Annotated in this window: 94 protein-coding genes, 9 tRNA genes and 1 pseudogene (1 of these 104 only partly in view); 49 read left to right on the forward strand and 55 right to left on the reverse strand. The window is 55.7% G+C overall.

Annotation, left to right across the window (positions count from 1 at the left end; translation table 11 throughout):
* From ychF to lolB, 5 genes are all read right to left on the reverse strand, one after another.
* Positions 1-591: the 5' portion of a redox-regulated ATPase YchF gene (gene ychF / locus NH461_RS03755; protein WP_261601940.1), read on the reverse strand. It extends 501 nt beyond the left edge of the window; the window shows 591 of its 1,092 coding nt (coding positions 1-591); it begins with the start codon at positions 589-591; its stop codon lies beyond the left edge, outside the window.
* Between the two features lie 97 nt (positions 592-688).
* Positions 689-1,279: an aminoacyl-tRNA hydrolase gene (pth, locus tag NH461_RS03760; protein ID WP_261601941.1), complete on the reverse strand. Its 591-nt coding sequence runs from the start codon at positions 1,277-1,279 to the stop codon at positions 689-691.
* 129 nt (positions 1,280-1,408) lie between these two features.
* The gene (locus tag NH461_RS03765) at positions 1,409-2,356 is read right to left on the reverse strand and encodes a ribose-phosphate pyrophosphokinase (RefSeq protein ID WP_261601942.1); all 948 of its coding nucleotides are present in this window, start codon (positions 2,354-2,356) and stop codon (positions 1,409-1,411) included.
* Positions 2,357-2,388: 32 nt separating this feature from the next.
* Positions 2,389-3,270 (reverse strand): 4-(cytidine 5'-diphospho)-2-C-methyl-D-erythritol kinase, encoded by an 882-nt coding sequence (gene ispE, locus NH461_RS03770; RefSeq protein WP_261601943.1) that lies wholly within the window; start codon positions 3,268-3,270, stop codon positions 2,389-2,391.
* A gap of 5 nt (positions 3,271-3,275) precedes the next feature.
* A complete protein-coding gene (lolB, locus tag NH461_RS03775; protein ID WP_261601944.1) occupies positions 3,276-3,857 on the reverse strand; it encodes a lipoprotein insertase outer membrane protein LolB in 582 nt (193 codons plus the stop codon).
* 289 nt (positions 3,858-4,146) lie between these two features.
* Here lolB and hemA point away from each other — a divergent pair, with 289 nt between their 5' ends.
* The 7 genes from hemA (at position 4,147) to NH461_RS03810 (ending at position 11,196) form a co-directional block, all read left to right on the forward strand.
* Positions 4,147-5,409, forward strand: a complete 1,263-nt coding sequence (gene hemA, locus NH461_RS03780) for a glutamyl-tRNA reductase (RefSeq protein ID WP_261601945.1) — start codon at positions 4,147-4,149, stop codon at positions 5,407-5,409.
* Positions 5,410-5,463: 54 nt separating this feature from the next.
* Positions 5,464-6,552, forward strand: coding sequence for a peptide chain release factor 1 (prfA, locus tag NH461_RS03785; RefSeq protein ID WP_261601946.1), 1,089 nt, complete (start codon positions 5,464-5,466; stop codon positions 6,550-6,552).
* Positions 6,552-7,400 (forward strand): peptide chain release factor N(5)-glutamine methyltransferase, encoded by an 849-nt coding sequence (prmC, locus tag NH461_RS03790; RefSeq protein WP_261601947.1) that lies wholly within the window; start codon positions 6,552-6,554, stop codon positions 7,398-7,400. Before prfA ends, prmC begins: the two co-directional genes overlap by 1 nt.
* 13 nt (positions 7,401-7,413) lie before the next feature.
* Entirely contained in the window at positions 7,414-7,794 is a 381-nt protein-coding gene (locus tag NH461_RS03795) for a SirB2 family protein (RefSeq protein WP_261601948.1), read from the forward strand.
* Between the two features lie 2 nt (positions 7,795-7,796).
* Complete coding sequence (locus NH461_RS03800; protein ID WP_261601949.1) at positions 7,797-8,606, forward strand: SirB1 family protein; 810 nt, start codon at positions 7,797-7,799, stop codon at positions 8,604-8,606.
* Between the two features lie 72 nt (positions 8,607-8,678).
* Positions 8,679-9,530 (forward strand): 3-deoxy-8-phosphooctulonate synthase, encoded by an 852-nt coding sequence (gene kdsA, locus NH461_RS03805; RefSeq protein ID WP_261601950.1) that lies wholly within the window; start codon positions 8,679-8,681, stop codon positions 9,528-9,530.
* 409 nt (positions 9,531-9,939) lie between these two features.
* Positions 9,940-11,196 carry an aromatic amino acid transport family protein gene (locus tag NH461_RS03810; protein WP_261601951.1) on the forward strand — a complete coding sequence of 419 codons (1,257 nt, stop codon included), beginning with the start codon at positions 9,940-9,942 and terminating at the stop codon, positions 11,194-11,196.
* Positions 11,197-11,298: 102 nt separating this feature from the next.
* Here the strand turns inward: NH461_RS03810 and NH461_RS03815 are convergent, their stop codons facing one another.
* On the reverse strand, positions 11,299-13,182 hold the full coding sequence (locus NH461_RS03815; protein ID WP_261601952.1) for a methyl-accepting chemotaxis protein: 1,884 nt from the start codon (positions 13,180-13,182) through the stop codon (positions 11,299-11,301).
* 446 nt (positions 13,183-13,628) lie between these two features.
* Between NH461_RS03815 and NH461_RS03820 the strand changes: the two genes are divergently transcribed.
* Both NH461_RS03820 and ushA read left to right on the forward strand, forming a co-directional pair.
* Entirely contained in the window at positions 13,629-14,990 is a 1,362-nt protein-coding gene (locus NH461_RS03820; RefSeq protein WP_261601953.1) for a Na+/H+ antiporter NhaC family protein, read from the forward strand.
* A 323-nt stretch (positions 14,991-15,313) separates the two neighbouring features.
* The gene (gene ushA / locus NH461_RS03825; RefSeq protein ID WP_261601954.1) at positions 15,314-16,987 is read left to right on the forward strand and encodes a bifunctional UDP-sugar hydrolase/5'-nucleotidase UshA; all 1,674 of its coding nucleotides are present in this window, start codon (positions 15,314-15,316) and stop codon (positions 16,985-16,987) included.
* 51 nt (positions 16,988-17,038) lie between these two features.
* On the opposite strand, the gene NH461_RS03830 is transcribed toward ushA, so the two are convergent.
* Positions 17,039-18,376 (reverse strand): IS4 family transposase, encoded by a 1,338-nt coding sequence (locus tag NH461_RS03830; protein ID WP_261600266.1) that lies wholly within the window; start codon positions 18,374-18,376, stop codon positions 17,039-17,041.
* 162 nt (positions 18,377-18,538) lie between these two features.
* Between NH461_RS03830 and ybaK the strand changes: the two genes are divergently transcribed.
* The 3 genes from ybaK (at position 18,539) to NH461_RS03845 (ending at position 20,656) form a co-directional block, all read left to right on the forward strand.
* Entirely contained in the window at positions 18,539-19,018 is a 480-nt protein-coding gene (gene ybaK, locus NH461_RS03835) for a Cys-tRNA(Pro) deacylase (protein ID WP_261601955.1), read from the forward strand.
* Between the two features lie 26 nt (positions 19,019-19,044).
* Positions 19,045-19,962 carry a LysR family transcriptional regulator gene (locus NH461_RS03840; protein WP_261601956.1) on the forward strand — a complete coding sequence of 306 codons (918 nt, stop codon included), beginning with the start codon at positions 19,045-19,047 and terminating at the stop codon, positions 19,960-19,962.
* 79 nt (positions 19,963-20,041) lie between these two features.
* Positions 20,042-20,656, forward strand: coding sequence for a LysE family translocator (locus tag NH461_RS03845; RefSeq protein ID WP_261601957.1), 615 nt, complete (start codon positions 20,042-20,044; stop codon positions 20,654-20,656).
* Between the two features lie 93 nt (positions 20,657-20,749).
* Here the strand turns inward: NH461_RS03845 and smrA are convergent, their stop codons facing one another.
* Both smrA and NH461_RS03855 read right to left on the reverse strand, forming a co-directional pair.
* Positions 20,750-21,331 carry a DNA endonuclease SmrA gene (gene smrA / locus NH461_RS03850; protein WP_261601958.1) on the reverse strand — a complete coding sequence of 194 codons (582 nt, stop codon included), beginning with the start codon at positions 21,329-21,331 and terminating at the stop codon, positions 20,750-20,752.
* A gap of 125 nt (positions 21,332-21,456) precedes the next feature.
* Entirely contained in the window at positions 21,457-21,597 is a 141-nt protein-coding gene (locus NH461_RS03855) for a DUF3149 domain-containing protein (protein ID WP_261601959.1), read from the reverse strand.
* Between the two features lie 387 nt (positions 21,598-21,984).
* Between NH461_RS03855 and NH461_RS03860 the strand changes: the two genes are divergently transcribed.
* The 3 genes from NH461_RS03860 (at position 21,985) to NH461_RS03870 (ending at position 22,694) form a co-directional block, all read left to right on the forward strand.
* Positions 21,985-22,061: transfer RNA gene (locus tag NH461_RS03860), tRNA-Pro, on the forward strand.
* Between the two features lie 239 nt (positions 22,062-22,300).
* A tRNA-Pro gene (locus NH461_RS03865) sits at positions 22,301-22,377 on the forward strand.
* A 240-nt stretch (positions 22,378-22,617) separates the two neighbouring features.
* Positions 22,618-22,694 (forward strand) — tRNA-Pro (locus NH461_RS03870).
* A 690-nt stretch (positions 22,695-23,384) separates the two neighbouring features.
* Here the strand turns inward: NH461_RS03870 and NH461_RS03875 are convergent.
* The 3 genes from NH461_RS03875 to NH461_RS03885 form a co-directional block, all read right to left on the reverse strand.
* Entirely contained in the window at positions 23,385-24,416 is a 1,032-nt protein-coding gene (locus NH461_RS03875) for a hypothetical protein (RefSeq protein ID WP_261601960.1), read from the reverse strand.
* A 59-nt stretch (positions 24,417-24,475) separates the two neighbouring features.
* Positions 24,476-25,351 carry a TraB/GumN family protein gene (locus tag NH461_RS03880; RefSeq protein ID WP_261601961.1) on the reverse strand — a complete coding sequence of 292 codons (876 nt, stop codon included), beginning with the start codon at positions 25,349-25,351 and terminating at the stop codon, positions 24,476-24,478.
* Between the two features lie 188 nt (positions 25,352-25,539).
* Entirely contained in the window at positions 25,540-28,470 is a 2,931-nt protein-coding gene (locus NH461_RS03885) for a cation transporter (RefSeq protein WP_261601962.1), read from the reverse strand.
* Between the two features lie 215 nt (positions 28,471-28,685).
* On the opposite strand from NH461_RS03885, the gene cueR reads away from it, so the two are divergent.
* Complete coding sequence (gene cueR, locus NH461_RS03890) at positions 28,686-29,090, forward strand: Cu(I)-responsive transcriptional regulator (protein WP_261602821.1); 405 nt, start codon at positions 28,686-28,688, stop codon at positions 29,088-29,090.
* Positions 29,091-29,157: 67 nt separating this feature from the next.
* Here the strand turns inward: cueR and NH461_RS03895 are convergent, their stop codons facing one another.
* The 4 genes from NH461_RS03895 to tesA form a co-directional block, all read right to left on the reverse strand.
* Positions 29,158-30,012, reverse strand: a complete 855-nt coding sequence (locus tag NH461_RS03895) for a co-chaperone YbbN (protein ID WP_261601963.1) — start codon at positions 30,010-30,012, stop codon at positions 29,158-29,160.
* Between the two features lie 480 nt (positions 30,013-30,492).
* Positions 30,493-31,320, reverse strand: coding sequence for an SDR family oxidoreductase (locus NH461_RS03900; RefSeq protein WP_261601964.1), 828 nt, complete (start codon positions 31,318-31,320; stop codon positions 30,493-30,495).
* Between the two features lie 97 nt (positions 31,321-31,417).
* Positions 31,418-31,699, reverse strand: coding sequence for a hypothetical protein (locus NH461_RS03905; RefSeq protein WP_261601965.1), 282 nt, complete (start codon positions 31,697-31,699; stop codon positions 31,418-31,420).
* Between the two features lie 101 nt (positions 31,700-31,800).
* Positions 31,801-32,400 (reverse strand): multifunctional acyl-CoA thioesterase I/protease I/lysophospholipase L1, encoded by a 600-nt coding sequence (gene tesA / locus NH461_RS03910; RefSeq protein ID WP_261602822.1) that lies wholly within the window; start codon positions 32,398-32,400, stop codon positions 31,801-31,803.
* On the opposite strand from tesA, the gene NH461_RS03915 reads away from it, so the two are divergent.
* Together NH461_RS03915 and NH461_RS03920 are read left to right on the forward strand one after the other, a co-directional pair.
* Complete coding sequence (locus NH461_RS03915) at positions 32,399-33,073, forward strand: ABC transporter ATP-binding protein (protein WP_261601966.1); 675 nt, start codon at positions 32,399-32,401, stop codon at positions 33,071-33,073. The genes tesA and NH461_RS03915 overlap by 2 nt on opposite strands.
* On the forward strand, positions 33,070-35,514 hold the full coding sequence (locus NH461_RS03920) for an ABC transporter permease (protein ID WP_261601967.1): 2,445 nt from the start codon (positions 33,070-33,072) through the stop codon (positions 35,512-35,514). Before NH461_RS03915 ends, NH461_RS03920 begins: the two co-directional genes overlap by 4 nt.
* Before the next feature lie 57 nt (positions 35,515-35,571).
* Here the strand turns inward: NH461_RS03920 and NH461_RS03925 are convergent, their stop codons facing one another.
* Positions 35,572-36,495: a TIGR01777 family oxidoreductase gene (locus tag NH461_RS03925; protein WP_261602823.1), complete on the reverse strand. Its 924-nt coding sequence runs from the start codon at positions 36,493-36,495 to the stop codon at positions 35,572-35,574.
* Between the two features lie 387 nt (positions 36,496-36,882).
* Here NH461_RS03925 and NH461_RS03930 point away from each other — a divergent pair, with 387 nt between their 5' ends.
* The 5 genes and pseudogenes from NH461_RS03930 to yfcE form a co-directional block, all read left to right on the forward strand.
* The gene (locus NH461_RS03930) at positions 36,883-37,617 is read left to right on the forward strand and encodes a DUF1538 domain-containing protein (protein ID WP_261601968.1); all 735 of its coding nucleotides are present in this window, start codon (positions 36,883-36,885) and stop codon (positions 37,615-37,617) included.
* A 10-nt stretch (positions 37,618-37,627) separates the two neighbouring features.
* On the forward strand, positions 37,628-38,413 hold the full coding sequence (locus NH461_RS03935) for a DUF1538 domain-containing protein (protein ID WP_261601969.1): 786 nt from the start codon (positions 37,628-37,630) through the stop codon (positions 38,411-38,413).
* The gene (locus NH461_RS03940; RefSeq protein ID WP_261601970.1) at positions 38,413-38,763 is read left to right on the forward strand and encodes a P-II family nitrogen regulator; all 351 of its coding nucleotides are present in this window, start codon (positions 38,413-38,415) and stop codon (positions 38,761-38,763) included. Before NH461_RS03935 ends, NH461_RS03940 begins: the two co-directional genes overlap by 1 nt.
* On the forward strand, positions 38,760-39,164 hold the full coding sequence (locus tag NH461_RS03945) for a CBS domain-containing protein (protein WP_261601971.1): 405 nt from the start codon (positions 38,760-38,762) through the stop codon (positions 39,162-39,164). Before NH461_RS03940 ends, NH461_RS03945 begins: the two co-directional genes overlap by 4 nt.
* 70 nt (positions 39,165-39,234) lie before the next feature.
* Positions 39,235-39,732 (forward strand): annotated as a pseudogene (yfcE, locus tag NH461_RS03950) (phosphodiesterase); the annotation flags it as partial.
* Between the two features lie 237 nt (positions 39,733-39,969).
* On the opposite strand, the gene NH461_RS03955 reads toward yfcE, so the two are convergent.
* Positions 39,970-40,251 carry a SelT/SelW/SelH family protein gene (locus NH461_RS03955; RefSeq protein ID WP_261601972.1) on the reverse strand — a complete coding sequence of 94 codons (282 nt, stop codon included), beginning with the start codon at positions 40,249-40,251 and terminating at the stop codon, positions 39,970-39,972.
* Between the two features lie 21 nt (positions 40,252-40,272).
* Entirely contained in the window at positions 40,273-41,034 is a 762-nt protein-coding gene (locus tag NH461_RS03960; RefSeq protein ID WP_261601973.1) for a sulfite exporter TauE/SafE family protein, read from the reverse strand.
* A 228-nt stretch (positions 41,035-41,262) separates the two neighbouring features.
* On the opposite strand from NH461_RS03960, the gene focA (NH461_RS03965) reads away from it, so the two are divergent.
* Positions 41,263-42,114, forward strand: a complete 852-nt coding sequence (gene focA / locus NH461_RS03965; RefSeq protein WP_261601974.1) for a formate transporter FocA — start codon at positions 41,263-41,265, stop codon at positions 42,112-42,114.
* A gap of 57 nt (positions 42,115-42,171) precedes the next feature.
* Here focA (NH461_RS03965) and pta read toward each other — a convergent pair whose 3' ends face one another.
* Positions 42,172-44,310 carry a phosphate acetyltransferase gene (gene pta / locus NH461_RS03970; protein WP_261602824.1) on the reverse strand — a complete coding sequence of 713 codons (2,139 nt, stop codon included), beginning with the start codon at positions 44,308-44,310 and terminating at the stop codon, positions 42,172-42,174.
* A gap of 186 nt (positions 44,311-44,496) precedes the next feature.
* Positions 44,497-45,693, reverse strand: a complete 1,197-nt coding sequence (locus NH461_RS03975) for an acetate kinase (protein WP_261601975.1) — start codon at positions 45,691-45,693, stop codon at positions 44,497-44,499.
* A 336-nt stretch (positions 45,694-46,029) separates the two neighbouring features.
* On the opposite strand from NH461_RS03975, the gene yfbV reads away from it, so the two are divergent.
* A complete protein-coding gene (gene yfbV, locus NH461_RS03980; RefSeq protein ID WP_261601976.1) occupies positions 46,030-46,482 on the forward strand; it encodes a terminus macrodomain insulation protein YfbV in 453 nt (150 codons plus the stop codon).
* A 155-nt stretch (positions 46,483-46,637) separates the two neighbouring features.
* On the opposite strand, the gene NH461_RS03985 is transcribed toward yfbV, so the two are convergent.
* The 9 genes from NH461_RS03985 to NH461_RS04025 form a co-directional block, all read right to left on the reverse strand.
* Positions 46,638-46,940 (reverse strand): DUF6172 family protein, encoded by a 303-nt coding sequence (locus NH461_RS03985; RefSeq protein WP_261601977.1) that lies wholly within the window; start codon positions 46,938-46,940, stop codon positions 46,638-46,640.
* A 93-nt stretch (positions 46,941-47,033) separates the two neighbouring features.
* Positions 47,034-47,828 carry an ABC transporter ATP-binding protein gene (locus NH461_RS03990; protein ID WP_261601978.1) on the reverse strand — a complete coding sequence of 265 codons (795 nt, stop codon included), beginning with the start codon at positions 47,826-47,828 and terminating at the stop codon, positions 47,034-47,036.
* A 9-nt stretch (positions 47,829-47,837) separates the two neighbouring features.
* On the reverse strand, positions 47,838-48,773 hold the full coding sequence (locus NH461_RS03995; protein WP_261601979.1) for an ABC transporter permease: 936 nt from the start codon (positions 48,771-48,773) through the stop codon (positions 47,838-47,840).
* A gap of 86 nt (positions 48,774-48,859) precedes the next feature.
* Positions 48,860-49,765 carry an ABC transporter substrate-binding protein gene (locus tag NH461_RS04000; protein ID WP_261602825.1) on the reverse strand — a complete coding sequence of 302 codons (906 nt, stop codon included), beginning with the start codon at positions 49,763-49,765 and terminating at the stop codon, positions 48,860-48,862.
* A gap of 516 nt (positions 49,766-50,281) precedes the next feature.
* Entirely contained in the window at positions 50,282-51,247 is a 966-nt protein-coding gene (locus tag NH461_RS04005) for a ChaN family lipoprotein (protein ID WP_261601980.1), read from the reverse strand.
* Positions 51,248-51,406: 159 nt separating this feature from the next.
* On the reverse strand, positions 51,407-52,222 hold the full coding sequence (gene rlmA, locus NH461_RS04010) for a 23S rRNA (guanine(745)-N(1))-methyltransferase (RefSeq protein ID WP_261601981.1): 816 nt from the start codon (positions 52,220-52,222) through the stop codon (positions 51,407-51,409).
* A 103-nt stretch (positions 52,223-52,325) separates the two neighbouring features.
* Positions 52,326-53,600, reverse strand: coding sequence for a sigma-54-dependent transcriptional regulator (locus NH461_RS04015; protein WP_261601982.1), 1,275 nt, complete (start codon positions 53,598-53,600; stop codon positions 52,326-52,328).
* Positions 53,587-55,950, reverse strand: a complete 2,364-nt coding sequence (locus NH461_RS04020; protein ID WP_261601983.1) for an ATP-binding protein — start codon at positions 55,948-55,950, stop codon at positions 53,587-53,589. The genes NH461_RS04015 and NH461_RS04020 overlap by 14 nt, the downstream gene beginning before the upstream one ends.
* A gap of 441 nt (positions 55,951-56,391) precedes the next feature.
* Positions 56,392-56,892, reverse strand: a complete 501-nt coding sequence (locus NH461_RS04025) for a YfbU family protein (RefSeq protein ID WP_261601984.1) — start codon at positions 56,890-56,892, stop codon at positions 56,392-56,394.
* 273 nt (positions 56,893-57,165) lie between these two features.
* Here NH461_RS04025 and NH461_RS04030 point away from each other — a divergent pair, with 273 nt between their 5' ends.
* The gene (locus NH461_RS04030) at positions 57,166-57,822 is read left to right on the forward strand and encodes an energy-coupling factor ABC transporter permease (protein ID WP_261601985.1); all 657 of its coding nucleotides are present in this window, start codon (positions 57,166-57,168) and stop codon (positions 57,820-57,822) included.
* Between the two features lie 93 nt (positions 57,823-57,915).
* On the opposite strand, the gene NH461_RS04035 is transcribed toward NH461_RS04030, so the two are convergent.
* On the reverse strand, positions 57,916-59,670 hold the full coding sequence (locus NH461_RS04035) for a formate--tetrahydrofolate ligase (RefSeq protein ID WP_261601986.1): 1,755 nt from the start codon (positions 59,668-59,670) through the stop codon (positions 57,916-57,918).
* A 211-nt stretch (positions 59,671-59,881) separates the two neighbouring features.
* Positions 59,882-61,357 (reverse strand): formate transporter FocA, encoded by a 1,476-nt coding sequence (gene focA / locus NH461_RS04040; protein ID WP_261602826.1) that lies wholly within the window; start codon positions 61,355-61,357, stop codon positions 59,882-59,884.
* Positions 61,358-61,578: 221 nt separating this feature from the next.
* On the opposite strand from focA (NH461_RS04040), the gene NH461_RS04045 reads away from it, so the two are divergent.
* Entirely contained in the window at positions 61,579-62,484 is a 906-nt protein-coding gene (locus tag NH461_RS04045; protein ID WP_261602827.1) for a LysR substrate-binding domain-containing protein, read from the forward strand.
* Between the two features lie 522 nt (positions 62,485-63,006).
* Positions 63,007-64,005: a hypothetical protein gene (locus tag NH461_RS04050; RefSeq protein ID WP_261601987.1), complete on the forward strand. Its 999-nt coding sequence runs from the start codon at positions 63,007-63,009 to the stop codon at positions 64,003-64,005.
* 113 nt (positions 64,006-64,118) lie between these two features.
* Here the strand turns inward: NH461_RS04050 and pflA are convergent, their stop codons facing one another.
* Positions 64,119-64,859 (reverse strand): pyruvate formate lyase 1-activating protein, encoded by a 741-nt coding sequence (gene pflA, locus NH461_RS04055; protein WP_261601988.1) that lies wholly within the window; start codon positions 64,857-64,859, stop codon positions 64,119-64,121.
* A 400-nt stretch (positions 64,860-65,259) separates the two neighbouring features.
* Here pflA and NH461_RS04060 point away from each other — a divergent pair, with 400 nt between their 5' ends.
* Positions 65,260-66,879 carry a methyl-accepting chemotaxis protein gene (locus NH461_RS04060; protein WP_261601989.1) on the forward strand — a complete coding sequence of 540 codons (1,620 nt, stop codon included), beginning with the start codon at positions 65,260-65,262 and terminating at the stop codon, positions 66,877-66,879.
* A gap of 131 nt (positions 66,880-67,010) precedes the next feature.
* On the opposite strand, the gene pflB is transcribed toward NH461_RS04060, so the two are convergent.
* The 5 genes from pflB to NH461_RS04085 all read right to left on the reverse strand — a co-directional run bounded on the left by pflB (position 67,011) and on the right by NH461_RS04085 (position 77,352).
* Entirely contained in the window at positions 67,011-69,287 is a 2,277-nt protein-coding gene (pflB, locus tag NH461_RS04065) for a formate C-acetyltransferase (protein ID WP_261601990.1), read from the reverse strand.
* 212 nt (positions 69,288-69,499) lie between these two features.
* The gene (locus NH461_RS04070) at positions 69,500-71,014 is read right to left on the reverse strand and encodes a DUF3360 domain-containing protein (RefSeq protein ID WP_261601991.1); all 1,515 of its coding nucleotides are present in this window, start codon (positions 71,012-71,014) and stop codon (positions 69,500-69,502) included.
* A gap of 469 nt (positions 71,015-71,483) precedes the next feature.
* Positions 71,484-73,241, reverse strand: coding sequence for a 30S ribosomal protein S12 methylthiotransferase accessory factor YcaO (gene ycaO, locus NH461_RS04075; RefSeq protein ID WP_261601992.1), 1,758 nt, complete (start codon positions 73,239-73,241; stop codon positions 71,484-71,486).
* Positions 73,242-73,345: 104 nt separating this feature from the next.
* Complete coding sequence (locus tag NH461_RS04080) at positions 73,346-75,301, reverse strand: methyl-accepting chemotaxis protein (protein WP_261601993.1); 1,956 nt, start codon at positions 75,299-75,301, stop codon at positions 73,346-73,348.
* A 302-nt stretch (positions 75,302-75,603) separates the two neighbouring features.
* Complete coding sequence (locus NH461_RS04085; RefSeq protein ID WP_261601994.1) at positions 75,604-77,352, reverse strand: ABC transporter substrate-binding protein; 1,749 nt, start codon at positions 77,350-77,352, stop codon at positions 75,604-75,606.
* Positions 77,353-77,665: 313 nt separating this feature from the next.
* Here NH461_RS04085 and NH461_RS04090 point away from each other — a divergent pair, with 313 nt between their 5' ends.
* From NH461_RS04090 to NH461_RS04105, 4 genes are all read left to right on the forward strand, one after another.
* Entirely contained in the window at positions 77,666-78,436 is a 771-nt protein-coding gene (locus NH461_RS04090; RefSeq protein WP_261601995.1) for an ABC transporter ATP-binding protein, read from the forward strand.
* A gap of 80 nt (positions 78,437-78,516) precedes the next feature.
* Positions 78,517-79,293, forward strand: coding sequence for an ABC transporter substrate-binding protein (locus NH461_RS04095; RefSeq protein ID WP_261601996.1), 777 nt, complete (start codon positions 78,517-78,519; stop codon positions 79,291-79,293).
* Between the two features lie 92 nt (positions 79,294-79,385).
* On the forward strand, positions 79,386-80,126 hold the full coding sequence (locus tag NH461_RS04100) for an ABC transporter permease (RefSeq protein WP_261601997.1): 741 nt from the start codon (positions 79,386-79,388) through the stop codon (positions 80,124-80,126).
* Between the two features lie 4 nt (positions 80,127-80,130).
* Positions 80,131-80,808, forward strand: a complete 678-nt coding sequence (locus NH461_RS04105; protein WP_261601998.1) for an ABC transporter permease — start codon at positions 80,131-80,133, stop codon at positions 80,806-80,808.
* A gap of 151 nt (positions 80,809-80,959) precedes the next feature.
* Here the strand turns inward: NH461_RS04105 and xthA are convergent, their stop codons facing one another.
* Entirely contained in the window at positions 80,960-81,769 is an 810-nt protein-coding gene (gene xthA / locus NH461_RS04110) for an exodeoxyribonuclease III (RefSeq protein WP_261601999.1), read from the reverse strand.
* Positions 81,770-81,930: 161 nt separating this feature from the next.
* On the opposite strand from xthA, the gene NH461_RS04115 reads away from it, so the two are divergent.
* Positions 81,931-82,179 (forward strand): GlsB/YeaQ/YmgE family stress response membrane protein, encoded by a 249-nt coding sequence (locus NH461_RS04115; RefSeq protein WP_261602000.1) that lies wholly within the window; start codon positions 81,931-81,933, stop codon positions 82,177-82,179.
* 144 nt (positions 82,180-82,323) lie between these two features.
* On the forward strand, positions 82,324-83,286 hold the full coding sequence (locus NH461_RS04120) for a glutathione S-transferase family protein (protein ID WP_261602001.1): 963 nt from the start codon (positions 82,324-82,326) through the stop codon (positions 83,284-83,286).
* 64 nt (positions 83,287-83,350) lie between these two features.
* Here the strand turns inward: NH461_RS04120 and NH461_RS04125 are convergent, their stop codons facing one another.
* The 7 genes from NH461_RS04125 to NH461_RS04155 form a co-directional block, all read right to left on the reverse strand.
* Positions 83,351-85,087, reverse strand: coding sequence for a response regulator (locus tag NH461_RS04125; RefSeq protein WP_261602002.1), 1,737 nt, complete (start codon positions 85,085-85,087; stop codon positions 83,351-83,353).
* Positions 85,088-85,270: 183 nt separating this feature from the next.
* Positions 85,271-85,355, reverse strand: a tRNA-Tyr gene (locus NH461_RS04130).
* Positions 85,356-85,432: 77 nt separating this feature from the next.
* Positions 85,433-85,517 (reverse strand) — tRNA-Tyr (locus tag NH461_RS04135).
* Positions 85,518-85,594: 77 nt separating this feature from the next.
* A tRNA-Tyr gene (locus NH461_RS04140) sits at positions 85,595-85,679 on the reverse strand.
* Between the two features lie 77 nt (positions 85,680-85,756).
* Positions 85,757-85,841: transfer RNA gene (locus tag NH461_RS04145), tRNA-Tyr, on the reverse strand.
* Between the two features lie 77 nt (positions 85,842-85,918).
* A tRNA-Tyr gene (locus tag NH461_RS04150) sits at positions 85,919-86,003 on the reverse strand.
* An 83-nt stretch (positions 86,004-86,086) separates the two neighbouring features.
* Positions 86,087-86,171: transfer RNA gene (locus NH461_RS04155), tRNA-Tyr, on the reverse strand.
* A gap of 235 nt (positions 86,172-86,406) precedes the next feature.
* On the opposite strand from NH461_RS04155, the gene NH461_RS04160 reads away from it, so the two are divergent.
* The 9 genes from NH461_RS04160 to aroC all read left to right on the forward strand — a co-directional run bounded on the left by NH461_RS04160 (position 86,407) and on the right by aroC (position 98,554).
* A complete protein-coding gene (locus tag NH461_RS04160) occupies positions 86,407-87,504 on the forward strand; it encodes an efflux RND transporter periplasmic adaptor subunit (protein ID WP_261602003.1) in 1,098 nt (365 codons plus the stop codon).
* The gene (locus tag NH461_RS04165; protein WP_261602004.1) at positions 87,504-90,632 is read left to right on the forward strand and encodes a multidrug efflux RND transporter permease subunit; all 3,129 of its coding nucleotides are present in this window, start codon (positions 87,504-87,506) and stop codon (positions 90,630-90,632) included. The genes NH461_RS04160 and NH461_RS04165 overlap by 1 nt, the downstream gene beginning before the upstream one ends.
* 483 nt (positions 90,633-91,115) lie before the next feature.
* Positions 91,116-91,865 (forward strand): ETEC_3214 domain-containing protein, encoded by a 750-nt coding sequence (locus tag NH461_RS04170; protein WP_261602005.1) that lies wholly within the window; start codon positions 91,116-91,118, stop codon positions 91,863-91,865.
* 16 nt (positions 91,866-91,881) lie between these two features.
* On the forward strand, positions 91,882-92,856 hold the full coding sequence (locus tag NH461_RS04175) for an LPP20 family lipoprotein (RefSeq protein ID WP_261602006.1): 975 nt from the start codon (positions 91,882-91,884) through the stop codon (positions 92,854-92,856).
* Positions 92,857-92,879: 23 nt separating this feature from the next.
* Positions 92,880-93,938: a hypothetical protein gene (locus tag NH461_RS04180; RefSeq protein WP_261602007.1), complete on the forward strand. Its 1,059-nt coding sequence runs from the start codon at positions 92,880-92,882 to the stop codon at positions 93,936-93,938.
* Positions 93,939-93,974: 36 nt separating this feature from the next.
* Entirely contained in the window at positions 93,975-94,562 is a 588-nt protein-coding gene (locus NH461_RS04185; RefSeq protein ID WP_261602828.1) for an LPP20 family lipoprotein, read from the forward strand.
* A 62-nt stretch (positions 94,563-94,624) separates the two neighbouring features.
* Positions 94,625-95,950 (forward strand): transglycosylase SLT domain-containing protein, encoded by a 1,326-nt coding sequence (locus NH461_RS04190; protein WP_261602008.1) that lies wholly within the window; start codon positions 94,625-94,627, stop codon positions 95,948-95,950.
* Between the two features lie 184 nt (positions 95,951-96,134).
* Complete coding sequence (gene rluF, locus NH461_RS04195; protein ID WP_261602009.1) at positions 96,135-97,235, forward strand: 23S rRNA pseudouridine(2604) synthase RluF; 1,101 nt, start codon at positions 96,135-96,137, stop codon at positions 97,233-97,235.
* Between the two features lie 233 nt (positions 97,236-97,468).
* A complete protein-coding gene (gene aroC, locus NH461_RS04200) occupies positions 97,469-98,554 on the forward strand; it encodes a chorismate synthase (RefSeq protein WP_261602010.1) in 1,086 nt (361 codons plus the stop codon).
* An 86-nt stretch (positions 98,555-98,640) separates the two neighbouring features.
* On the opposite strand, the gene NH461_RS04205 is transcribed toward aroC, so the two are convergent.
* The 5 genes from NH461_RS04205 to NH461_RS04225 all read right to left on the reverse strand — a co-directional run bounded on the left by NH461_RS04205 (position 98,641) and on the right by NH461_RS04225 (position 103,999).
* Complete coding sequence (locus NH461_RS04205; protein ID WP_261602011.1) at positions 98,641-99,288, reverse strand: trimeric intracellular cation channel family protein; 648 nt, start codon at positions 99,286-99,288, stop codon at positions 98,641-98,643.
* Between the two features lie 252 nt (positions 99,289-99,540).
* Positions 99,541-100,863, reverse strand: a complete 1,323-nt coding sequence (locus tag NH461_RS04210; protein ID WP_261602012.1) for an outer membrane protein transport protein — start codon at positions 100,861-100,863, stop codon at positions 99,541-99,543.
* A 344-nt stretch (positions 100,864-101,207) separates the two neighbouring features.
* A complete protein-coding gene (locus NH461_RS04215) occupies positions 101,208-102,443 on the reverse strand; it encodes an OmpP1/FadL family transporter (protein WP_261602013.1) in 1,236 nt (411 codons plus the stop codon).
* Between the two features lie 277 nt (positions 102,444-102,720).
* On the reverse strand, positions 102,721-103,440 hold the full coding sequence (locus NH461_RS04220; protein WP_261602014.1) for a DUF3379 domain-containing protein: 720 nt from the start codon (positions 103,438-103,440) through the stop codon (positions 102,721-102,723).
* The gene (locus NH461_RS04225; RefSeq protein ID WP_261602015.1) at positions 103,427-103,999 is read right to left on the reverse strand and encodes a sigma-70 family RNA polymerase sigma factor; all 573 of its coding nucleotides are present in this window, start codon (positions 103,997-103,999) and stop codon (positions 103,427-103,429) included. Before NH461_RS04225 ends, NH461_RS04220 begins: the two co-directional genes overlap by 14 nt.
* Before the next feature lie 501 nt (positions 104,000-104,500).
* Here NH461_RS04225 and fadI point away from each other — a divergent pair.
* Positions 104,501-105,811 carry an acetyl-CoA C-acyltransferase FadI gene (gene fadI, locus NH461_RS04230; RefSeq protein WP_261602016.1) on the forward strand — a complete coding sequence of 437 codons (1,311 nt, stop codon included), beginning with the start codon at positions 104,501-104,503 and terminating at the stop codon, positions 105,809-105,811.
* Positions 105,811-107,922 (forward strand): fatty acid oxidation complex subunit alpha FadJ, encoded by a 2,112-nt coding sequence (fadJ, locus tag NH461_RS04235; protein WP_261602017.1) that lies wholly within the window; start codon positions 105,811-105,813, stop codon positions 107,920-107,922. The genes fadI and fadJ overlap by 1 nt, the downstream gene beginning before the upstream one ends.
* A 122-nt stretch (positions 107,923-108,044) precedes the next feature.
* Here fadJ and NH461_RS04240 read toward each other — a convergent pair whose 3' ends face one another.
* Both NH461_RS04240 and NH461_RS04245 read right to left on the reverse strand, forming a co-directional pair.
* A complete protein-coding gene (locus tag NH461_RS04240; protein ID WP_261602018.1) occupies positions 108,045-108,386 on the reverse strand; it encodes a Fis family transcriptional regulator in 342 nt (113 codons plus the stop codon).
* 112 nt (positions 108,387-108,498) lie between these two features.
* Entirely contained in the window at positions 108,499-111,264 is a 2,766-nt protein-coding gene (locus NH461_RS04245; RefSeq protein WP_261602019.1) for an insulinase family protein, read from the reverse strand.
* Positions 111,265-111,719: 455 nt separating this feature from the next.
* Here NH461_RS04245 and sixA point away from each other — a divergent pair, with 455 nt between their 5' ends.
* A complete protein-coding gene (sixA, locus tag NH461_RS04250) occupies positions 111,720-112,193 on the forward strand; it encodes a phosphohistidine phosphatase SixA (RefSeq protein ID WP_261602020.1) in 474 nt (157 codons plus the stop codon).
* Between the two features lie 168 nt (positions 112,194-112,361).
* On the forward strand, positions 112,362-112,721 hold the full coding sequence (locus NH461_RS04255; RefSeq protein WP_261602021.1) for a hypothetical protein: 360 nt from the start codon (positions 112,362-112,364) through the stop codon (positions 112,719-112,721).
* A 123-nt stretch (positions 112,722-112,844) separates the two neighbouring features.
* Here the strand turns inward: NH461_RS04255 and smrB are convergent, their stop codons facing one another.
* Positions 112,845-113,375 (reverse strand): endonuclease SmrB, encoded by a 531-nt coding sequence (gene smrB / locus NH461_RS04260; protein WP_261602022.1) that lies wholly within the window; start codon positions 113,373-113,375, stop codon positions 112,845-112,847.
* 53 nt (positions 113,376-113,428) lie between these two features.
* Here smrB and prmB point away from each other — a divergent pair, with 53 nt between their 5' ends.
* Positions 113,429-114,361, forward strand: coding sequence for a 50S ribosomal protein L3 N(5)-glutamine methyltransferase (gene prmB / locus NH461_RS04265; protein ID WP_261602023.1), 933 nt, complete (start codon positions 113,429-113,431; stop codon positions 114,359-114,361).
* Positions 114,362-114,457: 96 nt separating this feature from the next.
* Here the strand turns inward: prmB and queC are convergent, their stop codons facing one another.
* Positions 114,458-115,156: a 7-cyano-7-deazaguanine synthase QueC gene (queC, locus tag NH461_RS04270; protein ID WP_261602024.1), complete on the reverse strand. Its 699-nt coding sequence runs from the start codon at positions 115,154-115,156 to the stop codon at positions 114,458-114,460.
* Positions 115,157-115,343 lie beyond the last annotated feature (187 nt).

Below are 115,343 nucleotides of genomic sequence, written 5' to 3' on the forward strand. Positions count from 1 at the left end.
CAGGAAGTTCAGGTAGCTGATCGCTGCCGCTTCTTCTTTGCTCAGCTCTACCGAGCGCGCCATCCCGCCTTCCGTCAGGGTCGGCAGCATTTTTTCCAGCACGGTGATTTCGAATTTCGCGTCTTTGTCACCGCCTTTGGCACGCTTGGCCTGACGTTGGATCGCACGCTCACAGGTATCCAGATCGGCCAGCGCCAGTTCCAGGTTAATGACTTCGATATCGTCCAGTGGGTTGATCTTGCCGGCAACGTGGACAATGTTGTCGTTTTCGAAACAACGCACAACGTGACCGATCGCATCGGTTTCACGGATATTTGCCAGGAATTTGTTCCCCAGACCTTCACCTTTGGATGCCCCGGCAACCAAGCCGGCGATATCGACGAATTCCATGGTGGTCGGCAGGACGCGTTCCGGGTTGACGATCTTCGCCAGTGCATCCAGACGCAGATCCGGCACCGGAACGACACCGGTGTTTGGCTCGATTGTACAGAACGGGAAGTTTGCTGCTTCGATGCCTGCTTTCGTCAAGGCGTTGAATAGGGTGGACTTACCGACGTTTGGCAGGCCCACGATTCCGCATTTAAAACCCATGGTTGGAAACCCTTTTGGTGATGATTCGGTGAAACAACTCAGCGCCTGGGCAGGTATGCCGACCAGGCCGAGTCAGAACAAATGAGTAAGACTACGCTTATTCGGCTTTGAATGAATGTAGTCGATTCTGCGCCTTATTCAGGCCGTCTTTGAGCAGAATATCCATACAGCGCACCGCTTCGTCGACGGCTGCATCAATATTGTCCTGCTCTTTGGCCGGCGCTTTGCCCAGGACAAAGCCGGACACTTTGTTTTTGTCCCCCGGATGGCCGATGCCGATCCGCAGGCGATAGAAATCTTTGTTGTTGCCCATCTTGCTGATGATGTCCCGCAAGCCGTTGTGGCCGCCGTGGCCGCCACCTTTCTTGAACTTGGCCACACCCGGGGGCAGATCCAGTTCATCATGGGCGACCAGGATCTCTTCCGGTTTGATCTGGAAGAAATTGGCCAGGGACGAGACTGATTTACCGGACAGGTTCATGTAGGTCGACGGGATCAGTAAGCGAAGATCGTGACCATTGGCCTGGATCCGGCCGGTCTGGCCGAAATATTTCGGCTCTTCCCGCAAGGTGATCTGATGGGCACGGGCCAGTTCTTCAACCACCCATGCGCCCGCGTTGTGGCGGGTTTTCGCATACTCGGCACCAGGATTCGCCAGGCCGACCAATAGACGGATATTGTTACTCACGCTAGTCTCTCAAGTCTCAGGGGCTCAAACGCGCGCTATGTTATACCAAACGGCGCGGGATTGATACTGATAGCAAAACGCCCCGCGGGTGCGGGGCGTTTTATGGGCGGTGCGGTCGCAGCTGGACGCTTATTGCGCGAACATCGCCGAGATTGATTCTTCGTTGCTGATGCGACGAATGGCTTCAGCCAGCATGCCTGACAGGGTCAGCACAGAAACTTTACCGGTATCCAGCATTTCCTGAGACAGCGGGATAGAGTCGGTCACGATCACTTCATCGATCACGGACTCGCGGATGTTCTGTGGGGCGTTGCCTGAGAATACTGGGTGGGTTGCGTAAGCAAATACGCGGTTGGCGCCACGCTCTTTCAGGGCTTCAGCGGCTTTACACAGGGTACCGCCGGTATCGATCATGTCGTCAACGATGATACAGTCGCGGCCTTCAACATCACCGATCAGGTGCATGACCTGGGAAACGTTGGCGCGTGGACGACGCTTGTCGATGATCGCGATATCGGTGTCATCCAGCAGTTTTGCCGTTGCACGGGCACGAACCACGCCACCGATGTCCGGAGAAACCACGACTGGATCGTCTAGGTTTTTCGCCAGCATGTCTTCCAGCAGAACCGGGCTGCCGAAGATGTTGTCTACAGGTACATCGAAGAAGCCCTGGATTTGCTCAGCGTGCAGATCAACGGTCAGGACGCGGTCAACACCCACGTTTGACAGGAAGTCAGCAACGACTTTCGCTGTAATTGGCACACGGGCAGAGCGGACGCGACGGTCTTGGCGAGCATAGCCGAAGTAAGGGATAACAGCAGTAATACGGCCTGCAGAAGCACGGCGAAGTGCATCGATCATCACAACCAGTTCCATCAGGTTGTCATTGGTTGGTGCACAGGTTGATTGAATGATGAATACGTCGCTACCACGAACGTTCTCATTAATCTGAACACATACTTCACCATCGGAAAAGCGGTTGACTGTGGCATCTCCCAGGGAGATGTAAAGACGGTCAGCAATGCGTTGGGCTAGTTCTGGTGTAGCGTTACCAGCAAACAGCTTCATATCAGGCACGGTGGAAACCTCAGGTTGCGTCCAAGTTGTAGTTACTGACTATCCGTAGAGTATGCGTTCAAGGTGTTCAAGAGCGGAGATGTGTTAACACCTTTTGCGACGAATCCTTGGAGCCAGTCAGGTAGTTTTTTCAGCGTAGCATCGGCGGCCTGTTGGGTGCTAAATTCCGCAAACATGCAAGCGCCGGTGCCGGTCAATCTTGACGGCGCGTATTCTAACAGCCACAAAAGAGCCTTATCAACCTCAGGGTACACTCTTCGGACGATTTTTTCGCAATCGTTTTCGTAAACACCCGCCAAACGTGCTTCCAAGCTCATTTTTGCGCTGTTTCGCGGCAAATCCGGGTGGGTGAAAATATCGACAGTCGCGATACTGACCTCCGGTTTGACCACCAGATACCACTTCTCATGCGGTGTGGCCGGTTGCAAGACTTCGCCCACGCCTTCGGCAAAGGCGCTGAAGCCGCGGACGAACACCGGCACATCGGCGCCCAGTCGGAGGCCAATCTCGGCCAGTTCGTCATCACTCAGCCCGGTTTGCCACAGGTAATTGAGCGCCACCAGGGTGGTGGCGGCGTTTGACGAGCCGCCGCCGAGTCCGCCGCCCATCGGCAGCACCTTGTCGATTTCGATATCAGCCCCGGCGCGGATCCCGGCCGTGCGGCGCAGGGCATCAGCGGCGCGGTAGATCAGATTATCTTCAGTCGCAACACCGTCGATGTCCGGCAGCAGACGAATTTGATCTGAAGTATTGGCCGTAATGGTCAACGTATCCCCGAAGTCCAGGAACTGAAACAGGGTTTGCAGTTCATGGTAACCGTTCGGGCGACGGCCGGTGATATAGAGGAACAGGTTGAGCTTGGCCGGTGCCGGCCAGCGGGTGGTACGGGTAATCATCGTCGGATTCGTGCTCATGTCGGTTACTTGGAGTTCAGTTGCCATTCATTGATGACCAGCGTAATACGGAGGGTGTCCTGGGTCAGCTGCATGCGGCGCGGCAGCGCAGGCGTCACGGCGTCGTCGTATTCCAGATAATCCAGTTGCCAGAGCTGATCGCCAATCTGCTTGGCCAGGTACCCCACCCGGTTGTCGCTGTTGAGCTGATAGGTGTCAGCGCCGGTCGGCAGGCCGATCAGCCAGTGACGCATGTGTTCTATCGGCAAGTTGATATCGGTTAACTGATAGATCAGTTGCGAGGCATCGCGGCCCCGGTAGGTCTTGCCGTCATGGCCGAGCAGGGTGACCTGGCTTGGCGTGGCATCCAGCTTGAGCAGCGTCTTGCCGAGGAAATTGGTCAGCAGCAGGTGATCGGCGCCCGGGGTGGTTTGCCACATCAGGTTGGCGCCAAAACGCTTGGTGCCGCGATAGCCCAGCTTGCCTTTGGCCTGATAATGACTCAGCTGGGTCAGGCTGGTCTGGTGCGACGGCCAGTCGACGGCCGGGCGTTCCGGCTGGGTAGCGCAGCCGGCCAGCAGAGTCAGCAGCAGCGAAGAACCGGCCATGCGCCGGAGCCATTTACTGGCCGGTACTCGGGACAAGCGTGGCGAAAAACTTGAGAACATAACTTGTGATATACGAAATGAGTTTAGGCAAACAATAGCGATTCTTGAGCCATAATACCAACTGCGACAATGAATTGTTGAACTGATTAATTCCCCAAAAGGGTATTTGAATCACAACATTTGGCCAGGAATGCCATATTGATTACATGAGTATTCTTTTATTACGTTGGGGCATCAAGTAAAATCCCGGCCTGGATCTTTTTCACCGGCGAAGTGGTACACCGTCTCCATGACCTTGCTTGCATTAGGAATCAATCATAAAACAGCTTCTGTGGACTTGCGCGAACGGGTTGCATTCTCTCCGGAAAAGCTGACTCAGGCACTGCAGCAACTCGAAGCGCATCCGGATGTAACCAGCGGTGTGATCCTTTCGACCTGTAACCGTACTGAAATCTATTGTGACGTGGCCCACAGCGGTCCTGGCATCCTGATCGACTGGCTGACCAAGTTTCATCAGCTTAATGCCGAAGATCTGATGCCGAGCCTGTATTTCCATGAAGAGCAAGCCGCGGTCCGCCATTTGATGCGGGTCTCGTGCGGGCTCGACTCCCTGGTGCTGGGCGAGCCGCAAATTCTCGGCCAGGTCAAGCAGTCCTATTCGAATGCCCGGGAAAGTGAGGCCGTGAACGGCATGCTGGAAAAGCTGTTCCATAAATCGTTCACCGTGGCCAAGCGGGTGCGCACCGAAACCGACATTGGCGGCAATGCGGTTTCCGTGGCATTTGCAGCCTGTACCCTGGCGAAACAGATTTTTGAGTCCCTGTCGGAGGCGACCGTGTTGCTGGTCGGCGCCGGGGAGACCATCGAGCTGGTGGCCCGCCACTTGGCCGAGCAGGGGTGTAACCGCCTGATCGTGGCCAACCGGACCAGAGAGCGTGCCGATAACCTGGCGCAGGAGTTCGGCGCTGAGGTGATTGGCCTGCCGGAGATCCCTGAACACCTGCACCGGGCTGATATTGTGATCAGCTCAACCGCCAGCCCGCTGCCGATCATCGGCAAGGGGATGGTCGAAAAGGCGATCAAAGTTCGCCGTCATCAGCCGATGCTGCTGGTGGATATCGCGGTGCCGCGGGATATCGAAACCGAGGTCGGCGATCTCAATGACGCCTATCTGTATACCGTCGATGATTTGCAAAGCATCGTCGAGAAGAACCGCGAGCAGCGCAAGCTGGCGGCGATCCAGGCGGAAGCCATCGTCAGTGAAGAAAGTGCCGCCTTTATGAGCTGGCTGCGCTCGCTGGAAGCCGTCGACAGCATTCGTCAATATCGCTGTCATGCCGAAGAGATCAAAAGCGAACTGCTGACACGAAGCCTGCAGGCGATTGCCAATGGCAGCGAGCCGGAAAAAGTGCTGGCGGAGCTCAGCAACAAACTGACCAACAAACTCATTCACGCCCCGACCCGGGCGATGCAGCAGGCGGCCCATAATGGCGAGCCGGAGAAGCTGGCGGTGATCCGGGAAACGCTGGGGCTCGATCCCTTCAAGAATTAATATGAGGCAGGGCGAGTGCGTCCTGCCGTGATTCGGACATAAATTAAGTCAACTATGAAACCTTCAATTTTAGTGAAATTAGAAACGCTGGTTGAGCGTTACGAAGAAGTCCAGCACCTGCTGGGCGATCCTGATGTGATCGGTGATCAGGAGCGATTTCGTGCGTTGTCCCGCGAATATTCTCAGCTGGAGGAAGTGACCCAGTGCTTCCAGGCCTACCAACAGGCGAAAGAAAACCTGGAAACCGCTGAGGAAATGGCGAAGGAAGACGATCCGGATATGCGTGAGATGGCTTTGGAAGAAGTCAAAGAAGCCAAGGCGGACATTGAGCGCCTGGAAGATGAGCTGCAGGTGCTGCTGATCCCGAAAGATCCGAATGACGAGCGGAACTGTTTCATTGAAATTCGTGCCGGTGCCGGTGGGGATGAAGCGGGGATTTTTGCCGGCGACCTGTTCCGGATGTACAGCAAATACGCGGAAAGCCGCGGCTGGCGGATTGAAGTGATGAGCGCCAACGAGGCTGAGCATGGCGGTTATAAAGAAATGATTGCCAAGATCAGCGGCGAAGGCGCGTACGGGATCCTGAAATTTGAGTCCGGCGGTCACCGGGTTCAGCGTGTACCGGCGACCGAATCTCAGGGCCGGGTGCATACATCGGCCTGTACCGTCGCGATTTTGCCGGAGATCCCGGAAGCGGAGATCCCGGAAATCAATGCCGGCGATCTGAAAATCGATACCTTCCGCGCCTCGGGTGCCGGTGGTCAGCACGTCAATACCACCGACTCCGCGATCCGGATCACCCACTTGCCGACCGGGATTGTGGTTGAATGTCAGGATGAACGTTCGCAGCACAAGAATAAGGCCAAGGCCATGTCCGTGCTGGCAGCCCGGATCATCCAGGCCGAAGAAGAAAAGCGTCATGCCGAAGAAGCAAGCACGCGCCGCAATCTGCTGGGCTCGGGCGATCGCTCGGACCGTATCCGGACCTATAACTATCCGCAGGGCCGGGTGTCGGATCACCGCATTAACCTCACCATTTACCGCCTGAATGAGGTGATGGAAGGGGAGATTGATACCCTGATCCAGCCGGTGCTGCAGGAGTACCAGGCCGATCAGCTGGCTGCGATGGCCGAGCAGAGCTGATGGCGTTGAGCATTGAGGCGCTGCTGAAGCAGGCAGCGCAGCAACTGAGCGATGCCGGCTCCGACAGCCCGCAGATCGATGCTGCGGTGCTGTTGTGTCATGTGCTGGACAAGCCGCGCAGTTTCCTGCTGACCTGGCCGGAGAAAGTGCCGGAGCCGGCGCAGCAGGCTGCGTTTGATGCTTTACTGCAGCGCCGTCTTGCCGGTGAGCCGGTGGCGTATCTGGTCGGGGAGCGGGAATTCTGGTCGCTGCCGCTGAAGGTGGCGCCGCATACCCTGATCCCGCGTCCGGATACTGAACGTCTGGTAGAGCTGGCGCTGGAGAAAACCCCGGCGGGTCCGGGGGCGGTGCTGGATCTCGGTACCGGAACCGGTGCGATAGCGCTGGCAATTGCGTCCGAACGGCCGGATCTGACCGTTACCGGGATTGATTTGCGCCCGGAAGCGGCGGCGCTGGCGGGCGAGAATGGCGAACGCTTGCAGATCCGCAATACCCGCTTTTTGTCGGGAAGCTGGTATAGTCCCCTGGCGGCCGACGAACAATTTGCGGTGATTGTCAGTAACCCGCCTTATATTGATGCGGCCGATCCGCATCTGGCGCAGGGCGATGTTCGCTTTGAACCGAAAAGCGCGCTGGTGGCCGACGATCAGGGTCTGGCCGACATCCGCCACATCAGCGAGCAGGGCCGGCAGTTTCTGCTGCCGGGCGGCTGGCTGCTGATGGAACACGGCTTTGAGCAGGGAGTGGCCGTGCGGCATATTTTACAGAACCTGGGGTATTCGCAGATCACGACGGCGCAAGATTATGCCGGCCTGGATCGAGTCACCCTGGGTTGCTGGCAAGGATAGAGAGAGAAAAAGAATGTACGTTGCACTGAAACATATTCACATGGTTGCCATCGCACTGAGCGTGCTGCTGTTCATAGCGCGCTACGGCCTGATGATGGCAAACTCGTCACTGCTGGAGCGCAAAGCCCTGAAGATCACCCCGCATGTGGTGGATACCTTCATGTTGCTCAGCGGTGTGGCCCTGATTGCGGTGACCGGCTTTATCCCGTTTACCGAAGCCGGTGGCTGGCTGACCGAAAAACTGAGCTGCGTGCTGGCCTATATCGCGCTGGCATTCTTTACCCTGAAGTTTGGTAAGAACAAGGTCTTTAAGACCTTTGCCTTCTTGGGCGCACTGGGCTGGGTGGTCGCTGCAGGCAAGATTGCCGTTACCAAGACACCGTTTCTGGGGTGATCATGTTCGATATTGATTTCGACGAGCTGGAGCAGACGGCCCTGGTCGAAGGCGTGCTGGCAATGACGGCGGAGCTGGACCCGGGCTTTCCAATGGGCTGGGTCCAGTTACAACTGGAACGGTTGGCGCAGGAAGCGGAGCATGCCTTGATGGAGGAAGTGAATCCGCAGCTGCGTCTGGACGGCCTGATCCGCCTGTTTTACCGGGAATGGGGATTTCGGGGCGATCAGGACCAGTATTATGCGTCCCAGAACCTGTATCTGGATCAGGTGCTGGATCGCAAAATGGGGATCCCGGTGACCCTCGGTGCCGTGTTCTTGTATCTGGCCCGTCACCTGGAATTGCCGGTCAGCAGCGTTGGGTTCCCGACCCAGTATCTGATTAAGATCGACTGGCGGGATCGCGAGCCGCAGTATCTCAACCCGTTTGACGGGGAATACCTTAGCCGGCGGACGATGGCGGCCTGGCTGAAAGGGCACCGTGGCCCGTTTGCCGAGCTGCGTCGTGAGCACCTGGAAGAAGCCGACAACGGCGATATCCTGGCGCGCTGGCTGACGGTCATGAAAAGTGCCCTGCTGCGGGAAGAGCGTTATGCTGATGCGTTGCGTTGCAGCGATTTGGCGCTGGCGTTCCGTCCCGGCGACCCGCATGAGATCCGCGATCGCGGCTATATTTACCAGCAGCTTGACTGCAATCATGCGGCGGCGATGGATTATGAATATTTCATCGAGCAGTGCCCGGAAGATCCGGCAGCGAAGCTGTTGAAGCTGCAGGTGAAAGCCTTGCATGAAGAGCCGCAGGTCCTGCATTAGAGCTGAGTAGAATTTTGGGTAGCAGCTGAGACGGGCAGCTACCCGTACAACAGAATGAGAAGAGAGTTGATCATGGAACAAAAAGTTGTTCGAGTCGGCGATATTGAGGTTGCCAACGACAAGCCGTTTGTCCTGTTTGGTGGCATGAATGTCCTGGAGTCTCGCGATCTGGCGATGGCGATCTGTGAAAAGTATGTCGAAGTGACGGACAAACTGGGGATCCCGTACGTCTTTAAAGCCTCTTTCGACAAGGCGAACCGCTCTTCCGTGCATTCTTACCGTGGTCCGGGAATGGAAGAAGGTCTGAAAATCTTTCAGGAGCTGAAAGATACGTTCGGCGTGAAAATCATCACCGATATCCACGAGCAGTACCAGGCGCAGCCTGTGGCCGATGTGGTCGATGTGATCCAGCTCCCGGCTTTCCTGGCACGTCAGACTGATCTGGTTGAGACGATGGCTAAAACCGGCGCGGTGATTAACGTGAAAAAACCTCAGTTCATGAGCCCGGGCCAGGTCGGCAACATCGTCGAGAAATTTGCCGAGTGCGGCAATGAGCAAATTATCCTGTGTGAGCGCGGCGCGCTGCATGGGTACGATAACCTGGTTGTGGATATGCTGGGCTTCGATGTGATGAAAAAAGCCTCCAAGGGCAGCCCGATCATCTTTGATGTGACCCATGCGCTACAGTGCCGTGATCCACTGGGTGCCGCGTCCGGCGGCCGTCGGGAGCAAACGGTCGATCTGGCGCGTGCCGGTATTGCGACCGGGATTGCCGGCCTGTTTATGGAAGCGCATCCGAATCCGGATCAGGCTCGCTGTGACGGCCCGTCAGCCTTCCCGCTGGACAAACTGGAGCCGTTCCTGGCGCAGATTAAACAACTGGATGATCTGATCAAGAACTTTGCCCCGATTGACATTCAGTAATGGATGTCAGGCCCTGATGTTGCGCCCGGCGGCATAGGCGAGGCAAGGTTCTCGTGTTTTCGGGCTAATCTTTCATGATTGATATCAAGGGCTTGCGGGTAAGCGATCTCAGACCCGGCAGCGTAGGCTGCCGGGTCTTTTTTTGTGCGCTTCAACACCTGTATCGGTTTTATTTGGGAATGCGCCGCTTTTATTCCGAAAATATTTTTCAAAATGTAAAAATTCAGAGAATAACACTGCAAATATCGTCTATTTATAGTGCCATCGTACAGTGTGTATCTGATTGATGGACTATCCCCCTGGTGATGCCGGGAAACGGGAGTGTGATGTTTGCCAGGCTTGCGATGAGAATTTAATTCTGCACGGTTATACTCCTGCCGCTTAAAATTTTGAATGTGTAGGATGTTGCGTGGCATTATCTCAAAACAAAGCCCTGAGTCAGACAGGGGAAGCGGCTCCGCGCTGGAGTCAGCACGATACCAGCTGGATGCTGAGTTTATTTGGAACGGCCGTGGGGGCCGGGATTTTATTTCTGCCGATTAATATCGGGGTCGGCGGATTCTGGCCCCTGGTGATCATGGCCCTGCTTGCCGGGCCGATGACCTTTCTGGCACATCGCGGGTTAGCGCGGTTTGTCCTGTCTTCATCGCGCCCGGATGCAGATTTCACCGGTGTGGTCGAAGAGCATTTCGGGGCCGGTGCCGGTCGGCTGATTGCACTGCTTTACTTCTTGTCGATTTTTCCGATTTTGTTGATCTACGGGGTTGGCCTGACCAATACCGTCGAAAGCTTCCTGATCCATCAGCTGGGGATCATCCCGCCGTCGCGGGTGCTGCTCTCGGGCGGGCTGATCTTTGCCATGATTGCGATCATGATGGCCGGTGAGAAAGCCATGCTCAAAGCCTTCGCCGTGATTGTCTATCCGCTGGCCGCGATCCTGGCCGGGCTGTCTCTGTACCTGGTTCCGAGCTGGCAGCTTCCGGTGATGACGGCATGGCCGCAGTGGCAGGAGCTGTCGCTGACCTTATGGCTGGCGGTGCCGGTGACGGTATTCGCGTTCAGTCATGCCGCTGCCATTTCCAGTTTTGTCCATGCCCAGCGTCGCCATTACGGGGCGCAGGCAGACGTCAAGAGTGAACACATCTTGCGGCGCACCTCGGTGATGCTGATCGTCTTCGTACTGTTTTTTGTCTTTTCCTGTGTCCTGAGCCTGACTCCGGCGCAGCTGATGGAAGCCAAGGCACAGAACGTGTCGGTGCTGTCCTACCTGGCCAATGTGCACAACAGCCCGTGCATTGTTGCCCTGGGACCGTTGATTGCCTTTATCGCGATCACCTCGTCGTTCCTCGGGCACTTCATGGGGGCGCGCGAGAGCCTGAACGGATTACTGCACAAGCAAACCGGGATGGCCGTTGCCAAGCTGGATAAATTAGGGATTGTGCTGATGTTTCTGGCCATCTGGCTGGCGGCAGTGCTGAACCCGAGCATCCTCGGCATGATGGAGGCCCTGTCCGGCCCGGTGATAGCGATGATCCTGTTCATTCTGCCGATGGTGGCGGTTTACCGGGTCGAGGGGCTGAAAGCCTATCGCGGGCAGTTGAGCACGTATTTTGTGCTGGTGGTGGGGCTGCTGGCTGTCTCGGCGATCCTCTATCAGTTGCTTTAACTGCCTATTCCGTCATCCATCGGATGGGGAAAACAAAAAGGCTTGCCGCGGGGCAAGCCTTTTTTAGATCGCATCTTTTTGTTTCGCGTATTGAGAGCTGGGTTATAGCTTAAAGCGGTTGATTTCCTGTTGCAGCTCATGGGAGAGGTGCGACAGTTCTGCTGCCTGTTTCGCGGCTTCGTCCGCTTCCACCGCCAGCTCATTCGATACGTCACGGATCCCTTCGGTATTGCGGGTAATTTCCGAGGTGACGGACGATTGCTCTTCGGCAGCCGAGGCGATCTGGGTGGCCATGTCACTGATGTTGGTCACGGCGCTGTTAATCTGCGACAGGCTGGCCGAAGCGGCGTTGGCATCATCGACACTGGTCTCGGCCAGGCGACGGCTGTCTTCCATGATCCCGACGGCACGACCTGTGGTCTGCTGCAGGGTTTCAATCATTTGCTGAATTTCCTGCGTGGAAGCATGGGTCCGCTGGCTCAGCACGCGTACCTCATCGGCTACCACGGCAAATCCGCGGCCCTGCTCACCAGCACGGGCAGCTTCAATGGCCGCATTCAGCGCCAGCAGGTTGGTCTGCTCAGCAATGTCCTGGATGGTCGACAGGATGGTGTTGATACTCTGGGCATGGGTGTTCAGCTCGCCGATCACGCCGGTGGCCGTATCGACTTCGCTGGCCAGGCTGGTGATGGATTGTTGGCTCTGGCTGACCTGCTGGGCCCCGTGCTCGGACACATCCACAGTTTCACCCGAGGTGCGGGCTGTGTTGTCGGCGTTTCCGGCAATCTCCTGGGTTGCGGCGGCCATCTCGTTGATAGCGGTCGCGACCATGTTGATCTCATCCTGCTGGTGCTGGATGCGGGTGCTGCGCTCTTCTGCTTGCGAGGCCGTGATATGGGCCTGCTGGCTCAGGGCTGAAGAGACTTCGTTCAGGCGGCTGACCATGCCGTGCATGTTGCCGACAAACCGGTTGAAGTTGTGGGCCAGTTGGCCGACTTCATCGTCGCTGCGCGGCTCCAGGCGCTGGGTCAGATCCCCTTCACCGGTGGCGATTTCAGCCAGGGCTTGCGAGACGCGGCCGAGGTCGCGGAACAGGAAGCCGACCAGCCAGGCTACGGCAGCAACCACTGCCAGGGTAATGATAATCGAGGTGATGATCAGTTGGCTCAGCAGTTCGCTGTGGCTGGCTTCTTCCGTCGCGCGATCCAGCTCCAGGCCCAGGATCCACTCGGTGCCCGGTACGTTGGCAAAATACAGCAGTTTATCCTGGCCTTTGACCGTCGCTGCGGTAATTTCATGCGATTGAACGGCGGCGTTGATCGTCGCCATGCTGATGTTTTTGCTGTAGCGACTGATCGGCTGGAGTAGCAGAGACTTATCAGGGTGGGCTAGAAAAGTGTTGTCCTGCTTGTTGATCAGCATCGCAAAGGCATTGTCGCCGACATCCAGGTTGATCACATCGTTGATCAACTGGTCGATCAGCACGTCGGCACCGACCACGCCAACCAGGGAGCCGTTGTGGCGAACCGGCTCGGCAATCGTCACCAGCAGGGCATTGGTAATGGCATCTTTATAGGCAGTGGTAATCATCTGCTTGCCGGCATTTTGAGCATCCTGGTACCACGGGCGGGTACGCGGATCATAGTCGGCGCGATTACGCTCCGGGTGTGAACGGAACATCTCACCGGCCGGGGTGCCGAAGAAGATGTCGTCAAAGCCGCCGGCAATACGTGCCTGTTGCAGGTACGACACTTTGTCGGCTTCGGCAGTGTAATTGTTGAAGGCACTGGCAATGTTGCTGCGAATCGAAATCCATTCTGAAATACCATCCGTGGCCGCTGAAGAGATGCTCTGGGCACGGGCGTAGATACCGTTTCGGGTTTGATCAGCGAGTTGCTCAGCGGCCAGCCAGGTCAGAGCCGTCGCCATGATAACCACGGCGGATAAACTGGCCCCGATGAGCTTCTGCTTTAAAGATAATTTCATTGTTATCGATTCTCAAAAGACATAGGTATAGGGATTCGTCGGGCGGATTTTATCGATAATTTAAGCGACATGCACGAAAAAGTGACGCAGCTCATAATAATCATACAAATTACACAAATATTTCATTTAAATTGACGTAATTGTAAATAGGTTCGTCAACTTATTGACAGGTTGCAGGCGATATCCAATGGCTCAATTTGGGGAAAAATCGGCGTTTTGCGGCATACAATGTGATTTACGTGGGAAAGTCCATTTTATCGACATGATGAATGCGTGTGGGGAATATTATTGAACCAACAGGCGCAGTGATACCGGTTGATTATTGAGCGGAATACGATTTGCCGTCATCTGAGAAAACATCGGATGTTTAGACGTCTAGAAGTTGACACTGCTAGGTGGAAGCTCTAGGCTAGGGCAAATTTTAAAATAGATGTCCTGTAGTCATCATGCCGAACACAACACCACAATCTCACACGACCCCCGCGCCTTCTGCACTGGCACTATTGCCACTGGGTATATTTCTGGCCCTGTTCATTGGCGTCGGAAGTTACCTGACCCTGCAAGGCGTCGATTTTGCCTTTTATCAGCTCCCGGCACCGGTCGCCGCGCTGCCGGCAATTATGGTTGCCCTGCTGCTGAGTAAAGACACCTTGAATAAGGCGATTGAGCAGTTCCTGCGGGGCGTAGGCCATGGGGATATCATCGCGATGTGCATGATCTATCTGCTGGCCGGTGCTTTTGCTGCGGTTGCCAAAGCGACCGGGGGGGTGGATGCGACGGTGAACCTGGGGCTATCGATGCTGCCGGCCAGTCTGATCCTGCCGGGGATCTTTGTGATTTCAGCGTTTATTGCCACTGCAATGGGAACGTCGATGGGGACGATTGCGGCGGTGGCGCCGGTTGCCCTGGGGATCGCCGAAGCGGCAGAGATGGACGTGGCCCTCACCGCCGGGGTGGTGCTCAGTGGTGCGATGTTCGGTGATAACCTGTCGATTATCTCGGATACCACCATTGCCTCGACCCGCTCGCAAGGCTGTCAGATGAAGGACAAGTTCCGCGAAAACATTCGCATTGCGCTGCCAGCGGCAATCGCGGCAATCGCGTTGTTTATGATCAGCAGCACCCCGAGCCAGGTTCCGGCTGCTGAAGCAGTCGAGTGGCTGAAAGTTCTGCCGTATATCGTAATTCTGGTGCTGGCGGTGTCCGGGGTGAACGTTTTCGTCGTACTTGGTCTGGGCATTCTGCTGGCCGGGAGCGTTGGTTTGATGACGAACCCGGATTACAGCCTGGCGACTTATGGTCAGGATATTTATGCCGGCTTTGGCAATATGCAGGAAATCTTCCTGTTGTCGATGTTGATTGGCGGGATCAGTGAGCTGATGCGCCAGCAGGGTGGCCTGGCCTTTTTGACGCAACTGATCAGTAAGGTGATCCGGGTGTTCGGCAAGGCGCACAGCCAGAGCCAGAATCTGCGCGCCAGTGAGCTGGGGATTGCGTCGCTGGTCAGCCTGACCAACTGCTGTACCGCCAACAATACGGTCGCGATTATCGTTTCCGGTGGCGTTGCTAAAGAGCTGGCCGTTGCGCATGGGGTGACGCCGCGCCGCGCTGCCAGTTTGCTCGATATCTTCTCTTGTGTGATTCAGGGCGTATTGCCGTATGGCGCGCAGGCATTGCTGCTGGGCTCCGTTTTTGGTCTGTCGCCGTTGGCTGTGGTCAGTCATTCGTATTATTGCTTTTTCCTGGCAATTGCCGCGATGGTGGCGGTGTTTGTCAAGCATCCGGCCCGACAACCGGTTTGTGCGTAACGCCACAAAAAATCCCGAAACCCGGTCTGATGCCCTGCAATTGCAGGGCATTTTTTTGCGTTTAGCCCGCTGTTTGAGAAATTTCATGCGTTGTAAGGTGATCTAGTCAACAGATTTATGAAATCAACAGAAAAGTGCTCAGGGATTATTTTAAACTTGCGCCATTGTTTGAATATAAACAGCCGCTTAAAACTTTATCTCAAGGATGAACGGTGGCAGTGGTTACGTCAGGTTGAGCGCTGTGATGTGCGGGTTTTCGGGCACGGAAGTCCGACCGGTGCGCGGTCTGGCCAATAAAACGAAGAATGGTTAAGGGGAATCCCATGAAGCAACGCTTATTTGCTAAAACAGCATTAACGGCAGCCGTCCTGGCAACCTTGTCGGGTTGTGCCAATCAGGCTGATGTCACAGAGCCATCCTGGCAGGCGGATACAACATATAAGCTGACCATTCTGCACACCAACGATCACCACGGTCGTTTCTGGCAGAACAAATACGGCGAGTATGGCATGGCTGCGCGCAAGACCTTGCTGGATCAATTGCGGGCCGAAGTCGAAGCGCAGGGCGGCACGGCGTTGCTGCTTTCGGGAGGTGACATCAATACCGGTGTACCGGAGTCGGATCTTCAGGATGCGGAGCCGGACTTCAAAGGCATGAACATGCTGGGCTATGATGCGATGGCGTTGGGGAACCACGAGTTTGATAACCCGCTGGAAGTGCTGCGCAAGCAGGAAGCCTGGGCTGATTTCCCGATGCTGTCGGCGAACATTTACGACAAAGCCACCGGCGAGCGCCTGTTCCAGCCTTACCAGATTTTTGAGCGCCAGGGCATGAAGATTGCGGTGATCGGTCTGACCACGGAAGATACCGCGAAGATCGGTAACCCGGAATACATCGGCGGTATCGATTTCCGCGATCCGAAAGAAGAAGCGCAGAAACTGATCAATGAGCTTCAGGCCACCGAGAAACCGGATGTGATCATTGCGGCGACGCATATGGGCCACTACGAAAACGGCAACCGCGGCGTGAATGCCCCGGGCGATGTGGCACTGGCACGTTCGTTGGAAGCGGGTGATCTGGATATGATCGTCGGTGGTCACTCCCAAGAGCCGGTGTGCATGGAAGGTCCGAACATGTACAACAAGCAGTTCAATCCGGGGGATGAATGTAAGCCGGATCAGCAGAACGGCACCTGGATCGTGCAGGCGCACGAGTGGGGCAAGTATGTCGGCCGCGCGGATTTCGAATTCCGTAACGGTGAGCTGCAGATGGTGAGCTACGATCTGATCCCGGTGAACCTGAAGAAGAAGGTGAAACTGGCTGACGGTAGTAAGCAACGCGTCTTCATTGAAGATGAGATTGCCGAGAACCAGGAAGTGAAAGCCTTCCTGCAGCCTTACCAGGATCGCGGTCAGGCCCAACTGAACATCAAGATTGCAGAGTCGAACGGTAAACTGGAAGGGGATCGCAACAAGGTTCGTTTCCAACAGACCAACCTGGGTCGCCTGATTGCGGCTGCTCACATGCAGCGTGCCAAAGCGGACTTCGCGGTGATGAACTCCGGTGGGGTGCGTGACTCGATTGCCGGCGGCGATATCACGTATAAAGACGTGCTGACGGTTCAGCCGTTCGGCAACATCGTGACGTACACCGACATGAACGGTGCGGAAGTGATGGATTACCTGAATGTGGTCGCGACCAAGCCGACGGATTCTGGCGCTTATGCTCAGTTCTATGGCATCTCGATGAAGGTTGCGAATGGCAAGGTCAGCAATGTGAAGATTGGCGGCAAAGCGCTGGATCTGAACAAGACTTACCGCTTCACCATCCCGAGCTTCAATGCGGCGGGCGGTGACGGCTATCCGAAACTGAATACCCATCCGGGTTATGTGAATACTGGGTTTGTGGATGCGGAAGTGCTGAAAGACTTCCTGGAAGCAAACAGCCCGGTGGATGTGAACGTGTTCGCACCGAAAGGCGAGATTACCTATAAGTAACTGATCATGAGTCAGTAACCTGCAAAGCCCTGGTTCGTACCGCAATGCAGTTCACTTAAGCGGAGCGGCATGGCGATTAACCGGATAGCGGGTCTTTGATATCTTAACTGCCCTGGGCCTAGATGGCCTGGGGCGATTTTCCTTGAAGAGCACGGACAGGTCCCCCCGTAGTGCCTTTAGCCTCTTGGGCGTGTTTCCCGGTGACAGTGCCTTACTCATTACCCTGAGCTGACTTGCAATAAACTGGCAGGCGTACTTGAAGCTTATTTCTGTGGGGGCTCTGTCATGCGCCACAGCCGCCTGGCTTGCCTCTCTCCTGACCAGGTTGTAGCCGAGAAGCAACCCCCATAACTCTTGATAAACCAGCTCGACCGTTTTGCTCCGCAAGGTAAGAGAATTGTGCTGCATGGAGCTCTTTATATCGCGGTAGCCCAGTTCAATCTCCCAGCGTTCGTGGTATAGGGTGGCAACCTGCTCGGCGCTGTACATCTCTCTTGGCAGGGAGGTGAAAACCGTTTTCTCTTTCCCGTCTACCTCATAGGTGACTGCCCGTACCTGCCATTTCTCAGGAAGGGTCGGATTCTTCTTTCTCGCTTGGGGCGAGACCTTCATCTCGATAAGGTTGTCATTGGTTTCCTCCTCGTCGAGAAGTGTGTATACCACGCCTTTTTTAGCAGGAATAAGCCAATGTCGGTTTGCCCCGCTGGCAGAGATGCCCAGCAACAGGCTTGCTCCGTAAAATCCCTTATCCAGCAAAGTCACCGAGTTATCCGGCAGCGAGTTGATAAAGGGTTGGGCCAGCGGTATTTCACCTCGGCGATAAGGGCTGATATCGGCATCAATGATGATATGGGAACGCACGTTCATCATGGTGACAAGACGGAGTACAGGGTAAGGTGTCTGGCGCTTTCCGGATGTGTTTCCCGAACCGAAGTGTTCGCGAAGCCCGGGGGTATCCGGGGTCCTGAACAGAGCCCCATCAACAGCAAAAACCTGAAGTTTATTCCAGCTGTCTTCCGGGTACCTTTCTTTACCCCATACCTGAGCACACTGTTTGAACAGCCATTTAGGCGCTTCCTTTCCCAGTCGCTGACGGGCTTGTGTCAGAGCACTCTTGGCCAGGAGTTCCTCGTTTGCCAACCCTTCGGCACAGACATTCATACGGCGGGCCACTTCAGCTATAGGCTCATTGCGGAAAAAGGCCATACCGACAATAAGCCAGAGCACCATATCACTGGGGAGCCGTCTTCGTCTGATGGTTGCCTGAGTCGATAAAGATGTAGCTCTGGCAACCCACTCGTCGGGAACGTGTTCAGAGAAAGTGGTCAGCTGGGAGATATCGACAGGAGACTCTTCAAGAAAATCTGTGAGTGCGGAAGCTAAGGGCATAAAAAAACCGGAAACCAGTAAATGATTTCCGATTCTGACGCATCAGAAGGATCAGTCAACCGATCCTTAACTGATCAGCATTGTGGTTCGTACCGGGGCTTTTTTCTTGCGGTCAGGTTGGCTATATTGATGCCATCACCCACAGCCAATGATAACTGATCCATGACACCGGCCATTAACCTCGCCAAAAAGAAGAAAATTTCCTATACCGTTCACCAGTATGATCATGATCCGGCCAATACCAACTTCGGCCTGGAGGCGGCCGATGTACTGGGCCAGGACCCGAATCGGGTATTCAAAACGTTGCTGTTTGCGCTCAATGGCGATCCGAAAAAACTGGCCGTGGCGATTGTTCCGGTCGCCGGCATGCTGGATTTAAAAGCAGCTGCCAAAGCGGCAGGCGGCAAGAAAGCCGATATGGCCGATCCGCAAATTGCCGAGAAAACCACTGGGTATATTGTCGGCGGGATCAGCCCGTTGGGTCAGAAAAAACGCCTGCCGACCTTTCTTGATGCCTCTGCCGAGCAGTTTGAGACCATTTGTGTCAGTGCCGGGCGTCGCGGGCTGGAGATTGAACTGGCGCCGCAGGATTTGCTGGCGCTGACCCAGGGACAATTCGCACCGCTGGCGAAAACGACCTGATCGCTCGCCGCTGCACTTGAGGTTGTATGGAAAAACCGATGAACCTGAACCTGCTGCGAACCCTGCAGGTGCTACTCGATGAATGCCATGTCAGCCGGGCTGCGGAACGGTTACATCTGACCCAGTCGGCAGTCAGTCGGCAGTTGACCCAGTTGCGGGGGCTATTCGACGATCCGCTGCTGGTGCGCGAAGGTAACCGGTTGTTGCTGACCCCGAGGGCCGAGCAGCTCAAGCTCAAGCTGGATGGCGTCCTGGCGGAATGTCAGGGGCTACTGGTGAACCGGACGTTTGATCCCGGCGCGTGGCAGGGGCGTGTGGTGCTGGCTTCTTCTGATTATGTCGCCCAGTACATCCTGCCGGATATCGTGGCGCAATTTCAGCACGCCGCACCCCGGCTCCGGGTGAGATATCAGCTCTGGTCGCCGGAGCAACTGGCGCAGTTGGGGGAGCTCAATATTCACCTGGTTTCGACCATGCTGCCGGCAATCCCGCCGGGGTTGTGCGGGCGAGCGATTGGCGCCGATCAGCCCGTGTGTGTGATGCGCCGGGCCCATCCGCTGGCGCTTGAGCCGCTGACTTTAAGTGCATTTACCCGGTATCCGCATGTGAAAGTCTCTGGCGGGGGGGATAAGGACAGCTTTGTCGAACGCCATTTGAGCGGAGAAGGACTGGCGCGGCAGATCCAGTTTACGGTGCCGTTTTTCGGCTCCGCGTTTGAGACCGTGAGCCGGACCGATATGCTGATGGTGATCCCCGAGCATATTGCCCGCAATATGAGCCAGCTGTTTCCCATCACCTATCAACCGCTGCCGTTTGCTGTGCCGGAGCATCAATATTGGTTGCTGTGGCATCCGCGTTTTGAAACCGATCCGGCCCATCAGTGGTTGCGCAACCAGGTACTGACGATTATGCAAGGCTCGATGTACTCCATCACTATGACTTAAAATCATAAAGGCGATGATTTCTTTTGATTTCAGTAAATGCCCTCAGGCTGCTACTTTAGTTTTTTTAAAGGAGTAGAAGATGACAATCAGTATCTGGCTTTCGCTGTTGATGATTTGCATGCTCGGAGCCATGTCCCCGGGCCCCAGTCTGGCTGTGGTGGCGAAACATAGTTTATCCGGCGGGCGGTTGCACGGCGTCGTGACGTCCTGGGCCCATGCGTTCGGGGTTGGGGTTTATGCCCTGCTCACATTGCTGGGCTTGGCCGTAGTGCTGAAGCAGTCGCCAACCCTGTTTATGGTGATCACTTACGCTGGTGCTGCGTATTTGGCCTATCTGGGCGTCAATGCCCTGCGCTCCAAAGGTGGCGTGGCCGCAAAACTCGCGGCGGGAACGCCGGTCAGGTTGGGCGTTGCGGCACGGGATGGCTTAATGATTTCCATCCTGAACCCGAAGCTGGCACTGTTTTTCCTGGCTTTGTTCAGCCAGTTTGTCGCCGTCGGCACAGAGCTGTCGAGCCGGGCAATTATTGTCGCCACCCCGCTGCTGGTGGATGGCTTGTGGTACACCCTGATTGCGCTGGTGCTGTCCAATCCTAAGGTTCTGGACAAGCTGCGGATGAAAGCCCAATTGATTGACCGGCTTTCCGGGGTGGTGCTGATCCTGCTGGCACTGCGGGTGGTGATCCAGGCTTAAGCGGAATTTCATGGTAGCTGCGGGCTGGATGAAGAGAAACAGAGGCGCTTCGGCGCCTCTGTTGTCAGCGGACGGCTTGCTGTGCGCGAAAGGTTAGCGCTGGCGTCGTTGGTGTCGCTCGCGGTTTTCCAGTTTACGCTCCTGGCTTTTCTTCAGCATGACATAGAGTGCGCCGGTTCCGCCGTGCTGGCGCAGGGCAGAATGAAAGCCCATCACATCGGTAATCTGGGTCAGCCAGCTGGCAACAAAGCTTTTCATGAGGGCCGGAGGGTTGGAGCGCTCCCCTTTACCGTGCACGATGATAACGGTACGAATATCCATCCGCTGACACTGCTTGAGAAATTGCAGTACTTCATCACGGGCTTGCTGGAGTGTTTTTCGATGCAGATCCAGTCGGGCCTGGAGCTCATATTTGCCCAGCCGCAGTTTGCGAAAAACGCCTTCCTGGACGCCGTCACGCTTGAACTCGATCATATCGTCGGGCTTGAGCATTTCCGCATGGTCGATGGATAAATAGTCGGGGTCACTTTTCGTTAACGTCTGGGCAGCCAGACGCCGGGCAAGGTGTGCCTCAGAGGTTTGATGTTTGGGTCGGCTCTCAATCTTGTCTTGTTTGATCGGGGAGACATCGGCCATCATCTCACGAAAGAGATCCAGTTCATCAGAATCAGACATGGTGTTCAGGGAATTGACTAGTGGGATATTGGTAAGTATACCAAGAGCTTTCCGGGACCAAAAGAAGTCCAGGGTCAAGACCGACAGATTGACCCTGGTGCAAGCCGACGGCTGTGCAAATGGCTCTAGTGAGGAGAAGAGGACGACATTGTTTTATAGATAAAGTAGCCGCCGAAAAATAACATCAAGCCTAATGCGCCAAAGATCACGATCATTGATGAGAGGCCAACGGCGTTGCCAAATAAAAGATCCAGCCAAAAATCCATATAGAGTCCCTAGGTCGTGAGGTAGTGGTCATAAGATAACGAATGCAACCAATTTGTTATGCTGATCTGGATCAATGGTCGATGTGATGTTTCTAGCATGTGCCGGAAGTTGCGGTTTGGATCACTAAACATCGGTGTCAGGGGCGTGAAATCGCCAAATTTGCTGCATCCTTGAGCAATCGAATCCTGAACTGAAATCTTCCTGTAAAAAAGTCCGGTCAGGGGCTTGCGTAAATTTTTTTGCTTAGTAATATAAGCGGCCTCAGCAACGAGATAGCTGAGAATAAAGTCGGTGAATAGCGCAGTTTGGTCGCGCATCCCAGGGTTTTGGGAATAGCGGACCAGAGGGCGACCCTCGGACAGGGTTCACCATTGTCCAACGATTGTCGGTGAATAGCGCAGTTTGGTAGCGCATCTGGTTTGGGACCAGAGGGTCGGGGGTTCGAATCCCTCTTCACCGACCACTAATTTAAAACTTGAGTTTTCGAACTGAAGTTTGTATCTGTCGGGCATAGTGCCCGAAGGTCGGGGTCTGGGAGCCCAGCCGCATCGCTCCCTCTTCACCGACCACTCTTTCAGTGGTAAGTTATAAGCGTATCACTATCGTCGGTGAATCACGCAGTTTGGTTGTGCATCTCAGGATTTTGAGAATAGCAGACCAGAGGGCGACCCTCGGACAGGGTTCACCAGAGTCCACGATTGTCGGTGAATAGCGCAGTTTGGTAGCGCATCTGGTTTGGGACCAGAGGGTCGGGGGTTCGAATCCCTCTTCACCGACCACTAATTTAAAACTTGAGTTTTCGAACTGAAGTTTGTATCTGTCGGGCATACTGCCCGAAGGTCGGGGGCTGGGAGCCCAGCCGCGTCGCTCCCTCTTCACCGACCACTCTTTCAGTGGTAAGTTACAAACGTATCACTATTGTTGGTGAATCACGCAGTTTGGTTGTGCATCTCAGGATTTTGAGAATAGCGGACCAGAGGGCGACCCTCGGACAGGGTTCACCAGAGTCCAACAATTGTCGGTGAATAGCGCAGTTTGGTAGCGCATCTGGTTTGGGACCAGAGGGTCGGGGGTTCGAATCCCTCTTCACCGACCAGCATTAGAAACCCTAGCTTTCGAGCTAGGGTTTTTTTCTATCTGCCATTTGATGCGTTGGTTAACGGTAAGCGCCGGGACGAGTACGGAAGGCCGCCCCGTTCGAATCCCTCTTCACCGACCAGCATTAGAAACCCTAGCTTCCGAGCTAGGTTTTTTCTATCTGCCATTTGATGCGTTGGGTAACGGTAAGCGCCGGGCCGGGTACGGAAGGCCGCCCCGTCCGAATCCCTCTTCACCGACCACCATTAGAAACCCTAGCTTTCGAGCTAGGGTTTTTTTCTATCTGCCATTTGATGCGTTGGTTAACGGTAAGTGCCGGGTCGGGTACGGAAGGCCGCCCCGTCCGAATCTTTCTTCACCGACCACCATTAGAAACCCTAGCTTTCGAGCTAGGTTTTTTTTCTATCTGCCATTTGATGCGTTGGTTAACGGTAAGTGCCGGGTCGGGTACGGAAGGCCGCCCCGTCCGAATCTTTCTTCACTGATCGCGATACGAAGCCACGGTCATTCGAACGGGGCTTTTTCCGTTTGGAGTGTTGGGGTTAGTCCCCTTGGACAAGGTTCATCCAGCCCAAAGATTGTCGGTGAATCGCGTCGTTTGAAAGCTTCTGGGAGTTCTGGGGGCAGATTGCTGCTGACAGATAAAAAAAACAGCCCGGTGTTCGGGCTGTTTGCATCAGACATTGAATTAGCGGGATTCTAACCAGCGTGGAATTACAGTGGCGTATGTTTGCTGGAATTGAGCAAAGCTGGTGACTTCGCCATTGGCTTTAGCACTGATCTCGTCAAAGCGGGCAGCAAAGGCTGCTTCGAGCTCGTTGGACATGACGCAATCACCGGTGTAATTGACACCATCGCCCGCAAAGCCTTCACAGCCATTCTGGGTTGGTGTGCTGTTGACGTGCCAGCGATCGCTCTGGAAGAACGCCTCGACATAACCCGGTCCCCAGCCTTTTTCCGCCAGGTAATGAATTGTAGTGGCGAACAGATCATAGTCTTCATACCCGCTCAGGTTACCTGTGGCCATATCCAGCATAGTGTTGTTATATTTCTCGTGCTTGGCATGCCAGGTGCCAAGCGCCATCGGTTGCTTGCCGGTAATGACTTCCGCCATGCCTTCCACAAACCAGCTTGGATTGATGTTGTAGCCGCGTTGGTTGCCGTTCATCTGGGAATCAATGATGTGGGCCAGTTCATGCTTGAGCAGGCCGAACTCGTAGACGCCACCGTGGGTGTTGCGCTGGAACGCACTGATTTCACTGCCCTGACCACCCGCGACCGAGTTGGTGCCTTCTTTCAGACAGATCCCCAGTTTATTGAGGTGGCTGTGCTTGATCAGGGCTGCCGGTGCCAGATTCAGGTGGCTGGCGATCATCTCCAGGCTGACTTCAGCAATGGCCGCGATGCGCTGCATGTCGGCCAGTGGGATGTTGTCATTTTCACCGGCGATTTCAAAATGCGCACTGGTATATGCCGGCCGTGCGCTACAGTCCACCATAATATTATTTGAGCGATCAATATACAGCCCGCTATCCAGGCTGGCGCTTTTTGGGGCCAGGGACGGGACGGCATTCATACGTTGTTGGATTTCGGCAAATGACGTGCTGTCAGTTGCGCCCCAGCCCAGGGATTTACCATTGACGCTGCCATTTTCGTCTTCTTCACCACATCCGGTCAACGCCAGGACTACGGATAAAGCCAGTAAAGATGTTTTGTTCATGTAAACCTTTGAAATCATGCATATATGAGGTTTACATCATAATTTTAAAAATAAGACTGTCAATTAGGCGCACATGAACTGGATTGGCTTTGGCTCAATTGTGTGACGATAAACCCTTTTTGTTGCAGCAGTGACGGCACGCCAGACGGGCCAATCAGGTGCATCGCACCGACCACAACCAGAAAAGAACCTTGGTGATAGGCGGGAGATTCACTGAGCTGAGTTGTCCAGTCATGGTTGCGCTGGTCGATTAGCAGATGATCGGTCGGATCACTGTAGCGGCTGTCTTCCAGGAGTTGTTGCATCTGGTGGTGATCGCCATGCTGCCAGGCTGAGAGCATGCACTGGAGTTGGGCTTGCATGTCCTGCCAGTCATACAGGGTGGTGCGCAGCAGGCTTTGGCCGTGGTCTGGCAGATTTTCCATCATTGCCAGTTGCTGCCGGAGACTTTCCAGTTCAAAGATGGGTTTGTTTTCTGCTTTGGCACGATGCAGCAGGGTGATATCGATCCCTTGCTCTGCGCTCAAACCAGCTTGAGTGGCCATGACATTTTGTAGCTGGATGGCGGCCAGCCAGGGTGGGCTATGGAGCAGCGACAGGTAAGGGAGTTGGGTTTGTTCGGCGATATCACGCAGTTGGCGTTTTTCCTGTTTGCTCAGCAGTGTCTCGCTGGTCGGGAGATCACGGTTGAGGGATACATCAGCCGGTTTCAGAATGTCGGCTTCGACAATCAGGCCGTTCGCTTCAGGCCAGTGATCCCAGAAGACTTGCGGCAATGGGTACAGGGCGGATTTTCCGGCATGGATAGAGCCCAGCAGGATAAACTGTCGTTGCTGTTTTTGCGCCAGCCAAACCTGAGGCTCCGCCAGGGCAGGTGCCGCGATAAAGGGCAGGAACAGCAAGGCTTTGGTGAAGAGTGATTTCAGCATAGACATTCTGATACCAGAAGCAGAGAACTGATACGGTTATATCAGTTCTCTGTTGGCAGGGCGAGTCTGTCGCGATGGTCCTGTTATCAATCCCGAGAAATGGGACTTAGCTTTTGCTGTCGGGGTGCAGCCAGAACCACCAGACAATCAGGGCAATGGCCGCGAGGCCGAGTACTGCGATCATAGGTTTCTCCTTATTGATGAGGGTTGCGGTTGGGCTTGAACAAACGCAGGCGGTTTGCGTTACTGACCACAGTGATGGAAGACAGGGCCATCGCCGCGCCGGCAATGACCGGACTGAGCAGGGTGCCGGTCAGCGGATAGAGGATCCCCGCAGCAACCGGGATCCCCAGGCTGTTGTAGATAAAGGCCCCGAACAGGTTTTGTTTCATGTTTTTCAGGGTCGCGCTGCACAGTTGCAACGCATCGGCAACACCATGGAGGGAGTGGCGGATCAGGGTCAGTTGGGCACTTTCGATGGCCACGTCACTGCCGCTGCCCATCGCAATCCCGACTTCGGCCTGAGCTAGTGCCGGTGCGTCGTTGATCCCGTCGCCCACCATGGCGACACGCTTGCCCTGTTGTTGGAGTTCGGCGATTTTCGCCGCTTTGCCGTCCGGCAGGACACTGGCGATCACAGTGTCAATGCCTGCCTCGCGGGCGATGGCATTGGCCGTTGTTTCCGTATCCCCGGTCAGCATGACCACGTTCAGCCCCATCTGGTGCAGCCGCTCAATGGCTTCAACCGAATCGCTGCGCAATGGATCGCTGACTCCGAGCAGGCCGACGAGCTGATCCCCGAGAGCCAGGTAGATCGGTGTTGCTCCTTGTTCGGCAATAGCTTGTACGTCTTCAGCGGCTGGCGCGACCTCAATTTGGTGCTTGGCCATCAGTTTCTGGTTGCCCAGCAGTACGCGCTGTCCATCGACGTTACCGGCCACCCCGTAACCCGGCAGCGCTTCAAAATCCGACTGCGCCGAGAGGGTGAGTGAGCGCTCAGAGGCAGCCTGGCAAATGGCTTTGGCCAGTGGGTGCTCTGAGCCCTGTTCCAGGCTGGCAGCCAGTTGGAGCAATTGCGCTTCATCAGACTGATAGGTTTTGAGGGTGGTGACTTGCGGTTTGCCCTCGGTCAGAGTCCCGGTTTTATCGACCACGACGGTATCGATATTCGCCGCCAGTTGCATGGCTTCGGCATTGCGGATCAGGACGCCGTATTCGGCAGCCCGTCCGACGCCGACCATTACGGACATCGGCGTGGCCAGTCCCAGGGCACACGGACAAGCGATGATCAGGACCGTGGTTGCGGCCACCAGCATGTAAACCGAGGAAGGAGCCGGGCCGACGTAGTACCAGATCATGGCGGTCACAATGGCGATAATCATTACCGCGGGCACGAAAATGGCGGAGACGGTATCGGCCAGCCGAGCCAGTGCTGGTTTGCTGTTCTGTGCTTCGCGAACCAGGTTGATGATCCGCGCCAGCATGGTGTCGCTGCCAATCTGCTCGGCACGGAACAGCAGGCTGCCGTTCTGGTTGATGGTACCGGCATGGAGTTTGTCACCCGGCTGCTTATTGGCCGGCAACGGCTCCCCGGTCAGCATGGACTCGTCCAGGTAGCTCTGGCCTTCTTCAATGGTGCCGTCGACCGGAACCTTGGCGCCGGGGCGGAGCCGGAGCAGGGCACCGGTTTCGATCTCGGCCAGAGGCACTTCTTGCTCCCCGGTCGGGGTCACCAGGATGGCGGTTTGCGGCTGCAGATCAATTAGTTGCTCCAGCGCTTTGGAGGTCCGGCTTCTGGCCCGGGCTTCCAGCGCATGTCCCAGTGTGATCAGACCGAGGATCATCACCGAGGCCTCAAAATAGACGTGCCGGGCCTGCTCCGGGAAGAGTTCCGGCAACAGCACCACTACGGTTGAGTAGAGCCAGGCGGCACCGGTGCCCAGAGCGACCAGGGTATCCATCGTCGCGCGATGGTGCCGGAACGCTTTCCAGGCGTTGACGAAGAAGTGGCGGCCGATGGTGTAGAGCATGACAAAGGTGACGAGGCCGACAGCGCCCCAGCCCAGCTGGCTGGCGGTGGAGGTGATCATCATACTGCCACCGAAGATCCCCCAGCCCATCATGGGTAGTCCGGCACCAAGGGCGATCAGCGAGTTGCGCAGGTGACGGCGATACAGCTGGGCATTTTCGGCTTGTTGCCGCTCCCGGCGACTGTGCTCGTCCTCGCTCAGCTCAGCACCATAACCGGCATCGGTGATGGCGGTTATGAGGCGCTCTACCGGCGCATCCCCGGCGACCAGGGCAGTACGCTCGGCCAGGTTGACACTGGCGCGGGTCACGCCGGGGACATTGCGGATCGCTTTCTCGACCGAAGCCACACAGCTGGCGCAGGTCATGCCGCTTAGCATCAATTGAATACTCTGCTCTCCGGGCGCTGCCGGGGCATTGTCCGTAGTGTCTGGTACGACGACGTCGGCCGGTGCTGCCGATGGGGCCGTTTCTGTTCCGGTCTCGGCCTCTGCTTTTATCTCAGTCTCCGTATCCGGCGGCGTGGTGAGGGTTGCCTGGTAGCCCAGTTGTTCAATGGCGGCAGTGACCGCGGCCGCTTCACCGCTGGTGGTGATGTCGGCTCGGGTTTTGCTGACCTGATAAGCTGAGACATCCGGTAGCTCGGCCAGGGCTTGCTCGACTTTGGCGACGCATTTGCCGCAGCTCAGGCCACTCAGTGCCAGGTGAAGTTGTGCCGGGGCGGGGACCTGGTAGCCGGTGCGCTCGATCAGGGCCACGGCTTCGTCCCGGGTCAGAATACCGACGATTTCGGCCTGGGTTTTGCTGACCGTGAACCGGCTGATATTGGGGTTCTCAGCAAAGGCCTGTTCGAGCTTGGCAACACATTTGCCGCAGGATAAGCCTTGAAGCGACAGTACGTGGTGATAACCGGCTTCATAACCCAGCTCGGTGATCGCTTCGATAATCGGTGTGAGCGCGCTGTCCCCCTGAATGATCGCCTGTCGGGTATCGACGGTCACTGAATCAACACCGGGGAGGGTGCTGAGGGATGTCTGGATTTTTCCCGCACAGTTCATACACCGAACTTTGCTGAGCGGAAGAATATATTCGGTCATATCTCTATCCTTGGTTATGTTGAGGTCCTGAATCGCAGGGGTCGGGACGATTCTTTATGTCGTTATTCAAAATGATAAACCTTCCAGAAAGTGGAAGGTCAAAATAAATTTTCACATTATCTATCGGTGTCAGATTTCTTCCAACGAACCCTTGTATCTGGCGCCGGAAGGTCGCAAGATACATTGAAACCTTCCAGAAACAGTAAGGATGGATGATGAATATCAGTGAAGTGGCCGCCAAAACCGGCTTGAACACCAAGACCATTCGATTTTATGAGGAGAAAGGGGTGATCACCCCACCGTCCCGTGCCAGCAATGGCTACCGGCGCTATGGCGATCGGCAGCAAAATGAATTGTTGCTGATCCGCCGTGCCCGGCTGGTGGGCTTTTCCCTGGATGAGTGTCGGGAGTTGCTGGCGTTCTCGCGGGATCCGGCGCGCCGCAGCGCAGATGTCAAAGCGAAAGCCGAGCAGAAGCTGGCCGAAATCGACGGCAAGATCCAGGAGTTACTGGAAATGAAAGCGACCCTGACCGCGCTGACGGAGCAGTGTCCGGGCGATAGCGGTGCGCAATGTCCGATTATTGAAGGGCTGTGCTGCGCGTCGGAGCCTGCGTGTTAAGGCTCACTTTCTCTGTCACACCCGCACTTGCAGACCACGTGCGGGTGGCCTGCGGCGATGAAAGGGATTAGTACAGCAGTGAGTACAGCTGGCGGCGGTAGGTATTGGCCATCGCATTGCCCTGACCGAGTGCCGAGAGCAGATCCATCATGGTTTTCTTGGCGTTGCCATCGGCAAAGTTCAAATCTTTACGCAGGATAGCGATCAGTAACTCCAGGGATTCCTGAGCGCGGTCCACCTGGCTGTACTGCACGGCCAGCTCATAAGAGAGCTGAATATTATCCGGCTCTGCCGCCAGTCGCTCTTCCAGCAGGCGGATTTCCGGCGAGTCGCTGGCTTGTTTATGTAGCTCAAGTTTGGCCATGAGACCTTTGTATTTGGCATCCTGATCCTGCATCGGCACGGTTGCCAGCAGGGTTTCGGCATCATCATACTGCGAAGTTGCAACCAGGCATTCGGCAATGGCCAGGGTGATCACGCTGTTTTTCTCAAACTTGCCGGCCAGCTCGCGCAGGGTCGGCAGGGCCTGAGCATAATCCTGTTGATCGACCAGTGCCAGCGCTGCTTTTAGTTGCAGCTCTTCCTGGCTGGGCAGATGTTTGCTCAGCATGGCACGCAGGCTTTCATCGGTTTGCGGCCCGGCGGCACCGTCGACTGGCTGGCCGTTTTTAAACAGGGCCACGGTCGGCAAACCACGTACGCCAAACTGAGCGGCGACCATCTGCTGGCTTTCGCAATCCAGGGTCGCCAGGATCAGCTGTCCCTGATATTCCGAGACGATTTGCTCCAGAATTCGGTTCACATCTGCCGTTTCCGGCATGGATGGTGCCCAGAAGCTGATCACCACCGGGGTCTGCATGGATTGCTCGATGGTCTGCTGTAAATTCGTTTCGTTCAGTTCGATCGCAAGATTTTCGTACATGGGGCTGCTCTTTGATGTATTTGGCCTATAAAGATCGATATGGGGGATAAAGCGAGAAAGATCAAGGGAGCAGCCTACCCGGGATAAAAAAGGAGAGCCTCGCTCTCCTTTTTTATGGGTGTAACGTCAACAGCAATGCGAGTGTCACGCAGACACAGAGGAAATTAATTCTGCTTAACGTCATGATGATACCTGTCAGTCTGAGTCTGTTAACCGTCGGAAAGACTCCGGGGAGTCTCCTTTCAAATTACAGGGCTAATATATAAATCCAATATGACAGGAACATGACGTTTGTTCTCTTTTTCGATGAAATGCTTGCCACTCGTCCTCGACGGATGTTTTTTCCGGGTCCAGGCGATGAACTCCGGAAATAACAGCTGGGAGCTCGGCAAAGCGATTTTTGGTTTTTGGCTGTTTTATGGATTTATTTTCAGTATTTTAGCTGTTTTAAACGGAACTTATGGTGTTTTCCCAATTTGTCTAATCACTCTTACTTAATAACTTGTCCAACCAGATCGTCGGTAAAACTCGACGTAAAAATCCGAAAATGTAGGTCGGCTGGGTGACATAATAACGGGATTTTGGCTGCTTGCTGTTGATAATGGATTGTAACGGCTTTAATACGGCTTCAGGTGGTAGGGTGAAACGGCTGGAGGGAGATGTTTTTCCCAGGCGATCCAAGGTATTCCGGTAGCTGGCCTGGTGGCGGGAGGCTGCCATATCGATATGTCGTTCAAACTGCTGTTTGGCATTTTCCCGAAACCGGCTCTCAATCGGACCGGGCTCGATCAGGCTGATGTGGATCGGGGTATCCTGCAATTCAAGACGTAAGGTGTCGGTATAGCCTTCCAGAGCAAATTTACTGGCATTGTAGGCACCACGATATTTCATCGCGACCAACCCCAGTACCGAGCTGTTTTGTACAATTTTGCCGCCGCCTTGGGCCAGCATCAGCGGGATCACCGTCCGGGTCAGTTCGTGCCAGCCAAACAGGTTGGTTTCAAACTGCTGGCGCAGGGCATCTGTCGGCAGATCTTCCAGCGCGCCGGGCTGACCGTAGGCGGCGTTGTTAAACAGGACATCAATGCGGCCGTCGGTGAGCGCCAGGCAAGCCGTCACACCTTGTTGAATCGAGTCGGGATCCGCCAGGTCGAGCCGGACGCAATGCAGGCCCTCGTTCTGAAGCCGCCGTACATCATCCGGATGGCGACAACTGGCCACAACGGGATAACCGGCCTGGTGGAGCTGTTTGGCACAGTGATAGCCGATCCCGCTGCTACAGCCGGTGATCAGGATGCTCTCTTTCATGATGGTTCCTTCAAAATGTCGGGGAGAGCACCATTGTTCCTGATTTCAATTGGTTTTTAAACAATCACGGCTGCACGTTCGGGCGGAATCTTCCGGCTCAGTAACCGACGGCGCTGTCGTTGATATCGACGATATTACAGTTGACTCCGCCGAGCTCTTTGCAGGTGCTTAGTGCTGCGGCCTGGGCATCCTGGATTGAGCCGGCGGACCAGGCAGCGCCGGCCACTTTATTGATGCCGATGGCATAGGCTTTATTGCCGGGTTGATCCCGGTATTCCTGAAACAGTGAGTAGGTGGTGTACTCGCTCGAACTACAGCCACCGAGGATAGACAGGACTGCGCAAAGTCCCACAACGTTCCTACTTAACTTCAACATCATGTCTGACTTCCTGTTGCTTATCATCAGATCAAGCATAGTCAAAGTGAGGGCAAAAAATTATCTTCAGCGCAAAATAGTTCTACTCACAGATGCGGCGCCGGTTACAGGTGCGGTGCCAACTCGGATGCCATAAAGGCGGCGATCCAGGGTTGCGCTTCCGAAGTCGGGTGCAAGCCGTCCTCCATCATCCATTCAGGTTTGAGAATCACCTGCTCGAGAAAGAACGGCAGCAGCGGAGCTTCATATTGTTGGCTGAGCGCGGGGTAGATCTGGCTGAAACTATCGCTGTAGCGTTTGCCGTAGTTGGGCGGGATGCGAATTTGCATCAACAGTGCCTGCGCGCCCTGATCGTGGATCTGAGTGATCATCTGACGCAGGTTGTTGCGTATTGTCTTTGGGGGGAACCCGCGCAGCCCGTCATTGGCGCCGAGCTCAATGATCACATAATCGGGCTGATGGCGCTGCAGGAGTTGCGGTAGCCGGGCCAGCCCGTTGCCGGTGGTATCGCCGGAGATGCTGGCGTTCACCACCTCAATTTCATGCCCCTGGGCGATCAGGATCGGTTCGAGCAGCACCGGCCAGCTTTTTTCGGCCGGCATCCGGTATCCGGCACTCAGGCTGTCACCCAGAACCAACAGAGTGGTAGAGTAGGCGTTGAGTGAGAAAAAAATGAACAAGACAACTGAAAGGATTCGCATTATGTCAGCTTCCGTGATTAAGGCCAAATCGGTATCCAAGCAGGTGACGACCGCGTCATCACAACTCACCATTTTGCAGGATGTTTCCCTCGAGGTCGAGCAGGGCGAAGCCATTGCGCTGGTCGGCGTCTCCGGCGCCGGGAAGTCGACGCTGATGACGCTGCTGGCCGGGTTGGATATTCCGAGCAGTGGTGAAATCGAATTGCTGGGTCAGCCGTTGTCTCAGCTGGATGACGAAGCGCGGGCGGCGTTGCGTAGTGATGCGATTGGCTTTGTGTTTCAGAGCTTTCTGTTGGTGCCGTCGCTCAGTGCGCTGGAGAATGTGATGCTACCGGCGATCATCCGCGAAGAGGCCGGAGATGAAGTACGGGCTGCGGAGTTGTTGCGCCAGGTCGGGCTGGAAGGGCGGGAAAGCCATTTGCCGTCGCAGCTTTCCGGCGGGGAGCAACAGCGGGTCGCACTGGCGCGGGCTTTTATGACCCGGCCGCGGATCCTGTTTGCCGATGAGCCGACCGGCAACCTGGATCAGCACACGGCCGCCACCGTGATTGATCTGCTGTTTGCCCTCAACCGCGATCACGGAACAACCCTGGTGCTGGTGACTCATGATCCGCAACTGGCACAGCGGTGCGATCGTACGTTACGGATCCAGGGCGGCAGCGTGGAGGCAGCATGACTGAGATGAGTGATACACATACTTTGGCCAAACCGGCGCGCACTTCCATGCTGCTGAAATGGAGTTGGCGCGAACTCTGGCACGGTCAACTCTGGCCGGTGGCCGTGGCCCTGACCTTAATTATTGCCTGTGTGTTTGCCCTGGCGGCGCTGGTGGTGCGGGTTGAGAAAATCATGGTCGATCAGGGGCGTTCCATGATTGCCGCGGATCTGGTCTTTCGCTCTGCCGATCCCATCTCCGAGCCGTTACTGGCGCAGGCGCAATCATTGGGGCTGACCGTCTCGCAGCAAACCCGGTTCGGCACCATGGCGTTCAGTGACACCCAGATGCAACTGGTGAGTGTCAAGGCGGTAGACAGCCGCTTCCCGCTGCGGGGCGAGCTGATCCTGCAGGGCGAGCAGCGTCATAGCCAGGTCCGGCCCGGGGAGTTGTGGTTGTCGGAGCGGCTGTTTTCGCTGCTGGCGGTGAAGCCGGGTGATGCGGTGTCCATTGGCGATGCGACCCTGACCGTCAGCGGGCATATCGTGTCGGAGCCGGAGCTGTCGTTTAACCCGTTCAGCCAGATGCCGGCCGTGCTGATCCACGCCAGTGATCTGGCCAAAACCGGGGCCATTCAGCCGGGCAGCCGGGTGCGGTTCCTGGCCTATTTCAACGGGCCGGATGCCCAGTTGAAACAATTTCAGCAGGCGGTGACTCTGTCACCGGGACAGCGCTGGATCAGTGAAACTACGCAGGGTCAGACCGGAGAGATGATTGAGCGCGCGCGCCAGTATCTTTCGCTGACCCTGTTTCTGGTGATCCTGATGGCCACCGCGACCTTGGTCCTGACCTGTCTGCATTACAGTGCCACCCGGGTTGAGGCGGTGGCGATGATGAAAAGCCTCGGTGCCAGCAAACGCTGGCTGTGGCGCTGGCTGGCCCGCCAGCTGGCGATGCTGTTTGCCATCTCGGCGGTCGCCGGGCTGAGTCTGGGCGGATTGCTTGAGTTTCTGTTGCGCCTGCCGCTGGCGGATGTTCTGCCGGATCCGTTGCCGGAAATGGGGCTGATGCCTTTTGCCGCGAGCCTGATGGTTGCGCTGCTGGTGGCGATCCCCGGGATGGGGATTTCGCTGCTGCGTCTGGTGGATGCCCCGGCGATCTCAGTGATCCAACAGCAGGTGGCATGGCCGAAAAAACGTCAGGGCTACGCGCTGATTGCATTACCGGTGGTCGCGGCCCTGCTGTGGTTCGGCAGCAACAAGTTTATGTGGCTGACCCTGGGGGGCCTCGCTGCCCTCTTTCTCGTGCTGGCGGCGCTCGGGCTGGGGTTGGTGGGACTGCTCAAGCGCGGTACCTGGCGCAGTGCCGTCCGGCTTGCGCTGAGCCGGATCAGCCGCAGCCCGCTGGCGACCGGCGCGCAACTGGCCGCTTTGACCAGCTCCCTGATGCTGCTGGCGGTGATCTGGCTGTTGCGTACAGATTTGCTGGCCGACTGGCAGCAAACGCTGCCGGCTGACGCGCCGAATGTGTTTGCGTTGAATATCAGCCCGCAGGAGCAAGCCCGGTATCTGGCCGAGCTTGATAACAACCGGGTGGCGCGTTCGGACAGTTATCCGGTGATCCGCGGCCGGTTAACAGCCATCAATCAGCAAGACATGCTAGCGGTGTCCCGCGAGGAGCGGGATGAGTCGTTGCGCCGTGAACTGAACCTGACCTGGCGCGAATCGATGCCGGTCCACAATACGCTGCTGGCCGGGACATGGGCGACGCAGTCGGGCGTGTCGGTGGAATCCGGCATTGCCGAGCGGCTCGGGATTGAACTGGGCGATGAGCTGACCTTTACCGTCAACAGCCAGCCGTTCAGCGCGACGGTCACCAGTCTACGTCAGGTTGAGTGGCGCAATATGCGACCGAACTTCTATTTTATTTTTACCCCGGATGTGATGGCGGATCTGCCGGCCACCTGGCTGTTGAGTTATCGGATTGAAGCGGATCAGGATGCGCTGATCAATCAGCTCGGCCGGGATTTCCCGACGGTCACCCTGCTGGATTTGCGGATCATGGCGACCCGGATCCAGGCCATTTTGCAGCAGGTCTCGTTGTCATTGTCGGTCCTGGCGGCGCTCGGCGTCTGCAGCGGCCTGTTGCTGGTTCTGACCCTGCTCCGGCTCAGCCTGTCGCAGCGGGCGCAGGAAATCCAGCTCTATCGCACGCTGGGGGCGAGTCGTAAGCGGATTTCGGCGACCCTCTGGAGTGAGTACGGGATCATGGCGCTGCTGGCCGGGGTCATGGCGGCTGTCGGCGCAGAAGTGGTGATGGCGGCTCTGATGATCTGGGGATTTGAGCTGCCGGTTCAGACGCATTCCGTGTTGTGGCTGGTGTTGCCGCTGTTGTCGCTGGCGCTGGTGGTGGTCATCATCCGTACCATGATCCGGCAGCTGCTGTTGCCGCTTCGGGGCTAGCGGTAACGATGATGCTGACACGCGTGAGGTGACGTGAGGTGAAACGGGAGTCCGGCGTCAGACGCCGGACGCATCGATTCGGCTTTTATCTCCGACCGTCTCTTCCAGGGCATGTTCAAGTTTCGGAAAACAGAAGTGGAAGCCGTGATCCTGCAGGCGTTTCGGCAGTGCTCGCTGGCTGTCGAGCAGCAGCGTGGCGGCTTCTCCCAGCCCGAGCCGGAGCAGCCATGCCGGAGTTTTGAAAAAGTGAGGTCGGTGCAGCACCTTGGCCAGGGTTCGGCTGAATTCCTGGTTGGTCACCGGATTCGGGGCAGTAAAATTGTAGGCGCCGTTTGCTTCCGGGTGCTTGAGCAAAAACAGGATCCCCTTGACCATATCCTGCAGGTGGATCCAGGGAAAATACTGCTCGCCAGTGCCGATCGGACCGCCAAAGCCGAGCTGGTAGGCCGGTAGCATTCGGGCCAGCGCGCCGCCGTGGCGACCCAGTACAATGCCGGTCCGCAGCAGGCAGACCCGGGTGCGATCCGACTGCGCGGCCTGCGCAGTTTCTTCCCACTGCCGACACACCTGGTGGGCAAAGTCCTGGCCGTTTACCTCTAGGCTTTCGTCAAAACTGCGGGATTGCTGATCGCCGTAAAACCCCACCGCCGAGCCGCTGATAAAAATCTCGGGGGGATTGGTGCCGGCCTTGATTTTGTCGACCAACTCGCGGGTGATGGCCCAGCGGCTCTGGCAAATCTCCTGCTTCTGGCGATCGGTCCAGCGTTTGTTGATGATGGGCTCGCCGGCCAGGTTAATGACTGCATCGAAGGCGTCCAGGTCCTTCAGCTCATGCAGCGTTTCGATGACGGTGATGTGGTGGCCCAGTTGTTGATAGGCCCGCGCTGGATTGCGACTCAGGACGGTGATCCGTTCGTGGTTCAGGTGTGGCAACAGTGCTTTTCCGATAAATCCCGTTCCGCCAGTGACTAAAATGTTCATTCCATTCATGGTCCTTTCCTGAAAACTCAGAGCTCCTGAAAATTCAGATCTCCTGACAACTCAGAGCCCGTGAAAACTCAGGGCTCCTGACAACTCAGAGCTCGTGAAAACTCATAGCTACACATGACTCGATCGAGCCTGATCTAAGTATAAACGAAGATGACTAAATCATTCTAATCAATGAGTTGAGAGTGCTCCGCCCGGGTTCTGATCCGGAGCCGTAACACATGTGTCGTGCGTCACTGGTGGCTGCAAGGGATGTCCGGGTCCCAAGTCAATTATGTGCCTCACCTCTCGACTCGGTAAATGCAAGATGTTTCAAAATGTGAATACCCATTATTGTAATAAGGAATATTGAACGGCGTATTTGGGACCACAGGAGGCAGCATGGCAGCAGTATGGGCAATGGTGAAGGCGATGCTTTCCAGCTTGCGTGATCTGTTGCCGATCGTGTTGGTGATTGCCTTTTTCCAGGGCGTGGTGCTGCAGCAGCCGTTGCCGGATTGGGGGCCGATCCTGCTGGGCCTGCTTCTGGTGGTGGTCGGGCTGACCCTGTTCGTGTTTGGTCTTGAGCTGGGACTGTTCCCGATAGGGGAGTCGATGGCACACGCCTTTGCCAGCAAAGGCAGCCTGATCTGGTTACTCATTTTTGCGTTTTGCCTCGGGTTCGGGACGACCGTTGCCGAACCTGCCTTGACGGCCGTGGCGGCGGAAGCCGCTGATGTGGCGGCCGAAGGCGGTTTGATTGCGACCGACCCGCAGTCCCGGGACGGGTATGCTCATGGCCTGCGCCTGACCGTGGCGTTGTCAGTTGGTATCGCCATCATGCTGGGGGTGATCCGCATTCTTAAAGGCTGGCCGATCCAGTGGTTGATCATCGGCGGTTATCTCACCGTGATGGTCATGACCTGGTTTGCGCCGCCGACGATTGTCGGGATTGCGTACGATTCCGGCGGGGTGACGACCTCGACCATTACCGTTCCGCTGGTCACGGCGCTCGGCGTCGGGCTGGCGTCGTCGATTAAAGGGCGTAACCCTATGGTCGATGGGTTCGGGCTGATCGCTTTTGCCTCCCTGACGCCGATGATTTTTGTGATGGGCTACGGCATGCTGGTGTACTAGGTGAAACGGGATGAGTGAACTATCGTCATTATTAAGCCACTTCCTGATGACGCTGGTCGCGACTGTGCGCGACGTCCTGCCGATCGTGGCCATCATTTTCGGGTTCCAGCTGGCGGTATTACGCCGCCCGGTGGTGCACTGGCCCCGGGTCGTCCTGGGATTCGTATACGTGATCCTGGGGCTGGCCTTATTTCTGATGGGGCTGGAGCTGGCCCTGTTTCCGCTGGGGGAGTCGATGGCGACCCAGCTGACCGCGCTGGACTTCCTGTTTGAGGCCGGAGAAACCATTCCGGCCACTGTGCCCTGGGAAGAGTATTACTGGGTGTATGTGTTCGCTGCGGCGATTGGGTTCAGCACCACCATTGCGGAGCCGTCCCTGATTGCAGTGGCGATCAAGGCCAGTCAGGTCTCGGGGGGCACCATCCAGGTCAATGGCCTGCGGGTGGCGGTTGCCCTGGGCGTGGCACTGGGGATTGCGCTGGGCAGCTACCGGATTGTGGCCGGCGATCCGCTGCACTATTACATTCTGGTCGGTTACGTGGTGGTGGTGATCCAGACCGGGTTTGCGCCGAAAATGATTGTCCCGCTGGCCTATGATTCCGGCGGGGTCACGACCTCAACCGTCACGGTGCCGATTGTCACGGCGCTGGGGCTGGGCTTGGCCTCGACGGTTCCCGGTCGGAACCCGATGCTCGATGGGTTTGGTTTGATCGCCTTTGCCAGTTTGTTTCCGATGATCACGGTGATGGGCTATGCCCAACTGTCGGTCTGGCTGGGGCGTAAGGAGAGTAACTGATGCGTTTTAAACTCTTGGTAGCGTTTGTTGAGGATTCGAAAACAGACGCGGTGCTGGATGCCGCCCGGGAAGCCGGCGCGACCGGGGCCACGGTGATCAATAATGCCCGGGGCGAAGGGCTGCACAAGAAAAAGACCTTTTTCGGTCTGAGTCTGGAGGTGCAGCGCGATGTGTTGCTGCTGGTGGTGGAGGAGCACCTGGCCCGTTCCATTTTGGAGACCATTGAACGGGTCGGGGAATTTGATTCCGGTGGCGGGCAGGGGATTGCGGTGCAGCTGGATGTTGAAGATGCCATCGGGGTCGCCCACCAGGTGGAGACGCTAACCAAAGTTGTGGAGGAAAAGCTATGAGTCAGGCGGAAGCTGTGGTCCGGGTCCGGGATGTCATGATGAATACCTACGCGATCGTGGAGGGGCTGACCACTGTGGCCGAGGCGGTGGCGATTGCCAAGCAGCGCCAAGTCAAAGCCCTGATCGTCAATAAGCGCCATGCCGATGATGAGTACGGCATTGTGTTGATGAACGATATCGCCAAGAAGGTTCTGGCGGTGGATCGCTCACCGGAGCGGACCAATGTGTATGAAATCATGACGAAGCCGGCCTTGTCCGTCAATGCCAATATGGATGTCCGCTATTGCGCCCGGCTGTTTGAGCGCTTCGGGATCAGCCGGGCGCCGGTGATTGAGGATGGTAAAGTGCTGGGCATGGTCAGCTATAACAACATTGTGTTGAACGGCATGCTGCGGGATTAAACCTGACTCGCAATGCGGGTTTATCCGATGTAGGATCCCGTTATTGATAGTCCGATAAACGGGTTCCCCGATGAAATTATTTTTTGCCTCCGATCTTCACGGCTGTGCCGACAGCACCCGGATGATGTTGACCGCCTTTGCGCAAAGTGGCGCTGATCACCTGATCTTGCTGGGGGATTTGCTCAATCACGGTCCGCGTAATCCCTTGCCGGCCGGATATGCCCCGACTGAGACGGCGGCGCTGCTGAATCAGTATGCCGATCGCATTATTGCGGTACGGGGCAACTGCGACAGCGAAGTGGATCAGATGCTGCTCGATTTTCCGATGATGGCGGATTATAACCAGGTGTTACTGGCCGATGGCCGCCGCCTGTTCCTGACCCATGGTCATCTTTACAATGCTGAGAAACATCCCAAACTGCGGGCCGGGGATGTGATTGTCTCCGGTCATACTCACCTGCCGGTGGCAGAGCAGAAAGAAGACCTGTACCTGCTGAATCCGGGCTCGGTCACCATTCCGCGGGGCGAGCATCCGGCGAGTTATGGTCTGCTTGAAAGCGGGGATCTGCTTGAAAGCGGCGGTTTGCTGGAAAGCGGGGATCTGCTTGAAAGCGGCAGTTTACTGGAAAGCGGCGGCCCATCAGAGAACAGCACACGACCAGAAAACAGCACCCTGAAAGTGGTGTCGTTTGAGGGCGAGGTGCTGCGCCAGGTTGCTTTAGTTTAGGGAAAGGCCTAACAAAAGGCGGATAAGGCGGAAGATCCGCCTTATCCGTGTTGAGTGCTGGGCGGATAGGCCGCAGTGTCAGGACGTCCGGTCAACATGCCCCAGATCCCGCTCGGGATCGATGATATCCCGGATCCGCTGCTTGAGCTGCTTGGCGTCCGGGAATCCGCCGTCCGCTTTCCGCTCCCAGATCCGCTGTTGATTACAGAAAATTTCAAACCGGCCGCCGGTGTCCGGATGCAGACTCAGGGTGTCGATTTCCTCGCTGAAGGTATGGAGCAGCTCCTGAGCCATCCAGGATGAGCGCAGCATCCAGTTACACTGGCGGCAGTAGTAAATGTCGATATGAGCTTTGGTCATTTCCGCAAATCTCCGTTTTTATCAAAATCCAATCAATAACTTCAAGCCGATCAAAAACGTCAGGGTTTCAAAACAGCGTTTGATCAGGGTATTACTTTTCCGGCTGGCCAGATGCGCGCCAAGATAACCGCCCAGCAAGGAGCCGGCCAGTAAAATCGGCAACCAGGGCCAGTAAATCTCGGCCCCGGCGAGATACATGGCAGCGGCGCCGATGCCGTTCCAAAACAGACCGACACTGATCATTGTCAGGGCGACGGCCTGCTTGTAGTCAAACCCGAACCAGCGGATCAGAAACAGGGTGACAAACAATCCGCTGCCGGCGGTGAGGGAGCCGTTGAGTACGCCGATGGCCGCCAGACCAATGCCACCAAGGAGCATCCCACGGGTATCCCGGTGGCGTGGTTGGGCATGCTGGCCGAGGCTGGATTTGGTTACCGAATAAAGGCCCAGCCCGAGGATCAGCAGGCCGAGCGCGGCTTCGGCTTGTCGCCCCGGCACAAACAGGATCAGATTCGCCCCGGCAATGACGCCAGCCATCCCGGCCAGGATCACAAAGCCGGTCAGCCGCCAGTCGAGCTGACCGCCGCGCAGATGTTTGACGGCGGCCCCGAGGCCCAGGGCCACACTGGCCACTTTGTGGGTTGCCAGGGCGATGGCAAACGGCAGTCCGAGAAAAATCAGCAGTGGAAACTGGATCAGACCGGCGCCGCCGCCGGACAGCGATGCCAGGGTATTGGAGATCAGCGAGCCGAGAAGCAGCCCCAGCGTATTGAGTAAGTCCATGGATATTCGTGCAACCTGCATCCTGCAAAGAGACTCACCATAACGGCTTTTGGTGCCGGGATCTAGCGCCGGACCATGACTGGATTCGAAATGCTCAATTGCTCGAAATAGACGAGTGATAAATTCGTATATATCGAGGTTTTATTGATCTCGCTGCTTGAATGCCCGTGGGTTTCCGGTCACGATCGCGCTCACATTTTTTACGAACCATGAGTGTCGGGTTTTTCTATGTATCAGAATCAGTTTGATGCGCTGCTGCCGCCCCAGATGGCCGAGCGCGCGGCGGAAATTGGGGTCAGCAAGGCGACCAAAGACCCGGTGAAATCATTGTTGCTGGCGATCACAGCCGGTATGCATATCGGGATTGCGTTTGTGTTTTATACCACGGTGACGACCGGGGCGGAGGAGATGGCCTGGGGGATGTCGCGGTTTGTCGGTGGCCTGGCGTTCAGCCTGGGATTGATCCTGGTGGTGATCACCGGCGGTGAGCTATTCACCAGCTCGGTGCTGACGCTGGTGGCCAGAGCCAGCGGCAAAATCAGCTGGAAAAGCCTGTGTCTGAACTGGGGCGTGGTGTATGTGGGGAACCTGATCGGGGCCTTGCTGCTGGTCGGGATTATGCTGATGACCAAGCAGTACCTGTCGGCAGACGGGGCGGTGGGGATTAATGCCATGCAGATCGCCCAGCATAAACTGCACCATGAGTTCTGGCAGGCGGTGGCCCTGGGAGTGATGTGTAACGTGCTGGTTTGCGTGGCGGTGTGGATGACTTTCAGTGGCCGGACCCTGACCGATAAAATTCTGGTGATGATCCTGCCGGTCGCTATGTTTGTCTCTTCCGGCTTTGAGCACTGTATTGCCAACATGTTCCAGGTACCGATGGCGATCGGGATCAAGCACCTGGCGGGTCCTGAATTCTGGCAGATGAGCGGGATGAGTCCGGCAGATTTCGCCGACTTGACGCTGGGCCATTTTATCGTCAATAACCTGATCCCGGTGACGCTCGGTAACATTATCGGCGGCGGTATTTTTGTCGGGATGGGGTACTGGATCATCTATCTGCGGGGCCATCAGCGCTGAGCAAAAAAAACGCCCCCGCATGTTGCGGGGGCGTTTTCGTTGGTCGCAAGCTGTGGATTAAGCGTTGGCTTGCTCAGCTTGTTTGGCCTGGATCGCAGTCAGGGCGACGGTGTAGACGATATCGTCAACCAGGGCACCACGAGACAGGTCGTTGACCGGTTTGCGCATGCCTTGCAGCATTGGACCGATGGAAACCAGGTCAGCAGAACGTTGTACCGCTTTATACGTGGTGTTCCCTGTGTTCAGGTCCGGGAAGACGAACACGGTCGCTTTACCGGCAACCGGCGAGTTCGGTGCTTTCGAAGCGGCGACGTTTTCCATGATGGCGGCGTCGTACTGCAGCGGACCATCGATGATCAGATCCGGACGTTTTTCCTGCGCAATGCGCGTTGCTTCACGGACTTTATCGACGTCTGCACCTTTACCAGATGTACCGGTCGAGTAAGAGATCATCGCGACGCGTGGCTCAATGCCGAACGCCTTGGCAGAGTCCGCAGACTGAATCGCGATTTCAGCCAGTTGCTCTGCGTTTGGATCCGGGTTGATCGCACAGTCACCGTAGACCAGTACTTGGTCTGGCAGCAGCATGAAGAATACAGAAGAAACGATAGATGCATCCGGTGCCGTTTTGATGATCTGGAACGGCGGCACGATGGTATTGGCTGTGGTATGAACCGCACCAGAAACCAGGCCGTCTACTTCATCGTTTTCCAGCATCATGGTGCCCAGGAAGACTGAGTCTTGCAGCTTCTCGCGGGCAACGACTTCGGTCATGCCTTTGGCGCCACGCAGCTCAACCAGACGTGCAACATAGTTTTCACGGACTTCATCAGAGTTGATGATCGTAACGCCGGCACCAAGGGTCACCCCTTGCTGTTCAGCAACACGCTTGATCTCTTCCGGATTACCCAGCAGGACACACTCGGCGATACCGCGCTCGGCACAGATTGCCGCTGCTTTTACGGTACGTGGCTCATCACCTTCCGGCAGCACAACGCGCTTGGCCGCAGCACGGGCAAACTCAGTCAGCTGGTAACGGAACGCTGGTGGGCTCAGGCGACGCTCACGGGTTGAACCTTCAGACAGGGACTCAATCCACTGGCCGTCGATGTGGCTGGCCATGTACTCGTTCACCAGCTCAACACGCTCTTTGTCGTCGGCCGGAACTTCCAGGCTGAAGCTTTGCAGGTTCAGTGAGGTCTGCCAGGTGTTGCCTTGGGCGGTCATCACTGGCAGGCCGGTCTTGAAGGCGCGCTCACACAGATCCATCACAGGTTTCGGCAGCTCGTAGCCGCCGGTCAGCAGCAGGGCACCGATTTCAACACCGTTCATTGCAGCCAGACATGCCGCGACGATGACGTCAGGACGGTCGGCAGACGTGACCAGCAGTGAGCCCGGACGGAAGTGCTCAACCATGTGCGGGATCGAGCGGGCACAGAAAGTGATGCTCTTGATACGGCGGGTTTTGATTTCACCTTCGTTGATGATTTCAGCATTCAGGTGATGCGCGATGTCAGTCGAGCGTGTTGCGATCAGCTCAGCACTCCAAGGTGCACAACCCAGGACACGGATCGGGCTGGAGTTGAACACTTGCATCACTTCAACGTGCGTCGGTACCGTGGCTTCGGCATCGTCAAAGATTTCAGACAGGTCCGGACGGGTGCGGCCCGCAGCATCAACCGGTGCGTTCAGTTTGTTGACGATGACGCCGGCAATGTGCTTGTTCTTGATGCCGCCGAAGTTCGAGCAAGCGACTTCGATACGCTCTTTCAGCTGTGACGGGTTGTCAGTGCCAGGGGCAACAACGAACACGATCTCAGCATCCAGTGTTTTGGCGATTTCGTAGTTGATCTGGTTGGCAAACGGGTGTTTGCGGGTCGGAACCAGACCTTCAATCAGTGTCACTTCCGCGCTGGCCGTGGCTTCTTTGAAACGCGCCACGATATCTTCCAGCAGCACATCGCTCTGATCGTTACGGATCAGCTCTTCGGCACGGGCCATTGAGAAAGACTCAGCCACTTTCATATCGCTGTTGGCAGTGATGATCGCGGTGGTCAGATCCGGCTGCTCACCACCGTGACGTGGCTGGGCAATTGGCTTGAAGAAAGAAACACGAACGCCTTTGCGTTCCATGGCACGAAGGACACCCAGGCTGACACTGGTCAGACCAACTCCGGCGCCAACCGGAACAAGCATAATAGTACGGGACACTATAGATTCCTCAACGATTCAGGAAACAATCGTGCTGTTCAATAACGATGGGCCACCGGTATTGGACAGCACCTCAAAATGTGGACACCCGGGGCAGAACGCGATCCGTTCCGGTCGGGTGATGTGAAAACGGCCGGCCCAGGCCAGCCGCTTTCGAACTTGCGTCGCGAATTAGATTTCAGCCAGACGAGCTGTATCTTCGGCGATGATCAGTTCTTCGTTGGTTGAAACAACCATAGCAGGAACACGGCTGTTGGCAGTGGTGATCACACCTTCGCCACCGAAGCGGGCTTTCAGGTTCGCTTCGCTGTCAACTTCAACACCCAGGATCGCCAGACGGTTCAGGACCATCTCACGGATAGGGGCAGAGTTCTCACCGATACCGCCAGTGAACGTGATGGCGTCCAGACGGCCATCCAGCGTTGCAGTGTAGCCTGCAACGTATTTCGCCAGGCGGTGACAGAACACGTCCATTGCACGCGTTGCTTCTTCTTTCTCACCGTAGTTGTCTTCAACGAAACGGCAGTCAGACGTCACTTCAGTCAGACCTTGCAGGCCAGACTCTTTGGTCAGCATGGTGTTGATTTTCTCAACAGAGTAGCCCAGCGTGTCGTGCAGGTGGAAGATGATCGCCGGATCGATGTCACCACAACGGGTGCCCATCACCAGACCTTCCAGTGGTGTCAGACCCATCGAGGTGTCAACAGACTTGCCGTTCTTGATTGCACAGACAGATGCGCCGTTACCCAGATGGCAGTTGATGATGTTCAGCTCTGCTTCTGGCTTGTTCAGCAGTTTTGCAGTTTCGCGCGTGATGAACAGGTGAGAAGTACCGTGCATACCGTAACGACGGATAGCGTGATCTTTGTACAGGCTGTACGGCAGCGCGTACAGGTAAGCTTCTTCCGGCATGGTCTGGTGGAACGCCGTGTCGAATACAGCAACGTTTTTCAGAGCAGGGAAAGCTTTCTGAGCCGCTTTGATACCAATGATGTGCGCTGGGTTGTGCAGTGGCGCCAGCGTTGCACAATCTTCGATACCGTTCAGGACAGTTTCGTCGATCAGGGCAGATTGGGTGAATTTCTCGCCGCCGTGAACGACACGGTGGCCGATGGCTGCCAGGTTTTCTGCCAGCTCAGGCTTAGAAGCCAGGATAGTTTCAACCATGAATTTCAGGGCTTCTTCGTGCGCTGCACCTTCACCTAGTTGCGCTTCGTGTTTGCCGTCAAGTTTCCACTTGATACGGGCTTCAGGAAGGTGCAGACATTCTGCCAGACCTGTCAGATGCTCATCACCAGAGACCGCATCAACAACAGCGAATTTAAGCGAAGAACTACCGCAGTTAAGAACTAAAACCAGCTTAGACATGAGAGTGACTACCTATAATCTGTCTGAAAGTTGATATTCAACTGAATAAAAATTACCCATAGGATAGACGACTTTCATAGCAGTCGACCTAACCTGGGTCAAATTCGTGTTATGTCCGTATTGGCGAGAATTGAGAACCCCCACACTTCCGACCATCCTTGGAGGTTTGCCTCAGGTTGCCATAACGGTGATTACAGGCAACAATTAGTTTAGGCGCGCCTAGGATAGCGATTGTTACGCAATATAACAAAAAGATTTTTAGAAAATTTTAATTTCAATCAAGTTTGTTCTTACTATATTTTAATATTTATAGATTTTTTTGAGTTTTGGTGGTTTATGAGTCAAAAAAAATCGATCTGGCGCTCTTTTCAAAATGGCCAGCAGTACATGGCGATCTGGCCGATGCGAAAAGAACTGGCGGTGATGTTCCCGGAGCCGCGGTACATCCAGGCCACGAAGTTTGCGACCCGGGTGATGCCGGCCGTTGCGGTGATGAGTGTGCTCAGTCAGATGGCGTTCAACAATTACGACGCGTTGCCGCAGGCGATTGCAGTGGCGTTGTTTGCACTGAGTATGCCGTTGCAGGGGCTGTGGTGGCTCGGCAGGCGCAGCCGGACCCAGTTGCCGCCGTCTCTGGTGACCTGGTACCGGGAGCTGCATGAGAAGATCACAAGCGAGGGGTATGCCCTGCAGCCGATGAAAGCGCGGCCGCGTTACCTGGAGCTGGCCCAAGTGCTGAACCGGGCGTTCAAGCAACTGGATAAAACCGCGCTGGAGCGCTGGTTTTAAGGCCAGTGATGTCAGAATGCTGTTTTGAAGGCTGTGAGCCACTGTTGGCGCAGCAAGCTCTAACCCGAGCTTAAAATCCCGAGCTTAGAATCCAGGCATAAAAAAAGTAGCCGCCGGGCTACTTTTTTTATGCTTCACTGGGACCGTCGGGGCCATTATTCGTCGTCACCGACGATTTTCTTCTGGCGCACGCCCGGCTTGGCCAGGATCTCCAGGTAGAAGGAAGTCAGGGTCAGGGATTCGGCTTCATCAATGCACTTATTGATTTCCTTGACGTGAATTACCTTTGCTTCCTGCTCGGTATGGCCGAATCGACAGTCAAAATCCCAATAGTCCGCGCCCGCAGGCAGCGCTTTACGGCGCTCCCGCTTGAGGTACTTCTTCACTTCGTACTTAACCGCTTCTACAACACGCGGAACTGCTTTCTTGGGGTGAGTTAAAGCAAATGTCTTTTTCATCGTCTTCCTAAAATAAAAAGGCCCGGTCCGGCCGGGCACGATGCGCATCATACTGGAATTTACCCGCAGCGGCTAACCCTGTGTGCGTCGGGGCTAACTGAGCAGCAGGCTGTCGTCGGCCAGCTCTTCGCCACGCACTTTGCTGAACATTTCCAGCAGGTGCTTGACGTCCAGTTGCGCGCGCTCTTCACCGTCAACATCCAGCACAATCTCACCCTGGTGCAGCATCACGGTGCGATCGCCATAGGCGAGGGCATCTTTCATCGAGTGGGTAACCATCATCACGGTGAGATCAAATTCCGTGACCACTTTCTGGGTCAGGGCCAGCACGAAGGCTGCCATGCGCGGATCCAGCGCCGCGGTGTGCTCATCGAGCAGCAGCAGTTTGCTGTCGGCCAGCGTCGCCATTACCAGGCTGACCGCCTGGCGCTGGCCGCCGGAGAGCAGGCCGATGTTGTCCCCGAGGCGATCTTCCAGCCCCAGACCAAGAATGCTGATCCGCTCCTGGAACAGCTTGCGGCGTTTTGAGGACAGGGCCATTTTCCAGCTGCGGCGGCTGCCGCGCTTATAGGCCAGGGCCATATTTTCCTCGATGGTCAGTGAGCCGCAGGTGCCGGCCAGCGGATCCTGAAACACCCGCGCCGCGTATTGGGCGCGCTGATGCACCGACTGGGGCGTCACGTCGATATTATCGATCAGCACCTGGCCGCCGACCATCGGCGTCTCGCCGCTGACGGCTCCGAGCAGGGTTGATTTACCGGCGCCGTTAGAGCCGATCACGGTGACAAACTGCTTCTCGGGCACGGTCATCGAAATGCCCTTCAGCGCCTGGTTTTCCAGAATGGTCCCTTCGTTGAAGGTGACGCGAATATCATTGAGCTCTATCATTTTTCACCTTCACTGTGGTTCAGCCAGCTTTTTTGTGCGGGCCGGTTGCTTGCTCTTGCGCTTGATGCGGGTTTTCATTTTCGGGGCGATCAGGGCGACAGCCACCAGCAGGGCGGTGATCAGGTTCAGATCGGAGGCCTGCAGGCCGAACATGCCGCTGCTCAGGGCAAAGGCCACAGCGAGGCGATACAGCACAGAGCCGAGGATCACCGCAACCACCGCGACCCAGATCTTGCGGCCGGGGATCAGGGTTTGTCCCAGGATCACCGCTGCCAAGCCGACCACGATGGTCCCGACCCCGGAGGTGACATCAGCAAAGCTGTTGGTCTGGGCAAACAGCGCGCCGGAGAAACCGACCAGGCCGTTGGACAGCGCCAGGCCAAAATAGGTGTACAGGGCTGTGTTACCGCCCTGCGCGCTGACCATACGGCTGTTGACGCCGGTGGCACGTAGACCGAGGCCGAAATCACTGCCGAGCAGACGGGTGATGAGCCAGCCACTGCCGATCACCAGGGCCAGTACCACCAGCAGGCGAATCAGGCTGGGATCGAGTCCGGCATCAAAGGCCAGCATTTCGAACGGGGTGAACAGGGTATCTTCCCCCAGCAGTGCCAGATTCGGACGGCCCATGATCCGAATGTTGATCGAGAACGCGGCGATCATGGTGAGGATACTGGCCAGCAAGTGCAGAATACCGCAGCGAATGGCAAGGAAGGCGGTCACCAGACCGCACAGGCCGCCAGCCAGAATGGCCAGCAAGGTGGCGGTCCAGGGATCGATCCCGGCGACGATGGCGGTGGCAGCCACGGCAGCGCCCATCGGGAAACTGCCGTCAACGGTCAGATCAGGGAAATCCAGGACCCGGAAAGTCAGGTAGACCCCGAGGGCGACCAATCCGTAGACCAGGCCGATTTCCAGGGTACCCAGCAAGGCAAAGAAAGACATCCATATTCTCCTTGTCTTTGTATTTCTGTAGGGCTGAGCAGGAACCCGCCAGCGGCATGGCTCCTGCTATCAGATCGTCCCTGCGGTTAGTTGGCGACGGACGTCGCACGTGTCAGCACGGATTCCGGGAAGGTGAACCCGAGCTTTTTCGCTGCTTTCTGGTTCAGGGCCAGGTCTGAGCCTTTGGCGACGCGGACCGGCAGATCAGCGACCTTCTTGCCTTTGAGCAGGGCATCCACATACTCCGCGGTCTGGACTCCGACCTGGTAGTAGTCAAAGCCCAGCGCGGCCAGCGCACCGTTTTCGATGTAGGTGGTCGAGGCGCCGACAATTGGCTTATTGGCTTGGTTGGCCGCATTGACCAGGCCGTCAATGGCACTGGCGACGGTGTTATCGGTCGGGGCGTAAATCACATCAGCCTTGGCGGCGACAATCTGCGCGGCAGACTGGACATCGGCACTCTTGAGCGCAGTGCCTTCAACGACTTCCAGCCCTTTGGCGTGGGCGGCTTCACGCAGCAGCTCGACCAGGGCAACCGCATTGGCTTCGCCCGGGTTGAAGACCACCCCGATCCGTTTGGCATCAGGCAGCAGCTCTTTCATCAGATCGACATGCTGGGCGACCGGCGACAGATCGGACAGGCCGGTCACGTTGCGTTGGGGGTGGTTCATATCTTTCACCAGCTTGGCCCCGAGCGGATCGGTGACGGCGGTAAATACCACCGGAATCGAACGGGTGGCGGCAGCCAGCGCTTGCGCGGTTGGCGTGGCAATACCGACCAGCACATCCGGTCGTTCACCGACAAACTGCTTGGCAATCTGGACGGCGATCGCCGGGTTGCCCTGGGCGGTCTGATAAGTAAATTCGAGGTTTTCACCTTCGACATAGCCTTTTTGTTTCAGGCCGTCTAAAAGACCATTGCGCGCAGCATCAAGTGCCGGATGTTCAACAATTTGCGATACCGCCACTTTGGCGACGTCGGCGAGTGCCATGGGCGCGGTCAGGGCCAGGGACGTGGCAACACAGGCGGCAGTAAATAGTTTATTTATCGGATTTTTCTTGAATTCCATCTCACAAGCTCCTTGCCAGGTAATGTAGTACGGCGCGGGGGAATAGCGTGGTTATAAAGTGGGTTCCCTCGGAATATTGTTTTAGCGCAATGTGGAAAGAAAGAACATCTATATTTTAACAAAAATTAAACAAATATCAGGGCGTTTATGCTGCTCAGTGTTTTTGGAGTGAATAATCTGGCTAATGATAAATTGAATTACAGTTCATTTTTCGAACAAACGTTAAAGCCGTGGTTGAATATTCTTATTTGGAATTTGTCGGGTGATCCGGCCCGGCTTTGCTGCCCTTAGTGGGAAACCTGCGGCTTGGCAAGATTTGTTATGCAATGGATGGATTAATCAGCCAGGCTTATCCGGCCAGGGCGATGTGTTGAATGTCAGAATAACCGCAGGTAGGCAGCCTGCGGCCAGATGGACAAGGGTCAGCTTGCCATAGGATTAGCGGGCGGGTTGCGCCGGATAGCATTGGAGCGAGTCATTGCGGCGATGGATCTGGCCCATGGCCGCCATCATTTTGTCCTGATCGACATAAGCCGTCGGCAGCGGCTGCAGGGTGATCTGGTAGTCGGGTGCCTGGGCATTCCACTCCGTTTGTGCGGTGATCGGGGTGACCATCACCACGTTCAGATTTGGGTTCCGTGACTGAATTCGTGAGGCGGTGCCCAGCCCCTCGGCGATGTGGAACCGTCCGGCAATATGCATGATTTGTTTGCCCGGGTGGCGTGCCAGGTAGTTCACCATACTCTCGGCCATGGTGTCGTCCCAGGTGGTTTGCGCCGCAAACTGACGGCGGGTTTTGGCTTCATCACCATGGTGCATCGAGGCGTTGAACTTCTCGAGGTAGGCATCAGGGGTCAGGGTCAGGGACCGGGCCACCCACGGGCGCTCGTTCGCCGGCAGGCGGTCGAGATAGTCGGGGCCGAACTTGCCGATGCAACGGACAATCGATTTAGGGGCATTGGCTGCGATCACATCCAGTTGATGTTGCTTGGCAAATTCCACCAGCGGGCGGTAGCTGCCGGTATAGTTGGGCCAGGCATTGCCTTCTTGGATCAGGGTTTTCTCGCCAATTTCGCCGGCCAGGTACTGGTTGACCACGGTTTGCTTATCCCGGCTGAACTGCTCCATCGACAGGGCCAGGTTCGGGCTCTGGGCATACAGGGCGGCAAACAGCCGGGTTTGCATCAAGTGTGCGCCCGGATGGCCGTGCCATTCACCGACCAGAATGATGTCGGCGTTCTGCAGTGCCTGGGCCAGCTCCGGCAGGGTCAGTGCCGCGCCCTGCGGTGAGGTGATGCTGTAATCGTAAAACGTCTGCGGGAGCGGAGTGGTGGGCGTCGCCGCTGGCTCTGTACTGCAACCGAACAGGAAGCCTGCCAGTCCGAGGGAAAGCCATTTTTTCATGAGATCACCATTGGGGTTAAAAGCGCAGGTAACGGACTGCGGGAACAGGTGTTTGCTGCAATAACTGTAGACGGGGCGGGATCATAAAGGAGAAAAAAATGGAACGCAATCGAAGTGAGAATTATTTTCAAAAGGGGCCAAAGCCCCTTGTCGATAGGCTTACTGTTTGCGATACACCCGGATCATAAAGTCGGTCTCACACGGGAAGTCTGTGCTGGCTGCCAGCTGTTGCCACACGGCGTCGCTGGTTTTCCAAGCGAACGGGGTCATCTGCATTAGGGCAGTTGCCGCTTCCCCGGACAGGCTCAGCGTATCGTGCAGTTGCTGCTCCTCGACCAGGGTAAAACCGTCGAGCTGCTCCGGCGCCACATCGTGCAGCCGTACTTCATCGTAAATCAGTGCTTTGAGCTGGTACAGGTGGCGCGCAGCCGGGGTGACCGTCAGCACAATGCCGCCGCTGTTGAGGGTACGTTTGAGCTCTTCGGCCTTGCAGGGGGCGTAAATTCGGACGATGCCGTCCAGCGAGTCCTCGGCAAACGGCAGCCGGTGGCTGGAAGCGACGCAGAAATGACAGGCCGGATAGCGCTTGGCGGCATAGCGCACTGCGACTTTGGAAATATCCAGACCGTGGACTTCAAGGCCGGGGTGGCCGACGGCCTCAGCGGTAAACCCGGCGGTGTAGTAACCTTCACCGCAGCCGATATCCAGCAGCCGGACATTGTTGGCCGGCAGGTGGCGGGCCAGCTGGGCGATCACCGCTTCGCGGAGCGGGGCGTAGTAGCCGGCTTCCAGGAACTGGCGCCGTGCCTGCATCATTTCTTTATTGTCACCCGGATTTTTCGAGCTCTTATGGTGCGCCGGCATCAGGTTGACATAACCTTCTTTGGCCTGGTCAAACTGGTGATTGTTGTGGCAGCGCCACTGGTTGCCCTCAGAACTGAGGGGAGCGTGGCATAAAGGGCATTGGTAAGACATGGGGAAAACCGGGGATGATAAACACAGCCGCCATTGTAATCACCCGCCCCCCGTGCTGCAAGCCGGAGGGCGGGTTGGTCCGGTGCTGTTGCCCCGGGGGTGTTTAGTTGGTGCGAACCTTGTATTCGGCTTTGTCGAGGTTGTGTTTTTTCATTCTCAGATACAGCTTTTTACGCGGGATCTGGAGATAGTTGGAGACATCGTTGATCCGCCCGGCAAACAAATAGAGTGCATCTTCAATGATCTGCTTCTCGTAGCTGCCGACCAGCTCGTCGAGTGGGCTGCTCATTTGCTCCAGCGGCTTGGTCCGCTCCTGGCCTGCCAGTTTGACGATCCCGATGGCGTACAGCTCGGCGACGTTTTTCAGCTCCAGCACATTGCCCGGCCATTCATAGCGGCTGAGGGTGTTGAGGTAGGCTTTGTCGATCGACGGCACAGCCTTGCTGAGCTTCTGGCAGCTCTGTTTCAGGAAATGGCGGAACAGCGGAATAATGTCGCAGTTACGTTGTTTCAGAGACGGGAGCTGGAAGCGGATCTGGCTGAGGAAATAGAACAACTCCGGCAACAGTTTGTCTTGCTCGACCTGGGCTTCCGGGGTGCCTTCGACCACGGCCAGCACCCGGACTTCTTTCTTGTTCAGTCGCTCCTGCTCCAACAGGAAACGGCAGAGCCATTTTTGGGTCTCCTGCGGCATATCCTGCGGATGCATCAGGCACAGGCTGCCGCCGCGGGCGGCGATCATACTGCGCTGGAGATCGGCGGTACACTGGATTGAGTCCCCGGCGGTGGTGAGATAGGGACCGTCGCAGAGCTCACTTTTCTGGTGCAGCAAGCGGGCCACGGTATGGCGGCCGACCCCGTGCGACCCTTCGATCAGCACATCTTTGGTGGTCAGGGCGACTTCGGTAATTTGCTCGCGCAGCCGGACCATCAGCGGACTGTCGCCAATCAGCAACTCGGCGGTGCTCTGGGTCAGGCTGGCGCGCTGGTCGATCTGCTGCTGGCGTATCGGCAGGTGCTTGTCCAGCAAGGCCAGCAGCTCATTGGGCTGGAGCGGCTTTTGCAGAAAATCGAGCGCGCCCTTTCTGACCGCATCCACCGCCATCGGGATATCGCCGTGGCCGGTGATCATGATGACTGGCAAATCCGGATCGAGGGCCTTGATTTGCGCCAGTAGCTCCATGCCGCTCAGGCCCGGCATGTACATATCGGTGACAATCACGCCCGGCCAGTTTCTGTTCAGCATGTTCATGACCAGGGTTGGATCGGTGATCGCACAGGCTTTGTAGCCGGAGATTTCCAGCAGCTGTTGGTAAGCATCAACGACATCTTGATCGTCATCGATGACCAGGACTTCAATATCGTTATTTATTGTCATAGCAGTTTAACTCCAACACGACCAATGCACCGCCCTGAAGGTTTGAGGCGAGGTAAATATCCCCTTCCAGGCGGCTCAGAATAGAACGACAGATGCTCAGCCCGAGGCCGAGCCCGACGTCTTTTGTTGTGGTAAAGGGTACAAAAAGTTGTTCGATAATTTCGGCGCTGAAACCATGGCCGCTGTCGCTGACGGCCAGCCGCAATCGTTGCCCGTCACCGGGCAGGGCGAAGACGGTGATGGTACGCTTCGACTCGGCAGCCACGGCATCGCAGCTGTTGACCAGCAGGTTAACCAGCACCTGCTCGAACTGGACCTGATCGGCCAGCACCATCAACTGGGGATCGAGCTCGCTGACGATGGTGGTTTTCTGGACTTTTGCCCGGCTTTCTACAATCAGCGTTGCCTGTTGTAAGGCTTCTTGCAGGTTGACCGGGGCCAGCGGGCTGTTGGCCGACTGCTTCTTGGCAAAATTGCGCAGGCTGGCAATGATCCGCCCCATCCGCGAGGTGAGGTTGTCTATTTTGTCCAGGCTGGCCGGCAGTTGGTCCGAACGGCCTTTTTCCAGCGCGACCCGGGTGGCAAAGACATGGGTTGAAATCGCGCTCAGGGGCTGGTTCAGCTCATGGGCCAGGGAGGTCATGGTCTGACCGACGACGGCCATTTTTGCCGCCTGGATCAGCTCATCCTGCGTGGCCCGCAGATCGGCTTCGATCCGCTTGCGGTCCTCAATTTCAGCGTTGAGCTGGCGGTTGCGGTTGATCAGTGACTGGGTCTTGTCGCGCACCATGTTTTCCAGCCAGCGGGCGGCATTTTCCTGCTCGGAGATATCGGTCATGGTGATGATCACCTTGTCGCTGCTGCCCTGGCTGAACAAGCGAAAATCAAGCCGCAGATAGTGCGTCTTTCCCGAGTGGTGCTCGTGTTTGAGAGTCAGGCTGCAGGCCCCGTTATTGAGCAGCGGGCTGCCGATGGCAAACAGGGCCTGCAGGCGCTGCTGCATGCTGTCACTGAACAGGCTCCAGAGGGTTTGCTGGTCGGGTGTGCTGCGGTAGCGGAACAGCAACTGGGCACTCGGGTTGACCGATTCCACCAGCCCCAGCAGGTTGCAGGTAATAATGCTGGCCTGGGTGTTGTTGATCAGGTTGAGCGCGTTGCTTTGCTGCATTTCCTGCATCTGGCTGCAAAACAGGCGCAGGTTATCGCCCAGCATCCCGATTTCGTCGTCGCCTGAGACTTGCACCTGGGTATCGAGCTGGCCGTTGGCCACCGCGTAGAGATCCTGGGACAGCAGGTTGAGCCGTTTGACGATCCCGCGGCCGACCAGGTAAATCGACAGGATCACGGACAGACAAATCGATAGCAGCATGGTGCCGAACAGGATCAGGTTACTGATGGTGATGGTCCGGTGCGCCTGCTCATTCCGCTGGTGCAATTCCCGGTTTTCCTGCTCGACCATCTGTTGGATCAGGATTTCCTGGTTCGCCAACCGGGTTTGGATCTGATCCTGGTAGCGCGCGATGGTGTTGTGGAGCTCGATATCCTGGCGCAACTGCGTTTCCAGTACCCCGGCCGGGGCGACCAGCAGGATCATCTCCTTGAGCAGCTCACGATAGGAGGTTGAAGCGGTGTAGTGATTGAGGTTTTGGCCAATCTCGTTGATCTCTTTGATTTTGTTACCGACGTAATAGAATGCCTTGCCGAGATCCAGGAGATGACGTTGCTGAATGACCTCCTGGACCAGAAGGTAGAGTTCGTTCTCTTTAATGGTGATGGACTGGATATAAGAAAACTCCGTCGTCACGTCCTTGATGGCTTCCGGACTGAGGGCGTTGGGCACCACGCTGGTCAGCTGCCATTCGACCTCCTGGCGCAGCGGCGCCAGTTCATCGACCAGATCTTTGTGCAGCCACTTGAGGGTGTTTTCGGTCTGGGTGACGGCAAAACGATGGGCATTGCGCTGGTAGAGTAGATCGGCGTAGACCGCGATATCGGCAACCAGGGTCTGGTGCTCGGCCTTGATGGCCTGGTAGTGCTTCAGGTCCGCCGTGTCATGGATAGCGGTACTGATCAAATCCAGTTTGTCGGTGATCGTCTGCTTGAGTGGCCCATGTTGGACCGGGTCGCGGTTGTTGCTCAGGGCATTGAGCGCTGCTTGCAGCCCGGCGGTATTGCGCTCGAGCCGGTAGCTGGTCCAGAGGGCCGGCAGGTTTTTATCGACAATGGCTTTGATCTGGGTGTCCAGGGTGTCCCAGTTGATCACGGCAATCATGCTGACACTGATGGTCAGAAAGGACATAAACGCAATGGCCGTAATGAGCCGGTTCCCGATCGTGTTGCGGATCAGCATGTTGCGCACTTCCCCGGCAGAATCGTCTGCAGGACGACAAAGGGCGCCCGGTTGAGCGGGCGCGACGCCGGCTCGGCAGGCGCACAAAGAATGAAATACGGCGTTGCGAGAAGGGATCGGCTCATGGCTTCCTGCGACTGATTGGGCTCGAAGGGTTCAGAGTGCTCAGCTTACTCTGAAGCATTGATGGCGGTGAAAACAGTTTGGTGAAGTTCAATGCCGTTAGCTATTTTTCGGCCTGCGCCGGAAATGTTGAGTCAAAGTTGACCTGTTTAAAATAAAACTTGGTCAAAGGTCACATTTCCGCACGGGATCGGCGCAGTTTATCGCAGGAGGCGGGGATGAAGGAATCGAAAAATGGGTCAGGAGATGGGGGGAGAGGTGGCACTAACCGGCGCCCAGGCGCCGGTTGATGCGGATAGTGACAGGAGCTGGTGGGGCTCAGGCATTCAAGATTTGCTGGATCTCGGTTGCCGACAGGTGGTACTGGCGCGGACAGTTGCGCCAGGTTTGCAGCATGCGCTGATACTTGTCCTTCATCGGCACCTGGCTGTTGAAATTGTGCTCGGCTTTGTCGAATTGCGGATACAGGCCTTCTTCAGCGGTCAGGAAGCGAACGTAATGGACCAACTGCGACTCGGTGGCGGCATCAAAGCCCAAAAATTGCAGGCGACGGGGATCGATATCCGCTTGCTTGCCTTCGTCCAGCATGTTGTACGATTCCTGCAGCGCGTGATGCATCTCCATATAATCGATGACGAGTCGGCACTCTTCATCAGACAGGCAACCGAAATCTTTATCCAGTTCACGCATCTGCAAGCCGTAGCCGCGCTCGACGATGGTTTGCAGGCGGCGATATTTGGCGGCATTTTCCGGATCCATCTGCGCCATCAGGTTGTACTGGTTGGACAGAATCAGACGTTGCGCGTTGGTCATTTCCATAGTGATAGGCCTTTCATTATCTATTGAGCTGCCATTGAGATTAGCAGGTTGAGGGTAAAAAAAATTGATCTGACTACGGCTTGATGCCGATTTCCCGCCAATTGCAAATGACCGGCGAAAGCTTGTCCAATCGGGCCTGGCGGCGGATTTTTGCCCGGAGAAAAGCCAGTTGTTTTCAGGCAGCGGCGAGAGGTTGTGGCCCATACCAGGGTTAATGGACGGTTAACATGCTGATATACTTCCAGCTTCTCTTTTACAAGGATGTAGATTCGGATGACATGGTTACAGGTTGCCGGCTATCTGATTTGGCTGGTTGTCATGCTGCTCAGTTTTCCCCGCGAGTTCTGGCCGAAGTTTCGCCACGAGAAGGACTATCAGCACCTGGTGCTGGCGACGGTGGTGATCCTGTTCATGCTCTGGGGACTGCGGGCGGGGATCGCGGACGGGCTGCAGGTGCATTTTCTGGCCCTGACCGTCCTGGCGTTGTCTCATGGCTGGCAGATAGCGGCGTTGATAGGTTCGGCAGCGACGGTGCTCATGGCAGCGCTGGGATTTGTGGCCTGGCCGGATATCGGCCTCTATATGCTGACGGGGGTGATGCTCCCGGCGATGTTCAGCTTCGCGGTTTTTTTGCTGAGCTATCGTTTTCTGACCCGGCATCTGTTTGTTTACATCTTTGTGGCCGCCTTTCTCAATGGGGCGCTGACCATGGCGGTGCATCTGTTGTTGACCAGTGGCTGGATGTACTGGAGCGGTGAATACAGCTGGGCCTATATCGTGGACAACTACCTGTCACTGTTGCCGCTGTTGTTATTCCCAGAAGCCTTGTTGAACGGGATGGCCACCACTTTGCTGGTGGTGTACAAACCCGAATGGGTCCGCACCTTCGCTGACCGCGACTATTTAGATCCTTTTAACCACAAGAAATAAGTCGGGCGATGGGGCTGGGCGAAAATACTGGCGTCGAATAACAAATGCGCCCCAATGGGCGCGTTTGTTGGCGGGAAATCGTGCGTGTCCGGATTAGCTCAGGCCGGTGATATTGCCGTCCTCATCCAGATCAAGGGCCATGAAGGCGGGCTTTTCCGGCAGGCCGGGCATGGTCATGACATTGCCGCACAGCGCGGTAACAAACCCGGCGCCGGCACAGAGCCGGAGTTCGCGTACCGGCAGCACGAAATCCTGAGGTGCTCCTTTGCGGGCTGGATCATGACTGATTGAGAGCGGGGTTTTGGCGATGCAAACGGCCAACCCATCGTGACCCTGCTGCTTGAGCGCAACCAGCTGCGCTTTGGCTTGCTCAGACAATTCCACCCCCTGGCCGCCGTAGCCGACTTCGGCCAGGATCATTAGTTTTTCTTCCAGACTCTGCGCCGGATGGTACAGCGGCTTGAAATCGGTCGGCTGTCGGCAGGCCCGCACCACGGCTTCGGCCAATTCAATCGCGCCCTCTCCGCCCCGGGCAAAGGCATGGCTGAGCGCCAGTTCGACGGTGGTGGCGAAATCTTCGGCCTGGATCATTTCTGCCAGTTGGGCCAGCTCTTGGTCGCTGTCCTGCGGGAAGCAGTTGATGGCAACCACCACCGGCACCCCGTACCGGGCAGCGTTTTCGATGTGCCATTTGAGGTTGGCAAATCCGGCGTGCAGCGCATCGGCGTCCGGCTCGAACAGTGATGGCGGCAGGGACTGGCCGGGACGCAGGTCATAATGGCCGGAATTGGCTTTGAGGCCGCGCAGGGTGGCTACTACCACGGCGCAGTCCGGGCCACGGTCGGCTTGTTGAGCCTTGATATTACAGGCTTTCTCAAATCCCATATCGGAGCCGAACCCGCCTTCAGTGATCGTGTAGTCACTGAGCTTGAGCGCAATGCGATCGGCGATGATCGATGAGTTGCCGTGGGCAATATTGGCAAACGGTCCGGCATGGATCAGCGTCGGCACGCCTTCCAGCGTCTGCATCAGGGTCGGTTCGATGGCTTCGCGCAAGGTCACGGCCATCGCCCCGGCGACCTGGAGATCCTCGGCGGTGACCGGGGTACATTCCCGCGTGTAGGCCAGCACAATGCGGCCCAGGCGACGGCGCATGTCGGCCAGATCGCTCGACAGGGCAAGAATCGCCATCAGCTCGGAGGCCGCTGAGATATCAAAGCCGTCATTGCGGGCAATCCCGTTGCTGGTTTTGCCCGGTTCATTGTTGCCGATGGTGATCATCCGCAGGGCGCGATCATTCTGATCCATGACCCGCTTCCAGGTGATGCGGTTGAGGTCGATGTTCAGGGCCGCTAGGCCGGTCCGGGCTTCAAATGCTTCACTGCCGAGCCGTTGCTCATGGTAGATCCGGGCATCGAGTGCCGCCGCCGCCAGGTTATGCGCGGCGGTGACCGCGTGAATATCGCCGGTCAGGTGCAGGTTCAGCTGTTCCATCGGGGCGACCTGGCTGTAGCCGCCGCCGGCTGCGCCGCCTTTGACCCCGAAGACCGGTCCCATTGACGGCTGCCGGATACAGGCCATGACACTCTGCCCCAACTTGGCCAGACCCTGGGCCAGACCGATGGTGGTGACGGTTTTGCCTTCCCCGAGCGGGGTCGGGGTAATCGCGGTGACGGCGATCAGCTTGCCTTCGGGGCGATCGGCGAGGCGCTTGAGCACGGCGGGTTTCACCTTGGCTTTCAGGGGGCCTTGTGGGGTGAGGTCATCGGGCAGAAAGCCGGCCTGACGGGCCAGGTGTTCAATCGGGAGCAGGGCCGTGTCACGGCAGATTTGAATATCACTTTTCATGGGGCGGTCAGGACCTCGCGATGCAATGACAGCGAATATCGGGCTGTCAGTCTAAATTACAGTTATGCAAACGTTTGCTCTTGGTCGGCGCCGCAATCATATCATGTGCTGTGATAATTTCTTGGATAATCATCCTGCTCGGGGGCGGGAGTGTGAGCAGTCGTCGGATTTGGCGGGAAAATGCCTGCCAGCGAACTGGCAGGCAGGGGGATCAGGCCAGCTCGCGGCCGTCGGCAGCAGTGTCTTGCTCAATTGCGGTCACGGCCACGGTTTGACCATAGACCGGGCGCAGGGCTCGCATGACGTCCTGGCGGCTGATCATACCGACCAGTTTGTTGTCTTCTACCACCGGGAACTGGTGCGGCCGGGTGATCACCATAGTGCGGGCGCGCTCGCTCAGTGACTGGGTGGTGAGCTGGGTGGCGATACCGCCGCTGGTGACCGGGTAGAGAATATTTTTATCAATACTCATGTACTCGGCAATTTCCACAATGGCATTGTCCGGGCTGACGGTCTGGATCTCGTGTTTCATCAGATCCTGCACCTTGCGCTCCGGATCCGGCATGTAATCGTTGAGCCAGAGATCGATCAGGCTGTCATGCATCGAGAAGTAACCCACCAGACGCTGATCTTGGGTCAGCACCGGGGCACCGGTCAACTGGGCCGCGAAGAGCCGATCCAGGGCGTCGGCAACCGGCATCCCCGGGTGCAGCGTGACGTCGGCCGGGCGCATGAAGTCGTTCACAAGTAGGTTTTCCTGCAGCATAGTATTTTCCATATTCCGTGTTGAAGTCGTTGAAAAGTCAGGGTGAATCAGGGTTGCCGTCGGCAGTGCCTCGAGCGGGGCGCGGTAAATGGTCCAGTAGCCGAGGCCGACCAGGACGCCGCCGCCGACGATATTGCCCAGGGTGACCGGGATCAGGTTGGCAAAGATGAAGTTGCGGAAGGTCAGATCAGCATATTGGCTAGGGTCAACGCCCAGTTCCAGCCAGAACGTGTCCGGGGCCAGGTGCTGAATGGTGATCCCGAGCGGTACCATGAACATGTTGGCGACGCTGTGCTCAAAGCCGGTGCTGACAAACATCGCGACGGGAAGGATCACCATCGCCATCTTGGTCATCATGTTGGTCGAGCAGAAGGTCATCCAGACCGCCAGACAAACCAGCAGGTTACACAGCACCCCCAGGGCAAACGCCTGCATCGGCTGGTGGTGCAGCTTGTGCTGGGCGACATTGAGTGCATTAAGGCCCCACTGGCCACCGTCGAGCTGATACAGCCCGGCTATGGAGACCAGGACCAGCAGCAGCATGGCGCCGAGGAAGTTCCCCGCATACACCTTGCCCCAAGTGCCCAGCATCTGCCGCGGGCTGATCTGACGGTTGGCACAGGCAATGGCCGACAGCACGGTGCTGGTAAACAGCTCGCCGCCGCAAATCACCACCAGGATCAGACCCAGGCTGAATGCCACACCGCCGAGCAGGCGATTCAGCCCCCAGCTCAGATTGCTGCCGCCGGTGGTGACGGTGAGGTAGAATACGAATGCCAGGCCGATGAAGACACCGGCCGTGACGGCCAGCGCAACCGTGGTCCGGGTCGGCTTGGTGGCTTTCCCCACGGCGTAAATTTCCGCCTGCTTCATCATTTCCTTGGGATTGAATTCACCGGACGCAGAAGAAGACGTAGCCAAAGCCATAGGCCATTCCTCCTGTGTGACTGACGGACACGTCAGGGTTGAAGTGTGGATAGGGGATTGAAATTGCCACTTTTTTTCCTCCTTGTGACGAATAACTGACTGTCAGGATAAATGGGCACAAAAGGGTGAGTAAAATTGATATTTTTTTTAACCCGCATTCAAAACCTTGATACTCTTGCGGATAGGAAATGGATTGCATTGTCAGGAGTGAAATGATGCGTTATTCACTGAAACAACTCGCGGTTTTTGATGAAGTCGCCCGGACGCGCAGCGTCTCGAAAGCCGCGGAAAATCTGGCGATCACGCAGTCTGCGGCCAGTATGGCCTTGTCTCAGCTGGAACGGCTGCTGGGACGTCCGCTCTTTGAGCGCCAGGGGAAACAGATGACCATGACGTACTGGGGAGCCTGGCTCAGACCCCGTGCCAAGCAGCTGTTGTTTGATGCCCAGCAAATTGAGTTGGGGTTTTATGATCAGCACCTGGTCAGCGGGGAAATCAATGTGGCCGCCAGCCAGACGGTGGCAGAGCACCTATTGCCGGAGCTTATCAGTATTATTGATAAAGATTTTCCCGAACTGCGTATTCAACTGATGGTAAGTAATGCGCAGAAGGTGATTAACCGGGTGCGCAATTATGAGTGTGATTTAGGGATCATTGAAGGCCGCTGTGATGACAGCCGTCTGCTGCAGGAAGTCTGGTGTCATGACCATCTGGTGATCATCGCCGCCCCGCATCATCCTTACGCCAGGCTGGAAACGGTCAGTTTGGCCCAGCTGGAGCAGGCCAAGTGGGTGCTGCGGGAGCAGGGTGCCGGTACCCGCAAGAGTTTTGAGAGTGCGCTGCACGGGGTGATTGACGATCTGGATGTCTGGCGCGAGTACGAGCAAATTTCTGTGCTGCGCACGCTGGTGAGAAATGGGCCGTACCTCAGCTGTTTGCCGTTCCTGGATGTGGTCCAGCATATTGAACGCGGAGAGCTGGCGGCGTTGAAGGTGCCGGAGCTCAACATGCAGCGAACCTTGTCCTTTATCTGGCGGGCCGATTCGATTGAGAACCCGCTGCGAGATTGTATTCGCCGAGAGGCCGTCCGAATGATGAAAGACCGGAAGATGGAGATGTGAGCCTCCGGTTGGCTGCGGGCTGAATTCCTTTGTATCAGAAAAATTGATAGATGTTAGAAAAGTAGCCGATATGCAATCTTGCGAGTGGTTGGTGTCATTATCACCAATCTCACAATTTAGACTCGGTTTTTCTCCCCTGTTATCGAATCCTTATGTCAACTTTTGGCCATTCAATCTGATGTTAGGGTATTGATGCGTGAAAGTATCAATGTTGCTGGGTTGAAAAGTTGGTTTTTTGTCATCATTAACATTGATACATATCTATATAATCATTGATGCATATTGTGAGCGAGTCGCGGATTTTTGGCGACAGCGGCACTGAACGGCGGATAGCTTGAGGTTGAATTGTCATCGATTTGCCATAAAAAGATACTGCTCACAAAAAACAAAACTGTCATTAAGGCATCTGGTTGATTTTATTTAGCCGCTGAATGCTTGTATAAGTTTTGAGCGCTTTGGCTCTGGACTGGCGGGGGAGAGACGCTAGAATCCGCTCTGTTCGTCATTGCCAGGGTTGAAGTCATGATTATTAAAGGAAAGCCGATCCGGGACTTTTCGCTGAAGGTGAATACGCTCTTTCGCGGGCTGATCTGCCTGCTGTTACTGCTGTTTTTAGTGAACCTCCAAACACTGACCGACAGCCTGGCTGCATCGGCCCATGCACTGAAGAAGCTCAGTCTGGTCCCGCAGCAGGCGGTTGCCGTTGAGTCGCCCCCCAAGCCGGTGCGTGGGCCTGCTGGAGGACCGGAACCACTCGGTGAGCCAGCGCCGGAGGCCGGGGCCCTAGCACCAGAGGTCGGGAGCATGACGCCGGAGATCGCGGCCTTGCGACAGGCGGCACTGGCAAGGTTTGCCAGCAAGTTTAACTTTCCCAACTCGGTTGAGTTTTTCAGTGTTGCCAGTCAGGAAGACTGGCTCTTTAGTCCGGCGACGGTAAAGGCGCAGGATAATGTCCTGAATCTGACCACTTGTGGTTACTACACCGCGAAAAACGCCCTGGGCCTGGCCCGGGAGCGGGTACCGTTTATGGTTGAGCTGGTTTATGACTTTATGCAGAAAACCTATAGCCTCAGTGGTTATTTTAAAGATGATCGGGCGCATTACTATCAATTTGAAGGACGGAAAAAACCGCTCGAACTGAACCGGAATCGCTTTCAAAGCAAATGGAAAGTCGCCTGCGCGCCGGTGGTGATGGGGGCGTTTGATGATATTCTGACTCAGGCATCGGCGGTGCGCTACGCGCCGGATGCGACGGTCGATCGCAAACGCCAGGTCAACTATTTTGATCGCCGGGTACAGGCTGAGATTGATCAGTGCGTAGAGGATGCCACTCTGGCGGAGCAGATCCCGGCGTCGTCAGAGCGCCAATCGTTGTGTTTGCTTCGTGCCCAGTGCCATTATCTGGCGGAGATGTCCGACAGTCAGTGTGAACCAGTCAGCAAGACTTGCCGCGATCACCAGAATGCTTCGCTGTGCCAGACGGCAACAGCGTTGACCGACGAGACCCCGCATCGCTCATGAGCCGGAGCAGATCAATGGCGGGAATATTTGTCAGGGAGCAAGGAAAGCAAGGTAAACAAAAGAAGCCAGACAGCAGCGCCGAGGTCTCGTGCCTCGGCGGGATGGATCGCGGATCAGTACATGACAGGGTGACCGTATTCGGCCAGGATGGCTTTGATTTTTTCCATGGTCTCTTTGCTCGGCGGTTTGACGCCGGCCAGCGGGTACTCAAAGCCCATCGCTTCCCACTTATGCTCGCCCAGTTGATGATACGGAAGTAACTCGACTTTCTCGATATTGTCCATATCTTTGATAAATTCACCCAGCAGGTGGGCAGAGCGTTCATCATCGGTAAAGCCGGGTACCACCACATAGCGGATCCAGGTTTTTTGGCCGCGCTGGTGCAGGTAGCGGGCAAAATCCAGCACCCGTTTATTCGGCACCCCAACCAGCTCCTGGTGAATGGTGTCATCGAGCTGCTTGAGATCCAGCATCACCAGATCCGTGTTGTCCAGCACTTCGTCGATCACTTCGGTGTGCTTGCGTACATAGCCGTTGGTATCGAGACAGGTATGGAGCCCTTCCGCCTTGGCTGCACGGAAAAAGTCACGCACAAACTCCGGTTGCAACATGGCCTCGCCGCCGGATGCGGTGACGCCGCCGCCCGAGGCATTCATAAAGTGGCGGTAGGTGACCGCTTCTTTGATGATCTCTTCAACCGTCACTTCACGTCCGCCATGCAGATCCCAGGTATCGCGGTTGTGGCAATACTGGCAACGCATCAGGCAACCTTGTAAGAAAACGATGAAACGGATGCCGGGGCCATCCACGGTACCGCAGGATTCAAAAGAGTGAATACGGCCTTTGACTGACATGGTGACGTTTCTCCACAGGGGATGGTTTTGCCTGTTATTTTATTACAAATCAGCGGACTAAAATAGCGAAAAGTACGTTAAAAATGTAAGGTTAATACACTTTATGATGCTTTAAGTATGGGCGATTTCGATCAGCCCTGACCGAAAGTTCATCAATGTTTCCGTTTGTTATTGAGCTTTTTCACACCTGTAACCAAATGCATCGAAAATAATGCATCCCTACCACGAAATCATTACATTTGATCGGGAAATTGCGGCCTGAATCTCATCAAAATATGCGCAAAGCGCTTATGATTCCGAGTGAATTCAGTTGGTTTTATATGTATAGCCAAACAGGATTGGCTGTACCTGTCTAGCCGTTTCTGGACAGACAATAAAAGCGATAACAATAAGGAGATGTATGTTCAGTCTTAGTAATTTGACCGTCAAGAATAAACTGATCGCGCTGGTGCTCAGTGCCATTGTCTTGCTCGTCAGTGTCAGCATTTATGATGTGCTGGAGCAGAAGAAGGTGGCTTATCTTGAACGAAAGGCGTCCCTAAAAAGCCAGGTTGAGTTGGCTGTCGATATTCTGGATTACTACGCGTCGCAGCAGGGCACACTCGGTCGGGAGCGGGCGCAGCAACTGGCCATCGAGATGATCGATGCCGTGCGTTATGACAGCACCAACTATTTTTGGATCATGACGCCGGAGATGGCGATCGTGAACCATCCCCTGAAGCCTGAGATGAACGGCACTTCGGCACGCGGGATCACCGATGCCGGCGGTAAACGGCACTGGCAGGAAATGGTGACGGTCTCTGCCCAGAGCGGATCCGGCTATCTGGACTATAGCTGGCGCTCACCCAAAGGGGAGATTGAGCCGAAGATCTCCTATGTGCAGCGGTTTCAGAACTGGAACTGGATTGTCGGGACCGGGGTGCATGTCAAGGATATTGAGGATGACTTCAAGGCAACGGCCCTGAAATCCGGCATGATTGCCCTGACCGCGATGGCGATTTTGTTGGCCGTCGGTTATGTGATTAGCAAGAATATTTCCGATCCGCTCGAAGAGCTGGTGACGAAATTTGATGCCATTGCCGGAGGGGACTTGCGTATTTGTTGTGATGAAGTACGTAAGGATGAAATCGGTAAATTGGCGCGGCGGATGGATACCGCCATCGGCAGTATTCGCCAGGCCCTGAAAGCTGCCCATGAATCGGCGATGCATTCGTCGCAAATGGCCAGTACTATTGCTTCTGCCAGCGAAGAAAGTGCGCACAGCATTCAGTCGCAGCATGTGCAGTTGGAGCAGTTGGCGACGGCGATGAATGAGATGACGGCCACGGTGGCGGATGTGGCGGATAATGCCGACAAGACCGCCCTGATGACCAACGGGATTTCGGATAAAGCTACGGTCAGCAATGATAAGCTGGAAGAGACGGCTCGCCACATCCGTCAGGTTGCCGAACAGATTGCCGAAGCGGATCATCGTGTGGAAGCGCTGAAGCAAGGGGTCACCCAGATCAGCGAGATGGCGGATGTGATCCGGGGTATTTCCGAGCAGACCAACCTGCTGGCACTGAACGCGGCGATTGAAGCGGCCCGTGCCGGCGAGCAGGGACGTGGGTTTGCCGTGGTCGCTGATGAGGTCCGCAGTCTGGCGCAGCGCACTCAGGCATCGACGGAAGAGATCCAAACCACAGTGGATGCACTGACCCGCGGCGCGTTCGAGACGGCGACGGCGATGAAAGCCAGCCATGAAAGCAGCCGTAACAGTGTGGAGAATGCCCAGGATACCCAGTTGCAGTTGCAGAACATGGTGGAAGAGTTGTACCAGTCCAATGATCGGGTGGCGCAGATTGCGGCCGCGGCCGATCAGCAGGGCACGGTCTCGGAAGATATCAACCGCAACGTCAGCAGTATCCACCTTTCGGCAAATGAAGTGAATGCCGCCGCACAGCATCTGGCCGATCAGAGCCAAAGTCTGGCAGAAGCCTCGGAAGAGCTGGCGCACCAGTTGCAGCACTTTAAGGTGTAGAGAAGCCTATGTGCGGGTGCAACCCCCATCAAAGAAAAGCCGGTCGTCAGACCGGCTTTTTGTTGCTTTCATGTTGTTGCTTTCAGTGTCGCGGTTCTGGCCGCGGGTATGCGGCCAGGTTTGCCTGAGGCTTACAGCGACTCAGTAAACGTCCGGGCAATGACATCTTTCTGCTGTTCGGCAGTCAGAGAGTTAAAGCGCACGGCGTAACCGGAAACACGGATGGTCAGCTGTGGGTATTTCTCTGGGTGCTTCACGGCATCTTCCAGCGTTTCACGGTTCAGAACGTTGACGTTCAGGTGCTGACCGCCTTCAATACCGGACTCGTGGTGGAAGTAACCGTCCATCAGGCCCGCCAGGTTCGCTTTCTGAGTCTCGACATCTTTACCCAGTGCGTTCGGTACGATAGAGAAGGTGTAAGAGATCCCGTCTTTCGCATCGGCAAACGGCAGTTTACCCACTGAAGTCAGAGAAGCAACCGCCCCTTTCTCGTCACGGCCGTGCATTGGGTTTGCGCCCGGTGCAAACGGCGCGCCTGCTTTACGACCGTCTGGTGTAGTCCCGGTTTTCTTTCCGTAAACCACGTTGGACGTGATGGTCAGGATAGACTGCGTAGGGACTGCATCACGGTATGTTTTCAGCTTACGGATCTTGTTCATGAAGGTGGTGACAAGTTCACAGGCGATGTCATCTACGCGTGGGTCGTTGTTACCGAACTTCGGATAGTCGCCTTCGATCTCGAAGTCGATCGCGATACCGTCTTCGTCACGAACTGGTTTCACCGTCGCGTATTTGATTGCAGACAGGGAGTCAGCTGCGACAGACAGACCCGCGATACCACACGCCATGGTGCGCATGACGTCACGGTCGTGCAGGGCCATCAGCGAGGCTTCGTAGCTGTACTTGTCGTGCATGAAGTGGATGCTGTTCAGGGCAGTCACGTACTGCTTCGCCAGCCAGTCCATGAAGTGATCCATACGCGCCATCAGGTCGTCATAGTTCAGCACTTCATCCGTCATTTTGTCCATGACCGGACCGACTTGGATCTTCAGCTTCTCATCCACACCACCGTTGATGGTGTACAGCATGGTTTTCGCCAGGTTCGCACGGGCGCCGAAGAACTGCATTTGTTTGCCGACTACCATTGGCGAGACACAACATGCGATGGCGTAGTCATCAGAGTTCATGTCCGGACGCATCAGATCGTCGTTTTCGTACTGGATTGAAGACGTATCAATCGAGACTTTGGCACAGAACTTCTTGAAGCCTTCAGGCAGTTGCTCAGACCACAGCACAGTGATGTTCGGCTCTGGCGATGGGCCCATGGTGTACAGGCTGTTCAGGAAGCGGAAGTTGGTGCGGGTCACCAGTGTACGGCCGTCCAGGCTCATACCACCCATAGATTCTGTGGCCCAGATTGGGTCACCAGAGAACAGCTCATCGTACTCAGGGGTACGCAGGAAGCGAACCATACGCAGCTTCATCACGAAGTGGTCGATCATTTCCTGAGCTTGATCTTCGGTCAGCTTGCCGGCTTCGATATCACGCTGGATGTACACATCCAGGAACGTTGACGTACGGCCCAGAGACATGGCAGCACCGTTCTGAGATTTCACGGCAGCCAGGTAGCCGAAGTACGTCCACTGAATCGCTTCTTGGGCCGTTTCCGCAGGGCGAGAGATATCGAACCCGTATTTCGCAGCCATCTCTTTGATCTGGCCCAGCGCACGGTGTTGCTCTGCGATTTCTTCGCGCAGCTGCATGGTAGCTTGCAGATCTTCACCGTTCTCGAATTTCTCTTGCAGAGAAGAGAATTGCGCGAACTTGTCTTTCATCAGGAAGTCGATGCCGTACAGGGCTACGCGACGGTAGTCACCGATGATACGGCCACGGCCGTAGGCATCCGGCAGACCGGTCAGCACGCCGGATTTACGGCACTTCATGATGTCCGGGGTATAGATATCGAACACGCCCTGGTTGTGGGTCTTACGGTATTCGGTGTAGATTTTCTTCACGGCTGGATCCAGTTCGCGGCCGTAAACCTGGCACGAACCCTCAACCATGCGGATACCACCGTTCGGGATGATCGCACGCTTCAGTGGCGCTTCGGTCTGCAGACCCACAATGGTCTCCAGATCTTTGTTGATGTAACCCGCATCATGCGCAGTGATGGTAGAGATAACAGAAGTATCGAAATCAACAGGAGCGTGTGTCGCATTTTCCTGCTTGATCCCTTCCATTACTTGTGCCCAAAGCGCTTTGGTCGCCTCAGTACCTTCAGAAACCAGGAAAGACTCGTCGCCTTCATAAGGGGTGTAGTTTTTCTGAATGAAGTCACGTACGTTGACTTCGTTCTGCCAATCACCAGCTGTGAAACCTTCCCAAGCTTTAGCAAATTGCTCTGCCATGACATACCTACCTTATTAGTAGAAAAAACACGTACTGCGTGAGCGCTGTTGAGCGAACGCCGAGTGGCGAACAGTACACTTTATTAACAATAATACGGATAATCGGGCCCGTTGATGCGGCAATTTCGTGACACGATTATTCGTATTCGTACTAATACCCAGTTTTTTATAGCGGGCAGTGCCAGGCACTGCCCATCTCGTTTCTGTTGCTGTTACAGGAGTGCCGGGATGCCGTATTGGCTTTCCAGCATGCCGACTGCCAGCATGGCAATCAGGCAGATGATCAGCACCCCGCCCGGAATCACGACTTTATCCGTGAAGGACAGTTTCGCCGCCCGTGCTTTGTCACCAATCAGACCGTTGTTATCCAGCAGCATGGTCAGGGCCCAAGCCAGAACCGGGTTGACGACGGCTGAAGCAAAGATACAAATCCCGGCAGACTGAGAGTCTTTGGTTTCTTTCACCATTTGTACACCGGCTTCCAGCAGCGGCAGGAAAACCCCGACCAAGAGTGCGATGCGCATCACAGGTGGCCACACCGCGACATCCATCGGGAAGCCCAGGATGGCAATGAACATCACCAGACAGCCCAGAAGAATCGCACCCGCCGGAATCGGACGCTTGGCAATCGCAGCCGGGATCATGTAGGTCCCCCAGGAAGACGTGATGTTGCCGCCGCCCAGGCCCGTCCCGACCATCTGGCGAATCGAACACATGGTCATGGTGTCATCGACGTCCATCAGCACTTTGTCGGTGCCCTTCGGATAGTTCAGTTCCTGGAAAATTCGGTGACCCAGGAAGTCCGGTGACCACATGGCAACCGCTAGAATAGCAAACGGTAGAGAGGCTATAAAATGCTCAATAGTCGGCAGACCCAGCATCCAGCCTTCTTCGGTGCTGCCCCACCAGTACACAGGGTTCAGATTCGGCAGGCCGATCTCGGTTTCAAATTTCAGGTCGAATCCGGCACCCAGGAGCAGGGCGACCAGCAGACCGGTGACGGCACAAGCCGGGATTGCCAGCCAGCGTTTGTTAATCCGTGCCAGGTAGGCATACAGTACAATGTTCACGGCCAGCACAATCAGGCCGACATAACCCATGCTGCCCGCGGCCACATCTGCAGACTGCAGGCCGGTGGCCCAGGTCTGGATGGAGCCGATCTGGCTCATGGTGCCGGTGAAGCCCAGGAAAATCAGCAGACCGCCGGCGGTGCCCTCCGAAGTCAGGTTGACCAGTTTTGAGCCGCCCTTGAAGTAGCTGAGCAGCAGGCCGAAGACCCCCAGAAGAATCGCCAGCGCCAGTGGGTGAGCTCCGGCCAGGGCAATGGAACCAATCAGCGGGATCATCGGGCCGTGGTTCCCGGCCAGGTTGGCGCGCGGGTTAATAAACCCGGAGGCCAGTACACAGAACAGCAATGCCGGCAGCAGCATTTCCACCCGAGCCACTTCAATGGCAAATTCTTTGCCCAGGTTGATGTGGTCCCACGCCTGCGTCAAACCATCCGCCCATGACATCATGACCGCAGAGTACATTGCGATGATGCCGATGGTACCGGCCAGGGCCGGTACCAGATCTTCCAGTTCAAAGCGGAAATCACGGCCGGGTAGGTTCAGTGCAAACCGGCGCGGTTTCATGATTTTCAGCTCATGATCCAGATAGTCTGAGCGACTAGAGAAGTCAGAGGCAGGGCGATGGAGCTCCTGGTAACTTCTTTCTTCAGATGACATATGTGCCTCGTCTACAAGTAAAATAATTCTTATCTTCAGTGATCGCCGTCGCCGGTTGCGACAGTCCCCTCGTAAAGGGGAGTGGCTGTTCGGCGTTTGTAATTATTTTTCACCAAATCTTTATCCGGAGTGTACCGCCCGGGTTCATGACGGAAATTGATCTCGATCAGTCGCTTTCAAAAAAACGAGGAGGGTATTCAAAAAAAATTGAGGAATATGACGAAATGCTGCGAGATATGAACAATTGTCGATAAGAAATGCTGCAATGTGAGTCAGGATTCAGGGTGAGGAATTGTATTATTTATTTGTTTTTTAAGGTTTTTATTTTGTGGCTCATTTTTTACGTGTAAAGCTTTGATAGTTAAGCTTTTATTCATAATACAGCGTGGCGGTACAAGAGCAGGCATACAAAAATGCCAACCCGCAGGGGTTGGCATCAAGATGGCCGATTGACCAGTTTGTAATAAAATTACTTCGCTGCAGCCTGTTTTGCCGCCTGGAGTTTCTGGTAAGAGGCCAGGAGTTTCTGGTGGGCCGGGAACTGACGCAGGGTCAGATCGCCGGCGGTCAGGCCGTGGAAACGGACGGTGCCTTCAATGGAGCCCCAGGCTGCCGCGACGGTGTCGGCCCCAAACATCCGCTCGAAGGCTGCTTTGTACTGGGCTGGGTCACGGTCATCGTCCAGGGCCAGCTTGAGGCTGGCAACCAGGCAGCGGAAGAAGCGGGCGCGCTCAGCGCTGTAGGTCGACACGTTGTAATCAACACACCAGCTCGCGTGCTCCAGGGCCAGCTCCAGATCGCCGCCGGCCAGTGCCAGCAGACATTTCAGCTCGCCAATCCGCAGCGTTTGCCAGGCATCCCCGGCTTGCGGCACCAGGCCGACGATCTCGTACAGACGGTTGAAATCATCGAAGCCTTCTTCTTCCAGAATATGGAACATCTCGGCATACTGCTCGGCTTCCCACTCAACCTGCGGCAGGGCCAGCAGGGTTTCGCGCAGCTCCAGCGCGACATTGTTGTTGGCTTCAATCAGCTCTTCAACCGGGTAGATTTCAGACCAGCCCGGGACGATGATCCGGCAGCAATCCACCCCCAGGTGATCGTAGTCGGCGATGTAGGCATCGGTCCCTTCGGCATGCAAAATGGCCAGCAGGTGGTTGAACTCTTCTTCTGAGGTGCCGCTGAAATTCCAGTCGACAAAGTCAAAGTCGGCCTCGCTCTGGAACAGATCCCAGGCGATCAGGCCTGAAGAGTCAATGAAGTGGGTTTCCAGGTTGTGGTGATCGCTCACTTCATCGCGGTCGAAAGACGGCTCCGGGAACACATCGAGATCTTTCAGGCCACGGCCTTGCAGCAGCTCGGTTACCGTCCGCTCGAAGGCGACTTCAAAGCGTGGGTGGGCGCCGAATGAAGCGAAGCAGGTGCTGTTACTTGGGTTGAACAGTACTACGCAAATCACCGGGTACTTGCCGCCCAGCGAGGCATCGTAGCAGTAGATCGGGAACCCTTCGGCTTCCAGCGCATCAATGGAGGCTTTGATCCCCGGGAAACGCTCAATCACGCTGGCCGGGATTTCCGGCAGGCTGATGTGCTCGGCGATGATGCGGTTTTTGATCTTGCGCTCGAACACTTCAGACAGCCCCTGGGTGCGGGCTTCGGTCTTGGTGTTGCCCGCAGACATGCCGTTGGAAACGTACAGGTTGCCGATGATGTTCATCGGGATATAGACGGTTTCCTGATCGCTCTGGCGTTCGAACGGCAGTGCACAGATCCCGCGCGCCAGGTTGCTCGATTGCAGATCGATCAGATCGGTACCCAGCAGCTCCAGCGTCGGATCGTAGAACTGGGTCAGACGCTCATCCAGGATGGCTTCCGGCGGCAGGTTTTCTTCAAGATCGATCGGGAACCACTTTTCGTTCGGGTAGTGGACGAACGCGCTGTCGGCGACTTCCTGACCCAGATAGTAATCGGCGTAGAAGTAGTTGGTCGCCAGGCGCTCGAAGTACTCCCCCAGTGCAGATGCCAGGGCCGCTTTCTTGGTGGCACCCTTGCCGTTAGTGAAGTTCATCGGGGCATCGACATCCCGGATATGCACCGACCAGACATTCGGCACCGGGTTCAGCCAGGAGGCTTCTTCAATATTGAATCCCAGTGCTTGGAGCTTGGACTGGAAGCGCTCAATGGATTCTTCCAGCGCGGCGTCTTTTCCAGGAATAAATGTTTGCATGTTCGATCTCGTCAGCTGTGTTGAGTGGCGCGCAGTATACCGAATTCTGCCCGCTGAACCCAAGCGAAGGATAGCGCGGTGGCTGGCTGACCACCGCGCCGGGTTTAGTACCGGGAGGCGACCCGGAATGTATCGAGGCGGTTCTTTTGTGTTTCGGCCAACTGTGACAAGTGGTTACTGGATTCTGCACTCTGGCTGATCCCGGCAACATTCTGGCTGATGATGTCGTTAATGTGGCTGATGCTCTGGGTAATGTCGGCCATGATCCGGCTTTGTTCAGCCACGGATGCCGTGACATCGCCGTTCACCTGGCTGATTTGCTTCAGTGCCTGGGTGATGGTGTCCATCTGGCTGCTGGTCTGTTCGGCAATCCGACGATTGCTGTTAACCTTGTCGAGGCTGTTGTTCACGGCTTCCACGGCGGTGGCCGACTTTTGTTGCAACTGATCGATAATGGCCTGGATTTGTTGGGTCGACTGTTGGGTCTTGGCCGCCAGCCCCCGCACTTCATCGGCCACGACGGCAAATCCGCGACCACTTTCACCGGCCCGGGCGGCCTCAATCGCAGCATTGAGGGCCAGCAGGTTGGTCTGCTCAGAAATGGTATCGATCACCGTAATGACTTCACTGATCCGCATGCTCTGCTCGTTCAGATCGAGCACCTGGCTGGCGGTGTCGCTGAGCTGCTGGGCCAGCTCTTCGGTCAACTGGCGGGCGTGGTGGGCAACTGCGGTGCTTTCTGCACCCATCGCCAGTGCCTGTTGGGCACTGTCGTCGGCGGTTTTGGCGTAGCCGTCAACCTGGCTGGCCGCCGCCGAGAGATCACTGACTGCTGCGGTGATGCGTTCGATTTGTTGCTGCTGCTCGCGGCCGTTGACTTCGCTCTGCGTCATCACGGCTGCCAACTCGGTTGAGGAGGCCGCAACTTCGTTCCCGACCCCGCGCAAGGCATGGATCGTTTGGCTCAGTTGCGTGATGGCTTCGTCGACACTGACGCCCAGCAGGCCGAGTTCATTCCGGCCGGCGATCCCGGAGCGGGTCTCTAAATTGCTTTCAGCCAGGTTTTTCACGCTCAAATACAGGCGTTTCATGATATCGCTGATGGCGTTGGATAGGATGAGGCTGATGCCGAGCGCCAGTAAAGTCGCCACAATGGTCGCGATCAACTGGCTATGAGTGACGGACTTCAGCAGATCGGTGGTGGCATCGGACAACACTTCGGTCCGCTTGTTCGACGTGCCGGCCAGGCGGGTCACGATGTCCGTATTTTGCCGACCGAGTGCAACCATCAAATCAACGGTCTGGGCTTTGGCGCGTTGCAGCGTGAGGATAGCTTCAATACGCTGCTGCCATTGCTGCAGGTTACGGGCCAGGGTGGCGTTCTGCGGCCACGCGGCAAAGGGATCAAGCTGCTGTTGCAGCGATTGGGTCTGCTCCAGCGCAACACGGGTTTGGGACGGCTCCTGGCTTTTGACCCCGACAGCCAGATGGTAGAGCATCAGGCCAGTGGTATCGGCCATTTCAGACACGTGTTGGTTCCACCGGGCGATATCCTCGGCGTTGCGCTGACGGGTGATCTGGCGATCGGCATCTTTCAGATCGGTCGAGATCCAACTGAGGTCCTGATAGTGCTGGTGGATCTGCTGACGCTGGCTGCGAAACTGCGCCGATGTCTCAGCCAACCGCCGAAAGTTTCCGATAAAGGTTTCCAGCTCCGTGCGGACTTGGGGGGAAACGGCCTGACTTTGATGGTTGGCCAACGCTTCAAATTGACGTTGCACTTGAGCCAGGTTTTTTTGATTGAGCTCGACCATACTATCGAGGTGATCATAAAAACCCTGTGCATAAATGATTTCCATGCGACTGATATCGAGTAAGTCCTGGAATTCTTTCATGACCGAATTGAATTCAATTAAATCATTCACTTCTTCCGTATTTTTTTCCGCGTCATAAATAAAGTTATAACTAATTAAAATTGTAATAATAAAGCAAATCACAGCAAAGGCTGATGACAGCGACAGCAAAAGTCGCAAGGGCAGGTTTCTGATGGTCTTCAACATAATTTCCGGGTGAATGTTCGCTGAATTACTGGGTGGCGGAGATGACCCCCCACCCTGCAGCCAGCCGTAGGGAGGCGTGGTCGCAAAAGTGGCGGTATTATAGGGGCAACCCTGAATACATGATAGCGACCATTTGTGACAGCTGATGAAATTGTGTCGGGGATAATGGAACAAGTCTTTTTTTGCTGAGCGATTTTAATAAAAATATATCAGCTGTCATATTTTGATATATTTTTTATTTATTCAGGCGGTCATTATCAGGCACCACAACGGTTGGTTTCGTTCAGCCGAAATGAAATCGATCACGGTTGGTTGGTTTCCGTATTGGGTGCCGCGGTTGCGCTTTGGGTTGGGGGTGTTTTAGGACGCAACGCCAGCACATGGAGTAATCGCTCCGGATTTTGCGGCCACACGACGGGGTTGGCGATCGGGTTGTCTTCATTGAACCAGCCGGTGAAGCGCTGGGTGTTGTACTGGTAGAACTGGACGGTGTTATAGAGTGGCACGGTGATCTGCTGGCTGGCGACCAGGCTGTCGAGCTCGCGGATAATCGACAGCCGCTGGTGGGCTGTTGCGGCGGTCGGAAACCGGGCCAGGAGCGTGTCAATCTGTGGGTCACGATAAAAATGCATCGCATAGCGCGGGTACTGCGGGGCTTGGTAGGCGCTGTCAAACCCAAGCTTAAAATAGTTGAACGGGGTGAGCCCTTCCGGGTAGTTGGTCAGCGCCAGGGTGTAGTCGGCATGCGCCATCTGCTCGACGAACTGAGAAAATTCGACTTGCAGGGTCTGTGTCCGCAGGCCGATATCCGCCAGCATTTCGGTGAGCAGCTGGGCGGTGGTGTTGAAATCAGACCAGCCTTTCGGCGTGATGATCGTCAGGAGCAGCGGCTGGCCGGAAGGGAGCTCCCGCCAGCCGTCCTGATCGCGGTCGAGCACGCCGAGGGTGTCCAGCCGCTCCCGCGCCAGATCCGGGTTATAGCTAATATAAGGACGGTATTTCTCGGTGGTGACCGGATCTGCCCAGCGCTCAAAGCGCTGGCTCATGCCGGAAGCAAATTCGGAAGGGGCGCCTTGGCCGAACGCCGCAATGTCAATCAGCAGTTGGCGTTGGACCGCCATAGAAATGGCCCGGCGAAAGGCGCGCTGTTGGAACAGCGCCCGCAGTTGCGGCTGTGCGCTGTTGAAGTTGAACAGCAGGCTGATGGTGCTGGCCGGCGTTTGCCAGTAATTATAATCCGGGGAATATGAGGCATAGTGGCGCTCGATATCCGGAATAAAGGAGCCGGCCCAGTCAAATTCACCCTGGGCGATCCGGGCAATGAAATCATCATTGTTGGTTACTTTCGGATAATGGAGACAGTCGATCTGCAACTGTTCGGCTTGCCAGTAGCGGGGATTGCGGCACTGGAGATAACCGTCGGCACTCAGTTGTTCGATGTGGGTGAACGGACCGGTGCCGATCGGTTCGGGGTTGGTAAAGGTCAGCGGGTCGTCTACCTTTTCCCATTGGTGTTTGGGAACAATGGGCTGTAACACCAGGGAATAGGCGATCAGGGCATTGGGCTGGGTGAGCTTGATGTAGACCTGGTTGTCGCCGATTTGGCGGACGCTCTGGAGCCACGGACGAATGCCATGTGAGTCAAGGTTTGGCTTTTTTTGTGCCAATAAAAAGGAATACACCACATCGGCCGCAGTGAATGGTTTTCCATCTGACCAGGTCACTCCCTGGCGTAGGGTAAATGTGATCCCTTTGAGATCTTCATCGAGACGATAGCCGGTCGCCAGGCGGTATACCGGCTTGTTATTCTGGAAAGAATTGAAAATGATCAGGGGCTCAAAAATGAACTCATGGGCCGTCGGCATGACCGCGTGGGAAAAGGGATTAAAATTTGCAGTTACGTGCTCAATATATTCCGGGACCAGGGTCAAAATCGTTGGTTTTTGGGCAGCAGGCTCCCTGGCATAAACCGTGCCGGAAAGCAGAGTCACAGCAATCAGTAGCCATGGCATCCGGTGAGGAGATAGAAAATGAAAATAGGCTCTAGACATATGCCGGTTCGCTAATGCTCATACTGCAGAACTTTTATCGCCTTAACCTACCGCAAGTTACTTCGCGGATCAAATGATGTAATTCGACATCAAATGCTTAATTATGCACGGAATTTAACTGTTGATTCTTTAGAGTAAAAAGTTAATAAAATGTTGCCAATCGATGTTTGTGGTGATACTTTCGATGAAGTGCTCGGAAAACAGACAAAACTTCTAGACCTGAGATTTCGTGCCAGAATGGCGAACATCAGGCATCAACAGGAAGTGCACCGAGCAAACGTCCCGATTCATGGAGCAACAGGAGTTAGCGCGCATGGCTGAAGTAGTGGCGCTGGATGTCAAGGATCTGCATAAGTCTTTTGGTCAGAACGAAGTCCTGAAAGGGATCTCGCTGACGGCCCATCGCGGTGATGTCATCTCGATTATTGGCTCTTCCGGTTCAGGGAAGAGTACGTTTCTACGTTGTATCAATTTGCTGGAAACACCGACCCAGGGCGAAATTTGGGTCAATGGCGAGTTGATTAAAATGAAAAACAACCGCCGTGGGGAATACCTGCCGGTGGATGAGAAACAGGTGCAACGGATTCGCTCCCGGCTGGCGATGGTTTTTCAGGGGTTTAACCTCTGGTCCCATATGACGGTCCTGGGGAACGTGATTGAAGCGCCCATCCACGTGCTGGGGGTGCCGAGAGCCGAAGCGATTGAGAAGGCCGAAGCCTTACTGCAGAAAGTCGGCTTGTATGAGCGCCGGAATTATTACCCGGGCCACTTGTCCGGCGGTCAGCAGCAGCGCGCTGCTATCGCCCGGGCACTGGCCGTCGATCCGGAAGTGATGCTGTTTGATGAGCCGACCTCGGCGCTGGATCCGGAGCTGGTCGGGGAAGTCCTCGGCGTGATGCAGGATCTGGCTCAGGAAGGGCGCACCATGCTGGTGGTGACGCATGAAATGGCATTTGCGCGGGATGTCTCCAACCAGGTGATGTTCCTGCATCAGGGGCTGGTTGAAGAGCAGGGTTGCCCGAGCAAGTTATTTACCAATCCGGAATCAGAACGACTACAACAATTTATTTCCTCGATTTACTAAACTATAAGATCGACAGGAATGATTGCCCGGCAATGTTTGGGGATGTTGCCGGGCAGATGCAAACACAACAGGAGTAGAAGATGAAAAAATGGATTTTGGCTGCGGCCGTCGTATCTGCACTCGGTGCGACCTCAGTTCAGGCGAAAGAATGGAACGTGATCCGCTTCGGGATTGAAGGAGCCTATCCTCCGTTCAGCTGGACCGAGCCCAATGGTGAGCTGAAAGGCTTTGATGTCGATATGGCGAACGCCTTGTGCCAGGAGTTGCAGGCGAAATGTAAAATTGTTGCCCAGGACTGGGACGGCATTATTCCGTCTCTGCTGGCACGTAAATATGATGCCATTATTGCCGCGATGTCGATCACCGAAGAGCGCAAGAAAAAAGTCGACTTTACCGGCAAATATGCCCTGATCCCGAATAAGTTCGTGGCTAAGAAAGGCACCGAGCTCGACTTTACCAAAGCGGGCCTGAAAGGGGTCAAAATCGGGGTCCAGCGCGCAACCACCCATGATAAATATCTGACCGACAACTACGGCGATTCCGTGTCGATCGTGCGATATGGTTCGTTCGATGATGCCTATCTGGATCTGAAAGCTGGTCGGATTGCTACCGTGCTGGGCGATGCCTCGGCGTTGCAGGAAGGCCTGCTGAATAAGTCGGGCGGTGAAGGGTACGAGTTCATCGGCCCGTCGTTAACCGATCCGCAGTGGTTTGGTGAAGGGTTCGGGATTGCCGTGCGTAAGCAGGACAAAGATCTGACCCAGAAGCTGGACGCTGCCATCCAGTCGCTGCGTGAAAAAGGCGAGTACCAGAAAATCGCAGCCAAGTACTTTGCCTACGACGTGTACGGCGAGTAATCCCTTTCCTGAAACACAGCGGGGGCCGATATGCTCGGCCCCGGTTTGAGCCAACCGGCTCGCTTCCCTTTGCAGTATGAAGGAGCAACCTTTTGTTGGACTTAAAAGGATATGAATGGTCATTGGCGGAAGGGGCATGGATCACCCTGCAGGTCGCCTTGCTGTCGCTGGCCCTGGCCATGATTCTGGGGATGCTGGGTGCCCTGGCGAAATTGTCCCCTTACCGTTGGGCCCGTGCCATCGCCACCTTATATACCACGGTGATCCGTGGGATCCCGGATCTGGTCTTGATGATGCTGATCTTCTTCGGCGGACAGATGCTGTTGAACGACAGCCTGTACGGCATCAATGAGTGGTTAAACAACTTCTTTTCTTCTTCTGATCCCAACCATGAATGGACCGAGTATCTGCCGGATTATGTGGAAATCAGCCCATTTGTGGCCGGTATCCTGACCATCGGCTTTATTTTCGGGGCCTATATGGCGGAAACCTTCCGCGGGGCGATTCTGGCCGTCGACAAAGGCGAGCTGGAAGCCGGGAAGGCGTACGGGATGAGTAGTTTTCTGTCTTTCCGACGTATTTTGCTGCCGCAAATGATCCGCCACGCCCTGCCTGGCTTTGGCAACAACTGGCTGGTGTTGCTGAAAACGACCGCGCTGGTGTCGATCATCGGCCTTGATGATATGGTGCGTAAAGGCGCCCTGGCTGCCGGCACCACCCAGATGCCGTTTACGTTTTATATGTCCGTGGCGGTGATTTTCCTGGTGTTTACCTCATGTTCGACCAGCGTGTTGAAATGGGTCGAGCGCAAGTTCAGTATTCATACGAGGTAAGGGAATGGACTTTAGTATTCTGACAGAGAGCTGGCCGCTGTACTTAGAGGGGTTCTATACCACGGTCTGGATGGTGTTTGTGGCCCTGGTGATCGGCCTGGTGATTGCGATTCCGATTGGGGTGGCGCGAAACAGCAAGCTGCCTGTGGTGTCCGGACCGGCCTGGGCGTTTATTTACTTCTTTCGCGGGACGCCGCTGCTGATCCAGCTGTATCTGATTTACTACGGCCTGAGCCAGCTGTTTTCGGTGCAGGGCACCTTGTGGCAGGAAGCCTGGTTCTGTGCGCTGGTGGCGTTTGTCCTCAATACCTCGGCCTACACCGCGGAGATCATTCGCGGCTCCATCAACAGTATGCCGAAAGGGGAAGTGGAGGCCGCCAAGGCGTACGGGATGAGTCACTGGCAGGCGTTTCGCCGGGTGATCCTACCAAGCGCGCTGCGTCGGGCATTGCCGGCTTACAGTAATGAAGTGATCTTCATGGTACACGGCTCTGCCGTGGCTGGGATTGTCACCATTGTTGACCTGACCGGGGCAGCCCGGATCGTCAACTCGCGTTATTACGCGCCGTTTGAATCCTTCCTGTTTGCCGGGATGTGCTACATGGTGCTGACGTTTGCGATTATCTGGTGTTTCCGCAAGCTGGAAGGCCACTGGTTGCGACACTTGCGTCCTTTGAGCTAATTGACTAATCGACGAATCGGTTAATCGGCAGGCCGGAAAATACAGGCACAAAAACGCCGGTGCAGTTGATGCACCGGCGTTTTTGATTGAGTCGCGCAGCGGTCGGCTGCGCGGTGGTTACTGGTTTTGTTTTTATTTCTGTTACTGTCGCTTAGACGCTGAAAGTTGACCAGATCGGCGCATGGTCGGACGGTTTCTCGATCCCGCGCAGTTCATAGTCGATCCCGGCTTCCGTACAGCGCTGTGCCAGGGCTGGGGTGGCCAGCACCACATCAATCCGCAGGCCGCGGTTGTCGTCAAAGCCGCGCGAGCGGTAGTCAAACCAGGAAAACTGATCCGCAACCGCCGGATGCAACTGGCGGAAGGTGTCGACAAAGCCCCAGTCCATCAGCGTTTTGAGCCATTCCCGCTCGATGGGCTGGAACGAACATTTGCCGGTTTTCAGCCAGCGTTTGGCATTGGCCTCGCCGATCCCGATATCCAGATCGATGGGGCTGATGTTGATGTCACCCATTACAATCAGATCTTCGTCATTGTTGTGATAGTCATTGAGGTAAGCCATCAGATCCGCATAGAATTTTTCTTTGGCCGGGAACTTGGTTTCGTGGCTGACATTGTCACCTTGCGGGAAATAGCCGTTCAGGACGGTCACTTTTTTGCCGTTCGCCTGTTCAAACGTCGCCATGATCATCCGGCGCTGGGCATCTTCATCGTCGGTCGGAAAACCGCGTTTCACTTCCACAGGGGCCTGCTTACACAGCATGGCAACCCCGTAATGGGCTTTCTGACCGTGGAAATACACCTTGTAGCCCATGGCTTCGACGGCTTCGAGCGGGAAGGCCTCATCATGAACTTTGATTTCCTGAAGACCGATCACATCCGGCTGGTGTTTGTCGATCACCGCCTGAAGTTGATGCAGGCGAGCGCGAAGTCCGTTGATGTTGAACGAGATTACTTTCATTAATTCTGGTTCCGTAATTTAGCTTGGGAAACAGGGGGATCCCCGTGGCAAACGCCGATAGTAGCACAGATGCGAAGCGGCAATGAACCGTCACGCGCTGGTGGCTGCGTCGCTCATTGACTATGCTGTTGGTGGTATTGCTCACTTGATGAGGTCACAACATGGGCTTTTTATCCTGGATCATCCTCGGACTGATTGCCGGGGCGCTGGCGAAATGGCTGATGCCGGGCAAAGACGGCGGCGGCTGGCTGGCAACCATTGCCTTGGGGATCGCCGGGGCCTTTGTCGGCGGTTGGGTCGGAACCTTTATCGGTCTCGGGCCGGCGACCGGGGTCAATATCGGTAGCCTGATCACTGCAACCCTCGGGGCGCTGATCCTGCTGTTTGTCTATAACAAATTTTTGCGGTGAAGCCGAGTCGCAGATACAGCGAATGCGTCCATCACGCTGAAGCTTATTCGGATATTTTGATGATCATGCTCAAAATGCTCTGGCCGACACGTGCGGCAGGCCTGCCTATAATCGAATCCATTCATGTTTCAGGAGGGCTGCACGATGGGGAAATTAGTCAGAGGGGTTTGGCAGGATGTCTGGTATGACACTGAGGCCAGTGACGGGGCATTCGTTCGTGAAGATGCCGGCTTTCGCCACTGGCTGACGGCGGATGGTGGTCCCGGTCCGGCCGGACAGCGGGGCTTTCCGGCTGAATCCGGGCGGTATCATTTATATGTTTCACTGGCTTGTCCGTGGGCCCACCGCACGCTGATTTTGCGTCGGTTGAAGGGATTGGCGCCGCATATCGGGGTTACTGTGGTGAGCCCGGACATGCGGGAAAAAGGCTGGGTGTTTGACAAGCCTGAGCCCATCAACGGCTTCGCGTACCTGCATCAGCTTTACACCATGGCTAAAGCGGATTATACCGGCCGGGTGACGGTGCCGGTACTGTGGGACAAGCAGACGCAAACCATTGTCAGCAATGAATCGTCAGAAATCATCCGGATGCTGAACACGGCCTTCAACGCGCTGACCGGCAATACGGCGGATTTCTATCCACCGGCGCTTCAGGATGAGATTGACCACTGGAATTCGTTCATCTACCCGGCCATCAATAATGGTGTTTATCGCTGTGGTTTTGCCACCACCCAGGAAGCCTATGATCAGGCCTTCGATGCGTTGTTTACTGCGCTGGACAAAGTGGATGCGCACCTGGCGACCCATCGCTATCTTACCGGTAGCACCCTGACCGAAGCGGACTGGCGGCTCTTTACCACCTTGATCCGGTTTGATGCCGTGTATGTGGGGCACTTTAAGTGTAATCGTCAGCGTATTGCGGATTACCGGCACTTGCAGGGATATTTAAAAGAGTTGTATCAATTTCCCGGCATCGAAGAGACGGTCAATTTTGACCATATCAAGCGGCACTATTATTTCAGCCATCCTATGATTAACCCGACCGGAATTGTCCCGAAAGGTCCGGCGCTGGATCTCCATTCACCCCATGGTCGCGATGATCGCTAAGTTTCCCTGGAAGCGATGACTCTTGTCGTTGATCGCTCTGGCTCGCAAGAGGCTGGCACTGGTCTCAGCTGGCCATGGCTGCGGGCGCTGGGAGTTCGCCGTAGCGTTCGGTTCGCCGTAGATAATGCAGGCCGAGCTGGCGTAGCCAGATGGGTGACGCCGGGTTGGGCGTGATGAGCTGATGCAGGAGTCGCTTGCGCCATTGGTGCAGCTCGGTGGGGAGCGGGCAATCGCTGATCAAATTGAGGCTGCGTCGTAGTTTAGGCTGCTGCCCTGCGCCCAGTCGCAGCAGGCAATCCAGCCGCCCCAGATGCGCTTCGCTACACAGCGGATATTCCCTCAAAATTTGCTCGTAGGTCATCAACGCAACATCCGGCGCGTCGGACATGGCCTGAAACCCCAGATTCAGCTGCCGCTCCAGGTTTTTCACCGCCTGGCCCAGCAATGGATCCGCTTTGATCTCATCCAGGCGGTGGCGACTGTGACCATCAAATTGATCCCGCACCTTAAGGGCGCGGCAGATGTCGCCAATCAGCCGGGTTTCACCGAAATGCGCCAGCGCCGGTAAGGCATCCGCCAGCATGACGGATGGCAGGCGGCTCATGGTGTCGAAGTGGGGGGCGAGCCCAATCAACAGCCGCCGCCGGGCTTTACGGGTGGTGAGGACAGAATCGGCGCTGCCCAATTGCAACCGACACCCGGTGAGATGGCCAAAGCTGATCAGAAACGGCGCCTGAAACGGGGTAACGCGCCGGAGTGCCCGGCGGTGGATGCTTTCCAGTGCTTGGCGGAGCTGGCGCCGTAAACTGTTGGACGGTTGGGCAAAATAAAGCTTCTCGAAAATCGCGGTAAATTCGGCAAAGCAGATAATCCAGCTGATATCCATGATCGGCAACTTGTCTGCCAGGGTCCGTCCGGCGGCGAGTAAATCTTCATGCCGGTTGAGATCGGCTGCCAGCTGGGCGGCGGTAAGCGCCCGGTGGCTGATCCCCGGGGTAAAGGCCAGCGCGGTTTCGGCGGTTTTCAGCGCATCGTAATACTGCTGATTTTCTTCCTGGTAGTGAGACAGGTAATCGTAGGCTTCGATAATCAGCGGTGAGCGGTGCAGGAGTTGCTTCAGCAACCGGATCGCTTGTTGTCGCTGGCCCTGATGATGCAACAGGCGGGCTTCTGCCAGCAGGGTTTTGTGGGTTGGCGGATAGTGCTTCAGCTGCGACAGCAGTTGGGCCACGGCAGGCCACTGGCGGGCGGTGATGAGCAGATCCAGCAACAGGCTTTCGAGTTTCGGGTCGTGTCCGGATTGCTGTAACTGTTGCCGGCAGCAGGCAATCGCAGCCGGAAGCCCGGTTTGGAGCAGCGTGCGGTAGATTGGCGCCCGTGCCTGCATCGCTGACCGGACTTCGGCAAGTTTGGTCTTCAAAGGGGCGAGAGCGAGCGGCTTGGTCAGGAAGCTGTCGGGCTCGGCCGCCATGGAGGTAAGGATCACTTCCATCGAGCTGTCGCCGGACATCATGATCAGGCCAGACAACGCGGACAGGTAGTTGCGTTTTCGCAATAAGCTGATCAGCTCAAACCCATTAAAGCCATGGGTCAGGTGATAGTCGACGAACAAGAGATCGTAGTGGGTCTGCTGGCAGCGATCGAGTGCCTGCTGGTAGGTGTGCGCGGTATCGACCCGAAATTCCCCCAATTGTTGAAGCAATCCTTTCAGGCACAGCGCCGCCGAGCGTTGATCGTCAATGATCAGTATTTTTTGTCTTTTTCCCGGCTGCTCAGACTGCCGTTTCTGATCCAGGCTCATCCTGATCTCTCCGCGCAAGCGTATGGTTGGCTTTGTATATTCAGCCTAGGGGGCGGGCTTCAAAAGACCTGTCTCAATAAAGAGAGGAAGAGGATTTTGTGGTGAAATTATGAAGTGATGACGGCAAGAACTGGCAAGCGGCCATAAAAAAAAGCCAACTGCGATGCAGTTGGCTTGGAATGATGGTGGAGGGGGACGGATTCGAACCATCGAAGGCGGAGCCGGCAGATTTACAGTCTGCTCCCTTTGGCCACTCGGGAACCCCTCCACGGGGTGTTGCAAATTGTTAGATTGCTCTGTTTGTTGAGCAATATTGAGAACCGCGTTTACCATTCTCAGTAATGATGGTGGAGGGGGACGGATTCGAACCATCGAAGGCGGAGCCGGCAGATTTACAGTCTGCTCCCTTTGGCCACTCGGGAACCCCTCCACGGGGTGTTGCAAATTGTTAGATTGCTCTGTTTGTTGAGCAATATTGAGAACCGCGTTTACCATTCTCAGTAATGATGGTGGAGGGGGACGGATTCGAACCATCGAAGGCGGAGCCGGCAGATTTACAGTCTGCTCCCTTTGGCCACTCGGGAACCCCTCCACGGGGTGTTGCAAATTGTTAGATTGCTCTGTTTGTTGAGCAATATTGAGAACCGCGTTTGCCATTCTCAGCAATGATGGTGGAGGGGGACGGATTCGAACCATCGAAGGCGGAGCCGGCAGATTTACAGTCTGCTCCCTTTGGCCACTCGGGAACCCCTCCACAGGGTGTTGCAAATTGTTTGATTGCTCTGTTTGTTGAGCAATATTGAGAACCGCGTGTGCCATTCTCAGCAATGATGGTGGAGGGGGACGGATTCGAACCATCGAAGGCGGAGCCGGCAGATTTACAGTCTGCTCCCTTTGGCCACTCGGGAACCCCTCCACAGGGTTCTTTGAACAAGCAATGTGCTTGTTTAATCAGAAAGACGTACCTTACACCAGATAAGGAACAGCTTTCAAGAAAAATGGTGGAGGGGGACGGATTCGAACCATCGAAGGCGGAGCCGGCAGATTTACAGTCTGCTCCCTTTGGCCACTCGGGAACCCCTCCACAAGTGCGGTGCGGATAATAGCAAACATTCGGGGGCTGTAAACCTTTTTCCAATGAAAACTTTACTGGCTGCTGCTATTTTCATCATCTTGTTGAGAGACAAAACATAAAATCAGGTTGTGTTCGCTATCTCCCTCACTTATAAACGCTTAATTGCTTTACTTTACATTTCTTTACCCTGCTTTGGGCCGGGATTGGGTATGATTTGCTCAGAATTCTAGAAGCGGTTTTTAACATGAAGAAAATACTTGTTGCTGCGCTGGTCACGACAGCGCTCTCCGGTGGCGGCCTGTTGTACTGGCAGCAGAGCAGTCAGGCGGCTGAAGCGCCGGCGCCGTCAAAGGGGAGTCGTCAGATCCCGGTGACCACGCAGGCCGTGGTCGCTCATCCGATTCGGGAGTCTTTGTCTTTGGTTGGGAAACTGGCTGCCCAACGTTCGGTCAATATCGCCACCGAAGTATCGGCCAAAGTCGCGCAGATTGCAGTAAGTGCCAATCACCAGGTGGCCAAAGGGGCACTGCTGGTGCAATTGGACGATGCCAAAGCGCAGGCGGCCTTTGAAGAAGCCCGCGCTTACCTGAGCAATGAAAAGCGGAAATACCGGGAATATCAGAGCCTGGTGAAACGCGGTGCCGTGACCCAGACCGAGCTGGATGCCCAACTGGCGAGCGTGACGATTGCCGAAGCGCGGTTGAAAGCGGCGAAGGCGGTGCTGGATGATCATGCGGTCCGGGCGCCGTTTTCCGGTACGGTCGGGTTGATTGATTTCAGCCCGGGCCATATGCTGACCGTCGGCAGCGAGCTGTTTTCTTTTGATGATTTGTCGACCATGCGGCTGGATATTCAGGTGCCGGAGCAATACCTGTCGTTCCTGCGCGAAGGGATGGCTGTCACGGCAACTAGCCAGGCTTGGCCGGGGGTTACGTTTACCGGGGAAATTCAGGTCATTGACTCGCGGGTCCAGTCTGATTCGCTAAATATTCGGGTGCGGGTCCGGTTCGATAACCCGGATCGCAAGCTGAAACCGGGCATGCTGATGGCGGCCCGGCTCGGGTTTACGCCGCGCGAAGCGGCCATTGTGCCGGTGCAGGCGCTGGAGTATTCCGGGACCAAACGCTTTGTTTACCTGGTGGATGAAGCCGGCAAAGCCCGCCGCACGGAAGTGACGCTGGGCACGCGGGTTGAAAACGAGGTGGTGATCAAGTCCGGGATCAAAATTGGCGATCGGATTGTGGTACAGGGGCTGGTGAACATGCGGGACGGCGCGCAGGTGAATGATCTGACCGTCGCCCCGGCGGCTCAGGTCGGGCAGCAACACGGAGAGAAAGCCTGATGTGGTTATCGGATGTTTCGGTGAAACGGCCGGTGGTGGCTGTGGTGCTCAGTCTGCTGCTGTGTATTTTCGGTATGGTGTCATTTAGTAAGCTGTCGGTTCGTGAAATGCCGGATGTGGAAAACCCGGTGATCAGTGTCGGCACGCGCTATACCGGTGCGTCGGCCTCGATTATGGAAAGCCGGGTCACCACGGTGCTGGAAGATCAACTGTCGGGGATCAGCGGGATTGAGCGGATCACTTCGACCACGCGTAACGGCTCGTCGCGCATTTCCATCGAATTCGAAATGGGTTGGGATCTGACCGAAGGGGTCAGCGATGTCCGCGATGCGGTGTCCAGGGCCCGCCGCAGTTTGCCGGATGAAGCAAACGAGCCGGTGGTCTCAAAAGATAACGGTTCGGGTGAAGTGGCGGTGTATGTCAACCTGATTTCTAGTGTGATGGATCGGTCCCAGTTGACGGATTATGCCGAGCGGGTGCTGGTGGATCGTTTCAACCTGATCAATGGCGTCAGCTCGGTGGATTTGTACGGGGCGCTGTACCGGGTGATGTACGTCAAACTCAAGCCGGAGCAGATGGCCGGGCGGGGCGTGACCACCAAAGATATTGTCGATGCCCTGAATGACGAAAACGTCGAGCTGCCGGGCGGGGTGGTGCGCAATGATACCACCACCATGTCGGTGCGTACCGCGCGGTTGTATCGCAACGCGGATGACTTTCAGTACCTGATGGTGCGTAAAGCCGCGGACGGCACGCCGATCTATCTCAAGGACGTGGCCGATGTGGCGATCGGGGCGCAAAACGAAAATGCGACGTTCAAGAATAATGGGGTGGCGAACCTGAGTCTCGGGATGGTCACCATGACCGATGCCAACCCGCTGGATGTCGCCGATGCCGTTTATGCCGAAGTAGATCGGATGCAGCGCTTCCTGCCGGAAGGAACCTCTCTTTATGTGGATTATGACTCGACGGTGTTTATTGACCGGTCGATCCAGGAAGTGTACAGCACTTTGATGATCACCGGCGCACTGGTGGTGCTGGTGTTGTACATCTTCATCGGCCAGGCGCGGGCGACGCTGATCCCGGCGGTGACGGTACCGGTCTCTCTGATCTCCGCCTTTATGGTGGCCTATTTTCTGGGCTTTTCGATCAACCTGTTGACCCTGATGGCGCTGATCCTGGCGATCGGCCTGGTGGTTGATGATGCCATCGTGGTGGTTGAAAACATCTACCATCATATTGAACGGGGAGAGCCGCCGCTGCTGGCAGCCTTTAAAGGCACCCGGGAAGTGGGATTTGCGGTGGTGGCAACCACGGCCGTGTTGGTGATGGTGTTTTTGCCGATCTCCTTTATGGACGGCATGGTCGGGCCGCTGTTTACCGAGTTCGCGGTGCTGCTGGCGGTCGCGGTGATTTTCTCGTCGGTGGTGGCCCTGACCCTGAGTCCGGTGTTGGGCAGCAAGTTGCTCAAGGCTAATGTTAAACCGAGTCGGTTTAATCTTGCCGTCGATCGGTTTTTCGGACGGCTGGAAGCCGGATATCGCTCCTGGGTCAGTGCGGCGGTGCGCTATCGTTACGGGGCGCCGCTGATTGTACTGGCCTTTGTCGGCCTGAGTGCTTGGATGATGCAGTCGGTGCCGTCACAGTTAACGCCGCAGGAAGATCGCGGGGTGATCCTGGCCTTTGTGAAAGGCGCCGAGGGCACCAGTTACAACCGGATGGTCACCAATGTTGAAGCGGTTGAAAGCCGGTTGTTGCCGATGGTCGGGAATGGGGTGATCAAATCCCTGTCGATTCAGACCCCGGCGTTCGGCGGCCGGGCCAGCGATCAGACCGGCTTTGTGATCATGCCGTTGGAGCCTTGGGAGAAGCGGAGCGTGAGCGCCGATGAGGCACTGGCGCAGGTGCGCAAAGCGCTGCAGGGGATCCCGGATATCCGGGTCTGGGCCTTTACACCGGGATTTGGCGGCGGCTCTTCAGAGCCGGTGCAGTTCGTGCTCAACGGCGCCGACTATCAAGAACTGTTCCATTGGGCGAGCCAGTTGCAAACCCTGGCGGAAGAGAGTCCGATGATGGAAGGGGCGGATCTGGATTACGCTGAAACCACGCCGGAGCTGGTGGTGTCGGTCAACCGTCAGCGAGCAGCTGAGCTGGGGATCCCGGTTGCCGATATTGCCGAAACGCTGGAGATCATGCTGGGCGGACGCACGGAAACGACCTTTGTCGATCGCGGCGAAGAGTATGACGTTTATCTGCGGGGGGATGAAAGCAGCTTTAATAATGCGGCAGATCTGAGCCAGATCTATGTGCGGACCAAGACCGGACAGTTGATCACCCTGGAATCGGTCGCCAGTGTCGAGGAAGTTGCCTCGGCGCAGCGGCTGAGCCATAACCGCAAGCAAAAGTCGATCACCCTGTCGGCCAATCTGATGCCGGGCTACACCCTGGGCGAGGCGCTCGATTATCTCGATGCGCAGGCGCTGGCAATGTTGCCGAGTGATATCCTGATTGATTATGCCGGTGAGTCGAAAGACTACCGTGAAAACCAGAGCAGTATCTTGCTGGTGTTTGGTCTGGCATTGCTGGTGGCCTATCTGGTGCTGGCGGCGCAGTTCGAGAGCTTTATCAACCCGATGGTGGTGATGCTGACGGTGCCGATGGGGGTCTTCGGCGGACTGGCCGGCATGCTGATGCTGGATCAGAGCATGAACATCTATAGCCAGATTGGGATGATCATGCTGATTGGTATGGTGACCAAAAACGGGATCCTGATTGTTGAGTTTGCCAACCAGTTGCGCGACAAGGGCGTGGCCTTTGAACAGGCGATTGTTGATGCGGCTGAGCGGCGTCTGCGACCGATCCTGATGACGGCCTTTACCACCCTGTTCGGCTCGGTGCCGCTGATCCTCTCCAGTGGCGCCGGCGCAGAAAGCCGGATTGCGGTCGGGACCGTGGTGTTCTTCGGCATGGCCTTTGCCACCTTGGTGACCCTGGTGGTGATCCCGGCGATGTACCGCCTGATGTCGGCCGGGACCCACTCCCCGGGTTACGTGGCAGATCAACTGGAGAAAGCGCTGCACCGAGAGCGGCAATCACCGCCCCAGATCAGCGAGGATGCGGCTGGCTAATCGCAGCCCTCTGAATCACCCTGAAAAAACCGCCCGAGTGGCGGTTTTTTGACGTTTATTGCTCGTGGAAATCGGATGCGGGGTTATTTCAGCCACCGCACTCATCTTTTTACGGCTTATATTTATTCGTTTTAAGCCTCTATTTCCCTGATAGGGATCCAATTATCGGCTGGTTATTCCAGCCGGATTTTAGAAACCACAATCTATTGTGCAAATCAATCATGATTCATTGAACCCTCGATCTGATGAATTGATGGCGCCGTTTACCTGACATGCCAACAGCCGGAACTTGCTGAATTTGAAAATAAGTATGAATAAGGGGGTTAATTATTGAGCGCTTATTGATGCGTTTGTTTGAAGTGTGATCGAGTGCGCACCTGTGTTGTTGAATATGGGATATCCCCCCAATAATATAAATGTTTGATTCCAAAAGTTTTGGAACCCTCCTTATCTTGTTTCTCATATATTGGCGTAAGATTAGTTATGCAAAGCGAAGAGTTGGCTGTTGAGGCATCACCGAACCTGTGGGTAAAAATGCAGAGTATTGCATTGGCGGTGGTCGCCATTATGTTGTCACTGGGACAGTGGAATGACACCAAGGATGCTGTCGAAGTCATTTATGAATCCGTCATTACGAACTTCACCAATGAGCTTGAATACGAACAGCTTGAGCAAATTAAAGTCGGGCAGACTCATGATTACCTTCAATCATTCATGGGCGTGGCTCAGGCGTCGAAACCTTCCAAAATCGATCCGGCGGTGAACTTCTTTTATTACGGCCAGGATAAGTACCTCCTGACGGTCGCCGTGAAAGCGGAGCGGGTGGTGGGCTACAGCATCGTTGCCCTGACCGACAGCTTCTCGGCAGCCGTTCCGTATACCGAACTGAGTCTGCTGGACACGCCGATGAACAGCCAGGACACGGAGTTTGAGCGCTACTTCACCGACTTCGGCAACCTGGATTACTACGCCGAGTCTCACACTCTGGGCCGTAATGCCATGTTCTATAACCTGCTGCTGGCCACGGTGGACTACGGTCAGATGGCCCAGCCGGCGAAGCAGGCCATTCAATCGCTCAACCATCAGCTGAATATGGGCTCGGATGTGCAGGCGGAGGCGTTGCAGCCGCTACGCCAGCAGGTGCCGAATACCTTTGCCCTGTCTGAAATCGCACCGGAGATCATGGCTGAAGCCTTGCTGACGCAGTTCGAGTTTACTGCTTTTTTTCGTTAATCAATTTGGGTGAATCATGAACATGAAAGCCATGCTGGCGCTGTCGGGCGCCTTGATGCTGTCTGCGTGCCAGTCAACCTCAACGCCTGAGTGGGTGCTGACACCCACGCAGGAAACCAACCATCAACTCTATGCTGTGGGGCACGGGGGCAGTTTGTCGGCAGCACAGCGTATGGCCATGAGCCAGCTCAATGAGCGGTTGTGGACCCAGGTTGAGTCTTCCGGTTATCAGCGCCAGGTACTGCGTGAGTTAAACGGGGATGAAAATTACCAGGCGGTCAATGATTTCCGGGTCAATGTGAAGACGGCTCCGGTGGTCTTAAACGGGGTGGATTATCCCCGTCAGGAACGGGTCGACGGTATTTACTATGTGGAAGCAACCATCAACAAAGCGACCGTGCAGACTCAGTTGCAACGTGAGCTGACGCAGATTGCGGAAGATGTCAAAACCGCCCTGCTCAGCCGCAACCATGCTGATCCGCTGCTGTGGTGGCTCAAGCACCGGGATGTCCAGGCGCTGAAGGACAAAGTACTGACCCGCCAGGCGATGCTGCTGGCCGTCAGTGATGGGGCCGATCAAGCGCACCCGGTCACTGAGCAAGTGAATACGCTGGAGCGCACCCTGCAGGCGGTGAAAGATCAAATCCAGTTTAAGGTGGTAACCCAAAAGGATGACCGCTGGATGAAAGGGTTTATCGAGCAACATCTGGCAGCGGAACACATTGCGACGGTCACCAGCACCGGCAAAGCCACCCATATCCTCAATCTGGATACCCAGTGGCGCCAGAGCAAAGTAGGTGATGCGTATATTTCAACGGTGATCGCTGATCTCACGATTCAAAACAAACGCGGGAAAACAACCGCAAGTCGTGAAGTGATTGCCAGCGGGAACTCCATTTCTAATTACAAATTATCTAAAGAAGGAGCTTCCCGTCATTTTTCAGCCCAAATGAGTGAACAAGGACTTTGGCACTTTTTGGGTGTTTTATAACACATAATAATTGGATAAAGGTTATGTCAAAAAAAGCATTATTAGCGGTAAGCATTGCTGCGTTGATGACAGGCTGTAAGAGCCTGCCAGATGCCCCGGAAGGGATCTGTCATGCCAGCACCGCTATTAATATTCCGCAAAGTGAAATCAAGGTGGCGACTTCACAAGCGAAAAAGGCGATTGTTCTGCCGGTGGATGTGGCCAGCGGGATTGATTATCCGCGCACTATGGCAAACGCCTTCCAGCATCGTCTGGAAGGACAGGTGGATCAGTCCGGTGCCAAGCTGGTTGATCGCTCTCTGGCCGGGAAGCTGAAACAAGAGATCAAACTGGCAGAGCAAAGCGGCCGTATCAACACCTCGGGTGTGGCGATTGCTGATTATGCGGTCCTGGCTGAAGTGCGTTCATCAAACATGAAGTACTCCTTCACTGATGAAGAAACCAAAGTCGATGACGATGGTGATCGTCATTACACTCCGGCGGAGTGTACCTTCACGGCTTCTGTTGAAGGGGTGGTGAAAGTCGTTGCCCTGCCGAGCATGGAAGTTGTGAACCGTATTGAAATCAGCGGTCGCGAGCTGAGTACATTTGAACAGAAGCGCCCGAATTCAGACTGTCCGATTTTGGAAAGTCAGTACAAGCGCCTGGTTGAAGAAGCCGCAAAAAATGCGGTCAACCGTAATGATAATCTGCTGAACCAGTTCGCGCCGAGCGGCACGGTTGAAGAGCTGCGCCAGTGTGAAGAGTACGGCGCTATGGTTCGGGTCAACATGGGTGAAAACCAAGGTATTCGTCCAGAGCAAAAAGTTGAAATCTCGACCGCTGAAAAAGTTCAGCTGGCTGACGGCACGGAAGTGATTGAATACTATCCGGTCGGTGAAGGTCAGACTGCAGATGAAGATAACCGTCACGGTATCAAGCCGACCTATTCCTGGATCGGTGTTGATGATAAGAACGTGATGAAAATCCAGCGCGGCGATCTGGTTGAAGCCCGTTTTGAAAGCGGTTGTAACGATCTGATTGAGCCGTTCCGTAACATTTGTTGGGAAGCGTACGAAGCGTTCAGCAAAAAAGGCTCTTAATGGGCGGTTTCCCCCTAAAAAAGTAGATATCTCATGATGAAAAAAACACTGATGACCACCATGTTGGTTATGGGACTGGCAGGCTGTCAGTCAAACACGGTCAACGACGTTCAGTCGATGGCATGTTACTACCCGGATGCAATGCAGCATGAAGCACCGAAATGGGTGTGTGATGTGATGCCGCAAGATATTGCGATGGGCAGCGTCGGCTATGCCAAGAAAAGCGCAGCCGGGATGAGCGTGATGCGCACCATCGCAACCAATGATGCTCGCAAGCGTCTGGCTGAGCAGTTTGAAACCAACGTCAACACGATGTTCAAACAAGCGATGACGGCTGAAGTTGCTTCAACCAATGAATCGGTGAGCGAGACGGTGAATGAGCAATTCCAGTCGGTGACAAAGAATGTCAGCAGTCGTACACTGAGTAACAGCCGCGTGATTGTGTCTACCCGCAGTCCGGGTGGCGGCCTGTATACCTTGGTGGGTATGGATCAGGCAACCTATGAGCGCAACGTTGCGATGGTGGTAGAAGCAGCGGCCGATAAGGATTCTGGCCTTTGGAAGCAGTTTAACGACAAGAAAGCAGAAGAGAGTCTGCAAAACGCATTGGATTCGATGCTTTAATCGTTAAACAAGATTGAGGGCTACGTCAGTAGCCCTTTTTTATTTGAGAGAAGGAATAATGGATGAAGCTATCACGATTAGCCTGGTGTTGTGCCTTGCTGCTAGCTGCCCCGCTGCAAGCCAATACGGACCCGTTCGCCGAACTGAATGACTCCGTTGCTGAAATCAATAAGTCACAGGCTGAGATCGACAAAGAGTACGAACAGTTTGTCGCTGCGCGCCTGGCGGAATACGCCCAGTGGCGTAAAGCATACCTGGCCGAATATGATGCTTACCGGGCTGAAGTGATTGCCGAATGGGGAGAGGGATTGCTCTCGGAGCCGCTGGTTACCGTGGACTACAGCGACGATAAAAGCACCCGTACCGTCGTCGATCTGGACAATAACCAAGCCACGATTTCGGTCCTGGTCGATCAGCATGCAACCCCGGAGCAAGCGGCGGCGCAGGTGAAGCAAGCAGCAGCCGCAGCTGTGGCGAAAACCGGTTCGACACTGGCTGATGTCGTTGAACAGCAAGGCAAATTACCGAAGGGTGATATTGTTGAAACCACGGTCGATTACTCGAAAGCTGCGGAAAAAGCCGCGAAAAAAGCCGTGATTGAACAAGCTCGTGCCCAGTTGCAGGAAATTGACAAAGAATCTGAAGCCGTGGTGGCCAAGATGCCGGGGATCCGGCCGGAGATTGCCGAGTCCGTGGCGGTGAAGCAGAAAGAGCAACTGGTTGAAGAGACCAAAACACGTCTGGCCAGCCTGGAAGCCACTTATGACGAGGCCCGGGAGAAAGCCGCATCGCTGACGACCAAGAAAGTGGTGGAGTACCGCATTCAGCTACCGGAAAACGGGATTGGTAAACGTGCTGCTAAATTTGTCGCGTTTGCAGAGGAAGAGAGTGAGCGCTTTGATGTCCCGGCAGCGCTGGTGATGGCGATTATGCATTCAGAGTCGAGCTTTAACCCGAAAGCCAAATCGCCGATCCCGGCGTATGGTCTGATGCAGATTGTACCGACGACCGCAGGTCATGACGTCAACGCGCGGATCCGTCAGAAGAACGAACCGATGCAACCGTCAGAGCTGTATGTGGCGGACGTCAATGTTGAAACCGGCACCGCCTATCTCAACATTCTGGACAAGAGCTATCTTAAATCCATCACCAATGAGCAAAGCCGGTTGTACTGTACCATTGCGGCGTATAACACCGGCGCCGGGAACGTAGCCAAAGCCTTTAACCCGGACGGCTCACGGAATATTCGCAAAGCGGCCAAGATCATCAACAGCCTGACCCCACAGCAGGTCTACGACAAGTTGATGGCGGATCTGCCGTACGATGAAACCAAGAACTACCTGAAGAAGGTCACTGGCCGGATTTCATTGTACCAGCACAGCGCCTGACGTGTGCGCGTGTACCTGTGATGTTACCGTGCCGCCCTTGGGTGGCACGGTGCGTTTCAGGGGCTCGCAGGCCTTTATTTTGCCTTTTGCTTTCCTCCGTAGGCCGGGTGTTGGTAAAATAGCCGGCAACACCCGAATGACGAACCTTGATCGCGTTGCGAAACGCTTAGTGTAGAAGAACCTCATGTCTCAAAATCAGCCTCACCCAACCGCCAATTCTGCCGCATCGGCAGGGGGCGTTCGTTTAAATAAATACATCAGTGATTCAGGCTTTTGCTCACGCCGGGAGGCGGACAAGCTGATTGATCAGGGACGCGTCACCATCAACGGCCAGCAGCCGGAAATGGGGATGAAAGTTCAGCCGGACGATGAAGTCCTGGTGGATGACAAGCCGCTGCGCAGCAAAGAAAAACCGATCTATATTGCGTTAAACAAGCCGACCGGGATCACTTGCACCACCGAGCGCCATGTCAAAGACAACATCATTGACTTTATTGGTCACCGCAAGCGGATCTTCCCAATCGGCCGGTTGGATAAGCCGTCTGATGGTCTGATCTTCCTGACCAATGACGGGGATATCGTTAACAAAATCCTCCGGGCCGGGAACTCGCACGAGAAAGAATACGTGGTACGGGTCGACAAGCCGATCACTCAGGCGTTTTTGGACAAAATGGCATCCGGCGTCGAGATCCTCGACACAGTTACGCTGCCGTGTAAAGTTACCAAGGAAACGACCTATTCATTCCGGATTGTGCTGACCCAGGGCCTGAACCGCCAAATCCGCCGGATGTGTGAAGCGCTCGGCTACGACGTATTCAAACTACGCCGGGTGCGGATCATGAATATCAGCATCGATGGCCTGCCGAATGGCAAGTGGCGCTACCTGGATGACGAGGAAGTGGCGGAGATCCATCGCCTGATCGCCGATTCAAGCGGCACGGAAGAAGCCTCTCAGGTTGACAGCCAGGGCGGCGCGATCCAAAAAGCGACCGACGCTAAACTGTTTGACAGCCGTCAGCAGGATCGCCAGCGCCAGGACGGCAAAGTGACCTACAAAACCTACAGCGGCAAGGGCGAGTTTAACCGCCAGCGCCGCAGTGGCGATCGCGATGAGCGCGGTGGTGCCCGCAGCGACAGCCGTGGCGGTCATCGCGCGAACAGCCGCCCGAACCGTGGCAAGCAGCCGGGACATCAGCAGCCGGGCCGCGATTCATCGGAGTCGTCCCGCCGTCCGCAAGGTTCGTCCAGCGGCATCAAGAAGTGGAAGTCAAAGAAAGAGTCATAATGCGCTGCTGAATGGTGAGTTGACTGCTTATTCAAGCCCCATTGCCCTTGGTGGTGATGGGGCTTTTTCGTACCGTTTCCCGGTGAGCGCGAAAGGCATGAATATTCCGCCAATTGCGTCTTGCATTCAGGTGGATGAATTTGCACTATGTATTCATCAATTATTTTTTGCGATCAGGCCCGCTCAGAACAGACTGAGCCGGGGAAGGGGATCGGCATTACACAGAGGAAGTCATGGCAGGCAATACGATAGGACAACTTTTTCGCGTCACCACCTTTGGTGAAAGCCACGGCCTGGCCCTGGGCTGTATTATTGATGGTTGTCCGCCGGGACTGGCGCTGACCGAAGCAGATATGCAGCATGACCTGGATCGCCGCCGTCCGGGCACATCCAAGTACACCACCCAGCGCCGAGAGCCGGACGAGGTGAAAATCCTGTCCGGCGTGTTTGAAGGGCAAACCACCGGGACATCCATCGGCTTGCTGATTGAAAATACCGATCAGCGCTCCAAAGATTATTCCAACATCAAAGACACGTTCCGTCCGGGACATGCGGATTACACCTACCACCAGAAATACGGGGTCCGTGATTATCGCGGCGGCGGTCGTTCCTCGGCCCGGGAAACTGCGATGCGGGTCGCCGCTGGTGCCGTGGCGAAAAAGTACCTCAAGCAGGTCCACGGGATTGAAATTCAGGCGTACCTCTCACAAATGGGAGACGTCAAAATTGAGCAGGTCGATTGGCACCAGATTGAACAAAACGCTTTCTTCTGTCCGGATGCCTCGAAAGTTGACGCCCTGGATGAGTTGATCCGCAAGCTGAAGAAAGAAGGGGATTCGATTGGCGCCAAGCTGACCGTGGTTGCCCGCCATGTGCCGGTTGGCCTGGGGGAGCCGGTGTTTGATCGTCTGGATGCCGATATTGCCCACTCGCTGATGAGCATCAATGCGGTCAAAGGTGTCGAGATCGGTGACGGCTTTGATGTGGTGCAGCAGCGCGGCAGCGAGCACCGTGACGAAATGACGCCGAACGGTTTTAAAACCAATCACGCCGGTGGGGTGCTGGGCGGGATCTCGTCCGGTCAGGATATTGTGGCGCATCTGGCGTTGAAACCCACATCCAGCATCACGGTACCGGGCGAGTCGATTAACCGTCAGGGCGAGACGGTGGAAGTGGTCACCAAAGGCCGCCACGACCCTTGCGTCGGGATCCGCGCGGTGCCGATTGCCGAAGCGATGCTGGCCATTACTCTGATGGATCACCTACTGCGCCATCGTGGCCAAAACAGCGATGTGATCACCGAAACACCGAAAATCTAAATCGTAGTAGTTTTTGGCTGTTGCTGATAAACAAAAGCGAGGTGCTCGGCACCTCGCTTGTTGTTTGTCGCTGGTTCTGCAAGGGATCAGCCCTGGCTTTCGGCTTTTTTCCGCGCCACGGCTTCAGGGTCTTCCAGGCTGAACACCGGCAGACGCCAGCCAAACTGTACCGCCGCCATGCGGATCACAAACCCCAGCACCAGTGTTGCCACGGTAGCAATCAGCTCCGGCACGGCAACAAACATCAGCGTGTAGTACATCCCGCCCGCCAGAAAAGCGACCGAGGCATACAGCTCCTTGTGCAGGACCATCGGTGGTCGGCGACAGATCAGATCCCGCAACAGGCCGCCAAACACCCCGGTCACTACCGCAGCGACCAGACAGATCAACGGCGAGAGCCCCATATCCATGGCCACCCGGCAACCGATAATGCTAAAAACAATCAATCCCAGCGAGTCGAGCAACACGAACACCTTATGAAAACGGACGACCTGCGGCGCGATCAGGGTCGTGAGTAATCCGGCCAGACAGGTGATGGCCAGGTAGTGTGGGTTCTCCACCCAGCCGAGCGGGTAATGGCCCAGCAGAATATCGCGGACCGTGCCGCCACCGATTGCTGTGGCGCTGGCGACCAGCATCACGCCGAACCAGTCCATATGACGCTTGCCGGCTGCCAGTGCGCCGGTCATGGCTTCCGCCGTAATGCCGATGAGGTACAGTATTGTTAATAGCATGAGAAAAATTGATGAAATAGAAAGAAGGCTAAACAGATTTCGATTGTATGGAGTGAAATATGTGACGTCGAATGAAAGGTTTATCGTGTAGGATGAATTCAGTTAATGCTTTGGGTGGAGGAAGCGGCTTGTAGGTTGGGTAAATATGGTCGATTTTGGGGTGGTGAGGTGAAAAAGCAAAGCGGGCGCTGTGTTTGCGCCCGCTTTGGTCATGAACGCACCAGGCCAGGGGCCGGCGGCGTTAACAATTGGTTAGAAACGATAGTTGGCCTGAATCCCGACCAGCCAGATGTTGCCCTGGATGTTGCCCTGGTAAGTGCCGCCGAACGGAACCGAGCTTGCGTCGGAAGCAATGCCATTGCGTGGCTCGTTTACCGGTGCTTCTTCGGCAAAGATGTAAGTAAAGCCAGCGTCCATGGTCAGGCGCTCTGACCATTGGTAGCCAACCCCGGTGCTCAGCCACAGGCGATCGGTTTCCGGGATGGTCAGGGTACGGTTGGTATCGTTCACCGCTGAGGTGTCGTACGCCACACCGCCGCGCAGCACGGTTTTATTATTCAACTGGTAAGTGGTCCCCACCGCCAGGCGGTAGTTGTCTTCCCAGTTCTCTTCTTTGATGTCCACGAGGCCAATGGAGTTGATATCGGCAGATAGCTTGTCAAAGCTGCTCCAGTCGGTCCAGTTGAAGCTGGCATGGATCGCCAGTTTATCGCTCAGCTGGTGGAAACTGGAGAGTTCTGCGGTTGCAGGCAGCGTCAGATCCATACTGCCCGGCAGTTGCTGACCCGGCTTCAGGCGGAAGGCGGCACCTTCAGCATGGCCTTCCAGAGTGAAATCCACGGCTGAACGGTAGTTCAAGCCAATGCGGTGGGCATCATTGATTTGCCAGACGGTCCCCAGTTGCCAGCCCCAGGCGGTGTCATCCCCTTCCATATACTTCAGGGTTGTGCCTTTTTTCAGGACCAGTTCACGGTTTGCGTTGTAGGTGTCGGCTGAGCTGACGGCACCAAAGTGGCCTTCACCCAACACATAACGGACGCCGCCGCCGATGTGCCATTGGTCATTTATTTGATAAGCCAGGTTCGGGTTGATCTCGACCGACTTCACCATGGCTTCGTTGCCGAACTGGGTGCCTCGGAATTCACCTGGCAGCTCGGTTTCCATGCCGTAGTTGGTGGCCAGGGCCAGGCCGACCGCCCATTTGTCATTCAGCTGATGGCTCAGAAAGAAGTTCGGGATCACCGCACCGTGAGCGAAATCGTCGGCATTGCTGTTGACTGATGCGCCGGTCAGGTTGCCGTTCGCTTGGTGTGGGGTGGCGGAACCTTTGATGTCAACATTCGGGTTGACATAAATTGCCCCGATGGAAAGCTGTGTGCCTTCCAGGTAAGACAGCAGCGCCGGGTTTCGAAATTGCGCACTGGCGTTGTCGGCCATCGCGGCTTCACCGGCAAATGCACGGCCCAGGCCAGTGGCCGAGTATTCGGCCAGCTGGAAACCGGCAGCAGTGGTATTGGCGCTAAAGCCCAGGGCCAGCGCAGCGGCTAAAGAAAGTGTGATTTTATTCTTGTTCATCAGTCTGAATGTTCGCTGAAATTTGATGCCGTCAATCATACGGTCTAGAGTGATTGCTTTAAATTTTTCTTGTGAAATCACACTGTTTTAGTTGTTATATCTGAAAGTTAATTAATTGATGGTTTTATATCTGGTATAAAACAGGCGTTTTAATCTGGTCGGATGTGATCTCGGCGAACAGCTGTGTTGTTTTTGGCGGGTTTCAGCGACGCACTGTTCACTGAAATGGATCTTGTTGTGGTTGGTGGGTAAAAGTTAGCTTTATGTTTCATGAGCTTATAACAGCAATAAAAAGGGGAGCATCATGCTCCCCTGGTATTGTTGTTATGCTTTTGTTCGCTGAATTAGAACGAACGGCTGTACTGAACGCCGTACAGCAAGGCATTGGCACGGGTTGTTGCATTCACCGAGGTGATGCCGTTGGTTTCAACTGCTTCCACATCTTTACCCATCAGGTAGGTGACCCCGACATCAATGTTTGACTTGGCGTCCAGGTGGTAGGTAAAGCCGCCGGAGAGCCACTGACGATCTGAATCCGGTACTGAAATTGACGTCAGCTGATCCTGAGCACTGGTGTCGTACATGTAACCGGCGCGTAGCGTCCAGTCTTTGTTCATGGTGTAAGTGCCGCCCAGCGCGTAGTGCCAGCCGTCTTGCCACTCATAGCGGTTCAGGACTTTATTGCCGGTGGTTTCCAGCTGGCTGAACTCGCTCCAGTTGATCCACTGAACGCTGTAGTGCACGGCAAATAGCTCGTTCAGCTGGTGGAAACCAGAGAACTCCGCCATATCCGGCAGTGGCATGATCAGTTTCTCATGACTGATATCGCCGCCACCCAGTTGGTATTGCATGTCGCCTTTCGCTTTCAGGTCCGGGCTGTAGCGGTAGGACAGGCCGAAGCGGTTGTCGTCGTTGTACTCATAAACCGTACCGACGTTCCAACCCAGCGCGAAACCATCTGCATCAATGTCCAGCAGGGGTCCCTGAACCCCAATTTTCTGGGCGATACCGGCTTCCAGTTTTTTGTTGGTGCGCTGGAGCTTACCTTCACCGTAGATCACATCCAGACCGGCACCCACGCTCCAGGCTTGGTTGATGCGGTAAGACGTGCTCAGCGCCAGGTTGATGCTTTTCACATCGGTTAAGCCGCCAAACTCGTTCCCGGCAAAGTTGTCATCAAACTCGGTTTTGGTGCCGAAATTTGAGTACAGGCCGGTACCGACAGTCCACTTATCATTGATTGGGTGGATGTAGTAGATATTTGGCGCGTAGGACGTGTCACCCACTTGCGAGTCGCCCAGCGGCAGTACTTTGCTGTAGGTGGTATTTTTGACTTCAATATCCGTATCAATGGCGTTGATACCCAGCGACAGGGCCGGCGCATCAAACAGCGACATGGCCGCGGCATTTCTTGCCATCGCAGATGCATTGTCGGCAATCACCGCATCACCGGCAAAGGCGCGGCCCAAGCCGGTGGCGGATTGGGCGTTAAGCTGGAAGCCCGCTGCCAGGGCTTGTTGTGAGGACACGGCAACCGCCATGGCCACGACTGATTTTGTAAACAGACGCTTCTTATTCATATTTGTTGTTTTTCCAAACATATTATCGTTATTTTCTGCTGCGAACGGCAGAGGCGCGAGATTGTAGGGGGGCAGCTTGAGGGAGCAAATCAGACCAGTTTAAGAATCAGATAAAATTCAGGCACATCCAAGGCATTATGCATGCGGAAATGCCCCCGGAAGCGAATAGAATGAGAAAGGCTTAGAATTAACCAGTTGATCTATAAGGACTTGTTTGGATATGACGAAAACCGGCAGCGATCGTCGCCGGTTTTCGCCCAAAATGTTACCGAATTTGTTAGATTTTTTGCTGTAGGTCAGTTTTTAACCGTTTGGCAATCGGCATCACGTCTTGTCCTTTGCTGCCGACCACGATCAGGCTGGTTTCTTGAAGGGGCATCACGACCCCTTGCAATTGGTTGTCGTTAAACGCAGAGACCGCCGGGCTTTTTTCCGGCACGACAAACACCGTCACTTTGCCCCCTTGGCCGGCCATGACCATATGCAGGGCATTTTTACCGCCGAAACCGCAGTGATTGACATAATAGACATGCGCCCCGAGCTCGGTCAGCTCAGCGCCAAACGGGGTGAGTTTAGCATTGACCTGTTGCAGGGACACGGATTCGTCGACATGGTCGACAAACGGGGCCTCATTGTAGATATGCTCCAGTGCAATTTGGGCGATGACATCGGCGCCCTGGGCACTGCCCGGTAACCATTGCTGATGAAACTGGCCGAGAAACAAACCAAACACAAAGGCAATCGAGGCGGCAATCGCTAAATGAAAGCGTATCTTGCTGCGGTTATTTTCCGGTTGGCCGGACTGGTGGAACAGGATCCGATCGGCCAGATCGTCCGGGACATCGACTTTAAGGAGTTGGTCGAGTTTGGCATCTAACTGCAGCAATTCATCCGCAAGTTGGCGATTGGCTGGCGAAGCATTCTTGGCTGCAAGCATTTCCTGGCTGTTGTCATTCGGATCGGCCAGGAGACGACGACGGAATTCAAGATCGTCCATTGTGTTGACCCCTCCGTTCGGATAATTTTTCAATTTGCTCTTTTAACTGGTTCCTGGCGCGAAACAAGCGCGTCATCACGGTGTTGCGATTGAGGTCGAGGATCTCGGCGATCTCATCGCCGCTGAATCCCGCCATCACCTGCAGCACCAATGGCTCGCGGTACTCGGGTGCCAGCTTCATGATCTCCCGGTGCAGGAGTTGTTGCTCGGCATCGAGGTCGCCCCCCTGATGCTTGGTGTCTGCGATGGCGTAATCATCAATATCAACCAAGTCCAGTTGTTTGCGTTCGAATCGTCTGGCGTTTTCACGGCGCAAAATCGTGATCAGCCAGGACTTCGCGGCTTTATCATCGTGCAGGCTGTCGAGTGATCGCCAGGCGCGCAAACAGGTCTCCTGCACCAGATCTTCCGCGATGTGGGGATCATGGCACAACCAGTAGGCGTAGCGATATAAGTCCCGATGCCAGGCTCTGACCAGGGCTTCATAGCGTCTTTGTTTATTCATGTCTACAGAGACCGAGGCATCCGCTTTTTTCTTTCGGAAAAATTGCTTCATCATAGGTATGCCTATCCAAAAATGTCACGGGTGTGCATGGTTCTTCTCGTGATACGTGTGATCAGGAATCATCCGATTATCAGCCCTAAAATTGATCTGGTTCAAATTGTATCGACACAGGAAAGTTATAGTAGTTCACGTCATCTGAGAGTAAGCATGGATTACAGTTCCGGCTTTTGTCTGGGTCTGAAGTTGATGATTACTGTCTGTTGAGCAAGATGACAACTTCCTTTTGAAGGCTGACTTTACTTTCTCCTATCAGGTTTTGCCTGATTTGCAATTGGCTTTACGTTAATTGACTTATACCTTAGCCGGATGAATTTCCGACTATTGATAACCATACCACACCGGTATGGTTTTTTTTTATCTGCTGCCGAATTCCTGCCTTGACCACAAAACCTAAAACGATTGTTTGAAATTAATAACAACTTGATTACAATCATTGTGGTCTGACCTCTAGTATATGCACCTTGGGTGCCCCTGAAATCATCAAAAGGAGTAGCGATGACACGTCTCCAGAATCTCACCATACGTCAGGGTGAGCGCATCGCCGTTGTCAGCGGATTACGGACCCCGTTCGCCCGCCAGGCCACGGCTTTTAATGGCGTCCCAGCCCTGGATATGGGGAAAATGGTCGTCAATGAAATGCTGCAACAAATGGATTTTGACCCGAAACTGATTGAGCAGGTGGTCTTTGGCCAGGTGGTGCAAATGCCGGAAGCGCCGAACATTGCCCGGGAAATCGTGCTGGGCACCGGGATGAATATCGGCACCGATGCCTACAGCGTGACCCGGGCCTGTGCTACCAGTTTTCAGGCGGCCGCCAACGTCGCGGAAAGCATCATCTCCGGGACGATTGATATCGGGATTGCCGGGGGGGCAGATTCCTCTTCCGTCTTGCCGATTGGGGTGTCCAAGCAGCTGGCAGCGACGTTGCTGGCGCTGAGCAAAGCGAAAACCATGGGCAAGCGCCTCAAGTTGCTCAGCAAGCTGAGCATGAAAGATCTGATGCCGGTACCACCTGCGGTTGCGGAATACTCGACGGGCCTGAGCATGGGACAAACGGCCGAGCAAATGGCCAAGACCCACGGCATCACCCGTCAGGAGCAGGACGCGCTGGCACACCGCTCGCACACCCTGGCAGCCCAAGCCTGGAACGACGGCCTGATCCGCGATGAAGTGATCACCGCATTCCCGGAGCCGTACCGCCAGTGGATCGACAAAGACAACAATATTCGGGAAGACTCCAGCCTGGAATCCTATGCCAAGTTGCGTCCGGCGTTTGACCGCAAGTTCGGCTCCGTGACGGCCGCGAACGCCACCCCGCTGACCGACGGCGCAGCGGTGATTCTGCTGATGCGCGAAGGCCGGGCCAAAGAGCTGGGCCTCAAGCCGCTCGGTTACATTCGCTCTTATGCGTTTGCTGCGATTGGCGTCGAGCAGGACATGCTGATGGGACCATCGTACGCCACGCCGCTGGCGCTGGATCGCGCGGGCCTGAGCCTGTCGGATCTGACCCTGATCGATATGCACGAAGCCTTTGCGGCGCAGACCCTGGCCAACGTGAAGATGTTCGGCTCGAAGAAATTTGCTGAAGAAAAGCTGGGCCGCAGCCAGGCCATCGGTGAGATTGATATGGACAAGTTCAATGTCCTCGGTGGCTCGATTGCCTATGGTCACCCGTTTGCGGCCACCGGCGCGCGCATGATCACCCAAACCTTACGTGAGCTGCAACGCCGTGGTGGCGGTTTTGCGCTGAACACCGCTTGTGCCGCAGGGGGCCTGGGCGCTGCAATGATCCTGGAGGCAGAATAATGACCGAACACGCATCCGCATTTTCTTTATCTTATGCTGACAACGGCGTGGCCTGGCTGAAGGTCGATGTGCCGGAAGAGAAAATGAATACGCTGCAGTCCGCCTTTGTTGAGCAGGTCTCCGAAGTGCTGGCTGAGCTGAAAACCAAGACCGACGTCAAGGGCCTGGTGGTCTATTCAGGCAAGCCGGATAACTTTATTGCCGGGGCCGATATTCGCATGCTGGACGCCTGTACCACGGCCGAAGAAGCTGAGCAGCTGGCCACCCAAGGACAGGAGCTGTTTGACGCCCTGGAGTCGCTGCCGTTTCACGTAGTTGCGGCAATCCACGGCCCGTGTCTGGGCGGTGGTCTGGAGCTGGCGTTGGCCTGTCACAGCCGGGTGTGCTCAGATGATGACAAGACCCGTCTGGGCTTGCCAGAAGTCCTGTTGGGCCTGTTGCCGGGCTCGGGCGGTACTCAACGCCTGCCGCGTTTGATTGGCGTCGCCAATGCGTTGGATATGATCCTGACCGGCAAGCAGCTGCGCGCCAAGAAAGCGAAAAAGCTCGGCGTGGTGGATGAATCCGTGCCGCTGAGCATTTTGCTCGACATTGCTGAAAAGCAAGCGCTGAAGCCGAAACCGAAACGCAAGCATACCTTCCAGGAGTGGGCGCTGGGCGGCAATGCGCTGGGCCGCTCGCTGGTGTTTGATCAGGCGGCGAAGAAAACCCGCCAGAAGACCCGCGGCAATTATCCGGCGGCCGATGCCATTCTGGAAGTGATCAAGTACGGCCTGCAATCGGGACTGGACAAAGGCCTACGCCTGGAAGCCAAGCGCTTCGGCGAGCTGGTGATGTCGCCGGAATCGGCGGCCCTGCGCAGCATCTTTTTTGCCACCACGGCGATGAAAAAAGAGACCGGTTCCGAGGCTGAGCCGGGGACTATCAGCCGCGTCGGCGTGCTGGGCGGCGGCCTGATGGGCGGCGGGATCAGCCATGTGACGGCGGTGAAGGCCGGCTATCCGGTGCGGATCAAGGATATTGCCAACGACGGCCTGCTCAATGCCATGGCTTACAATTACAAGCTGCTGGATAAAAAGCGCAAACGCCGCATCATCAGCAAGGCGGATTTGCAAAAGCAGATGCTGTCGATCACCGGCGGCACGGATCACACCGGTTTTAACCAGGTTGATGTGGTGGTCGAAGCGGTGTTTGAAGATCTGAACCTCAAGCACCAGATGGTGCGTGAGATTGAGCAGCACGCCAAACCGGAGACCATTTTTGCCACCAATACGTCCTCATTGCCGATCCATCAGATCGCAGAAGCGGCTGAGCGTCCGGCGCAGGTGGTTGGGTTGCATTACTTCAGCCCGGTCGAGAAAATGCCGCTGGTGGAAGTGATCCCCCATGCCGGGACTTCGCCGGAGACAGTGGCGACTGTCGTTGCGCTGGCGAAGAAGCAGGGCAAGACTCCGATTGTGGTCGGCGATAAAGCCGGGTTCTACGTCAACCGGATCCTGGCGCCTTATATGAATGAAGCGGCCAATGTGCTGTTGGGCGGTGAGCCGATTGAACACCTGGATACAGCGCTGCTCGACTTCGGCTTCCCGGTCGGCCCGATCACCCTGCTGGATGAAGTCGGTGTGGATATCGGCGCGAAAATTATGCCGATCCTGGTCAATGAGCTGGGCGACCGTTTCCAGGGGCCGGACGTGTTTGAGACGCTGCTTAACGATGGCCGCAAAGGGCGCAAGAGCGGCAAGGGCTTCTACCTGTATAACAGCAAGAAGAAGTCGGTCGATAAGAGCGTGTATAAACTGCTGAATGTGCAGCCGGAGAAAAAAGCCGACGCGAAGACGATCGCGATGCGCTGTACGCTGATGATGCTCAATGAAGCTGCCCGCTGTCTTGACGAAGGGGTGATCCGCTCACCACGCGACGGCGATATCGGAGCGATTTTCGGCATCGGGTTCCCGCCGTTCCTGGGCGGTCCGTTCCGCTACATGGATCAGCTCGGCGCAGCCCGGGTGGTCGAGCTACTCAATGAATACACCAATAAATATGGTCAGCGCTTCAAGCCGTGCGACAAGCTGGTCGCCATGGCTAGCGAAAACCAGCGTTTCTATGACTAACGTTTTGATGATGAAGGCTTTTGTCCTTCAGTAACCTCAATCAAACGGCCTGCACATGCAGGCCGTTTTTTTATGTTCTGGACAGTGCTGAAGGCCAGGGGTTTTCTCCAACCTTGCGTGTGTTACTGAAGTCGTTTGGCCCAGTTGCCCTGGTGCTGCCGGTCGCAATTCTCTTCACTGTCATAAATGACATGCCGGGCGATCGACTTGAGGCGGATCCCCATCGAACCGAGTTGGTTCTGAATGAGCGTATTCAGCTGCGCCTGATGTGTACCCGATGTGAAGTTGGCGAGCTGCGCATTGGTCTCGAACACGCACACGATTTTTAAGCTGTCCGGAAAATTGGCGTAGTTCACCACATGGGTCAGCCACAGAAAGCCGTCGCAGGTGTTCAGAGCGGCGTCGCATACATTGGTCAGTACGGCTCTGAGCTGGTTGTCTGTTTTCTTATCTTGTTTTCGCACAAAAGGCCTTTTCTTGGATTGAAGCCGTGGCACTCCCTCATAGAACGTGTGCCGGATGATTGTGATTGCTCAACGTGGTCCAAAGCATGTGTCAGACGGGGATTCAGCCCGCTCAGCGGGCTTTTTTCTGGAACTCACTGACCGATGCAAGCGGCTCGCCGATCATCAGCGGATCTAAGTTGCTGTGCGCCTGGCCCTGGCAGTGCATGATCAGCCGGTTGGCGGTGCGCGGTTTGATGATATCGACCACAAAGCGCACCATATCAGCCCGGGTCAGATCGCGCAGCGCTTCGGCGACTTTCTGGCGCTGGTTAAACTGCTCATCCTTGTTGCCGATGCTGACCCAGAAACGCTGGGCCCGGGCACGCAGGTTGGTGTCCGGCTCGGTGATTTGCGCCAACAGCCCCTGTTTGCTGGCCTGCCACTGGGCTTCGTTAAGCTCCAGCAGCACCAGGGCAAAGGCATTGGTGAATTCATCAATGGCTTCGGAGAGCTGCGCCGGCGAGGCGACCGGAGACTGGATATAGAGGATCAGCCCCGGATGGCGGTTCAGCGGCAGGTTGGCTGTTCCGACCATATACCCCAGTTGCTGCCGGGTCCGTAATTCATGGAAGAAGGTGGACGACATCAAATGGTTGGCCAGGGTATAGATGGCAATTTTACGTGGTGTCGGTTTGCGTGACTGGTAATACATCAAGATGGCCGAGTCGGCATGATTACAATTCACTTCGTGACGCAGCGTACCGGATTTGCCCAGGTGAACCAGTGGCCGCTGGGATTCCCCGTACAGTTGATCCGTGACCCGGAAGGCGTCTTTGAGAATTTCAGCCAGCGCCAGAGCGTCCTCCTGACGCCAGTTGCCGTAGACGAAGGTGTCGATGTGCAACTCGGCAAACATGGCATCAACAAACTCGGGCAGCTCGTCCACGCTCAGGGATTCGAGCGCTTCCAGGAGGACCGGAAACGGCGGGTTGTTTGGCTGCAACAGGCCGGTCAGCTGGTTAAACAGCTGGGAGATCGGTTTGTCTTCGGCTGCATTGCGCCAGTTACGCAGCATCTGGGCCTTGATGTTGTCAAAGCGATCCGGATCGAAAGTACGATTGGCAAAGCGATCCAGCAGCAGTTGCATCAGCAGCGGCTGTTTCTCGCTGAACCCGGACAGTTGCAGGGTGACCCCGCCCTGGTGGGCATACAGGTTATAGGACATGCCGGCAATTTCTGCCGGATAGGCAGATTCGTTGATCGCTTCGAGCAGCATTTCGACGCACACCCGGGTTTTGACGATATTGCGCGGTGAGCTGACGGCATGCGGGCTGTCGATCGCCACATAGACCACGCCCTTGGGCACCCGGAATTCATGCTCCTGTTTATACCACAGGCGGAAACCGGGCAAATCCTGGATCAATTGCGGCGGTAGCTCGGCTTGCGGCGTCAGCGGGAGTGGATCGAGTTGCTCGCAGAGGTACGGGTTGCGCTCGGGCAGCTTCAGCGCCGGCTCATCGCCCGGTTGCTGCCAGCGGCGGAGTTGCGCGTCGCTGAAGGGTTTGACGGCGTACGGCGTGTGGTACCACTGGGCAACCCGGTTATATTCCTGCCCCTGGGCGACCAGCACCAGGCGCATGTTGTCCGGGGTGAAATAGTTGAGCAACTTGCGGATCAGCGGCTCGTCGTAGCCGGCCATCATGTAGTCGCCGTAAATTACATCTTCCGGTGCATAGTGGAATAGGTTCATGACCAGATAGCTGACGGTATCGAGCGGGCGGCTTTTTTCCTGGTAGCGAAACGCCATTTCCAGCACCGAGCGCTTTTCTTCGTAGCGCCAGGCATCCAGCCCTTCGCGCTTGATCAGCGCAATCGTCTGGAACACGGTCGCGACAATCTCGTCGAGCTGCTCCAGCCCTTTCGGGGTCAGATTGAGGCTGACGGTAAATTCACGGAAGTTACTGCCGCTGACCCCCCCTCCGGCGGCCAGCGTATTGATTAGGCCACGGCTTTTCAGCACCGACATCAGGCTGCCGCTGCCTTCGTTCCCCAGCAGGTGGGCAATATAGGACAGGGGTTTTTGCCGGTAATAGTGCTCAACCGAGGGCATGGTGAACGACAGGGTGAGCTTGCGCACTTCCTTGATCGGTTCAATGGTAATGAGTTTGCCGCTTTCATGGGCGGTCAGCAGCGGCTCTTCAATGGCCGGTTTGGCCACGCCGGTATTCGGCACCTGGTGAAAATAGGTCCGGGCATAGCCTTCAAGCTGATCCAGTGATTGCGGCCCCAGCAGGACCAGGCACATCAGCTCGGCGGAGTAATGGGTGCGGTAAAAATTGAGCAGCTCATCGCGGATCGAGCGGCCTTCGCGATCTTCCAGGGTGCTGAGATCGCCGACGGAAAATTTGGCAAACGGGTGGGCCGGATTGATGGTTTCCTTATGCACCTGATACAAGCGGCGGACATCGTCTTTGATTTTTAGTTTGTATTCGGAATCAACGGCCTGGCGCTCTTTGTCCAGCGCTTCGGCGTTGAACAGCGGGGCGGTAAAAAACTGGCCGAAGCGATCCAGACCTTCTTCAAAGGTCGGCGGGGTGACTTCAAAAAAGTAGGTCGTATTCTCGGTCCCGGTCCAGGCGTTGTTGCTGCCGCCGCTGCGGTTGATGAAGGTCTGGAACTCGCCGACCTTGGGATATTTTTCTGTGCCCAGAAACAGCATGTGCTCGAGAAAATGGGCCATGCCCTGACGGTCAACCGGATCATCAAAGTGCCCGACGTTGACAGACAACGCGGCAGCGGAGCGGGGAGCGTCCGCATCATGTACCAGAAGCACCTTGAGCTGGTTATCGAGAGTCAGGTAGCGGTACTGCTTGAGATCGTTGGGGCTGATATGCACGAGGAGCGCCTATTTTTTTGTAAATTAAGCTAATTATGACGCCCATTACCGAGGCTGGCAAATCAGTCCGCAGGGACGAGCCAGCTGCCGACGGCGGGAGATTTGACCGGGCCGGGACCCCATCTTTGGGGCAGGTCGTCTGGTCGGTCACGCTTCGGCAACTGAAACAGCAGTATGGCTATCCAGCACCGATAGGACTTGCTAGCATAGCGGCACGATTAACTGTGAATGTGATCCGGTTTACCCCCGCGCCAATGGGCAGCGATTAGTTGCTGCGTTTGTGTGGCATCTTTTGTGCCAAAGTGGCTGCTTTGACGTATCAATAAATGCTTTGTGAAAAATAAGTGCTTCGCAATTTAAAAAGCGTTTTAGTGAACCAAGAACAGCTTTTGCGTAAGAGACCGCAATAGCAGCGGTCTGGATGGGTAGAGCGTAAACGGGACTGGATAGGCGATATGCGAATTTATATTATGCGTCATGGTGAAGCGCAGACGTTTGCTCCGACGGATGCGGAACGACCGTTAACCGGACACGGTCAGCAGCATTCTGAGCAAATGGCGCTGCAACTGGCCAGCCAGCTGTCTGGCGGGTTGGATCTGGTTTGGGTGAGTCCGTACCTGCGGGCGCAGCAGACCTGGCAGGCGATGGCGCAACACCTGCCAACCCCGGAAAAACTGATGACGGTCGAGGAAATCACCCCATATGGCGGTGCGGAAGATGTCGCGACTTACCTGAAAGCGATGATTGCGATCGAGCGGCCAGAAACTGTGCTGATTGTGTCGCATTTACCCCTGGTCGGTTATCTGGCCTCTGAGCTGGTGCCGGGTTTGCCGTCACCGATGTTCCGGACTTCCGCGATTGCGGCGATTGATTATCAGCCGGATACGGAAGCGGCGGAGTTTTTGTGGCAGGCCAATCCGGAAGGATAAATTGTAAAAAAACGTGATCCGGGGTTAAGGAAGCCCGGCAGGCTGCCGATATAACCAGAGCAGCGGACGCTGGCATAGCGAACAGTATGTCGCTGATGTTGCTGCGGAGTTGCCGCGTGGTTGAATGCCACCCTTATTTACCGAACAAGAATTGATAAAGTTATTGTTATGAAAGGAATAATACTCGCACTACTCGGGACTGTGCTGCTGGCCGGTTGCGTGCAGGGGCCAAGATCACCTCAGATTAATGCCAATGGCGCCATCAAGTGGGCGAACGGGATGCGTGAAGAAATGCATATTTCGGCATCGGGCAGTACGCTGACTTTTGCGGTTCCGCCAAGCTTGTTCGGAGCGGGAGGCGTCACGATTTTCTCCCGGATTGACAGTGCCCGTAATGGTAACTGTGAGCACTATTACAGTGAAGGGGCAGTCAAAACCCGGATGCAGATTTGTGACAGCGGGGAAGTGACCCTGATTGTCGATGGCCGGGTGATCAACGTCGGCGCGTTGGCGAAATACGTCTACTAATTCTGGGACCGGCGCTATAGCCGCTGTAGCTGTAGCTGTAGCTGTTGGCAGTGAAAGTATAAAGGTAAAAGCAAAGGAGGCGAACTGCATGCGTGCGGGGATCGCCTCTTCGGCAACGCCACATTAGCGCTCAGGAATCTCAATTAACACCAGCAGGGCACCGTCGCCGCCAAATTCCAGCGGTGCCTGGTGAAATGCCATCACATCCGGATGCTGGGCCAGCCATTGCGGCGCTTTTTGTTTCAGGATGTGTTTGCCGATCCCGTGCATCACACAGGCACAGGCAACATTTTCTTTGATACAAGCCGCGATCATCGCTGCCAACTCGCGTTTGGCTTCCCGCTGGGTCATCCCGTGCATATCCAGATACATATCCGGGACGTACACGCCACGGCGCAGTTTTTTCACTTCATATTTCGACACCCCGGTCCGGGCGTACTGGGTTGGTCCGTGCTCATCCAGGTGGGGTTCGAACTCGTCGGAAAAGTAAAACTCGTGGTTCAGGGATTCTTTTTCTGACACTTTGGGACGATTAGCCTTCGTGCTCTGTCGGCGCGGCGCGATTATGGTATCATGCGACAACTTTTTTACGCCTTTTACCGCATCCTGAAAGAGTGCCAGGTCATCTTCCAGGGTCAGATCTTTTTTACTCATAATGAATTTCCAACAACTCTATAGCGGTATTGTAGCGTCATTCGGAGGCTATTTTGGATAAGATTTTTGTCGACGAAGCCGTCAACGAACTTCACACATTGCAGGACATGCTACGTTGGACGGTCAGCCGTTTCAATGCTGCCGGTCTTTTTTATGGTCACGGGACCGATAACGCGTGGGATGAAGCGGTGCAGCTGGTGCTGCCGACTTTGTATCTGCCGTTAGATATTCCGTCAGAAGTGCGTTTTTCGCGCCTGACCAGCAGCGAGCGCCTGCGCATTGTTGAGCGGGTGATCCGCCGGATCAATGAGCGGACGCCGGTCGCGTACCTGACCAATAAGGCGTGGTTCTGCGGCATGGAATTTTTCGTCGATGAGCGGGTGTTGGTGCCGCGCTCGCCAATCGGGGAATTGATCGAAAACGGGTTCGAACCGTTCCTGGCCGAGCCACCGACCCGGATCATGGATCTGTGCACCGGCTCTGGCTGTATCGGTATTGCCTGCGCCCATGCGTTCCCGGAAGCGGAAGTGGATATCGTCGATATCTCGACCGACGCCTTGGCCGTGGCTGAGCAGAATATCCACGACCACGGTCTGGAGCAGCAGGTGATCCCGCTGCGCTCGGATCTGCTGCGTGATGTGCCGAAAGATCAATATGACCTGATTGTCACCAATCCACCGTATGTGGATCAGGAAGATATGAACAGCCTGCCAGATGAGTTCCGCCATGAGCCGGAGCTGGGCCTGGCAGCGGGCACCGACGGCCTGAAACTGGTTCGCCGGATCCTGGCCAACGCGCCGGATTACCTGAAAGAAAACGGCGTGCTGATCTGCGAAGTCGGCAACTCCATGGTCCATATGGAAGAGCAATATCCGCATATTCCATTCACCTGGATCGAGTTTGAAAACGGCGGCCACGGGGTGTTTATGATGACCCGTGAGCAACTGGTTGCCTGCCAGGACGATTTCAAGCTGTATCGCGATTAAGCGAAACCGCTGGAAGAGAAAACAAAAAACCGAAGCCCAGGCTTCGGTTTTTTTTGGCTTTCGCGATAGCTTCTGCATCATCCGACGGCCGGATATTCAGGCCTTCGCTTGCTGTTGTTTGGTAACCAGTGCGGCCATGATCTCAGTTTGATTGTTGAGGTAATCTTCAAGGCCGGCGCGGCGCAAATCGCACGACGGACAGTCACCGCAGCCGTCACCAATCACGCCGTTATAGCAAGTTAGGGTTTTCTCCCGAACAAAGTCCAGCTTGCCGCATTGATCGGCCAGCGCCCAGGTTTCGGCTTTGTTGAGCCACATCAGCGGGGTGGCGATGTCGAGCGGGCGATCCATCCCCAGCACCAGCGATTGGTTCAGGGACTTGACGAATTCATCCCGGCAGTCCGGGTAGCCGGAGAAATCCGTTTCACACACGCCGGTGATCACGGTATCAGCCCCGATCTGGTAGGCATAAATGCCCGCCAGGGTCAGAAACAGAATGTTGCGGCCCGGGACAAAAGAGTTCGGCAGGCCGTTGTCCTGCAGCTCATGGGAAACGGGAATGTTGTCGCGGGTCAGGGAACTGATCGCCAGCTCATTGAGCAGACCGACATCCATGACTTTATGGGCGGCGACGCCCAGTTCGCGGCAAATGGATTCGGCCACTTCAATTTCCAGCTTGTGTCGCTGACCATAATCGAAGGTGAGACAGTGGACTTCATCAAACTGGGCCATGGCCTGGATCAGGCAGGTGGTGGAGTCCTGGCCGCCACTAAAAACCACTACGGCTTTACGCATTGTTGTATTTCCTGTGTTGTTGCCGCATACCCGCACGGGTATTACCGAAAAACAGTCGGTGGCATAAATCATTGATACCGGCAGCAGGTTCTCCGCCGGCAGGGCAATGCTACCGCAGAGTGATACCAATCTGAATCAATATCTGATCATTTTTCATGGCTAAAATTCCCAACTGCTGTGTTGGGGA

Origin of the sequence: Photobacterium sp. TY1-4 (genome assembly GCF_025398175.1) — a bacterium.
GTDB lineage: Bacteria > Pseudomonadota > Gammaproteobacteria > Enterobacterales > Vibrionaceae > Photobacterium.

Coding starts and splice junctions, on each gene's coding strand:
- ispE (WP_261601943.1), bottom strand. CDS start 3,270: ATGAGCACGAATCCGACGATGATTACCCGTACCACCCGCTGGCCGGCA.
- lolB (WP_261601944.1), bottom strand. CDS start 3,857: ATGGCCGGTTCTTCGCTGCTGCTGACTCTGCTGGCCGGCTGCGCTACC.
- hemA (WP_261601945.1), top strand. CDS start 4,147: ATGACCTTGCTTGCATTAGGAATCAATCATAAAACAGCTTCTGTGGAC.
- prfA (WP_261601946.1), top strand. CDS start 5,464: ATGAAACCTTCAATTTTAGTGAAATTAGAAACGCTGGTTGAGCGTTAC.
- prmC (WP_261601947.1), top strand. CDS start 6,552: ATGGCGTTGAGCATTGAGGCGCTGCTGAAGCAGGCAGCGCAGCAACTG.
- NH461_RS03795 (WP_261601948.1), top strand. CDS start 7,414: ATGTACGTTGCACTGAAACATATTCACATGGTTGCCATCGCACTGAGC.
- NH461_RS03800 (WP_261601949.1), top strand. CDS start 7,797: ATGTTCGATATTGATTTCGACGAGCTGGAGCAGACGGCCCTGGTCGAA.
- kdsA (WP_261601950.1), top strand. CDS start 8,679: ATGGAACAAAAAGTTGTTCGAGTCGGCGATATTGAGGTTGCCAACGAC.
- NH461_RS03815 (WP_261601952.1), bottom strand. CDS start 13,182: ATGAAATTATCTTTAAAGCAGAAGCTCATCGGGGCCAGTTTATCCGCC.
- NH461_RS03820 (WP_261601953.1), top strand. CDS start 13,629: ATGCCGAACACAACACCACAATCTCACACGACCCCCGCGCCTTCTGCA.
- ushA (WP_261601954.1), top strand. CDS start 15,314: ATGAAGCAACGCTTATTTGCTAAAACAGCATTAACGGCAGCCGTCCTG.
- NH461_RS03830 (WP_261600266.1), bottom strand. CDS start 18,376: ATGCCCTTAGCTTCCGCACTCACAGATTTTCTTGAAGAGTCTCCTGTC.
- ybaK (WP_261601955.1), top strand. CDS start 18,539: ATGACACCGGCCATTAACCTCGCCAAAAAGAAGAAAATTTCCTATACC.
- NH461_RS03840 (WP_261601956.1), top strand. CDS start 19,045: ATGGAAAAACCGATGAACCTGAACCTGCTGCGAACCCTGCAGGTGCTA.
- NH461_RS03845 (WP_261601957.1), top strand. CDS start 20,042: ATGACAATCAGTATCTGGCTTTCGCTGTTGATGATTTGCATGCTCGGA.
- smrA (WP_261601958.1), bottom strand. CDS start 21,331: ATGTCTGATTCTGATGAACTGGATCTCTTTCGTGAGATGATGGCCGAT.
- NH461_RS03855 (WP_261601959.1), bottom strand. CDS start 21,597: ATGGATTTTTGGCTGGATCTTTTATTTGGCAACGCCGTTGGCCTCTCA.
- NH461_RS03875 (WP_261601960.1), bottom strand. CDS start 24,416: ATGAACAAAACATCTTTACTGGCTTTATCCGTAGTCCTGGCGTTGACC.
- NH461_RS03880 (WP_261601961.1), bottom strand. CDS start 25,351: ATGTCTATGCTGAAATCACTCTTCACCAAAGCCTTGCTGTTCCTGCCC.
- NH461_RS03885 (WP_261601962.1), bottom strand. CDS start 28,470: ATGACCGAATATATTCTTCCGCTCAGCAAAGTTCGGTGTATGAACTGT.
- cueR (WP_261602821.1), top strand. CDS start 28,686: ATGAATATCAGTGAAGTGGCCGCCAAAACCGGCTTGAACACCAAGACC.
- NH461_RS03895 (WP_261601963.1), bottom strand. CDS start 30,012: ATGTACGAAAATCTTGCGATCGAACTGAACGAAACGAATTTACAGCAG.
- NH461_RS03900 (WP_261601964.1), bottom strand. CDS start 31,320: ATGAAAGAGAGCATCCTGATCACCGGCTGTAGCAGCGGGATCGGCTAT.
- NH461_RS03905 (WP_261601965.1), bottom strand. CDS start 31,699: ATGATGTTGAAGTTAAGTAGGAACGTTGTGGGACTTTGCGCAGTCCTG.
- NH461_RS03915 (WP_261601966.1), top strand. CDS start 32,399: ATGTCAGCTTCCGTGATTAAGGCCAAATCGGTATCCAAGCAGGTGACG.
- NH461_RS03920 (WP_261601967.1), top strand. CDS start 33,070: ATGACTGAGATGAGTGATACACATACTTTGGCCAAACCGGCGCGCACT.
- NH461_RS03925 (WP_261602823.1), bottom strand. CDS start 36,495: ATGAACATTTTAGTCACTGGCGGAACGGGATTTATCGGAAAAGCACTG.
- NH461_RS03930 (WP_261601968.1), top strand. CDS start 36,883: ATGGCAGCAGTATGGGCAATGGTGAAGGCGATGCTTTCCAGCTTGCGT.
- NH461_RS03935 (WP_261601969.1), top strand. CDS start 37,628: ATGAGTGAACTATCGTCATTATTAAGCCACTTCCTGATGACGCTGGTC.
- NH461_RS03940 (WP_261601970.1), top strand. CDS start 38,413: ATGCGTTTTAAACTCTTGGTAGCGTTTGTTGAGGATTCGAAAACAGAC.
- NH461_RS03945 (WP_261601971.1), top strand. CDS start 38,760: ATGAGTCAGGCGGAAGCTGTGGTCCGGGTCCGGGATGTCATGATGAAT.
- NH461_RS03955 (WP_261601972.1), bottom strand. CDS start 40,251: ATGACCAAAGCTCATATCGACATTTACTACTGCCGCCAGTGTAACTGG.
- NH461_RS03960 (WP_261601973.1), bottom strand. CDS start 41,034: ATGGACTTACTCAATACGCTGGGGCTGCTTCTCGGCTCGCTGATCTCC.
- focA (WP_261601974.1), top strand. CDS start 41,263: ATGTATCAGAATCAGTTTGATGCGCTGCTGCCGCCCCAGATGGCCGAG.
- pta (WP_261602824.1), bottom strand. CDS start 44,310: ATGCTTGTTCCGGTTGGCGCCGGAGTTGGTCTGACCAGTGTCAGCCTG.
- NH461_RS03975 (WP_261601975.1), bottom strand. CDS start 45,693: ATGTCTAAGCTGGTTTTAGTTCTTAACTGCGGTAGTTCTTCGCTTAAA.
- yfbV (WP_261601976.1), top strand. CDS start 46,030: ATGAGTCAAAAAAAATCGATCTGGCGCTCTTTTCAAAATGGCCAGCAG.
- NH461_RS03985 (WP_261601977.1), bottom strand. CDS start 46,940: ATGAAAAAGACATTTGCTTTAACTCACCCCAAGAAAGCAGTTCCGCGT.
- NH461_RS03990 (WP_261601978.1), bottom strand. CDS start 47,828: ATGATAGAGCTCAATGATATTCGCGTCACCTTCAACGAAGGGACCATT.
- NH461_RS03995 (WP_261601979.1), bottom strand. CDS start 48,773: ATGTCTTTCTTTGCCTTGCTGGGTACCCTGGAAATCGGCCTGGTCTAC.
- NH461_RS04000 (WP_261602825.1), bottom strand. CDS start 49,765: ATGGCACTCGCCGACGTCGCCAAAGTGGCGGTATCGCAAATTGTTGAA.
- NH461_RS04005 (WP_261601980.1), bottom strand. CDS start 51,247: ATGAAAAAATGGCTTTCCCTCGGACTGGCAGGCTTCCTGTTCGGTTGC.
- rlmA (WP_261601981.1), bottom strand. CDS start 52,222: ATGTCTTACCAATGCCCTTTATGCCACGCTCCCCTCAGTTCTGAGGGC.
- NH461_RS04015 (WP_261601982.1), bottom strand. CDS start 53,600: ATGACAATAAATAACGATATTGAAGTCCTGGTCATCGATGACGATCAA.
- NH461_RS04020 (WP_261601983.1), bottom strand. CDS start 55,950: ATGCTGATCCGCAACACGATCGGGAACCGGCTCATTACGGCCATTGCG.
- NH461_RS04025 (WP_261601984.1), bottom strand. CDS start 56,892: ATGGAAATGACCAACGCGCAACGTCTGATTCTGTCCAACCAGTACAAC.
- NH461_RS04030 (WP_261601985.1), top strand. CDS start 57,166: ATGACATGGTTACAGGTTGCCGGCTATCTGATTTGGCTGGTTGTCATG.
- NH461_RS04035 (WP_261601986.1), bottom strand. CDS start 59,670: ATGAAAAGTGATATTCAAATCTGCCGTGACACGGCCCTGCTCCCGATT.
- NH461_RS04045 (WP_261602827.1), top strand. CDS start 61,579: ATGCGTTATTCACTGAAACAACTCGCGGTTTTTGATGAAGTCGCCCGG.
- NH461_RS04050 (WP_261601987.1), top strand. CDS start 63,007: ATGATTATTAAAGGAAAGCCGATCCGGGACTTTTCGCTGAAGGTGAAT.
- pflA (WP_261601988.1), bottom strand. CDS start 64,859: ATGTCAGTCAAAGGCCGTATTCACTCTTTTGAATCCTGCGGTACCGTG.
- NH461_RS04060 (WP_261601989.1), top strand. CDS start 65,260: ATGTTCAGTCTTAGTAATTTGACCGTCAAGAATAAACTGATCGCGCTG.
- pflB (WP_261601990.1), bottom strand. CDS start 69,287: ATGGCAGAGCAATTTGCTAAAGCTTGGGAAGGTTTCACAGCTGGTGAT.
- NH461_RS04070 (WP_261601991.1), bottom strand. CDS start 71,014: ATGTCATCTGAAGAAAGAAGTTACCAGGAGCTCCATCGCCCTGCCTCT.
- ycaO (WP_261601992.1), bottom strand. CDS start 73,241: ATGCAAACATTTATTCCTGGAAAAGACGCCGCGCTGGAAGAATCCATT.
- NH461_RS04080 (WP_261601993.1), bottom strand. CDS start 75,301: ATGTTGAAGACCATCAGAAACCTGCCCTTGCGACTTTTGCTGTCGCTG.
- NH461_RS04085 (WP_261601994.1), bottom strand. CDS start 77,352: ATGTCTAGAGCCTATTTTCATTTTCTATCTCCTCACCGGATGCCATGG.
- NH461_RS04090 (WP_261601995.1), top strand. CDS start 77,666: ATGGCTGAAGTAGTGGCGCTGGATGTCAAGGATCTGCATAAGTCTTTT.
- NH461_RS04095 (WP_261601996.1), top strand. CDS start 78,517: ATGAAAAAATGGATTTTGGCTGCGGCCGTCGTATCTGCACTCGGTGCG.
- NH461_RS04105 (WP_261601998.1), top strand. CDS start 80,131: ATGGACTTTAGTATTCTGACAGAGAGCTGGCCGCTGTACTTAGAGGGG.
- xthA (WP_261601999.1), bottom strand. CDS start 81,769: ATGAAAGTAATCTCGTTCAACATCAACGGACTTCGCGCTCGCCTGCAT.
- NH461_RS04115 (WP_261602000.1), top strand. CDS start 81,931: ATGGGCTTTTTATCCTGGATCATCCTCGGACTGATTGCCGGGGCGCTG.
- NH461_RS04120 (WP_261602001.1), top strand. CDS start 82,324: ATGGGGAAATTAGTCAGAGGGGTTTGGCAGGATGTCTGGTATGACACT.
- NH461_RS04125 (WP_261602002.1), bottom strand. CDS start 85,087: ATGAGCCTGGATCAGAAACGGCAGTCTGAGCAGCCGGGAAAAAGACAA.
- NH461_RS04160 (WP_261602003.1), top strand. CDS start 86,407: ATGAAGAAAATACTTGTTGCTGCGCTGGTCACGACAGCGCTCTCCGGT.
- NH461_RS04165 (WP_261602004.1), top strand. CDS start 87,504: ATGTGGTTATCGGATGTTTCGGTGAAACGGCCGGTGGTGGCTGTGGTG.
- NH461_RS04170 (WP_261602005.1), top strand. CDS start 91,116: ATGCAAAGCGAAGAGTTGGCTGTTGAGGCATCACCGAACCTGTGGGTA.
- NH461_RS04175 (WP_261602006.1), top strand. CDS start 91,882: ATGAACATGAAAGCCATGCTGGCGCTGTCGGGCGCCTTGATGCTGTCT.
- NH461_RS04180 (WP_261602007.1), top strand. CDS start 92,880: ATGTCAAAAAAAGCATTATTAGCGGTAAGCATTGCTGCGTTGATGACA.
- NH461_RS04185 (WP_261602828.1), top strand. CDS start 93,975: ATGAAAAAAACACTGATGACCACCATGTTGGTTATGGGACTGGCAGGC.
- NH461_RS04190 (WP_261602008.1), top strand. CDS start 94,625: ATGAAGCTATCACGATTAGCCTGGTGTTGTGCCTTGCTGCTAGCTGCC.
- rluF (WP_261602009.1), top strand. CDS start 96,135: ATGTCTCAAAATCAGCCTCACCCAACCGCCAATTCTGCCGCATCGGCA.
- aroC (WP_261602010.1), top strand. CDS start 97,469: ATGGCAGGCAATACGATAGGACAACTTTTTCGCGTCACCACCTTTGGT.
- NH461_RS04205 (WP_261602011.1), bottom strand. CDS start 99,288: ATGCTATTAACAATACTGTACCTCATCGGCATTACGGCGGAAGCCATG.
- NH461_RS04210 (WP_261602012.1), bottom strand. CDS start 100,863: ATGAACAAGAATAAAATCACACTTTCTTTAGCCGCTGCGCTGGCCCTG.
- NH461_RS04215 (WP_261602013.1), bottom strand. CDS start 102,443: ATGAATAAGAAGCGTCTGTTTACAAAATCAGTCGTGGCCATGGCGGTT.
- NH461_RS04220 (WP_261602014.1), bottom strand. CDS start 103,440: ATGGACGATCTTGAATTCCGTCGTCGTCTCCTGGCCGATCCGAATGAC.
- NH461_RS04225 (WP_261602015.1), bottom strand. CDS start 103,999: ATGATGAAGCAATTTTTCCGAAAGAAAAAAGCGGATGCCTCGGTCTCT.
- fadI (WP_261602016.1), top strand. CDS start 104,501: ATGACACGTCTCCAGAATCTCACCATACGTCAGGGTGAGCGCATCGCC.
- fadJ (WP_261602017.1), top strand. CDS start 105,811: ATGACCGAACACGCATCCGCATTTTCTTTATCTTATGCTGACAACGGC.
- sixA (WP_261602020.1), top strand. CDS start 111,720: ATGCGAATTTATATTATGCGTCATGGTGAAGCGCAGACGTTTGCTCCG.
- NH461_RS04255 (WP_261602021.1), top strand. CDS start 112,362: ATGAAAGGAATAATACTCGCACTACTCGGGACTGTGCTGCTGGCCGGT.
- smrB (WP_261602022.1), bottom strand. CDS start 113,375: ATGAGTAAAAAAGATCTGACCCTGGAAGATGACCTGGCACTCTTTCAG.
- queC (WP_261602024.1), bottom strand. CDS start 115,156: ATGCGTAAAGCCGTAGTGGTTTTTAGTGGCGGCCAGGACTCCACCACC.